This is a genomic window from Parashewanella sp. 2210YD4-3, from assembly GCF_056591735.1.
Map to the genome: position 1 here is coordinate 1 of NZ_JBWQOG010000008.1, position 115,343 is coordinate 115,343.

Genomic DNA, 115,343 nt, shown 5'->3' on the forward strand with positions numbered 1-115,343 from the left:
GCCAAATTTATCTAGTTGTGATTGCAACTTTTGATATTTGCGATGCTCATGTACTAGCGTACACTGCGCTTCTCAATTCAAAACTTCCTTCCACAACCGATAAATCTACGAAAGTAGATGAGAGTTTGGAGCGGTAGTTCAGTTGGTTAGAATACCGGCCTGTCACGCCGGGGGTCGCGGGTTCGAGTCCCGTCCGCTCCGCCAACACAACGAAGCCTCGTCAGAAATGACGGGGCTTTTTTGTGTTTGAAAGAAAAGCATGGAGCGGTAGTTCAGTTGGTTAGACTCTTTATTCGAGCAAGCGGCCTGTCACGTAGGGGGGCGCGGGTTCGTCTCTTTACAAAGGGCTAGTCCGCTCCGCCAACACAACGAAGCCTCGTCAGAAATGACGGGGCTTTTTTGTGCTTGTAAGAAAAACATTGGAGCGATAGTTCAGTTGATTAGACTCTTTATTAGAGCAAGCGGCCTGTCACGCCGGGGGTCGCGGGTTCGTCTCTTCAAAAGAGCAAGTCCGCTCCGCCAACACAACGAAGCCTCGTCAGAAATGACGGGGCTTTTTTGTGTTTGAAAGAAAAGCATGGAGCGGTAGTTCAGTTGGTTAGACTCTTTATTAGAGCAAGCGGCCTGTCACGCCGGAGCTCGCGGGTTCGTCTCTTCAAAAGAGCAAGTCCGCTCTGCCAACACAACGAAGCCTCGTCAGAAATGACGGGCTTTTTTGTGCTTATAAGAAAAACTTTAGTAGCGATAAACCACGCATTAAAAATTATTTATTTGCGGCTTCTTGATTCTAGAAAGAAAATATATCAACTCTCATTTTTTTGTTGTAATCACATTGCTGGTAAAGTCTCACTGTCAATTACCACTTAATTCACCTGAAGTCATTAGTGGGTATTCATTACTCAAGGTTACATTGAGTAATGGATGGTGGGATTATTGCTATTTAGTAAGATTGAAGGATTGTGAACCAATTACTATTTCTCCAGCGCCAGATAATAATTGGTTCAAAAATATATTTGCTAAAAAACATTCAGAATGTTCAGAATTAGCAATACGCCAATATTTAGTCAATTTTTTTCCTTGTATTCGGGAAGATACTCAATGTTCAGCTAAACAAATTGGGTCTTACATATATTTAGAGGTGAAACAACAAAAACTCCAGGCTGAAATCAGTACAGAGCCGGTGCAGACTCCTACTGTTTTCCCACAATTTGAGCAGATGGGGTTAAAGGGTTGCTTTTTCCTTGATTTGAAAAAATATCCAACAAAATTTCAGTTAAGGAGATTCAAGCTTGCTCCTTCTGTAAGTATCAACTCGTTTGATGTACAACCTAAGCTATGCCAACAGAAATGGCACAGCATGGTTCAGAAAAATAAAATCAGTTTCTATCATGATAGAGCGATCAATCGAGTTTTTTCGTGTTGTCAAATCAGAGTAGATATTCCGGTCGATTCTTACTTCGAGTTAGTAAGTATTCTTACACCGCTTTTATTTTCAAAGCACACTCCATTTACAAAATGGGAGTTAGCTGAGCTTCCTAGGTTTTCAACTACACATTACATTAATTTTTTCATAATGCTTGATAAGAGAAGTTCAAAGATTAGTTGGTACACATTTAATAATATTGTCTGTTTTTTGTGTCAAATTATTGAGGTTCTACGAGCTAGAGGTATCAGACCGTCTTCGGCCATTCGTGGAATTCAAAATGAAAAATTACCATTTGTCGCGATGGTACCGAACGAGGAGGGGAGGAATGTAGCGTCTGAATTTTTAGATACGGTTATTTCTGCTATCAAACCTTTTAATGCATCAGGTTTTTTGTTTTTTAACCCAGCAAACATTCATTTTAGGTATTGCTTGTCTTCTCTTTCTTTGAATTATTGTGCCGATCACTTAAAGCGTTTGACTCCCTCACTATGTCGCGCTCAGGCTGATTTGAAGCAACAGAAAGCTGATATTGTGCCATTTATTCATTATCTTCCTCTAAAGAACTCTGGCGTTGTCTTCGATTATAATTTTATGCTCAAACAGCAGTCAGATAGAGAGTTCAATGGTTGGGTTATCTCAGGTACTCCTCATACTGGTAATTTTATTTATTGTAAAAACTTACGGATTGCCGATGAACCACGTGACGCTAGGTTAAGCATTGGCGATAAAATTAGAATTAGTGTTGCCCCCGAGGAACTGAACACTGCTATATCGCATCTCTCATCGCTGCTGTTTTCAAGTGAGATTGCTATCCGATCATGGAAGGTGAGTGTCATTGAAAAAGGGAAACCTGAGGATAGATTAAATCAATCAGGCCAAATGACTCTGTATATCAGTTTACGTGCTGCAAAAGAATCTTGGAAAACAGATTTTTCTATGCTTTGCACGTTTATTGTCGACATTGAACGAACACTTAAAGCTGGAAATTTTAAATCGGTTAAAGAACCTGTTACCGATGTGAGGCCTAAACATTGGGGGTGGGTATCATATCGTAATGATCGTTACTCCAGCCGTAACTCTGTAAATAATAGCTATTTATCAGATATGCCTTGTTTTCAAATCCTAGATGCTGGCACTAAGATAGTCATGGAAATGAAATCATAGAGGTTATGTATTTGCGGTATCTTTTAGTATCGCACTTCCAGTACAATGGTCGTATGGAAATACAAGACTCCCTGATTGATTTACATTGCCATTCAACAGCTTCTGACGGACAACTAACTCCGCCTGAACTCATTTCAAGAGCAGTTGCGAATCAAGTTAATATCATTGCGATTACAGACCATGATACTGTCGCTGGCTTGCCTGTGGCTCATGAATATATTGCTGCACATAATTTACCCATTAAATTAATAAATGGTGTGGAAATATCAGCTAATTGGGAGAACCATGACATTCATATTGTCGGGTTGAATATCGAACCAACATGTCTTGAACTCGATAATTTCTTAAATATACAGCGAGAATTGAGAAATGAGCGCGCTGCAGAAATAGGTCGTAGACTTGAAAAAGCCGGTGTCATTGGGGCTTATGATGGTGCCAAGTCATATGCTGGAGATGCAGCATTAAGCCGTGGGCATTATGCGAGATGGCTTGCGGATAATGGCTATGCAAAATGTGTGGGCAGTGTCTTTAAAAAGTATATGTCAAAAGGGAAAACTGGTTATGTCCCTAATAATTGGCAGAGTATCGAAAAAGCGATATCAATAATTCATCTAGCGGGTGGGCAAGCTGTGTTGGCACACCCAAGTGGTTATAAATTTTCTGCGAAATGGTTACGGCGTTTAGTTAGAGAATTTAAAGAAGCTGGTGGTGATGCTATTGAAGTGGTATTAGGCCAACAGTCTTTAAACGATAGAGCCAATTTAATTGCGTTGAGTCATCAAAATGAATTGATGGGCTCTCTTGGTAGTGATTTTCATTTCCCCGGTGGCTGGTTAGATCTTGGAAAAAACATGTATAAGCCCAAGGGTGTCAATTGGATTTGGGAATCGGAAAAGTGGAAGAACAACATAGCATGAGTCAATTTTTTTATATACACGATGAAAACCCCCAGCCTCGTTTAATTAGTCAAGCGGTGCATATTGTCCAACAAGGTGGGGTGATTGCTTACCCAACTGATTCGGGGTATGCCTTAGGTTGCATGATAGGTAATAAAGATGCCATGAGCCGCATCACTCGAATTCGCCAAATTGAGCACGATCATCATTTTTCATTAATGGTTCGTGATTTGTCAGAGCTTGCTACTTATGCAAGGGTCGGTAATCAAGCATACCGTTTGATAAAGTCTTGTACGCCAGGGCCTTATACCTTTATTTTTAAAGCGACCAAAGAAGTGCCAAGACGTCTGCAATCGGCGAAAAAGAAGACTATTGGACTTCGTGTACCACAAAATGTAATAGCATTAGCTTTATTGGAAGCACTCGATGCACCGCTAATGTCGACTAGCTTAGTTATGCCGAATGAAGACTATACCGAATCAGACCCAGAAAATATAAGAGATATGCTGGAACATCAGGTTGATTGTATTATTCATGGTGGATATTTGGCTGAAAACCCGACTACAGTTGTTGATATGTCAGAGGATAATTATGAAGTAGTTCGGCAGGGTGCAGGGGATTCAAGTATTTTTGAATAGTACTAAGATACTACACTCACAATGTTTAGTGAGTGTAGTTAATGCTATCCATAAGCAAACCTCAACAGCACAGCCTCTTATGTAATTTTAACCTTTGCCTTTAATCCAAGGTGCACACTTAGTGTAACCACATTTCAATCCAAGTTTGTCTTCTGCTGTTCCGTCATAAATAGTCTTGCTGGTTTCTAAATTGGTCACAGAAATATTAATGATAGTGTCCTTATCGAATGTATAAAAAACATAGAGACCTTGATGCGACACAATTATATCTGGGGTCGCTTTTTTACCATCGATTTTTACTTCTAAATCAGCTGTTTTATTTGGATTTGATATAGGTATGCAGGATACGAAAGTACCTTTATGTTGCTTAGCATACTTACAAAACGCTCTTGCAGATTTGAAGTTTACAAAGTTGTTAGATGGTGTCGCAATCTCTTGAGAGCTGGTTGCTGCAGCTTGACAAAAAGGGCTGAGTACAATTAAAAGAACACTCGGAATTAACTTCTTTATCATAATATTTACCCCCGTATTGATGTATTGAAAGACAGTCGCATTGCTTTGATCTTTCAGTGCAATAAGTAGCAATATCGTATTGTTTCGCTTTGTACCTCTTGTTTGATACATGGTTGAATACTGCTTCTTGCACAAGGAGTTGAGAAGCACGACTCGTCTCATTATTCAATATGTGCAAAGAATTAAATAATCTATTTCATTGGTTGTTCAGTGCTAGTTAAGATAAATCTTTTAAGGAGTGCTTTCTATCTTGAGGTTTGTTTTAGCATATTGCAATAAACTCAATCATGAGATAACTACACATCTAAGTATTTTCCGATAGATAACCTAGCTCTATATAGATATAATCAAAGCCTATATGGATGTAGTTATACTCTTAAGTGGACTGGCTAATTGAGGAAAACAAATGCAGGTATCTCAACAGAGTTTGCCCTTGGCTATCGTTCGAGGTGAAAATTTTGATGAAATACCAGCCGATTTATTTATTCCTCCCGAAGCTCTTGAGGTATTTTTAGAAGCTTTTGAAGGGCCTTTAGATCTACTTTTGTATTTAATTCGAAAACAAAAACTTGATATTGTTGATCTGCCAATAAATGAGATCACCTCTCAATATCTTGAGTATATAGAGTTACTCACAGATGCTCGCATAGAATTAGCCGCTGACTATTTGGTAATGGCAGCTACACTCGCTGAGATAAAGTCTAGATTGCTTTTACCTAAACCTGAGCTTGATGACGATGACGACGAAGATCCAAGGGCTGCGCTTATCCGTCAGTTAAAAGCTTATGAGGCTATTAAGCAAGCATCTAGTGAGATTGATGACTTACCTAGGCTAGAGCGAGATGTTTTTATTTCGAGTATTGAGCCTGCCAATGATGTTGAAGTCAAACAGGTTCCACCGGAGATATCGCTAACTGAGCTTGCCAGAGCTTTTGCTGATGTTTTAAAGCGTATCGAAGCCAATGGACATCATCATGTGCAAAAAGAAGTATTATCTACTCGGGAACGCATGGTTGAAATTCTGAGTAAGCTGAGTACAGAGCGTTATACCCAGTTCCAAGAGTTGTTTGATGTTGAAGAGGGACGTGCAGGAGTTGTTGTTAGTTTCCTAGCCATTATGGAGCTAGTAAAAGAGTTGTTAGTCGAGCTGGTTCAAACAGAGCCGCTATCCACCATTTATGTCAAAGCTTACTAGGTGAGAACAATAAATGAAGATCAATGAGATACAACTCAAACAACTTATTGAAGCCAGCCTTTTTGTGAGTTCAAAACCTCAAACAGTGACTCAATTGAAAGACAGCGTATTAGCTGACTTTATAGTGTCACGAGATAGGATTAAAACCGCTGTTGATGAATTGCAGCAAGAGTACCAAGAGCGTGGCGTACAGCTTGTTAAAGTAGCGGGTGGTTTTAGGTTTCAAACGGCAGAATTCCTTAGTCCTTTGTTACAAACGGTTTTGGAACAGAAGTCACCGAAATATTCCAAAGCAACAATGGAAACAATCGCGGTTATTGCTTACCAACAACCTGTCACCCGTGGTGACATAGAAAAGGTTAGGGGCGTTGCAGTCAATAGCCATATAATGAAAACACTAATGGATAGAAAGTGGGTAAAAACGATAGGACACAGAGAGGTGCCAGGGCGTCCAGCACTGTATGCAACTACAACTGAGTTTCTATCCTATTTTGGGCTTAACAGCCTGACTGAATTACCACAGTTATCCGATCCAGAATCATTACAGGCATTATTTAATTCAAAAGTAAATGTGCCTGAAACAATAGAAGAGTCAACTAATGAGTGAAAAATTGCAGAAAGTCTTGGCCCGTGCAGGCCATGGCTCCCGTCGTGAGATGGAGGCATGGATTGCTGCAGGTCGAGTTAGTATTGACGGAGAAATTGCGACTATCGGCGATAGAGTAGAATCTGATGCCAAAGTAAGAATTGATGGTCGTGTCGTTTCGGTTAAATCATCAGAAGAAGTGATTTGTCGTGTTCTGGCGTACCATAAACCAGAAGGTGAAATTTGTAGCCGTAAAGATCCTGAAGGGCGTACAACGGTTTTTGAACGATTACCAAGAGTGCGAGATGGTCGTTGGGTCGCGGTTGGTCGTTTGGATATAAACACTTCAGGTTTGTTACTGTTTACATCTGATGGAGAACTGGCAAATCGCTTGATGCATCCATCTCACGAAATTGAGCGTGAATACGCAGTGAGAACCTTTGGTGAAGTGACCGATGCTAATGTGCAGCGCCTTCGTATGGGCGTAATGCTAGAAGATGGCCCAGCACATTTTGATAAAGTGAAAGCTGCTGGTGGTGAAGGGATTAACCAATGGTGGCATGTAACCCTTAAAGAAGGTCGTAACCGAGAGGTAAGACGTTTATGGGAGTCACAAGAAGTTCAGGTTAGTCGTTTGATACGAGTGCGCTATGGTATGATAGAGCTACCTAAAAGTTTACCGCGTGGCGGATGGGTAGAGTTACCGCTTGAACAAGTGAATTATTTAAGGCAACTAGCTGGGTTAGAACCAGAAAACCGAACTTTTTTAGGTACTGATAAGCACAGTACGGATAGAGCTAAAAAAGTAAAAAGTGCTAAAATTCGTCGAGCGGTAAGAAAACACAGTACTGTTTCAAATGCTAGAAAAAAACCGTCAAGACAACGTAGTTAAATTCCGGTCAAAATTGATTTTACATTAACGGAAAATTAAACATATTTAATAAAAAAGGAGCTAAATGGCTCCTTTTTTATTGTCTAAAAAGACTACTGAGCGTTTAATTCTTGACCGTTGATCTCTTTCGAATCGTCTGCCATTAAGTATAAATACGTCGGCATAATTTCTTCTGGTGTTTTAAGAGTGAGCGGATCTTCACCTGGATAAGCTTTGGCTCTCATTTCTGTTCGAGTTGCGCCAGGGTTAATTGAGTTTACACGTACAACAGAGTTTTCACATTCATCTGCTAATACCTGCATCATCCCCTCTGTCGCAAATTTAGAAATAGCATAAGGCCCCCAATATGCACGGCCTTTACGACCAACTCCACTTGAAGTGAATACAATAGAAGCAGAGTCTGATTTACGCATAACAGGTAACAAGGATTTTGTTACCATGATTTGAGAAGTCACATTGATTTTGAAAATATCTTCTGCTGTTGGGATATCTATGTGCTCAAAAGGACCTAAGGCGCCAACGATACTGGCGTTGTGAAGTAATCCGTCTAGCTTTCCGAATTGCTCTTCAATGGTATCCGCCATGTCTTTATAATTTTGTTCAGTTGCACCTTTTAAATCTAGCGGAATGATTGCTGGTTGTGGGTAGCCTGCTTGTTCAATTTCATCATATACTTCTTCAAGTTTTTTTACTGTTCTACCCAATAAAATTACGGTCGCACCATACTGGGCATACTTTATCGCCGCTGCTCTGCCGATGCCAGATCCTGCGCCTGTAACCAGAATTACTTTCCCTGAAAGTGAATTTTGTTCTGCTTGGTATTCTAACATTTAATACTGCCTCCAATTATAAAGAATGCCCGCCTGTTAAACGTTTGACGGAAGAGTCTAGTTGTGTTTTAAACGGGTGTCCTGTTTTTTGAACGTAATTAGATTCGGCCAAATTGACAAAATTATGGCTAAGCTATTAATTTTGGGTTAACTTGAACCACTAAAGAACAAAAAAATGCCCGCTTAAATCACGATGTTACTATTGTGACTTTTTTTTGGGAAAAACAAAATTCGTTCTCTTAATTTTTGAGGAAAAAAGATGAAAAAACTATTACTTGGCACAGTAATAGCGTCAGCATTAGGCCTTACTGCGTGTGGTGAGGGAAGTATTGACGATATTGCACAGAATCCTACTCCACTTATACCACAAGCCACAGTAGTATTTAATCCTGCAAGCTCTTCTGTTCCACTTCCTAATGACTTATTGTTTAATGGTAGCACTGATGGCACTTTAAACATGCCGGGAGAGGCTCCAGGAAAATATACCAATCCACAAGTAGCATTAGGTGCACTAGATGGTTGGTCAACCACACAACCTATTAATATTAAAGTCAATCTTCCAACGAAGAATAAAAAAGGCGATGCGGTTGACTTAGGTATTGCAGAAGCTTCAGTAAAACAAGCTGGTGCTGTCAGAGTGTTTGAAGCAACCGTTGGTGGCGTATTGTCTTCAGATGCTAGTTGTAAAGCAAAGCCATCTCTTTCTGCGTGTAAGGTGGGTGCTGAACTGGAGTACAACAAAGACTTTACTACTGTTGTGTCAGGCAACCAAATTTCTGTAGTTCCACTAAAACCACTTAAAGCAAATCAGTCGTATCTATATGTTGTAACGGATAAAGTTCAGGATACAAAAGGGCGTTCAATAGGCCCTTCATCTACATATAATGCCCTGAAGCTGGATGTTGCAACCGATCCACTAGGTACAGATCAGCAACGAGCTTTACAGGCTGCTGTTAACAGCTATGAGAAAGGTGTATCAAAGGAAATTAATCCTAATACCATCATTTACTCTGGCTTATACACAACTCAATCTATCGCTAACGTGTTTGAAACAGCTAAAGCTAAGATGGCGGCTGATTTTCAAGGTTACATTCAAGAATTAACAGCTTACCAAAAGGCCGGTAATACCCCAGATGCTGCTTTCCTTAGTGGTTTAAGTAAAAAGTATCCTTATGCTCCAACTATTGTGCCTGGTAGCGTTAAACAAGTCATGAATGATGACAATACGCCAACTACAGCTGCAGATAAGCTGCAAGTAACGATTCCAGCTGAGAAAGACATTTTGGATAATGCCTTAGTTTATACAGCTAAATTACGCCTTCCAATGTACAGTGAGTGTTCATCTGTACAGTGTAAAGAACTTGATGCGGCTAAAAACCCAACAGGTTTCTGGAAAGCTGCAGGTGATAGCCCGCTAGCTGTTTTATCAGCATTAAAGGCTGGTACGCTTTCTCGAAATAATTTTGCAGCACAAGCTGTTAAGCAAGGCCTGAAACCTGAACAAGTTGCTCAAGTTCAAACTAACCCATCTCTTCTTGTTGGTAGAAGCTTTAAGCTTGACGACGGTAAGCCAGTTGATTCTGTACAAATGCTCACTAAGTTCAACCCATTACCTGCGATTCGCAAAGATAAAGACGGTAATTTGGAATATGAAACAGTAGATGTACAAATCACGATTCCGAAACAAAGCGATGCTGTTAAGATGCCTGAAAATGGGTTCCCTGTAACGATTGCGTTGCATGGTATCTCAGCAGTTAAAGAGATGGCATTGGTGTACTCTGGTACTTATGCTTCACAAGGGGTTGCTACAATAGCGATTGACTTACCATTGCATGGTGGCCGCTCTTATCGTGAAGGTGACTCAGGCCCTTATACAGTAAGTGCAACTGACAAAGATAGCGTTAAAAGGTTATTACCTGATACCTTTGAAGATTTTAATGGCTCTGCAACTACTTTTGTTAATATTGGTAGCCCATTAACCATTCGTGATAACTTCCGTCAAGGTATCATGGATGAATTAGCATTACGCTTAGCATTGCCTGTCATTTCAAAGCAATTACAAGGTGTTAAGCTTGATATAGATGGTGTAACAGCTCAAGGCTTGAGTTTAGGAGCCATGATAGCCGCAGATTTCAGTGTGTATGCTAATTCTGGTATCGTTAACCCTGCAACTGGTAAAAAGCTTGATACGAACCCATATGCTACAAGTGGTGTGTCTTTGGTGGCTCCAAGTGGCGGTTTAGCAGCAAGTTTTGCTGGTTCAAACTCTTTTGGACCAGTTTTGTATCAAGCGCTTCAGTCTAATCCTCAATTCTCTAAATTAGTGAGTGATGCTGCTAAAGCTAAGAACATCTCTAAAGAGGATGCCCCTAAGGCTTATGAAGCACTTCAACGTCAAGTTTATGCTGGCTTCATTCCACAATTTGGTTTTGCCGTACAAACCATCATTGATTCGATAGACCCTATTAACTATGGCGCGGCTCTGAAGAGTTTCCCAACTCATTTAATTGAAATTGTGGGTAATGGCAATGACAACCCTTCAGATCAAGTGTTACCAAATCGCTTTAATGGCTTACCTGTCAAAGAGGGGGAAACTGTAGCCTTAAAAGGTTTCCCATTAGCTGGAACAGAGCCATTGATCAGCGCGATTGGTTTAAAGTGTGTAAGCAAGAAAGCGACAGATGATGCTGACAAACCTGTTAGAGTCGATGGTAGTGGAGTGGTGCGCTTTGTTAAAGGCGCTCACAGCACGTTAGTTAATCCATCAAGCCCATTTAACTCAACTCAGCCTAATCTTGATTTCTTCCCTGTTGCGGTAGAGATGCAAACTCAAGTAATTAGCTTCGCTAAAAGTGCTCATGCAGGTAAACCACAGATTGTCATTAACAGTAACGATGATGTGATTAAGCCTTGTGAATAAGCGTTAAATAAATTATCAAGAGCCCAGCAGATGCTGGGCTTTTTTTGTTACAATCGAAATTAAATTTTTGACTCTTGGAGCTATCTTTGGAATTTCTATACGAATACGGATTATTTTTCGCTAAGGCTGTGACTTTAGTGGTGGCAATTGTTGCAGTTATTTTAGTTATCGTTGCTTCATCGACTCGCCATAAAAGTGAAAAAGGCGAACTTAAAATCACCAATGTTACTGCTAAGTTAGAAGAGCTTGTGCACGGCTTAAAAGAAGAGCTCCTTGATAAAAAGGCTTGCAAAGCTTATGAAAAAGAGCTTAAAAAACAAGAAAAAGCAAAGTCAAAACAAGGGGGTGAAGCAAAGCCTAAAAGCTTTGTTATCGACTTTAAAGGCAGTATTGATGCCCATGAAGTGGAGTCTCTAAGAAAAGAGGTGAGTGCGGTACTTGCCATTGCAACCAAAGAAGATGAAGTCATTGTTAATGTCGAAAGTGGCGGTGGCATGGTCCATGGTTATGGCTTAGCTTCCAGCCAGCTAGATAGAATTCGCCAAGCTGAAATTCCTCTAACAGTATGCGTAGACAAAGTTGCAGCCAGTGGCGGCTATATGATGGCTTGTGTTGCTAACAAAATTTACGCAGCACCTTTCGCGATAGTTGGTTCTATTGGTGTGGTGGCTCAGCTCCCTAACTTTAACCGTTTGCTGAAAAAGCATGATATTGATTATGAGCAACATACAGCAGGTGATTTCAAACGAACTTTAACTGTATTTGGTGAGAATACCGAAGAAGGTCGTGAAAAGTTCCAAAAAGAAATTGAAGAAACTCACGAATTATTCAAAGAGTTCGTCGCTCAATATCGACCAGAGCTCGAATTGGGTAAAGTAGCGACAGGCGAACATTGGTTTGGTAAGCAAGCCATTGAGCTGGGATTAATTGATGAAATTCGCACCAGTGATGATTTGATCATGAAAAAAGCCCAAGAAAGAACTGTTTACAAAGTTCAATATCAAATCAAGAAAAAACTGGCTGATAAATTTGCTCACGGCGCTTCGATGACAGTTAATTCTATCGTAAATCGTTTAGCTGAAAAGAATCGTCCTTTGTGATTTTTTCTATAACACCTTCCAATAGAAAGGTGGCTATACTTATTCGATGAACTCGGTTGCTTCTTTTTAGTCGCAACCTTTTATTTTTATAGCTAATGGTGTTGCATGCTATTTTCGACAATACTCCCATTACTTATTGTTATTAGCTTGGGGTACGTTACCACCAAACTGAAGTTCTTTGATGAAGCAGGCATCAAGGCAATCACTCGCTTGATTTTTTATATCTGTATACCGGCTTTGCTGTTTAGCCATATGGCTACAGCCGATGTATTGCATATTGCCAATTCCAATGTGCTGTTGGCTTTTTATGCTTCGATGACCTTGTCTTTTAGTTTGTATTTTATTGTTTGTCGTTACATTAAGCGTACCAAAGCTGAAAGTGCGGTTTCCGCTTTAGGCGCAAATTATTCAAATGTGCTGCTGGTGGGCCTACCAGTCATTTTAATTGTGCTGGGAAAAGAGTGGGCTGCAGAAGTTTTTGTGGTGATACTCTTTCACAGTTTATATTCATTCACCGTAACTTACTTCTTCGTCGCAGATAGGGGAGATACTCTGTTATCAACCCTTGCTAAAATTACTAAGGCGGTGTTCTGCAATCCTGTTGTGTTGAGTATCAGTTTGGGTGCTACTTTCAGTGTGCTGCAGATCCCTCTGCCTAATGTTGTTGGAACATCGTTAGAGTTAATATCAAACTCAGCCATTGCTGGTGGCTTGTTCGTTTTAGGGGCTAATCTTTGCTTATTGCAGGAAAAGTGCAATTTCAACACATCTATTGTGCAATCGCTTTTTAAGTTGTTTGCGTTGCCAGCGATTGTTTACTTAGCAGCTACTCATGTGTGGCCTTTAGGTAATGAGCACAAGCTAATTTTGGTTATTCTAGCCGGTTCGCCTGTTGGAGTTAATGCTTATTTATTAGCTCATAATTCAAAAATATTAGAAGCCGAAATCGCGGGTTCTGTATTCATTTCAACTTTGTTATCAATGTTTAGTTTTAGCTTTTGGTTGGCGGTTTTAATATAAAATTCAAATTATTGAAGTTCAAGCGTTGCCGTTAAATGGCTCAGTGATCAGTACAGCCTATAAAAAAGTATGTTAGTTTTAGCTTCTCTTGGATGGAAAGTTCCTCCCAGCATGTAGTGCATGCTGTTTCTGCTGCGTGCTCTACATATGATTGAAAAACAATACGACGAGTATGTTGTGTGTCCGTGAGAAAGCTTTCACCTGCAGAAAAAGACATAGTTTGACATCGAAGCTGACTATCGGAATGTAAATCAAGTGACTCTGGATTTTTTCTGAGTTTATTTGCCTCTAATTTAACTTTGGACAGCATACTCTCAATATGAACACTAATATCAGTGACAGACTCCAAATCCTCATGGTCGAATTGATAAACAAAGGCAAAAAAGATGATCCCTTTTATTAAACTATCGGTCATCATAAGCTTTTTTTGTTGTGGAATGTCATCCCATGTTTCTATAACTGAATCAAATAACTCATCTAAGCTAATGAAATAATCCGCAGGTGATTCAAAATCTGAAATTCGATAAGTTGATAATTTCTTACCTCGCAGCGCTTCATGAAACCAATATAAAAGAAGTAATTCATTCACTGCTAATAGCTCTGGGGATAACTTAGGTTCTACTAATAAATAATACTTCCCCATGATGTGAAAACTTTCTGGATCTGGAATATGTGATTGAACGGCTAATTCATGAAGCCCATCGTGATAAGGGGAATAGCTACAAGGGAAATGGTTACTATGAATGAAGGATGATGGGGTCTTTACTAAAGACATTGGTACCAACGGTGTGAAAGAAAAGTGAGTAATGTCTGGAACAGAAAATTCACTAAAAGTATAAAAATATATTTTAGAATCTTGATGTTTAATTAAATCATTATGTATGGCTAAAATGCCAAAATCTTTCAATTTATTGGTGAGTGGAATGCTTGTCACCAAGCTAATAATTTTTAATCTAGCGACTGATATTTTTTCAGACTCAACTAATGTATCAAGTGTAGGTATTTCTAGTAGTTCCTTGATTGACAATGATGTATCGAGTTGTTTATGAGATGCCAGCATACGAAATGATTCATTCCAATTGCGCTGCGTATGGGCATAGCGTGAAAAAAAGAGATGCTGAAGAAGAGGGAACATCAGGCATAGCTTTGTTGAAGCCAAATATGGAAAATTATTTTTTCTGAGCTTAAGCAAAAATGAACGAAAGATTTGCAATCCAATTCTGTCATCAACTTGAAGAGAGTCGACTTGCAAGTATTCATCAACTTCTTGCGAAATCTGGGTTGCTGTATGTTCAATACCAATCATAGGCAAAGGAGAGCCTGCTTGCAGTTTTTGTACACATAAATCACCAAACTTCAGGAATAAATCATCTTCATGCCTTAACACTATTTTTGTTATAAATTCTCTTGGTTGCCATAGTGCAGGATTAGACTCTCCCATAATCTGTATCGCAGTCTGCAATATTAGTTGTCTAGCTTTAACGGAAGCCGTTGATTCTTTTGTTGCTATAGTCTGTGAAGTTTCCGTTGTCGAGGAAACGGTATAAGAAGGAGTTTTAGTTTTCGAATTATCAGAACAACTGCTTCGAGAATTTGGTATCGAAGAGCTAGTCGAGTGGAATTGTTCAATAGGGTCACTTGGTGAGAGAATAGGGGTTAAATCATAGCTATCTCCTCTATGAAATGTACTCTTGATTCTTATAGATTCGCGCAAATGATCTATTGCTTTGGCAATTGGATTTAAGACCGTGAGTCTATACATAAGCCCGCAAGTTAAGATTGTTCGAATGCAATGTATATTATCAAAAAGGCTTACTATTGTTGCGTTAAGGTTTATTTAGGTAGCTAAAAAGAAAGAGAAAGTTGATGGTAGGTAACAATTAAAACCAACAGTTATGCTGGCTCTAATTGTATGTATCTTGAACTAAAAAGATAAAGTGATTAACCGTGGTTGCACTCGTCGTTAGTACAGTGACCATATAGGTATAAGCTGTGGTTCGTCAGCTTAATATTATATTTTTCAGCAATCTCAAGTTGACGTTGCTCAATCAGATCATCGTTAAATTCAAAAACCTTACCACATGATAAGCAAACAAGGTGGTCATGGTGATGCTGAGTTGACAATTCAAATACTGACTTACCGCTTTCAAAATGATGGCGAGTCACAATGCCTGCGTCATCAAATTGGTTAAGTACACGATAAACTGTCGCCAGTCCAATTTCTTCACCAATTTCAAGTAACCGTTTATATAAGTCTTCAGCACTAATGTGTTGATTTTCAGGTTCTTGCATCAACTCTAATATTTTAACTCTTGGCAGAGTAACTTTTAGTCCAGCTTTTTTTAGGGCTTGATTTCCATCTGTCATCGTTAATCTCTTGATTGCAGAACCGTACGGTTCATCCGTGGGTATGAGATTTATTATAAAGACAAAAATAAAAACTTAAACCTTTGTATTCCTATACAGGTTAATTTAGTTTGTTTTTCTAGTTTTTAATGATAGTTTGGATTTATTTTCAACAGTATAGCCTTTAAGAAAATATGGGTATTAAGGATTAATACTTATAAAAAATAAGGACATTATTATTCAAGGAGGTCAATAATAATGAAAACCGATTTCAGTAATGCAAACATTGTCGTACTCACTGGCGCAGGGATATCTGCTGCATCTGGATTAAGCACTTTTCGAGACCAAGGTGGATTATGGGATAAATATCCCGTTGAAGATATTGCTTCACCAGAGGGTTATCAAAGAGATCCTGAATTAGTTGAATCATTTTACAATGCTCGACGTGATCAGTTAGACGCTCCTAACGTTGCGCCTAACAGTGCGCATTTCGCTTTAGCCAAGCTAGAACAAAAACATCAGGGAAGGCTGTTCTTAGTCACTCAAAATGTCGATGATCTTCATGAGAGAGCTGGCTCCAATCAAATTTTACACATGCATGGCGAACTCAGAAAAGCTTGTTGTCCCGTCACTATGCAGCCATTTGTGATGACCCGACCTTTTTCTGCTGATAATTTATGTCAGTGCTGTGAAAAGCCACAAAGACTTCGCCCTAATATTGTGTGGTTTGGAGAAATGCCGATTGGAATGGGGCAGATTGAGCGCGCGCTAACTGAGTGTGATTTGTTTATCTCAATTGGCACATCTGGAACCGTTTATCCTGCGGCGGGCTTTATGAAATTGGCAAAAGCTTTTGGTGCAAAGACAGTCGATATCAATCTCGACCCAAGTTACAGCTCACCCTTTGATGTGTTTAGGCGGGGATGTGCAACTCAACAAGTTCCGGAGGTTGTAGATGCCATTTTAGCGGGGGAACCTGTTGAGTCTTCTCGTGAAGAAGCTTATATCTCAGTGTAGATTGGTATTATCCGTGACTTAAAAAGTGTTGAGTCGAAGTGATGTTTTCTTCGCTCAACATTTTGGCTACCTTCTTCATTGCAGCCGTAAGCTTATTAAGTTGTGATTTCGAAATGATGTATGGCGGCATGATATAAATGACATTTCCGAACACTCTTATCCATACGCCAAGTTCAATAAAGTGTGGTTGCAGTTCTGCTGCTGAAAGAGAGCGATTGATTTCAATCACACCTGTCGCCCCTAACACTCTGACATCTTTTACTGCTGAAAATTGCTTTGCCTCTACCAATTCTTCTTTCAGTTGAATTTCAATTGAAGCCACTTGATATTGCCAATCATTATTATTGATCAGCTCCAAACTTGCATTGGCAGCCGCACAAGCTAATGGATTAGCCATAAAGGTTGGGCCATGCATAAACACACCAGCAGGTGAGTCACTGATCCCAGCTGCAACTTCATCAGTACACATTGTGACAGCTAGGCTAATATAGCCACCCGTTAAGGCTTTACCTACACAAAATAGGTCAGGTGAAATACCGGCATGTTCATAGGCGAACAGTTTACCCGTTCGGCCAAAACCCGTTGCGATTTCATCTATGATCAGCAAAATTTCAAATTCGTCACAAAGTTCTCTCACACCTGTTAAATAATCAGGGTGATAAAAGTACATTCCTCCAGCTGCTTGATGGATAGGCTCAAGAATCATTGCAGCTAAGCTTTGATGGTGCTGCTCAAAGGAGTTTCTCAGCTTAGCAAGATCTGAATCCACATTGCTATTATCATCAAAGCAACTCGTAGGTGATGGTGTGAATACCTGCTTAGGAAGAATCGCATCAAACATTGTATGCATGCCATTGTCAGGGTCACATACACTCATCGCGGCAAAAGTATCACCGTGGTAGCCATGTTTGATTGTGGCAATTTTTTGTTTGAGTGGTTTGCCTTTACCTTGCCAGTATTGAATTGCCATTTTCAATGAAACTTCAACAGCAATGGAACCTGAATCGGCAAAAAATACTTTCGTTAAAGGCTTGCAGGTCATTTCGACTAATTGCTTAGCTAAATTAACTGCAGGTTCGTGAGTGATCCCGCCAAACATAACATGAGGTAAGGTTTCAAGTTGCTGCTTCATGGTTGATATAAGATGCTCGTTACCATAACCATGAACACATGACCACCATGAGCTTGTCCCGTCAATTAACCGCTGACCATTATCTAGTATCAACTCACATTCTTGGGCTGATTGAACACCAGTTACAGGAAAAGGGTGCTTCATAGAAGTGTATGGATGCCAGATGTGTTGCTGATCGAAAAGATAATCAATTTTGCTCATAAATTAACCAATAGTAAATCGTTGCCACTGGTTGGCGTTGACAGGATAAAGGTGAACGCTATCCTAGCGGAGAACTCAACGAAATAAAAGGGCTTGCTATGTCGCAGTTAGAATGTCGCAACGATTGGAAAAAGGAAGAAATTGAAGCGCTATTTCAATTGCCTATGAATGATTTGCTTTTTAAAGCTCATTCAATTCACCGTCAGACTTTTGATCCAAACGAAATTCAGATCAGTCGTTTGTTGTCGATCAAAACAGGCGCTTGCCCTGAAGACTGCAAATATTGCCCACAAAGTGCTCGTTATGATACTGGCCTAGAAAAAGAGCGCTTAATGGCGATGGAAACGGTGCTTACCGAAGCTAAGAGTGCAAAAGCAGCTGGTGCCACTCGTTTTTGTATGGGCGCCGCTTGGCGTAACCCTCGAGAGCGCGACATGCCTTATTTGACTCAAATGGTTAAAGAAGTGAAAAATATGGGGATGGAAACCTGTATGACTTTAGGTATGTTGTCACCAGATCAAGCTAGTGAATTAGCTGATGCTGGCCTAGATTACTATAATCATAACCTTGACACGTCCCCTGAATATTATGGTGATGTGATCACCACTCGTACTTATCAAAATCGTTTAGATACCCTTGATAATGTGAGATCAGCTGGCATGAAAGTTTGCTCAGGCGGCATTGTCGGTATGGGCGAAAAAGCCAAAGACAGAGCAGGTTTGCTGCAACAACTTGCGAACTTAGACAAACACCCTGAATCTGTACCCATCAATATGCTGGTTAAAGTTTCAGGTACGCCATTTGCTGAGATGGATGATCTTGATCCATTGGAGTTTGTACGTACTATCGCAGTGGCTCGAATTTTGATGCCATTGTCTCGTGTTCGTTTATCCGCGGGTCGTGAAAACATGACGGACGAACTGCAAGCCATGTGTTTCTTTGCGGGCGCTAATTCTATTTTCTACGGCTGTAAGCTTCTGACTACGCCAAACCCTGAAGAAAACCATGATATGACTTTATTCCGTCGTTTAGGCCTAAAACCTGAACAAGGTGCGGCGGCAAAATTGGAAGATGACTCAAGCATGCTTGAAAAAGCGGTTGCTAAAAGAGATAAAGCTGAAATGCAATTTTTCGATGCTGCGGCTTTGTAATTGAGACAAAGCCAATGTCTTCAAAGCTCAATGCCAAACTTACTGCTAGTTTAGATCAGAGAAAGCAAGCCAACTTACTGCGTCAGCGGCAGTTGGTTGATGCGGTTTATGGATCACATATCCGTATTGATGGTAAAGAGTACATCAACTTTAGCAGCAATGATTACCTTGGGTTAAGCCAATCAGCAGAACTCATAGAAGCGCAGCAACAAGCAGCGAAAAAATACGGTGTTGGCAGTGGTTCTTCGCCATTGGTGACAGGGTACAGTCAGGCTCATCAAAACTTAGAGCAATATCTCTGTGAGTTAACAGGCCATCAGGCCGCGATGATTTTTACTTCTGGTTTCAGTGCTAATCATGGCCTGATGTCAGCGTTGTTTGATAAATCAGATGTTGTGGTGGCTGATAAACTTATCCACGCGTCTATGATTGATGGCTTAAAACACTCTGGCTCAAAGCTAAAACGATTTGCGCATAACTCTGTAACCGATGCTGAATATTTATTGGCAAGCAATGACGTTACGGCTTTAGTCACTGAAAGCGTGTTTAGCATGGATGGTGATTGTGCACCTTTGCAAGAATTATCCGATCTTTGTCAGCAGTATAGCGTCCCTCTAATTGTCGATGATGCTCATGGTTTTGGCGTATTGGGACAAACCTTAGGTTGTGCAGCTAAAAAGGTGAATATTGATATTCAAGTTGTTACTTTTGGCAAAGCCTTAGGCTGCCAAGGTGCAGCCATATTAGGTAGCCAACAGTTAATTGATCACCTAAGTAATCATTGTCGAGATTATATTTACTCGACGGCATTATCCCCAGCCAGTGCAGCTGTAGCTCTTAAATCTATTCAACTTGCTATTACAGAGTCTCAACGCCAAACCGCATTGTTTGAAAATATTGATTACTTTCGTCAAAGAGCCGAACAGCTGGAATTGCCAATTTTAAATTCAGATACACCAATTCAAGGCATTGAAATTGGTGAACCCGAGCAAACATTACAACTGGCAAATTTAATGAAGCAAGATGGGCTATGGGTAGGCGCTATACGTTCACCGACAGTACCAGTTGGTACCGATAGGCTGAGAGTGACAATTACGGCTCAACACTCAAGCTCAGACATTGATACTTGCGTCGAAGCATTATCCAAGAATTATAAACAATTAAAACAAGCAGCTATTCATTGCGGTGAGCAAATGTTAGCAAAAGGAAATGGGTTAGCAGAAGGAAGTGATTATGCTAGCTGAGCGTTGGATCACCGAGCCAAGTGCTTTTGTTGAACTCAACAACGTACAATCTGCTTTTTCAAAAGCAGCGAAAAGCTACCACCAGCATAACGTTTTACAACGATTCAGCAGTGATCAATTACTCTCTCAAATTGAGTTGAAAGGTACTGTTTTAGACTTAGGAGCTGGACCGGGTACTGACTATCAGAATAAAGATGCTCAAGTCTTTTGTGTTGATATCGCACACACTATGCTGACGACCTTAAAGCAGATTTATCCTCAATATCATGCCATTCAAGGTGATGCGCACAGCTTACCGTTTCAAAAGAACTCGATTGATTTTTTAGTCTCAAACGTTGCTTTACAATGGTGTCATGATTTTAGGCAAGCCATTACAGAAGCGGCCAGAGTTATCAAATCAAAGGGTGAGTTACACATCAGCATGGTTGCCAATGGTAGCTTAAATGAATTGACTCAGCTTGGATTAAGAGCGAATGACTTTCTTGGTAAGAGTGAATACGAATCAGCTTTTAAAGATGATGAATGGCAAGATATTGAGGTAATTGAATATCAAAAGGTCTGTCATTTCGATTCTTTCAAAGCTTTACTGTATTCCATCAAAGGGGTTGGGGCATCTGTACCCAGTAATCGATTGAATAGTTCCCTAGCTTTGCGCGGTAGAAAAGATTGGATGAAGCTCGTCGAACAAGCTGAATCACAACGAAAGCCACAAGGTTTACCTTTGACTTACAACATTGTTCAAATTCGTGCAAAGAGGAGGTAATACATTAGTATGAAATATTTTGTTGCTGGTACCGATACCGATAGTGGTAAAACTTTGGCTGCCTCAGCGATTTTGGTTGCGGTTAACAATTATGCTCGTAATCAAGGTAACCCCATATCTACATTAGGTATTAAACCTATCGCCTCTGGTTGTGAGCAAACAGAAGAGGGGTTAAGAAACAGTGATGCTCTATCTCTGATTTCAGCCATGAACACCAAAGTTGAGTATCAAACGGTTAACCCCATTAGCTTTGAGCCTGCAATTGCTCCTCATATTGCAGCAAAACAAATTGGATTTGACCTTACCGCAAATAAAGTAGAAGCCATTTTTGATCAGATTCCAGACGCAGACTTTACCTTAATAGAAGGTGCTGGTGGCTGGCGATTACCACTTAATGATAATGAATATTTGTCGCAAGTCGTCGCTAAGCAAAAATTACCAGTGATTTTGGTAATAGGAATGAAGTTAGGTTGCTTGAATCATGCCGTATTAACTCAAGAAGCGATTCTTGCTGATGGATTGGATATTGCTGGTTGGGTAGCTAATCACGTTGATCCTGATATGTTGCAGCAACAAGAAAATTTAGCATTTCTTAAGCAAACGATAAAAGCCCCGTTTTTGGGTGAAATACCTTTTCTAGAAGATGCAACTGCCGAAGTTGCTTCTAAGCACTTGGATGTATCTGCTTTACTATCTTTAGCTATCTAACAAGTCAGCAATACTACCTTTTTGATCTGTCATCTGGGTAAAATCAATTTCACCCCTCAAGGTTTTCAAGTGCTGCATTAATGTTTTATGTTGCTTATTGGGCTTTCTCAGCAGTTTTAAAATAGCTAAGGTATTTTGTAATATGATACTTTGTTTTGTGGGCATTTCGAGTGATGAAATATAGTCACAAAAAAGTGAAGAGAAAACTTCTGATGTTAACTCAAGTGAAGAATATTTTAACCAATCGGACGCGCACTCAATTTGCTTATGGTGTTGCAGTTCTCTACACATTGTAAGTAAGTCTTGTAATATGGCTTGCTGATTTTGACGAGATTGTTTGTCATACTTCTCCGCAATTGCTACTTTAAAGTTCTTTGCGGTCTCTAGCTTGTTGAACTCTGTTAGCTTATCAAACAATGCCATTCTAGTTATTGAGTCAAGTTCCAACTTAACGATTTGCCGCTGGCAAAAATCAGTAGGTAATAAGCTTTTAAACTCTTCTAACTCTATTAGTGGTTGAATATTGCAAAGTTTAATCAACGCCACAAAATCGGCTTCTGGGAGCACTTTTACCAAGTTGATCATCACTGGCTGTAATGTAGGGGAAAATAAAAATGTATTGAAATCTTCTTTAACCAACGCAGTTTTATTGTCTTTTAAAAATTCAACTAGAGTTTCTTTAGGTACTGTTTGATATAGCTTTTCTTTAGCAAAAGCAGATAATCTAGGGTATATGAGCTTCAAAAGGTCAGTATCGACACTACAAAAAAAAGAGTCTGTTTCGGCTAAATGTACAAGGGCAGTACTGTACTGCGAAAATACTCCAATATGTTTCAGTAAACCGCATTTAATTGAGTTAGGTAAGGAGGTTAAATGTGCTCTTTTTTCATCATCGGAGAATTCACGTACTTTTGTGACAATAGCTTCTTCACTTAATCTTGTAAGGCACGGGATAAGAACATATTGACTATTTGGCTCATTTTGCATCATGCAATCATATATTTCTTTGAAGTAGCCGAATGCACTTAATGGAAAAATAGGAGCTAACTCTTCTTTCCTTGGTATCTGAATACACTTACTAAAAAGCTCAATATCTTTACTGGTTATGAGTTGCTCCAGTAGCCAGCTAAAAGTGTCATGAGATAACTCTGACATAAAGCTAATGTTCCCTTTGGTTAATTCATGTTTGAAGTGACTAAAGTTTTTCCTGACAAACACATCGCGTACACTCCAACTAGGCATTGTTGAACATTCAGTTTGAGTGAGTATTTTTACTTTTTGATCATCTAAAAGCACTTGAAAGAGTTCTGCTACTTTGGTGTGGGTTTCTTTCTCTTCTTCGGCATATAGAGAATCAAAAATTAGACTAATTTGCTCGTGGGATAATCTATGCAATATTGGTTTTACCACCGCACAGTCCACTTGAAGTAAAAAAGTGCTCGCTTGTTCTATTGTGATACATTCAATGAGTTGGTCGAAGCGGTTCTGGTAAAGCCTCATGAGCTGAGGCAGCATAAAATTACACTGCGCTGCAGTTTTTTCGTTACTAACTAAAAAGCCAATCTGCTGGCTTTGAACCTCAAATTCCTGACTTTTTAGAATCTCTAAAGAAAGCTCAAACAATTCGCCGTGACTTGCTAATTGGCATGACCATGTATATTTATTTAAATCCATAGCTACTTTAGTGATTTGATCTTTTAAGGTAGCCCAAATCATTTCTTGGTTTCTTAGAGAAAAATCAGGGTGCTTAGAAAATAAATATGAAATCATTTTGATGGATTTTTCTACGTCGTTTATTCTCAGCAAGCTCAGTAATATTGATTCTCGAACTGATGCGTTTTTATCATTAGAACTGTTTAATTGGCTTGTTCCAGAAACTAATTGGCTCCGAGTTAGTGGAGCAAGTAAGCTCAAGATTTGAGTTGGAGATAACTCTGAAAATAGTCGCTGGAGCAGTTGTTGGTCTAACTGGTAAAGAAATAAATGAATGAGTTCTTTGGGTAATGAAATTACAAAAGTATGAAAATTATCGATACCACAGGGAGCTAAAGCTGTTCCAGAAAAAACGATATCAAGTGCTTGATTTATCTGCTCAATGCCTATGCATAAATACAAATCATGGACTGGCGATTTCGACGCGTTGCAGTTCATTAAAAAGTAAATTTGCTCTCTGGGTTCTAACGATTCAAGTATCGATAGCGTCAATGTGCTGTTATGCCGAAGTTTGTCATGGCCACAGGTATGAGGCGTTGAGTTAAAGGCTGTAATAGCGGCCTCAAGATACATGACTTTAACTCGATTTTTGTTTTCATTTCTTACTAAGGTTATAAGGCGATTAAAACTCAAGTAAACAAATAGTTTTTGTGTCGCTTCAGTATTACGCTGTAGTAATCGATAAACGCTCTCAGATGAAAGTTTGTCACATGCACTGACTAAATCACTTTTTAACTCTTTCGCACCGTCTAAAAACTCATTTAAACCATATGACGTATAGATAGAGGTGTCATTTCCATCAAAGATTTCAACCATTATTTGCAACACTTCGACACGTAGGTAGCCTTGGATATTTTTTAAAACACTTAGGGCGTCATCTAGAGGCAGTTTTAAAAGTGAAATAGCTCGCTCTTTAACTGGAAACTGGGGAGACTGAACGACATGAAATAGTATTAAACAAGACAGATTGTTTGGTTCGAACGCTTGGCCGATTTGAAAATTGTGTGAGCTACTTTTTTTCAGAGTAGGGGATTCTCTATGCCAAACGGATAATTGCTTATTTTGATAAGAGATACAAATGTGGAACTTAGTATGATTATGAGAGAAGGTATAGCTAATATTTTGAGTTACAGGAAGTTCAGACAATTGCTGTTCAGATTCGGTAAAAGCTGATCGTACATGCGTAGGCAATACAAGATTGAGAGAACTACCACTTTGCAACATTTTCAAACACCAAACGAAACATCATTGACGGAAAATTATATCTAACATTCTGTTTTATAATTAATTAATTTTTGTAAATGCTGTCGAGTGCTAGGGTTAAACTCTCCTGAAAGTTCATGGAATCCTTTCATAATCAGGAAACGTTTTTGCTGTGTTACGGCCTATTTGCATATTCAATGAACATACAGGTTAGTATGATAGATTAAGTAGGCAGCTGATTTCTGAATTTTGGTATTCCCCTGCGTATACCTGCTATCTATTTTTTTATTGGAGTGACTATGAAAACATTAATCTTGTTAGCCGCGCTCAGCGCACCTGCATTAGCGAGTAATCCAGTAAAATACTTCGGAGATTGGAAGGTAATCACCAACAACGGAACTCAAGTGATGACTTCGTCTCCAGTTAATTCATCTCCACGTGTTTTTTCTATGAGTTGTTTCAATCACAGTGCATGCACTGTGACTTACACGGTACCATCGCAAAAATGTAAGATTGGATCGACTGCTTATTTGCACGCATCTGCAAATGGCGGATATTATGGAGTATTATTCCGCTGTGATGGAGACAAGTGGGTTGATAAATCTCCTGATTTTATGAAAATCATTAAATATAATTATCATAATATTCAGACGCTTGTCATTAGTGTGGAGAGAGTGCCTAATACTGAAAATACATATAAAGCTAATGGATTTGATCATGCGCTTAATTATATTTTGGGGGCTTCTAATAATTTCAATCAATAATGTGTAAAGCAAAGAATTTTTATTGGGCCTAAGCCTTGGTTTAACTTCGCTCTTCTTTACTATGCCAAACTCGCACGACAACGATAGTAAAGTTATCTTCTCTGTACCTTAATACATAATTTCCAGCACCAAAAGGAATTAAAATTTCCCTAAAAGAACTCAATCCATCAACTGGTCGCCCTGATTCAGGGTTGTTAGTTAAAATGAGTGCACCTTCTTTAATTTTTGTTGCCGCTCTTTTTGCAGCACTTGGATTTTTTTCTTGAATAAACTCTCTTAACCGCACTAAATCTGCTACTGCATCAGGTAACCAAATTACTTTTCTGGACATGGTTTTTCCTGTTCGGTTCCCCAGCTATCAAGCCAATCCATTACTGATTGATTATTAACAGACTCACCATTCTCTTTGTAAGCTTCCCATCTTTCTAATGACTCTTTGTCAGCTTGTTCTTTTGCCTCTTCTTGCTCGATATAACGAGCTAATGCTTCTTTGGCATGATAGCTTTTAGAGCGGTGTGTACGTTCAGCTAATGCTGATAGCCTACTTTCTAACTCAATATCTAATCTAACACCCAACATCGTTTAGCCTTAATTGATTTAACCTTGTTTAACAGTGTTAAACAGCAAAGTTGATTTGTCAACTTACTTCATTGCAGTATCCCGTAAAGAGAGTAACTGTACAGGTAAATTCATTTATGAATTATTAAATATTAATATTGCCAGACAGACTTGTGTCTATGGAAAAAATGCATCTCCACCAAATAGTGAACGGATCTACTCAAAGTGAGTTTTCTTTAAGATGAGGGTTATCTATTATTTCTATCCTTGTTTAATAACTTGTGTTTTAAAAAAATAACAAATATCTTGAGTTTCATTAGATGGTTGCCCCATCCTCTGAAAGCTGACTTGCTTTTCTATCTTCTCCGCATCATAAGAGGGGGTAAATTTAGCCACAATAATTGAATTTTTTCATCGATGGTTTGATTAATTGTAAGTAAAGTGTCATTGATATATGTATCGACATTTCCAAACATCGCAACATAATAGGTTTTATCTAATAATAAAGGGCGAATATATGAATCAGACAAATTTGGCCACCTATAACTGATTGCTCCTGTCCTGTATATGGTTTTCCTTTGAACAGGGTACTCTTTTAAAACATAACTAATTGAAAACCTGCCCAAATAGCCAATTTTAGGGGTAAACTGTTGACCAGTTTTAGCTCCAATTAGCTTTTTATATGCATTCTGCCTATAGATATATATACTGTCATATGCTCTCTTTTGATAGGTATGTGCGCCGCTACGTGCAAACTGCATAATTCGGAGCAATCCGGACACTGAATTCGGCATTATCCGGACACCTGTTTCGGGATGATCCGGACATTGAATTCGGTATTATCCGGACGATTTTTGTTCAAGTCCGAAATCGCTGTCCGGATCATTCCGAAACCCCTGTTTTTCTCTTTTTAAATCAATAGATAACTATCCTTAACCCTGTTTATCCATGGCTTAAGGAAAAGTTAATGTCTAAGAAGAGAACGACGATGAACAAAGTTAGAGAAATATTACGGTTAAAATTTGATTGTCAGCTTTCACTTAGAAACATAGGTATATGTCTCAAGGTAGGAAGAACAACTGTCTCAGAAATCTTGAGCCGCTTTAAACTTAGCGAATTAGGCTGGCCATTACCTGACGGAATCTCAGTTCAGGAACTATCAAAAGCCCTATATCACAGCAAAGCCCCTTCTAGTGACAAAGTGATGCCTGACTTTGCTAAGTGCACGCAAGAGCTTAAGCGTAAAGGCATGACCAAGCGCTTGCTGTGGGAAGAATATCACAGTGAATTCCAGCAACAAGCCTATGGTTACACGCAGTTTTGTGAGCACTATATCAGATGGCAGAAGTCTCAAAAGCGCAGTATGCGGCAGATCCATATCGCTGGTGAAAAACTGTTTATCGATTACTGCGGGCCAACGGTTCCTGTAGTCAACCCTGACACCGGAGAAATCAGAGATGCTCAGATCTTTGTAGCAACCTTCGGCGCCTCCAATTATACCTACGTAGAAGCCTCTTCTAGCCAGAAGCAAGAACACTGGCTCCAAGCTCACGTTAATGCCTTTGAACACTTTGGTGGCGTACCTCATTTACTGGTGCCCGATAATCTAAAGTCTGCTGTGATCAAGCCTTGTCGCTACGAACCTAAGCTTAATGAAAGTTATCACAAACTGGCTAACCACTATGGCACAGCGGTAATACCAACAAGGCCTTACAAACCCAAGGATAAAGCCAAAGTAGAGAATGCTGTACTTGTTGTTGAACGTTGGATCTTAATGCGGATCAGACATCAGACTTTCCATACATTTGCTGAGCTTAACCTAACAATCAAAGAACTGATGAAAGATCTTAACCTCAGGGTAATGCGTCAAGTTGGTGCCAGCCGTTTAGAGCTGTTTGAAAAGCTGGACAAACCTGCACTTAAACCACTGCCTTCACAGCCTTACTATCATGTAGAAACGAAGCGAGCCAAGGTCAGCCCTGACTATCACATCCAGTATCAAAGACATTATTACTCAGTGCCGCATCACTTAGTTGGTCAGCATGTAGAACTTGAAGCCTCATCAAAGATCGTGAGGATCTATCATCAAAATGTGCTTGTCGCACAGCACCCCACTAGTACCGTTGTTGGTCGACAAAGCACGATTGACGAGCACATGCCTAACGCACATCAGTACCAAAACCATAGGTGGTCACCAGAGAGCATAATGAGTTGGGGCAGCGCCATCGGTACAAGTACCGAAAATGTAGTGCAACAACTAATGCTTAAAAAGAAGCACCCAGCACAAGCTTTTAAGTCCTGTTTAGGGATCCTCAACTTAAGTAGAAGTTATGGCGACGCAAGATTAGAGCAAGCTTGCCAAGATGCCTTAATGGCTGAAAAACCTTACTACGGCTTTATCAAAAACCTGCTTGAAAATCATCGAAAAGGCAAACTCGCTTCTGATCCGACAACTACGCCCAATATACAGCACAGCAATGTTCGTGGCCCCAATAGTTACCATTAGGAGGTATGACAATGGAACAGATCAATGAGCAATTTAGAACTTTACGCTTGAGTAATATGGCGCATGCCCTAGAGCAGCAGCGTGAGCAAGGCTCTACGTACAATGAGCTTAGCTTTGAAGAGCGGCTAAGCCTCTTACTGGAGCATGAGATCCTTCATCGAAACCAAAACAAGGTGAAGTCACTCAAGAGACAAGCCAAGCTGAGGCTTAATGCTCAAATGAGCCAGATAACCTATAAGCAAGGTAGAGGCTTAAATCGAAAAATGATGGCTGAGCTTAGCACAGGGACTTACTTACATAAGCATCAAAATATACTCATAACAGGAGCAACTGGAGCTGGTAAAACCTTTGTCGGCTGCGCATTAGCTGATCAAGCTTGCGAGCAGTATCAAACAGCCAAATACTTTAGGCTGAGTCGCTTACTTGATGATCTAGCGGCGAGCAAACTGGATGGGAGTTACCAAAAGCTGTTACTAAATCTAGCTAAAAAGTCTCTCTTGATCATCGATGACTGGGGACTTGAGAAGCTTAACCAGGCTCAATCAGGGCATTTACTTGAAGTGCTTGAAGACAGATACCAGCAAAGCAGTACTATCGTTATCAGCCAATTACCAGTGAAAGAGTGGTTCAAGATGATCACTAACGCCACTGTGGCAGATGCAATTTTAGATAGGCTGGTACACAACAGCCACCGAATAGAATTAGAAGGTGAATCTATGAGAAAACTGGATCAATCCGGACACTTGTAGTAAAAATTAGGTTAAGAGAAATCGGGGATCACGACTGTCCGGATGATCCCGAAATCGCTGTCCGGAATGACCGAAATTCGCACAAAAGAAATAAACTCATCTGTACCATTATTATCTATGTCAAAAAATGCCCCTTTATAGAGCTTTTTAGTGTAAGAGGCATATTCTTGCTCATACTTATTTTCGCTTAGCAGTTTATCGTCGAAATTTGGTTCTAAGCCACTTTTGTTCCTGATAAGGAAGTATGGCTGATCCCACCTTAGCCAATTAAACTCTTCATGTTGTTCTAAATCGAGCTTGCCATCTTTTCTTAAATCGTGATTAAACAATTTTGAAGAGACAATAAAGTCTGCCCGTAAGAACTAAAGTTTGCCCGTAAGAGCATTTTCAGACAATAAAGTTTGCCCGTAGCGGCATTAAAAATCAGGACGGTCATTCTGAATCTAACAAGAAATTGGACAGAAACGTTTTAGAACTTAGGCTTTAAATTGATTGTAAGAATTAGAAACAGCTAGTGAGTAATCCAACATATATTTATGTTCTCATAACGGTCTATAAAGTGATGCGATGTTTGGTTTAAACTAAGTAAAAATATTCACTGCGTGTACTATGCCTCTGCCGTGCTCGTTAAAGAACCCTTAGTTAAATTCTTTTAGATCTGTATGCCAGCCATTAGGCTGCTTTGAAGACTTGTGTATTATTGGTAATACGGCTGGTAATTCAATCCAGTATTCTTTCTCATCACTAGCTTTTACTTTTGCAAGCTCAGTATTATTGTATTGAATTTTTTCTAATATCCCAAAAACAGTCGTATTTTTACGTAAATACACGCAGTTTTTGTCCAAATTCTTAAAAGGGTTAGATGATTTTGCAGCTATCAAATCGATAGCTTCCTTCCAATATTTAATATTTTCACAAGCAGAACTACCCCATTTAAACCTAAGGTACAAAGGTGTTATGTAACTTGGTTTTATTGTAGAGTCCTCACATGGCTGTTCTGAGAAAGATATGACTCCATTTTTCTCACATTTGTAGACATTAGCAAAAGAACTAAATGTTATAAAACAACAAAAGGCAAATAAGATTCTCATTTATACTTCCTTGTTAAATATTATCTATTCTGGATGGTTGCGCCCTTAAAGGTAAAGATAAGTTGCGCCACGATTAACTTACCAAACAGCAGAGTAAAACATGTGAATTTAATGTTTGTATTAAATTATTTCACCACTACCAGTAATCAACTGTATCAGTGAACCACATTTAATACATCATTCCTGAAAACAAACCGAGATGAGCCATTTATTTGATTGAGAAAGTGTTGATTTATCATCCATTTCTCAACGTGATGAGTTTCGGCTGAATTATCGTTGTTGTCTAACTTCGAAGCAATACTGATTTACTTAGAGATTGTGTGAACATCGATGGTATCAATAAGTTGAAATCTGAACAGCAATTAGATTTTTCTTGATTCAGTGCAAGATTTCTCCGAAATTATATGAAACTTCAGATAGTTCAGTATCGCCCGATCATGGAGCAAGATGTCTATTAATAATGATTTTGCAGGACTTTCCTTAAACACAACACAGGCGACTTTCATAAGTCGATCAGAACCTACAGCAGATCCTCTGAATTGTGCTGCTTTTATGACAGAAGTGGAACAACTAGGCACTGAAATTATCAATCAATTCCCTCCAAGTGAATACTTTTATATTGGTGTAGGTAGAAGCCCATACCCTATACTTGCTTGCTTGGTTGGAGGTCAAATGTAGGTCAGCTGAACTAGTTCAAATCCCTTTATCCAATTTCAAGCTTTGTTCCTCTGAGGATTTTCAACGAAATATACCTCCATCTGCATTCCCTTCAAAAGACAGTCGGGATTTATTGTTCAGACATTTTGAGCAGACTATGCCCAAAGTAGAACTCATAAAAAAAAAGTGGTTGATAATCGATGTTGCGGAAACGGGGAATACTTTGCTATCTGCAGGTTTTGCACTAAAAGAGTATTCACTTTCCAAAAAATTAAAAATAAAAATCGAAATGCTTGGTTTAATCGAGTCACATCATAATGATAGATATCAGAATAGCTATTTAAGAACAGGTTTTCATGTTGCCGTTGTGGAAAAAGCAAATAAGCAAAATGAAGATGACTTTATGGATTTTAATACAGGATTTGAATCTTTTTTGCTGTTTGGAGACAGCGTTGAATATGCACCGTATAGTCAATGCTGCTGGAGGACTATGGTAAAAGATAACTTAATCCCGAAGGTAGAACGTAATGGCGTTGAGTATTGTCAGTTTTTAGAAGCATTAAAAACTTTCAATCAACCATTAACACTCGATACAAAATGGGTCATAACAAAAAGCCCAAATGCAGTGTTCTAATAAATTTAAGTACTCGAAAAATCACTAGTTTTTCTATGTAATCATGTCTCATTTTTGGGCAAAAATGCGCTAATAGATCAAGCTGGCAAACGGCTAGACATTTTCAAGTTATAACCACTCCTGAACCTTTTGCATAATCTTCTTTTTCCCAAGTATAAAAGTATTTCTATGTTCACCGTTTTGTACCGATATAACATCAATATTTAGTGGCATCATAACTTTTTGAATTGAGCCAATTGGGGTGACAGAATCATTTTCTCCCTGAAATACAACAGTTGGAATTTTATGTAGTTGTTTTAGATAATTTTCAATCTTTATATCATGAGTTAGTAGTGACTCTATTGGTAATATTTTATAAGGCTTCAGGTACCACTTTGAATTTATATTATTACGTATAGCTGTTGATAATGAGGGAGAAGCGCCTTCTAAAATTAAGCCGTCGGGTGAAACTTCCGTTGCAACGATAGTCGCTAACATCGAACCTAAAGAGCGTCCATAGAAGAAAATTTTGTTATTACAAAATTTAGTGCTTGTATTAACGCTTGTCGTGAGTAGTTTTATAAGCGTAGAAGTATTACTTACACGACCTTTTGCACCGTCTTGACCGGGATAAGATAAATAAATCACACTCAAATTTTGGTCAGTAAAGATTTCAATTAATTCCTTTTCGTATCGCTTAATACCACCATTCCTTCCAGAAAAAACAACGACACAAGAAGGATTTTCACCTCCATAAAGTCTTGATATTACTTCAGCATGATTAGAAGCAACAACTATCATTCGATTTTCTAAAGTGTACTCATCAAGATGAATAGAAGGGAAAAGAAATGAATTAACATTGTATCTTAGAAATACTGCGCCAATCGCGGCATAGAGAATCGTGACCAGAATTATTGATAAAATTATAGTGTTAAGCTTCATTCCATTGATACCTTTCAGTTTGAACAATAAACAAACTAGAAGACCATACTAACCCAGCATATTTAACAGGTTAAGGTTTCATTAGAAAAAGTTCTGGCACGGAATGGGGCATAAATAAGTTTCAGCAATTTCAAACACCCTTGCAGTCTACGATGAACCCTCTCGAAGCTGTTTCAAATGGGATTGAATGGATAATTGACGTAAGCCCGACATGGAGAGATCCAAGAGAGGGGTTGCTGGTGACCCCTTTCTTGGTCGGGTTTGGGCTGAAAGCCCAAGGTGTTAGTCGTGTGCAACACTAAGACTTTAGCTAAAAAGGCACTTGATGCCTGATTACAACCTTCAGGTATGACGACTTACGTAGCAAAGAAACCGTTTTATAAAGGGTTATCAACCCAACAAATGCGATAAGTCCGATCCAACCGGAATCGCGATTTCTTGTTGATCACCACAGAATAAGTAAGCCTCTTTATCACCTAATAAACTCAACTTATCACCTAATAAACTCAACTTATCACCTTGACGATATAAAGCTGTGCCTTCGGCAATGCCAATAACAGGCGTATGTGGATCTACCATAGTGAACTCTAATAAACGCTGAGCACGTGTTTCACCATTATGTCCCGGTGCTTGGTAGTTGGTGTAGTGTGGATTAAGTTGAAATGGTACTAACCCTAGAGCGTTAAAAGAGGGTGGCTCAACTATTGGCATATCATTGGTGGTTTTTATCGACAGTCCAGTAATATTCGAACCCGCGCTCCACCCAATATATGGCTTACCTTGATTAACTTTATCCTTAATCAGTTGCAATATGTCTAAGCGGTATAGTTCATTTAAAAGATGGAACGTATTTCCACCTCCAACCATGATACCGTCTGCATTTTCGATGGCCTTTTTAGGATCTGGGTGATTGTGAATGCTAGACACTTCAATATTTAATTCATTTAGTGCTGCTACAACTCTGTTCAGATAAATATCGTAAGTTATGCTTACACCGGCATAAGGAATAAACAGCCATTTCTTAGCCGTTTCTGTCATAGGTTTTATAAATGGGATTGCGTGACTTAAATATTGGGTATCACCAGCTTTAGAGCTGCTTAAAAGTAGTGCATTAATACTCACTTTCATCTTTCCTTTGAACAAGCAAAATTTCTCGTATTGTATCAAAACATCGGTAAATGTTATTGCTGCTGTTCTTGTTTTGGCTGTTTAGTTTGAAAAAACTTGAAATTTTCCTTTTTAGACATATTATGTCTTGGTGTGATCAAGGATTGCTTTTTGGGAGTAAAAAATGAAGCGTGTGATGTTATTAATATTGACCAACTTAGCCATTTTAGCGGTGGCTTCGATTGTGATGTCGATATTAGGTGTGAATACAAAGAGCATGGGGGGGCTACTCATTTTTGCAGCCATTTTTGGCTTTGGCGGCTCGTTCATCAGTTTGAAAATTTCAAAGTGGATGGCCAAGAAAACCATGGGTTGCGAAGTGATTGCGACACCTCGTGATGAAACTGAGCGTTGGTTAGTTGATACGGTTGCTCGTCAAGCTGATCAAGCTGGTATCAAAATGCCTGAAGTTGCGATTTACAATTCTGGCGAAATGAATGCGTTTGCGACTGGTCCAAGTAAAAATAATGCGCTTGTTGCTGTAAGTACTGGCCTATTATATGGCATGGAGAAGGGCGAAATTGAAGCGGTATTAGCTCACGAAGTTAGCCACGTTGCTAATGGTGATATGGTGACGCTGACTTTGATCCAAGGTGTAGTAAATACTTTTGTTATTTTCGCAGCTCGTGCAATCGCTCAAGCTATTGACACTTTTGTGGCAAGCGATGATGAAGAAGGTGAAGGCATGGGCTTTTTTGCCTACATGGCCGTAGTTTTTATTCTTGATATGATTCTGGGTATTTTGGCTTCAACCATCGTAGCTTACTTCTCGCGTATCCGTGAATTTAAAGCGGATGAAGGTGCAGCTAAATTAGTAGGTAAAGAGAAAATGATTGCGGCTCTTGAACGTTTACGCCAAGGTCCTGCAACCGGTGAGATGCCTGCTCAAATGTCTGCATTTGGCATCAATGGTAAGAAATCAATGGCTGAATTGTTAATGAGCCATCCGCCATTAGAAAAGCGTATTGAAGCGTTAAAAACTCAATAAAACTATTTTTGTAGTAAAAATAAGGGAGCCAACTGGCTCCTTTATTGTTTTCAGTACCAAACCAAAAAGTCTTTAATTGAGAATGGCCTTTAGGCTTTACATTTTACCCCAACCTGAGCAAATGCGTTGATTACGTCAGAAGATTTAAAATGTAAATCTTTAGCGGCATCTTCAACTCCACATGCACCCGAGTCAAAAGTACTCTCAGGTGTCCAGTAAAGCACATTGGCATACACAAAGGCCGCAAAAGCTTTCTTCGTTGTCCAACCTTTAGTCGTTGCTAATAAATAGAAAGCTTTGTTATAAATCCCTGATGCAGAGTGCATTTCTTGGCCGGTATAATCATCCTCACTGTCAATGGAGTAACCATCTAATGATGGGTGTTTCATATATCTAAGAGCACCATAGTTTTTGGTAATATCGAGACCGACTAAAAAGTCGTTTGTTCCTCGGGCATAACTTTTAGCCGCTTCACCAGCCATATCTGAAAATGACTCATTCATTGCCCCAGATTCGCCGAAGTACTCTAAACCAGAGTTCAACTCAGTAAAGCCATGGCTAATTTCGTGTCCACCAACATCGATACTAACTAATGGGTAAAATGAGTCTTCTCCATCGCCAAAGTGCATGACTTTACCATCCCACCATGCATTGTCAGGACCCGGATACGCGTTGTCGTGCGGAGCCATGATCAGTTTGAAAGGCAATACATTCATGCTGAACCAATCTCGATACATACTGTAAATCATGGTGCCGTCATATTGCGCATCGTTGATAGGAGAAAAACCACCATTGGTTTCTTTTTCAGTATTCACATAAGACTTTGTACAGTCGTAGGAATAGGCTTTGGTCGTTTGGCTTGGAAACGCTACTCTTGCATCTTCTGTTTTTACAAACGTAGAGTCCATAGAGCATGTTCCTTTTTCGTCGACGGTGACATTTAATTTAGGCAGTTTTCCTACTCCATATTGATACTTACCTATTTTTTCATTCCCCCCAGGTCCCATACCTGATTGTTGCGTGGTGAGACCCTCCCACTGTTTGAGGATAGTGCCACTATGGGCGTCGATAACAGCATAAGGGCGACTATTACGATTGTTTGCCAATACCAAGTAATTAGTCACATAAGCTAAATGTTCTTGCTGATTTTCATCAAGATACACATACAGCTTGCTGGAATCATTTTGGGTCTTGGTATCTGAGGGAAGATGATTCTCTGAAAAGTGAATTGATTTAACTTTTGAAAGTGCTTGAGCAGGAGTCAGTGTCGGTTTGGTAAAGCTAGGATCGGGATTAATGTTATTCGCAGCAAAACCAATAGGGTTAGTATAGTATTGCAGTTGATCTGCTGTTACTGCTACCGAGTAATTATAAACAGGAACGCCGTGAAAATATTGTTGCAAGCGAACTTTTTTTACTTTGTTGGCTAGAGTGACGACAGTTTGTTGCTTGAAACTGTTTCCCTCAGACATTATAGAAGCCAAGTTTTGGCTGTTAAGAGTTGAGGATGGTGAAACAAGGTTGTGAAAATTAATGATATCAGCTGCAAAAGCTTGAGGAGACAGTGCTAATGCGATGGCTGTAGTTAAAAATAGCTTTTTTGTATTGAACATCATTAAAACTCCTATAATCGTAAGTCTCGATTACTCTTTAATGACTTTTAGATCACGAAACAAAGCTATTAAAGAGTCATTTTTTTATTGATATTCATCCTTAAACCTATGGTGTCACTTTACTTTTTAACGATGACAAAATTGCCATCGTCTTTCATATTGCATAAAACTCTATACCCTGTAAAACAAAAATCGATTAATATTTAGGCTCTGTTAAGGAGGGCGTTATGTTACTAATGGTTAGGAATGTTTACTTTTTACTTTTCCTGTCGGTTTTATCGTTCATTACTGTAAATAAAGTTGCTGCTGAATCTTATGCAGAGGAGGGCAAAACTATGAATGAATTAATGCCAAAGCTCGAAACTTTATACCTTCACCTTCATAAGAATCCAGAACTGTCTTTTCATGAGAATCAAACTAGCCAATTGATGAGCCAAAAGCTAAAAAAATTGGGGTTCGAGGTAACTGACCATTACGGTGGTTATGGAGTTGTAGCTGTTTTTAAAAATGGCAAAGGACCAACAGTAATGATTCGTACAGATATGGATGCCTTACCAGTAACGGAGCAAACAGGGCTACCTTATGCCTCAACCGTGACTTCAACAAATGATCAAGGTAAGAAAGTTGGAGTGATGCACGCCTGCGGTCATGATCTTCACATGACAAGCTTTATCGGTACAGCAACCATGTTGATAAATAAGAAAGACCAATGGCAAGGTACTTTGATCATGATCGCTCAGCCAGCCGAAGAGTATGGTGCTGGCGCTAAAGCCATGCTAAAAGCGGGTTTGTATAAAGATTTTCCAGTACCCGATCACATCATTGGTTTACATGATCATGCAGGCTTGCCAGCAGGTAAAGTCGCAATAGCGTCCGACTATATCATGGCGAATGTAGACTCGGTGGATATTACCGTTAAAGGCATCAGTGGTCATGGTGCATATCCAAGCAAAACGGTAGATCCTGTGGTTTTAGCATCAAGAATTGTATTGGCGCTACAAACTATTTCCAGTCGTGAAATATCGCCATTAGATCCTACCGTCGTTACTGTTGGGGTGATCAATGGAGGAACCAAGAGAAACATCATTGGTAATAAAGTGTTGCTGCAGTTAACAGTAAGATCTTATAAACCAGATGTGCGTGAAAAATTGTTAAGTGCAATCAAGCGTATTTCGATAAATATTGCTGAGAGTGCAGGCTTGAGTGGTGACTTATTGCCAGATGTTAACGTGTTAACAACGGAAACCGCCGATGCTGTTTATAATGATCCTAGTCAGACGGCGAAAGTGAAATCATTTATTGAAGAGGCCATAGGTAAAGGCAATGTTGTTCATGCTGAGCAATCTATGGTGGGAGAGGACGTATCTCAATACGCTTTGACCAAAGAGCAAGTGCCATTAACTTTCTTTTGGCTAGGAGCCGTAAACCCTCAAAAATACGCAGAAAGTATAAAAAAAGGTACAGAATTACCTTCATTGCATTCTAGTAAATTCGCACTAGATTATCCTTTAGCCATCAAAACTGGGGTTGAAGCCATGACCGCTAGTGCCATTGGGTTATTTAAGACTCATTAAAGTTAGTATAACCCTTTGACACTTGCGTAAAGTCTCTGAAACTTTAACCGTTTTGGTTTGAATTGATTGTGAGATTCAAGATCTGGAGTGTGAAATCCAATTAGTTCTGGCGTTGGGCAAACTTGATTTATATCAGAGAGCTTTTCGATGCCTAACTGCGCTAATCTCGCCGCGCCTAAGGCTGGCCCAATATCACCACCTTGACGATAAACTAAGGGTATCCCGAAAATGTCTGCCAGTAACTGGCGCCAATACTTACTTTTGGCGCCACCACCTATAAGAGATATTTCGTTAGGCACCGCTGAGACAGAATGAACTGTATCCAACCCATCAGCGAGGGCAAATCCTACACCTTCCAATACCGCTTGAGCCAGTTCAATCTTATCTGTTGAATGGGTCATGCCAAAGAACACGCCTTTGGCATTCGGATTATTGTGAGGGGTTCTTTCTCCAGATAAATAGGGCAAAAATATCACATCTGAATTTCTATTCTTTGATTGCTCTACAGCAGTGAGCATGGAAGAAACATCGTCGAAACCCACTAACTTTGAAACCCAAGATAAACAAGAAGCTGCACTTAGCATGACCGACATAGTGTGCCAAGTATTTGGTAGGGCATGACAAAAACTGTGAAGTGCTGATTCTGGGTTAGAAACAAAGCCATCGCTTACAGAAAAATAGACTCCAGAAGTGCCGAGAGACAGCATCGCTTGGTTAGGGCTTATTATTCCCATTCCAATGGCTCCTGCCGCATTATCACCACCGCCAGCTACCACGGGAACAGATAACATTCCCCACTTTTTGGCTATGTTGGGCAACAGATACCCTGTAATTTGAGAGCCTTCAAATAATTCAGGCAGTTGGTTTATCGTCAAACCAGTAGCCGACACTAGCTTATTGTTCCAACGACGTTGTTTCATCTCTAACCATGCAGTTCCAGAAGCATCTGAAAGGTCGGTTGCGAAATCGCCCGTCATTTTGAAACGCAGGTAATCTTTCGGCAGTAACACCATTCCTAACTGGGAAAAGACTTTAGGCTCATGATTTGCTACCCATTTCACTTTAGGCGCGGTAAAACCTGGCATAATCAGGTTGCCAGTGATTTTATGACAATCCTCAATGTCGTTTTCTAGCTGTCTACATTCATCTTTGCTGCGACCGTCATTCCAGAGTATTGCTGGCCGTAATACATGGCCATTAGTATCTAATAGCGTTGCACCGTGCATTTGCCCCGAAAGCCCGATGCCTTTCACTAGGGATAAATCAACGAGCTTCGATAATTTTTCGATGGCTACATTTGTGGCAGCCCACCAATCTTGAGGATCTTGTTCGGACCAAAGGTCATGAGGTCTTGAAACTGTTAACGTAGCAGAGGCTGTTGCAATGCTCTCTCCCGAAGTTGAAATGATGAGGGCTTTCACGCCTGAGGTGCCTAAATCGATTCCCAAATACATGATGGCTCACTGTTTTATAAAGATTTATCAAGTATCAACCCTGAGCCTGATGCTAACAATTATGAAATTTGATTATTAATTTCACTGATTTAATTAATCATATTTAAGCTGATGATGGATGCTTTACGACTATGCTATATGCATATTTGTAAAAAGCAGTCGATATGAATAAGAAATACAGAGTCACACTATTATTTAACGCAAACAAGGTTTATGACCGCCAGATCATTCAAGGCATCGGTGAGTATGTGCAATCCTCTGATTGTGATTGGGAATTGTTTATTCCTGAAGACTTTACCACTCACCTTGAAAAGCCACATCACCTGAAAGTAGATGGAATAATCGCTGATTTTGATGATCCAACTATTCGCACTCAATTACAGTCTGTTTCGGCTTCTATCGTTGGTGTAGGAAGTTCAAACCATGAAGGTTTTGACTATCCTATCGTTCCTTATGTTGCCACCGATAATCAAAAAATCATTGAGCTAGCGTTTAAGCATTTAAGAGAAAAAGGCATAGAAAATTTTGCTTTCTATGGTCAGGCTCCAGAGCCTAGTAAACAATGGGCACAAGAAAGAGAAATGGCTTTCAGGCAGTTCGTTGAGGGGCAAGGTTATTCTGGCTACATATTTTCAGGGCAAGAAGTGACTCATAAAACTTGGCAATATCAAATGAATCGTCTTGCAGATTGGCTACAAAGGTTGCCATTACCTATTGGCATTATTGCTACTACAGATTCTAGAGCAAGGTTCATTTTACAAGCGTGTGAAAAATTGAATTTATTGGTGCCGGACAAAGTGTCAGTAATTGGAGTAGACGATGATGACGTTGCTCGCTCATTGAGTAAAATCCCACTGAGTTCGGTGACTCAAGGCTGCAAGGAAATGGGGCACAATGCGGCTAGGCTGCTTGATAAAGCATTTCAGTGTCAGCAACAAGGCATGACACTTGAACCTATAACTATTACGGTGCCACCAGTCAGTGTGACCGCAAGACAAAGTACAGATTTTCATCCAATTGTTGATCGATATGTAATCCAAGCCATGCACTTTATTCGCAGCCATGCGTGTAGAGGGATCAAGGTGGATCAAGTCTTGGACTTTGTTGGTATCTCTCGCTCTAATTTAGAAGTAAGGTTTAAGCAAGAGCGCGGGCATTCGATGCATCAGGAAATACACCAAGTGAAGTTTAATCGAGCCTGTACTTTACTCAAGTCAACCCAGCTTCCGATTGCTGATATTGCTCAAGTTGCTGGTTATCCATCACTTCAATACATGTATAACGTGTTTAAGCGAAACCTTAATCAAACGCCTAAAGACTATCGTGAGCAACGCTCGCTTTAATCTTTGTGCCAAAGAGATTCTAATTGCTCCAAACTCTTACCTTTGGTTTCTGGAACCCATTTGTAGACAAACCACACTGTAAATAACCCCATAGCACCATAGAGCCAGAACGGGAATCCGCCATTGAATGTTTGATAAATGCTGCCGTGAGGGTCGTTCATCATCGGAAAGGTTTGCGAAACAGCAAAGTTGGCAATCCATTGAGCAAAGACAGCAATGGATAAAGCTTTTGAGCGAATATGATTGGGAAAAATTTCAGATAATAACACCCAAACCACTGGGCCTAATGACAGCGCAAAGGCTGCAATATAAAGCAGAACAAAAATAAGTAGGTAGCCTCCAATAGCATTAAAGTAAGCGGCGGTACCAATAGCCAGCATACTCACAGCCATGGCTAATGCACCAAACATCATTAAAGGTCGACGACCAAACTTATCCACCGTAAAAATAGCAATAATAGTAAAGGTTAAGTTTACTGCACCTACCAACACAGTTTGTAGCAAAGCAATGTTGATGCTAGAGCTGCTGAAACCTTTTAGAATCGTAGGCGCATAATACAAAAAGACATTAATGCCAGTAACTTGCTGCAAGATACTGAGCATAATGCCTATGATAAGCACTCCCATCATTTTAGAAGCAATAATACTGTTTTGTGTCGTGGAGTGGATTGAAGAGCGAATATCTTGCCATTGCGCGGCTATGTTTTTCCCTTTGTTTAATACAGTAAGCAAATTTTGAGCTTCATCATCACGGCCTTTCAATGCTAGCCAGCGGGGTGTTTCTGGTACGGTAAATAACAAACCTAAAAATAACAGGGCAGGGAGTGTTTCGGAGGCGAACATATATCGCCAGCCAGTGATGTTAAGCCAATTTTCAGTCCCCATTAAGGCGATACCATAATTGACAAAATACACCACTAACATTCCAAAAACGATAGCAAACTGATTACAAGAAACTAAGGCTCCACGTTTTTCTGGAGGTGCAATTTCAGCGATATACATGGGGGACACCATTGATGCTATACCCACGCCGACACCGCCAATAATACGATAAACCACGAATACCCAAAATTGATCAGGAATGGCTGAGCCAATTGCAGAAATCAAAAATAAAATCGCTGCTATGATTAATGAGCCTCGTCGCCCCATATAGCTACTGCATGGTCCAGCGATGATCGCACCAAAAACACAGCCTATTAACGCTGATGATGCGCCGAATCCAAGTTCCGTTGGTGAAAGTTTAAAAAAATCTTGTAATGCTTCAGTAGCACCTGAAATAACAGCAGTGTCATAGCCAAACAATAAGCCACCTAATGCCACTACAATCGTCAGGTGAATAACGCTGAAAGATTTGCTCATAGTGCTCAAAGTCGAAGAGGTAAATGCTGTTATCTTGGTACAAGTGATTGAACAAAAACATTATTTAAACTGATAACGTCATTATGAAATTTGGTTATTAAATCAAATAGATCAACTCCACTATCAAAAATCATAATTGCTAGTGGGTTAAGAGAGGTCAAAAATAAGCCTATACAAATTTATTAAGGCAAAAACGTAATGGCAGCTTATTTTGATGGTATAGAAAAGATTCAGTTTGAGGGTGCAGATTCCAATAATCCCTTATCTTTTAAGTTTTATGATGCAAACAAGATACTCCATGGAAAAACCATGGCTGAACACCTACGATTTGCTGCCTGCTATTGGCACAACTTCTGTTGGCAAGGTAATGATCCTTTTGGTGCTCCAACGTTAAACAGAGAGTGGTTTAACGGTGCTGACCCAATGGTAAAAGCAAAAATGAAAGCCGATGCCGCATTTGAGTTTTTCTCAAAGCTTGGGGTTCCTTACTACTGCTTTCATGATACCGACATTGCCCCTGAAGGCAGTAACCTAAAGGAATATGTGAACAATTTCCATCACATGGTGGATGTGCTGGAGCAAAAACAAGCAGAAACGGGGTTAAAGTTACTTTGGGGAACGGCTAATGCGTTTTCGCACCCACGGTATATGGCAGGTGCTGCTACTAATCCAGATCCAGAAGTGTTCGCCTATGCCGCTACTCAAGTCTTTAATGCTATGGGAGCCACACAACGTCTAGGTGGTGAAAACTACGTGTTGTGGGGTGGTCGAGAAGGGTATGAAACCTTGCTTAATACCGATTTACGTCAAGAACGCGAGCAAATTGGCCGTTTCATGCAAATGGTGATCGAGCATAAACATAAAATTGGTTTTAAAGGGACGATTTTAATTGAACCCAAACCTCAAGAACCTACAAAACATCAATATGATTTTGATACGGCTACAGTTTATGGTTTCTTAAAGCAGTTTGGGTTAGAGAAAGAAATCAAAGTGAATATTGAAGGAAACCATGCGACTTTATCAGGTCACAGTTTTTTACATGAAGTGGCCACTGCTACCGCACTTGGCATCCTTGGTTCCATTGATGCTAACCGTGGCGATCCACAACTTGGTTGGGATACTGATCAATTCCCAAATTCGGTAGAAGAAAATGCTCTCATCATCTATGAGATTTTAAAAGCAGGTGGCTTTACCACTGGTGGGTTTAACTTCGATACCAAACTTCGTCGCCAATCAATCGATAATGCAGATCTATTTTATGGCCATATAGGTGCTATGGATACCTTAGCCAAATCGCTAGAGAAAGCGGTGGATATGATAGAAAGCGACTTCTTATCGGCTGCAGTTGCTAAGCGTTATCAAGACTGGAATGGTGAATTAGGAAGTAAAATCCTAAGTGGTGACTTATCACTAGAGGCGCTAGCTAAACAAGCACTACAAACTAACATCAATCCAAAGCCAGTTTCAGGGCAGCAGGAATTGCTAGAAAGCCAAGTGAATAGAATTTTGTTTAAGTGACTTAAGTCTATCTTCTAGATTGAAAAAGGAGAGTAGCCATGGTTGAAGATGTAGGTAGAATATCAATTGTTTTCAGTGATTTAGAGCAAAAGGTGACTCGATGTCAATTTTTCAATATACAGGATCGTGATTTCCAAGAGCTAAGAATAACGCTAAATCCAGGGGGAGTACGAAACGCTTATCTGTATCGAGGAAAAACAGAGCTTCATATACCTCGGCAAGAGAAGTTTTATACGAGCCTGAGTAAATTTTTGAATGAGTCAACGATCATAGATGTTAAAGAAAAGCGGAAGAACCTAGTCTTTACGGTTACTGAGCATCCTGTAGATTCTAAAAAGAGTAAGCTAAGATATTTATTGTGTATTTAAGCACATAAAGAATCTTAAAAAGAACACTATGACTTGTAGTTCAAAGTATTTGTGGAGACTGTAAGCACAATGAAATAACGACCACCCATACTTATAATTATGCTTGGTCAGGCAACGTCTCTACAATACCTAAAACTATCATTGCTAATGTCCCAACACCAGCTACAGCAACACCAGCATAAGCGAGGCCTATTACTGTATAACAGCACACCTTCTTTGCTAACGCCTTTGTATTACTTGGTGACTTATGAAAATCTGATACTGGCGGAGTTGTTGAATTTGGGGTGGGGGAATTTACTCCATAGCTATTCCCATCTGAAGAATCGATTAGTGCTTGTGTCTCTGGTGCGGCATGAGCCCATGGGTTTGGAAAAGCTGCAGATGAATCTATGCCAATACCTTTTTCTACAGACATACTTAGCCTCAAATTATCAAACAGAATGAATATTGAAGGTAATCAAAAGCTTTGCTACCTCAACAATGGTTGACCAACCTTATTAATTGTAGGGGTTAAAACAAATTAATTATTATTTAGGCCTCTGTAAATAAAGAGTAAGTTAATCAAGTAACGGCGCTTTTGTAAAAACAAATCATGATTAAATACAATGCCTATTTATCCGTACCTATTTTCACTACAGAACGATTACTCGTAACTCTATTTCCTCTTTAAAAAAGGGCTGGTAATATCACTAGCCCTTATTTTTGGAATCGATTTTTATGTCTAAAGCCATAATGGTACAAGGAACTACATCGGACGCAGGTAAAAGTACCTTAGTAGCAGGGCTTTGCCGAATTTTGGCGAGACAAAAAGTGAATGTTGCGCCATTTAAGCCGCAAAACATGGCACTAAACAGTGCAGTTACTGAAGATGGTGGTGAAATTGGACGGGCACAGGCATTACAGGCCATTGCGGCTAAACAGCCACTTAAAATTGATTTCAATCCAATCCTATTAAAGCCAAGTTCAGATCAAACTGCGCAAGTTATCGTGCAAGGCAAAGCGTTAACCACACTTGAAGCAAAAGATTTTTGGGGTAAAAAAGGACTTCATTATAAAGCTAGGGCGATGGAAGCGGTGCTTGACTCATATAGCAAATTACAAGCTGAATTTGACGCCATTGTGATTGAAGGGGCGGGAAGTCCTGCTGAAATCAATTTACGTGAAGGTGATATTGCCAATATGGGCTTTGCTGAAGCGGTCGATTGTCCTGTGATCATCATTGCTGATATTGATAAAGGTGGCGTGTTTGCTCACTTAGTTGGAACACTAGAATTGCTTTCAGAATCAGAGCAAGCTCGTGTAAAAGGGTTTGTCATCAACCGATTTCGCGGTGAAATTAGCTTGCTGCAGTCAGGGTTAGATTGGTTAGAGCAACGCACGGGTAAACCTGTACTTGGCGTTTTACCTTACCTGAATGATCTACATTTAGATGCCGAAGATGCCATTCCAATAAACCCTATTGTTAAAACTCAAACTAAATTGAAAGTCGTGGTGTTGGTCTACCCGAGAATCAGTAATCATACCGACTTTGAACCATTGAGATTACATCCTGATGTTGAGTTTCACTATGTCAGATTGTCTGATGATCCTGCTAATGTTCAAGCTGACTTACTTATTCTTCCCGGAACTAAAAACGTCATAGAAGACTTACAAGCATTAAAAGCGTCAAAATGGAATAATGCTATCCAAAAACATTTACGTTATGGCGGTAAAGTCATAGGTATCTGTGGTGGTTATCAAATGCTAGGAGAAAGCATTTCAGATCCTTATCAAATAGAAACAAAAATTGGCAGTGAAATGGGGCTAGGCTATTTGCCGATTGATACTCAACTTCAGCCTGAAAAACATCTAGAAAACGTAACGGGTCAATTGCTGGTGGGAGATAAAACCGTTGAAGTTAAGGGTTATGAAATCCATTGCGGGGCTTCGAGCTACACTCAAAACTGCCAAGCTGCTGTTGAAATAAATGATGGCGTTAACTCTCAACTGGATGGCGTGATTTCAGACGATGGACAGATTATCGCTACATACCTACATGGGTTATTCGACCAACATCAATGCTTAAATGCCATACTTAGTTGGGCTGGGTTAACGGCTAATGCTGAATTGGATATAGAGCAAATACGAGAACAACAGTTAAATCGCATTGCCGATACCATTGAACAATATTGTGATATGGAAAAGATTTATCAGGTAATGAGCTCTTAATACTCACATAAGAAGTCCCATGATTTTGCAGTTTACTTTAGATTAAAGTCATTAACACCAACAGTACTGATCTTCTCCTTTGCCGAAGTAGCAGTAGTTACAAACAATAGAAGTAGCAGTGTAAATAAGCGCATGAAAAATTCCATTTATCATCATTTTTCAAAAAGTTATCAGTTGGATGCTGAGAAGTCTAGCGTTTGAGGGCAAAAGTTGTTCTTTAATTACACGTTTATTTTCAAGTTGAAAATAAACGTGTGGTCGCGTAAACTTCAGCTATCAAAATTTTGTTATGACAAAATAATTACGAGGAAAGATATGAGAACCTTATACCTCACTTCCACTATCTTGATCACAGCTTTAACTTGTTTTAACTCTTCAGCTGAATCCAATAAAAATTCTGGCGAGATGGTTAATGTTCCAGCAGGAGAATTCACCATGGGATGCTCTCCAAGCAATGATGACATTTGCTATTACCTTACAGATGAAACAAAACATAAAGTGTATTTAGACGCATTCAAGATTGATAAATATGAAGTAACTTTCGCTCGTTACCAAAAATGTATTGATGCTGGAAAATGCACAAAATTAACCGTGGGCGGAGCGATGAATTATGGAAGAAAAGGCGTCGAAAACTTTCCCGTTAATGGCATAACTTGGCATCAAGCAAAAACTTTTTGTGAGTTTGAAGGCAAAAGACTCCCAACGGAAGCTGAATGGGAAAAAGCTGCTCGTGGCACCGATAGCCGAAAGTTTCCATGGGGCAACCAAAACCCTGATTGTAGCTTAACGGTTATGGATTCTGAATATGGTGGTAACTTAGGCTGTGGCACAGGTAATGTTATGAATGTCGGCTCTAAGCCAGCTGGTGCTTCACCATATGGTGCGATGGATATGGCAGGAAATGTTTGGGAATGGACCGCAGATTGGTATGGTGAAAAATACTATGAGCATAGCCCTAAAAAGAACCCAAAAGGACCGAGTTCTGGTATTTACAAGACCACAAGAGGCAGTGATTTTTTCTCACGCGCAGGTTATGAGCTTAGAACGACCAGCCGTTTTCCCTATTACCCTAAGAACATCAGTCCAGCCATTGGCGCTCGTTGTGCTAAGTCTGAGTAAGGAGCCATAAAATGAGAATCTCAATGTTAAAAAATATGGCTAGTATTGCTGCTACTGTGGCTCTACTCAATTCGTTTTTGGCTTCAGCGGCTGACTTTAATGATAAAGAAATGGTTACTGTGCCAGCCGGTGACTTTACTCGTGGCTGTACCAGAACAGCTGATTATGAGTGTATGCCAGAAGCCTTGCCAGCTAAAAAAATATTCATCAGTGGATTCAAAATTGATAAATACCCAGTGACTTTTCGTCGTTACAACGAATGCTTAGCAAGTGGAAAGTGTACGGATTTATACATGGGAAGTGGCTGTGATTCAGGCATGCCGTGGAATAAAAACCACCCAGTTAACTGTATAACTTATCATCAAGCCGAAGCATTTTGTAAGTGGGATGGGAATAAACGTTTACCCACTGAAGCTGAATGGGAAAAAGCGGCTAGGGGAACCGATAAACGTTACTACCCTTGGGGTAATCAAGCTCCAAGTTGTGAGTTGGCAACAATGAGTGCCAAAACTAAGCCTGGTAAAATGTTCCCAGGTTGCGGTATGGGGACGTCCAATCCAGTTAATAGTAAGCCTAAAGGAGCATCGCCATATGGTGTCTTTGATATGGTCGGCAATGAATGGGAATGGGTAAGTGATTGGTTCGATTCTGAATATTTCAAACATTCACCCACTAGAGATCCTAAAGGTCCAAAAACTAGTACTGGATTTAAAACCATTAAGGGAGCAAGCTGGTTAATGCCTGATGCAGAAGGAATGGATATTTCAGTTAGATCTTCTTATGCACCAGAGGGTCAGGGATATATTGTTAGCTTTCGTTGTGCAAAGGGCTTATGAGGTTGTACAGAACAAAAACATACGATATACCCGATATGTGAGTTAATTTTCCTGAATCAGGAGAGCAATAGAGTGAACAGCAACAGAGGCGCAGAACCATGTGCTGACGACCGTGACTTCCTGTCACGGACGGTTGCCTTATCACACTATTGCTCCTCTCAAGTTCATTGAAAACCTAAAGAATGTGATTAAAAACCTTTCAATTTTTTCAATATCACGTTCATTTATCTAGAGGCCGTTCTCAATTAGATTTTTGATTTGCTGCTGTTAATTTTTTAGGTTAAACAAGGCGGAAAATGTGAAGTGTAGTTACTCTACATGAACATTTGACAACGTAGTTTAAACAAAAAAGAAACGCAGCCCTTCGGGTTACGCCTAGAATTCGCAAACTCTTCGTTACTCATCTTTCATTTAGCTCGCTAAACTTCATTCTTCGCGCCTTGATTTTGCCAATTTTAGGCGGTAACAAATCAAAAAGCCTTTAATTGGGAACGGCCTCTAACCAACGTTTCGCTTTTTCATTATCACTAACTAATAAAGAAACCGTATCTAATTTTGCGGCTTGAATAGGTAAATTCCCTGTCATTAGCTCGTCCCGTCTAAACCAATGAAGTTTAACTTCACAGCCAATAGTTTGTTGTTGCAATAGGTTCTCAAACTCGCCATTAACTTGTATACCATTAGCGGCAATTAATAGATCGCCAGCACTCAGACCTGCTTGGTGGGCGGCACTGTTGTTGGCAACGGCTAATACTTTTAAGCCGAGCGCTTCAGCTTTCACTCTGGCACCAAAGTCGACTTTATCGCCTTTAACGTCGCCCCCGCCTGTATCTTTTGAACCATTAGCAGCTCGGACTTTTAATTCAATGCCAAATTCGTCCATTAATGGGGCTAACAGAATATCATCAGTTGAATCTAAATATGAAAAAATATCACTGCAATCTCGGTTTAATAGTTGCTCGACTAATTGCTGGTGGCTGTTATCAAGCGTACCTTGTTGGGTAACACCAAATTGCTGCCAAAGCTGTTGCATAATGTCATCGAGTGAGTGCTTGTTGTCGGTTTCTTTACGGATGGTTAAATCCAAAAACAAAGCAAATAATGCGCCTTTGGTGTAGTAGCTCACAATGGCATTAGCGGCATTTTCATCTTGCTTATAGAACTTAGTCCAAGCGTTAAAACTTGAATCTTTGAGCGTTTGAATAAAGCGACCTTGTCCACGATAGACTCGAGTAAAAGTTTCGCTGAACATTTCAAGATAAGTGGCTTGATCGACGCAACCTGAGCGATAAGTGAGGTAGTCATCGTAATACGAAGTGATGCCTTCGTATGCCCAAAGCTGGCGAGTGTAGCTTTCTTGATCCAGTTGATAAGGCGTGAACTCGGCTGGCTTGATACGTTTTACATTCCAGTTATGGAAATACTCGTGGCTGCAAAGAGATAAATAAGTGCGATAACCCTTATTCATTTTCTCCATACCTTGATATGGCAAATCACTGCGAGAACAAACCAAGGCGGTAGATGCTCGATGCTCTAGTCCACCAAAGCCATTGCCCAACACTGTGGTTAAGAATAAGTAGCGTTCAAAAGGAGCTGGAGCGCCGAACAAGTTAAGTTGGTACTCACAAATGGCTTTTAAATCGATTTTTAATCGTTCCAAATCGGCAGAGTGTTTACCTGTGAGTACGATATCGTGAGGAATGCCGTTGGCTTCAAAAGTTGTTGACGTAAAATCGCCCATTTCCACTGGGTGATCGATAAGTTCATCGTAGCTTTCTGCACTGAAAGAGCCAAATTCAAAGTGCTCGCCAGAGGTACGAGTCATGCTGGTTGCAAGGCGCCAACTTTTTAACTCATCACCAAAAGGCTTGTCGATTTGTACCGTATGAGTTGAGTTTTCATAACCTTTGGCGGCTAGAAACACACTACTGCCATTAAAGAAACCGTGAGTGCTATCAAGGTGGGCGCTTCGAACCGATAAGTCCCATGCGTACACTTGGTAGCGAACAATTAATTGTTTGGGCTCACCTAAAACTTGCCAAGTTTGTTTATCTAATTGCTTTAGTTCTAAAGGAGCGCCATTACCATCTTGTGCATTTATTCCAATGATATTTCGACAGAAGTCCCTCACCATATAACTGCCCGGTAGCCAGCTTGGTAAGCATAACTGTAAGTCGGTTGAAGGTGAGTTGATGCTCATTTCAACTGAGAATAAATGAGCTTTAGGATCAGACGGAAAAATACGGTAATGGATCATTGCTGTCTCACGTTTAATTTTGATTGTTGAGAGTATACCAAGCTACAAAGTAATTTCGGTGATGAACCAACTTTATCTTTATTTAATGTTTATGTATTCAAGTTCTTTAACCAAAGACACCTTTCCAGCATACTCCTTCTTAATGAACGAAACAGACTCATCTTTTCTGTTAATAGTTCGATTCATAAAGTGAGCTAAAACTACATTTTTGGCTTTAGATTGATTTGCCAGTTTTCCAATCGTTTCAGGTGTCATGTGCAAGCGTTTTGCAATTTTGCCTGCATTTTGTGGAATGGCGTTATTGGCAACCATTAAGTCAGTTTTATAAGCCAGCTTTGGTAAATTACCACTGGTGCCGCTCATATCGCCGCTAAATGTAACTGAGCATTGCTTGTAATCGACTCGCCAAGCGAGAGCCGGCACAGGGCCGTGATTGACATTGATGGCTGAAACCTTAATTCCACCTTTTAAGCTGTGCTGCCAAACTTTACCTTTAGGTTGGACATTATGTGGCTTTACTAAAAACTGAGATGATTTTTGTTGGTTGATGTTATCGCTTAAGTAGGAATATACACGAGCAGGTTTATTATCAAATAGCCCTTTTATCCATGTCATTGTACTGGGAAAATCTCCTGATGCAGTTGGAGCATAAACATTTAATGCTTGGGTGCGATGAGTAAAATATCCAGCTTTGATATAAACGGGTAGAGCAGCACTGTGATCAACATGCAAATGAGTAAATAACATAGCATCTAAATCAATAAATTTGGCACCTGATTTTTCAAAGTTGAATGAACTGCCACCACCAGCATCCACCATCACTTTAGCTTTGCCATTTACCCACACTAGAAATGAAGCCGACGCTAAGCCATCAGTGACTTCTGGACCGCCAGCACCGAGTGTTTGTACTTTCATATGATCGCATTGAGAGGCCGCTATAGATTGAGCTGAAAATAGGGAGAATGAGATTAAAACAGCTAAGCTTTTTAGATTCTTATACATGTTGAGATCCAAACAAATAAAAAGAGCGATATCTTTCGATTATCGCTCAAGGGAGAAAGAATTACCTCAGCTCTGTATAATAAAATCATTAACGGCCTGACTTTAAATACCAACCTTAAATTTTTATCTACAGTGCTGCTAATTACTCGTAGTTCAAGGCAGAACAGTTCGTAATAGTCAGCCTATTTCGGGCTGTTCTAACACAGAAATACGAGTAAGTAGCTGTGCTGTAGAGGTTGACTTATGCAGAGCTGAGGTAAACATTACCAAGTAAGCCTAAAGTCATAACGAACACCAAGGGCAAGAATTTTATCGTCGCCTAGGTTGTCGTAATCTCTTGTTAGATATTCGAGATGAAGTCTAACATTATTCGCTGGATTCCACTCTAAGGTTGTGTTGTAACCGGTATAGTTTTGACTTGATGGATCTTTTTTACCATCGTCAAAATCAAAGTATCCGAGTTTGATTTTGTATTCGTCATTGAGCGGATAAGCTAAAGCTGTATCCAAAGTGCCACCGCTTCTATCATATCCATTTACATCGAATTCATAATCGATATCTGCATAGCTTGCCGCTAAATAAAGACCATTCTCAAAGGTGTAAGCAACCGTTCCCGCCATGGTTTTCTTATCGCCCATCACTTCAGTGCCATTAGCATTGGTACTGTCATTTTGGTTTAAGTAAGCCACGCCAATATGCAAGTTATCAGTATCATAACCGACACCCGTATTGATTAGGTGAGTATCTTTATCACCATCAACTTGCGCCGCTGCCATAATGGTAAAGTTATTCTGAACCAGCTTATAGGTCGCAAAGTTATTTACAAAGAACGGACCATTGCTATCAAACGCAAATGGGCTTGAAGCGTGGTTGAAAATATCTAAATATTCTGCAATCAAGGTATACTCAGCAGGGCGCTGTTTACCAAAAGCGAAAGTACCAAATGGCGTTTCAACACCAGCATAGACTTGACGAGCTTTACCAAAGTCGCCATTGTTTGATAGGTCAATACTCCATTCACCTTTAGCAATCGCAGTCCAGCCATCAAATAATTCAGTATTTGCTGATACTCCCATATGTGAAAGGGCATCACCCAAATCCCAATCTTTATCGCCTTTACTGTTATCTGCTTTGTATTGCAGAGTAGGGCGAACAGTACCATACAAAGTAAAGGTGGTATTTTTGAACTTAGAAGCTGATTTTTTACCTTCTAATTGCTCAATACGTTTATTTAATGTCTCAATCTTCTTTTCAAGAGTGTGGCTATGAGAGTGATCTGCTAAAGCAGAAGTTGAAAATCCCAAAGCGGCTAGGCTCAATGCTGTCAGAGACAGTGGAAGTGTAATTCGTTTTTTCATCATTTTATTATCCTTTTTATTTGATTAATAACTCAGACACAGCGAACCTTGCACCTCTTTGCTTAGAAAGAAGTAAGAATAGAGTCGTTAATCATTTTGTTTAATTTATTTTATTTGAAAACTTTTCGACTTTTTAATTAATCCGTTAAATTCGTCCTCCATATCTTTGGGTGCTGAAATATATTTCAGCACCCATAAATGTCAATTTAAAATCATATTTATTAATTAGGTTTATAAAACCCGACCCCTAATAAATAATGATCGACTAAACGAAAATAAGTATGTTTGGTTTCTTTACGGTTGGTGATTGGGTTAATCCAAATATAATCAATCTCACCCTCAGGCTTTTCTTTTACGACATCGAGCATTCTAGATATAGCGGCTTCACCAGAATCATCTAATGCATCTTCATAGGTTTGACCAACGAAACTGCGACTAATAGCATGAGCTAAATACTCTTTAGAATCGGTATCGACGACGAAGATATACAAATCACCATCAACATATTGGCCATCTAAGTTATTAAACTTAAACAAAGCTTGTTTTACGTTTTCTTTTAATTCAACAGTGGCTTTATCTAATAATGTTTTGGCTTGAAAAGCATTGGCTCTGACTGGGTAATATCCAACAGCGACAATAATGTCTCCAACTCTTTTGAAGAGGGTTCTTTTCGGTGAAGCAACACGGTCAGTGGGGTTATGCCAGTGATATTCAACATCACCACCACCATCACGCTTGGCTTTTTGTACCATTTCTCTAAAGAAGTACTTACCGTACATATCAAAGGTATCTAATACAGTGTCACCAACCAGCACTAAAGATGAGCCACCACTCGATAAAAACTTGCCGTCAACCGTTAAAGAAAAAACATACAGCTCGTTATCGATGAACGCTTCTTTATTATTGAAATCTTTAACCGCAGTAGCACCATTTTTAATAAGGTGTTCTACAGCTCTATTGAGTAAGTTCTTAGCTCTTACTTCTTCATGGGTTTCTATATGTGTCGCTAACATTTGTTGCTCCTTATTTACGGCATCAGCGGCAACAGGCACGCTTAAAGTTAAGCCAGCAATGAATAGACTTTCTTTTAATTTATTGTTCATACCACACTCCTAAATTGAAAATGAACCATGCCAAAAATCCGCTCTAATAGCCTACTAACGAAGGTAACCATAAGGTTAGCTGCGGGAAGAAAGCGATGATGATGACACCGATAACGGAAGCAATAACAAATGGATGAATTCTTGATGTAATTTGCTCAACACTGGAACCACCTATACCCGATGCGACAAAAATATTTTCGCCTAATGGTGGAGTTGCAAAGCCAATAGAAAGCACGGCAACTACAACAATACCAACATGGGTTGGATCAGCACCTAACATATACATGATTGGCAACAGTACAGGCACAATGATCATGATGGCTGCCAGGGTTTCCATAAACATGCCCACGAAAATGAGGAATCCAATCATGAGTATCCAAATCAAGTGCATGCTGTCAGTTATGCTAAGTAGATTTTCGGTAATCATTGCCGGAATGCGTTGTTCTACTAATAATCGACCAAAAACAGTTGCTGCGAATAGAATTAAAAGTACGCGACCAGTGATCCAAGTGGTTGTAGACAGTGACTTAAACAGCTGCTTTATGTTCATCTCTTTATGGATAAAGAAACCAACAACCAACGAGTAGAACACAGCAATAATGGCTGATTCAGTTGGCGTAAAAATACCAGAGTAAATACCACCAAGGATTAAGATTGGAGCAAGTAGCGACCAAACGCCTCGTTTCATCACAGTGCCGATATCAGAGAAGGACCATGTATCGGTTAAGCCTTTGTAGCCGTTCTTTTTCGATATGAAGTAGTTCATGGTGATCAAACTACCTGCGATGATCAGCCCAGGAATAACACTCGCAACAAACAGCTTAGGAATAGAAACACTGGCGAATTGACCATGTAGCGCAATCGCTTCTGCTGGTGGCTTTAAGCCCATTGATGAAATACCAAAAATAACCAGCGGAATAGAAGGTGGGATTAAAATGCCTAAACCACCAGATGCAGCGGTTACTGCTGATGCGTAGTTACGGTCGTATTGACGCTTAACCATGGCTGGGATCATCAACATACCAACCGCAGCGGTTGTTGCTGGGCCAGAGCCCGAAATCGAACCAAAGAATACACAAGCGATAATCGTTGCTGCACCTAGACCACCAGTAATTGGGCCTGCAAGATGCTCTGCAATATCGACTAATCGTTTGGAAATACCTGCCGCTTCCATCAATGCCCCTGCGAGGACGAAAGCGGGCAGAGCCATTAATGGAAAGTTGCCGACAGAGGTAAACGCGATTTGAACCAGTGCAATCGGATTTTTATCTAGTACAAGATAAGAAACCATGGCGGCGCCAGCTAATGAAACGGTAATTGGCGCGCCTAAAATCAGCATTACAATAAAGCCGCCAAATAAAATAAGAGTGAGATAGGCTTCCATTACGACACCTCGCCTTGCATCTTGTTTTGAGAGTTGTTTTTAGCGTTATTTTTTAATTCTTCTGCTTCAGGATCGATGACGTCTACACCTTTAAATAATCTAAGGTAAAGGTTCCAAAGGATACGGATTGACATCAGAGTGAAAGCGATAGGAAGAATCATGTAGAAGTATTTCATTGGGATCCCAGTGGTTTGGGATTTCCAAAATAAATTCATTTTGTTGAATACAAAGTCGTAGCTTAAATAAACAAAGAAAGCGTTAAATACTAACCAAAGTAAATCCGCAATGGTCTCACTGACGGTTTTTACTATCGGAGGAAAAAAACTAAAGTGAAACGTTACACGGTTATGGGCTGACATTTTTGCGGCGACAACAGCACCTAAGTAAGCAAACCAAACAAACATATAAGTGGCTACTTCATCACCCCAAGGTAATGAATATTGAAACAATTGGCGTAAAACAATTTGCACGAATAATAACAACACAAAAAGAGCCAATAATAATGCGCATAAATACTCTTCAACGTTATTTATGTGCTTTATCAATGAACGCTTAATAGACATATTCTTGTCCTTAATCAAACATTTATTACCAATCAAACCAATTAACTTAGGACGAAAAACCTAAAGCAACTTAATTTGTGTGATTGGTATCATCCAAGCGAATAGTCGATATACCAGTTGGTATAAATTATTCGCACTCGCCAGTTCTAAATACAAAAAGGGACTCAATAAAATGAGTCCCGATAAATAGATATTACTGAGCCTTACGACCTAGAGTCGCTAGTGCTTCATCCAGCTTGGCTTTACCACCAATGCTGTCATAAAACTTAGGCCATACCTTTTTCTTTGCTTGATCAATCCACTCTTTTTCAGCGTTAACTGGCGTATGAATTTCCATACCTTTAGCGATAAGAGAGCGTTTGATTTTCTCTTCAGACTCAAGCAGGAAGTTATAGCTGTGCTCTGTCGCTTCTTTACCGGCTTCAAGGATCATCGCTTGAACTTCAGGCTTTTGAGATTGGAATACAGACTCACTGACAATGAGTGGCTCGATAGAGAAGATATAACGGATGTTAGTCACGTACTTTTGAACTTCGTTAAACTTCATTGCATCAATAGTGATGTATGGGTTGTCTTGACCATCAACAACACCAAGCTGAAGACCTGTAAAGGTTTCAGACCAAGCCATAGGAGTAGGGTTTACGCCCCAAGCTTGATAGGTTGACATCATGATTTCGTTACGTGGAACACGAATCACAAGACCTTTAAGATCTTTAAGAGATTTAATTGGACGCTTTGAGTTAGTTAAAACACGGAAACCAGAGTAAGCCCAGCCAACAATACGGACATTGGCATCACGAACGGTATTTTTTACAAGTTCTTGACCAATTTTACCTTGAGTCAATGATTTCGCTTCTTCAGGACTCAAAATCACGTATGGCATAGTCAATAGGCCAACGGTAGGAGAGAATGGTGTAACGTTGTTAATGGCCAAGACTGAAAAATCCAGCAACCCCAATGACGCGTTATTAACAGTATCTTGTTCGCCACCTAGTTGACCATTTGGGAATAGGTTTACTTTAAGTTTGCCTTTAGACTTTTCATCAAGCAGTTCAGCAAACTTAGTGCCAAGCTCCCACTGTGTTCCCCCTGCGGCATCCCCCAATGCCATTTTATAATCTTTTGCTAAAGCAGCAGGCGCAGAGAGCAGACTGATACTAGTAATAAATGGTAGAACGATGCGTTTTACAAATTTCATAGGTGTATCCTCTTGTTATATTTATAATTCCATTCACTATGATTAACTTCGCTTCCCCTAAGCATTTGAAATCTTGATACCGCTCGCCAAATACTGTTCTCAATTTACGCTATTAATCTGATTGGAATACGTTTACAGATATTTCATTTGCATCTTTTAATTGGATATTAACCTTGGTAGCGGATACTCCTTGCTACCAAGCTTTTACCAATTACAAAACCTCATCTTTGAGGTGATACCAGTTGTATAGGAATCGCTGCCCAATACGTCTGAAAGGGGCAAAAATCTCAGATTCAACAACTTCACGGACATTTGGAAAAGGCAACTTAGACTGGAAGATCGGTAAATCCAGTTGCGTTTCTTCACCAGCAATCCATTGTGCGAGACGTTTTCCAGCTTGTGCTGAATACATCACGCCATTACCGCCGTATCCCATCGCGTAGTAAATCGTTTGTTTAGGATCTGGGCGATAAATTCGGGGCATCATGTCATGACTGACGTCAACCCATCCCCACCATGAATAATCGATGTCTATACCATTCAGAGCAGGAAATTTCTTAGCTAAATCGTTCTCTAGGAATTGTTGATACTTACCATTAGGTGCATGTCGACCACTGATGGCACTTCTACTGCCAATTTGCACACGATTGTCAGGGAGAAGACGATAGTAATGACGTAATATTCGAGTATCCGTAAGCACTCGAGTTGTCTTTAAATTACAAGCGTCGAGTTCATCCTGAGTAAGAGGGCGAGTAACGATTGAGTTTGATAGAACAGGAAGCAGACGGTTTTTGGTCTGACCATGCAGATTCTGCGATGTATATCCACCCGTCGCTAAACCAACAGAGCGTGCTTCTACTGTCCCTTTTGGTGTTCTTAAATAATGTTTACCATTACGAGTTTCAATGCCAAGAACTGGGCTTGAAGTATGTACTTTCACACCAAGCGCTCGCGCTTTTTTCAGATAGCCAAAAGCCAACTTGCCAGCGTGAATGCCAATGCCTTCTGGTTCATGCATTGCACCTGCCGCTTCAGAATCACCAACGTATAGATTCTTAACTGTGTCAGCATCTAAAATTTGTGCGTCATAGTTAAATTTGGTTCTTAGAAGCTTGGCTTCCTTTTCTAGAGTCGGCATGATCTTATCGCGATGAGCGATATATAGGTGACCACCAAATTGAGGCTCGCAATCAATATCTTTAATAAGATCTTTGAAGGTTTGCATGCCATCAAGACACTCTTGGTGCATCTTAAGAGCCGTTTCTTCACCCCAGCGTTCAATCCACTGAGAGCGCTTTAAACGACCTGATGCACATTGAGCTTGGCCACCATTACGAGTACTACAGCCCCAACTGGTGCGGTTAGCTTCAAGTACTGTCGCTTTAATACCGTAATGTTCAGCCAAATAAATTGCAGCACATAAACCGGTATACCCTGACCCAACAATAACAACATCTGCACTCATATCACCCATCACTGGGCCATCATCTTCTGGTGCTTCTCCCGCAGTACCAATCCAGTAAGTCGGCGCATATTCTTGGCCTTTACCAGGAGTGGTATGGACTAAGGGATCATATTGTGGGTTATAAGGATCCCGAGTTGTGATGTTAGGATTTATATTTAAGCCTGTTGCTTCTACGTTAATGCTCATAATCATCCTTAATTCATTTGACTGAATAAAACTGCTTAGTGATTAAAGACTAAATAGCAGGGCGAGCTTTACGGAAAGCATTCTTAACTAAGATCTTTCCATCACGCAGAGTGAAGACATCAACCATACGAGCTTCAACACGAGAGCCATCGGCATTAGTGCCACAGAAGGTTGTAACGGTAATGGCGGTATCACCCATAATGGTGTGCTCGGCATCTAGCCATTGAGCGTCAGGGAAGTTAGTCCATGCCATTTGGAATGCCGCTCTAACGTCGTCATAACCTTTGAAACTCGCACCTAGAAGCTCAGGACCAGCAGGAGCGTGGAACTCGCAGTCATCGGTCATGCAGCTCATTAGTGTTTCGATGTCATGGTCATTCCAAGCTTTAGAGAAGGTATCTAAAAATTCAGTAGTGACTTGATTATTCATTTTGTTGACTCCTAATTATTATTGTTATGCAGTTCATTGATTGAACCGACTTCCATTCGTTTAACAAAATGAAACCAACTTGTATCTCATTTGTTAAACTCTAGCAATTTTTTAAAAGCAATTTATTCCAATAAGGTGTTCAGTTGCTTATATATCGTGCTCTTTCAAACAAGTGTTTAATGTTTCTGTACTGTTAGCCGCCAATAACACGACTTAGATAAACCATTGTTAACATGTATAAAGCGATAAAAATGGTGTTACTAAATAGCAGGGCGATAGGCTTCCAACCCAAGCCAATGAGTTTCTCAAAAGACGTCTTAACACCAAGCGCTGCAATTGAGATAACTAAGCACCATGAAGACAGCTTAGAGATTTGAGTTACCGCTGCTTCAGGGATAAAACCGAACTGGTTGATAACGATGAATACCGCAAACATCACTAAGAAAAATGGGATTAGTGGTTGGCGCTTCCCTTCTTTGCCATCAAACTTTTCGCGTTCGCTTCGAAGGGCAACCACTAGAAACATGATCACTGGCATTAACATGGCAACACGGAACATTTTCGCTAAGGTTGCAGCATCACCAACTTCAGGTGAGATTATGTAACCTGCACCAACGACTTGTGCAACATCATGGATTGAACCGCCTAAGAATAAACCCGCTTCTGAAGTAGAAAGATTAAAGGTGCTAACAATAAGCGGGTAGAGCACCATGGCTGCTGTTGAGAATGCAGCAACACCAATGGCCGTTAATAACGTGTATTTTTCATTGTCTTCATTTTGTGGAAGTGTAGAGGACACAGCCATAGCGGCTGAAATACCACAAATACCAGTAGCACCACCTGCTAATAAGCCAAGCATAGAAGGCAGTTTAAGAATTCGAGAAAGTAACATACTGAAGCTGATGGTTAGCACTACACCGCCAGCTAGGGCGACAACACCTAATAAGCCAAGATCACTGATGTCACTAATTGCAATGCGAACACCTAATAGTGCAACACCTACACGAACCAGTTTTTTAGCGCATATTTCGATGCCTTTAACGCATTTTGGGTTGTCGACTAAGAAGTGGAAAGAAATACCAATAAGTAAAGCGTAAAGAAATTTAGGACCGCCATATTGGTTAGAAACAAAACTTGCTGCTGCTGCAATCACACAACAAAGAATAAAGCCGGGAAGGATCAGCTGGATTGCACTGAAATTGAGAAGTGGTTTTTGTAATTGTTTTGTACTCATTTTTGCTGATACCTCAAGTTGGAAAATAGCGCCTGACTCAACATCGAGTCAGGCTTCTAACGTCGTCGGGAGTTAGACGAAGTCTTTATATTTATCCAAGTGACGTACTGGTGTAGATAACGCATCACGACGGAATGGATCACCAAGTTCACGAGTACACATGATTTCGATGATAGTGGTCTTTCCTTCGTTCATTTGCATATCTACCGCTTTCTTAAGCGCAGGACCTACATCTTCTAAACGGTCAACTGTGATACCTTCTGCGCCCATTGCACGTGCAATTTCAGCAAAACTTTCGTTATCAAGTTCACCCGCTACGAAGCGACGGTCGTAGAAATCAACTTGGTTCTTCTTCTCTGCACCCCATTGACGGTTATGGAATACAACGGCCGTTACTGGGATGTCGTGACGAACACAAGTCATGGTTTCCATTAAGCTCATACCCCATGCGCCGTCACCAGCGTATGAAATTGCAGGGCGATGTGGTGCAGCCACTTTGGCACCAATGATGGTAGGGAATGCGTAACCACAGTTACCAAAGCTCATTGCCGCGAAGAATGAACGTGGCTTTTCAAAGCGTAGATAGCTGTTTGCGATAGAGTTAATGTTACCGATATCCGTCGATACCATTACGTCTTCAGGCATGGCTTTTTCAAGCTCACGCAATACTTGACGAGGGTGCAGATATTCACCGCCAGAGAATGGCGTTTCTTCTGCATTTTCTTTGATCATGTCTAAGCTGAATGCATCTTTTTCATGCGTCCACTCATCCAATTCTTTTTCCCAAGCGGCTTTTTCTGTCGCTACTTTGTCTTTACGTTGAGCAACGGTTGAATCACAAGCAAGAGTGCGACCAGATAAACGCTCAGTCAGAGCAACTGCAGCCGCTTTTGCATCACCACAAATACCAACAGAGATTTTCTTAACAAGACCAAGCATCTTGTTGTCAGCATCAATTTGAATAATCTTTGCATCTTTTGGCCAGTAATCCATACCGTGTTGTGGAAGCGTACCAAATGGACCTAAGCGAGAACCAAGTGCAACCACAACGTCTGCTTGAGCGATCAGCTTCATCGCCGCTTTTGAACCTTGGTAGCCTAAAGGACCACACCAAAGATCATGGCTTGCAGGGAATGAATCGTTGTGTAGATAGCTGTTTACTACAGGTGCATTTAAGCGCTCAGCAAGTGCTTTACACTCTTCAATAGCGTCAGCCATAACCACGCCGCCACCAGAAATAATCACTGGGAACTTAGCTTCAGCAAGTAGATCTGCTGCTTCATTTAGGCTTTGCTCACCACCTGCACCACGGTCTAGACGAGAAGGTTTCGGGATTTCACAAACGCTTTCACCGTAGAAGTAATCGCGAGGGATATTTAACTGTGTAGGACCCATTTCACTTAATGCACGGTCAAAACAACGACCTGTGTATTCAGCCATACGACCAGGGTGCGTTACGTGACCTTGGTATTTAGTGAATTCTTGGAACATAGGTAACTGGTTACATTCTTGGAAACCACCAAGACCCATAGTCGTAGTGCCAGTCTCAGGCGTAACAATAACCACAGGGCTGTGTGCCCAGTACGCTGCAGCAATAGCTGTAACACAGTTACTAATACCTGGGCCGTTTTGTCCAATCACAACACCATGAGTGCCAGATACACGAGAGTAGCCGTCAGCCATATGGCCAGCACCTTGCTCATGTACCACTGGGATCAGGCGAATGCCCGCTGGTGCGAAAATATCCATGGCATCCATAAACGCAGATCCCATAATGCCGAAAATATTAGTTACATCGTTGGCCACCATAGTTTCTACGAAGGCTTCAGATGGGGTCATCTTAGTGGGACCTTGCACATAAGATCGGTCATTTACATTGCTCATAATGCGTAATTCCTTGTATGAGTGATATCTAGTAAAGCATTTGTGGAATAAAAAGTTCCACTAATTGATGTGCAGATAACTTATTGAGATTCAGTTATCATGTCAAACAAAAAGTTAAAAAAATGATACATTTTGTTTTAAATTGTGAAATTTATGATAAGTTTACAGCTTGAAAAGTGGAAGGGTATATATGTTGTTCAGCGGTTTTAAATTAACTAAAACAATAAGATAAGAGGTTGTAGCTGATGAGTGAGTTTTCTAGCGAAGTGTCAATTCAGGCTTCATCTAAAAATAGAGTGGCTGTTCGAGATATTTTCAATATTTCATCAAATATGATGGTAACCGCATTTGAAGAATCGAATGATTATGTTCCAAAAATTGATCCAAACTATCAATTTAATAAAGAAGTGACCTTAGCGATATTAGCTGGCTTTGAACATAATCGACGCGTTATGTTGCAAGGTATGCATGGCACAGGTAAGTCGACGCACATCGAGCAAATCGCCGCTCGCTTGAACTGGCCATGTCTACGAGTCAACCTTGATGGCAACATCAGCCGCTTAGACTTAATCGGCAAAGATACAGTTACCCTAAAAGAGGGGAAACAGGTTACTGAATTTCAAGAAGGTATTTTGCCATGGTCACTGCAGCGCCCTGTAGCTCTGATTTTTGATGAATACGATGCGGGGCGACCTGATGTGATGTTTGTCATCCAGCGTGTGTTAGAACGAGATGGAAAGTTAACCCTGTTAGATAAAAATAAAGTTATTTCACCTCATGCTGATTTTAGATTATTCGCAACGGCAAATACGGTCGGGCAGGGAGACTTCTCAGGGCTTTATCGCGGTGTTCAAGTGTTAAACCATGCGCAAATAGACCGTTGGAATATCATAGCAACCTTAAATTACCTGCCTGAAGAAGATGAAACCAATATGGTTTTAGCGCAAGTGGGAGTAGAAAGAAATATTGTTGAAGCTATGGTTTCGCTGGCGACTTTTACTCGAAAAGGTTTTGCAACAGGTGAAATGTCTACGGTGATGTCACCCAGAACCGTCATCACTTGGGCTGAAAATTATCAGATATTCGACGACCTCGAACTTTCATTTAAGTTATCATTTTTAAATAAATGCCAAGAGGAAGAAAGGGCATTAGTTGCTGAATATTTCCAACGTTGTTTCGATAAAGAGTTAGCAACTGAGACATTGATATGAACGATTCATTAAGCAGATCAGAACAACAAGCACGAGATTCGTTGGCATCAGCTGTGGTGAGCAGTTTTGCTACCGATCTTAGTTCTAGTTCAATGAGTCAATCGGCTTATAAATATCAGCAAGGCAGTTTGTATCAAGGCACGACCAGATTACCGTTTTATGCGCCGCATACTCAACAGCAGTGGTTAGCGTCAATTTCAGAAATCTTCCCTGAATCTGGCACAGAGGGATTAACTCTGGAATATCGCGGTCGAATTGATGCATTAGCGCTTCGTTTACAGCATTCAGATCTTCATTTGCATCAAAAACTGAAACCCGAAGGTTCAATTTCTGGATTGCTTTTTGAAATGTTGGAGCAGTTACGAGTGGAATGTTTGATTTCTGATGCTCATATAGGCATGAAGTCAAACATTAACAATCTATTTGAACAATGGAGCCATTGTTTTCATTCATCGGGGTTAACCGAGTCCAGCTTGGGTATTCTGTTATACACGCTTGCGCAAATGAGCCGTGCAAGATTACTTGGAATAGCCGTTTCTGAAGAAACAGAGCATCTTATTGAACATACTCGTTTCACGCTTTCTGGCAAAGTGGGCAAGCCGTTAAATGCAATGAGATGGTCACTTTCAAATCAAGCTAATTATGCTCAGCATGCCTTAGAAATTGCATACTTGATTGAAGCCATGGTTGAGCTTGAGTCAAATGAAGAAGAAAGCGATGAGCTTCAGCCAAAAGTTGTAAAAGGTTTTGCAATTTTATTGGAGTTAGAAACGGAAACGCTTGAGGCAATTTCGAAAGCTGAAACCGGAACAAGTAAGGTTTTTGAAGCGTCTAGCCATCAATATAAGGTGTTTACGACTGAGTTTGATAAAACCATTTACCCTGAAAAGCTCATTCGTGAGGCATTGCTTAAAGAATATCGTCAGCAATTAGATGAGAACATCCTCAGTCAAAAGATCAACGTTAGAGGCTTAGCTCGGTATATCTCTTCATTATTGAATCAATCCGTGATGGAAGATAGACAAACAGAACTAGAAGAAGGCTACGTTGATGCCAGACGCTTAAATTCAATGATTTGTTCACCCAGCGAAACGGCACTATTTTATCAAGTCAGCCCCAAGCCTCAAACCGATACAGCGATTACTTTTTTAGTCGACTGTTCTGGCTCGATGAAAACACACGCTAAGCAAATCACCTTGTTATTGGATACCTTAGTCCGTGCTTTTGATATCGCAGAAGTGAAAACAGAAGTACTAGGCTTTACCACAGGTGAATGGAATGGCGGGCAGGTGCTAAAACAATGGCGTCGTCAGCGTAGCCCTGAAAATCCGGGGCGATTAAATTCAGTTCGTCATATGATTTTTAAACACAGCGGACAAAGTTGGAGAAAATCGCGCTTAGGCATGGTCGGTTTACAAAAGCTAGACATATACAAAGAAGGTATTGATGGCGAAGCAGTTGAGTGGGCGGGTCAGCGGTTATCACACATTGATACAAAGCGAAAAATATTGGTGGTGCTGTCTGATGGTTGCCCCATGGATACCGCAACCAATCAAGCCAATGATAAGTTTTATTTAGATAATCATTTAAAGGCTGTCATTTCTCAGCAACCCCAACTTGGAATTGAGGTGGTTGGACTTGGCGTTGGGATTGATTTAAGTACATACTATTCGAAAAATACAGCTATAGATATAGAAAGCGAATTTAATAGTAAAACGTTAAAGCAGCTTGTTGATAGATTATTTTAAAATTAATTTTTCTTTACTTTCAATGAACTTCGATAAAAGGGTTGCGAGAATAAGGTTTGTATTTGAACTAATATAGAATGAGCAAAATATGGCTGCAGTCGCTTCAGAACCCTCGCCAATTATTCAACAATTAGCAGTTCCAAAAAATAGAGATCTTTCTTCATCAGCCATTTATCAGCAAATAAAAGTGTTAGAAGCAAAAAAGTCACATGCTGAGTGGTTTCAACTCTTTGAAATACCCTATCTACAAAGGGATGACATTGAACAAAAGTTTGATAACTGGTTTCTTGTAAAAAGCTTTTTAGAAATTTTAATAGAGACTTGGTTGAGCTTAGAAAGGGGGAGCGAAGAAAAATTAGTTAAGTTGTCGCATACTGTTGACCCATTATTAAATTTGGATTTAACACTATTATCTATTCCTCAGGCTTGCATAAAGCCCAACCTTGTCTCATCAAGAACTAAACATAGTTATTCGCTCTCGAGAAAGAAGCGAGAAATTAGTTTTATTGACTCAGAACCTCTACTTGGGAAGTTAATTTTTTTTGAAAAACCTCAAAGTTTAACAGCAGTGAATGTCAGATCTTTTTTTCAAGCTTATTCAAACAGCTGGAAGCAAATTGGAGAAACATTAGCCTTTAATCAAGCATGCTTAAATTATGCAGATAATCATGTCGTATTTGATAAACTTGGTTGGGTATTTGATAGATTTTTTGAAGATTTTGACTATAAAAGCGAAGAAGAGAGGTTCAATCATCTATCATGCGCAGCCTTTAATTTTATTAAACAAAATCAAGGGGTTTCTGAAGCCACATTTTTTGTTGCACAAATGACGTCTAACTTCAGAAAAATGAGTTGAACACATGCGCGATAGGAGGACGTTACTATCGATAAGTGTAATTCTCTTAAGGAGAATAAAATGACTTAAGTCCATATTACTCCAATTAATCTAGTCCTAAATTCAGATAAACTCACTAGATGGAGCTGGTTAATTTTGTTGTTAAAAATGTACAATAGGAATTGGTTGGTTTCTAGGATTTAAAAAAAATTGTTCTAGGAGCTGGAACTGGAATAGGTTTGGCCTCAACTTGTTTTACATGTGCTAACTGTCGGGTTTCTTGCACTGGCACAAATTGCCCCGTTTCGTCTGCTTGTTGTAGCGGAATTGCTGGTTTTGGTTGTGGAGCTAAATTAGCAAGCATTCGAGTTGTTTGATGTTCTCTACTATTAGGTTTACTTCGGGTCGTAAATTCATTATGTGGACAGGGGGTGCTAAAATTCAATTCTTCATGCATCTTCTTTATTGCTCGGATAACACGTCGAGCATTGGGGGTGAATCCCCTTAAGACCATTGCAAACCATGGCTCTTGAAGCTGTAAATTTTGGTAAATACCATAAATTTTATCTGAGAACTGTTTTGTATGACTTTCTCCTGCATCGTCTAGATAGGCCATGGAATTAAAAAAGTCAGTAATTGCTTTTTTGGTTTCGAGAGAAGCGAATCTTAACTGGTGCCGAATAAAGAAGCTATGGTTACTTCTAGTTGTAAAATGCTCATAATCTCCATCGCGTAGATAATAGTAACGCTCCTCATATTTGGAACGGTGGTTGTTTCTGATGCCACACATATCTTCTGATGAAGTGGGTTCATATGGTGATTCTGTTGGGGAATATGGAGCGTGCGGATAACCCGCTCTATTTTCATCTGCTGAATAGTCAAATTGCTCATCATAATGATGAGATTGTCTATGGCATTCGGGATACCTTTGATACTGATAATCCTGTGGTGAATTCTCATACTGCCATTGGTAATCATTAGCTTGTGCAGAGTAGCCTTGTTGCCCAATATAATCATGACGGACTGCCATATTGAAACCTCACGTTTTATGACTTAACAAGTCATGTCATAAATATTTTCATTTAAGTTATCTGAAAAATAGATCAACTCAGTTTGCTTGTCAGTAACTATGAGAGAAGGTTAATTTGTGGTTAATCAAGATGTATTTCGTTTAGATGCGAAGCTAGTGCACTATAGTGACTTAGCTAAAAGTCACTACAGATTTAAACAGTAAATAGCCTCCTAATAGCATTAATAATATAAATACCACTTTTTTCATAGTCTGAGGCTTTAAAGGTATGGGGTACTTCACAGCGATCATTGTGGTGATTGAAACCAAAGGAATCGCTAACGCAGAGAGAAATAAGATGTCATTTGTAAGCTGATCTTGGCTCCATAAAAACAGACTACGGCTTGCTGAGGAGCAGGCAAATAAAAGCAGCAGTAGGTTACGTATAGAAACAATAGAAAAGGGTTGTCGATAGAAGTGGAAAACTAAAGGTGGCCCCGCCATACCGAATAGACCTCCTGTAAAACCTGATGCAAAACCAGCAATAGAAAACGTGGATATATGGCTACGAGATTTGTCTTGATTGTGTGATACTTGATTGATTGAGCTAATACCACTAATAATGATCATCAAACCAAGTAAAGCTTGTAACATTGCTGTTGCTGAATCACTTAAATATGAAAGCAGTTGAACGCCAAGAATGACTCCCGGAATGATTGCCAAACCAGCAAAAATAGCGATTTTCCAATCGATATTATACAAAGATTTTGGAATAACCGTTAAGCAATTCACTAGAGTTACTAGACTTACTACAGCGGCGATAAAACTAAGCTCAGCAAGCCCAAAAGCCGTTGCCAGACCTGTAACAATAATACCTAACCCAAACCCTGTTGAAGTTTGAAAATAAGTACCAACTGCTATGATCAATAACAGCAAAATAAAGGTTGTTATCATGGCTTATACTGCTGCTTGAGCTTGGACGACAGTTACTGCAATCACATTGTAAACATCATCTGCATTACAACCACGAGATAAGTCATTAGCAGGCTTTGCTAGCCCTTGCAGCAATGGACCTACGGCAGTTGCTTGCGCCATTCTTTCTGCCATTTTGTAGCCGATATTTCCTGCCTCAAGGTTAGGGAATATCAACACGTTTGATTCACCTTTGACCTTCGAGTCTGGCTTTTTAACTTTGGCGATATCAGCAACGAGAGCGGCATCCAGCTGAACATCTTCATCGATGGCAAGTTCTGGCATCACTTCTTTTACAATCCGAGATGCTTGTACCACTTTATCTACTGCTGAATGTTTAGCACTGCCGTTTGTGGAAAACGAAAGCATAGCGACTTTGGGGTCTTTGCCTAATAAAGCTTGAGCATTCTTTGACGCAGCCATGGCTATGTCAGCCAGTTCCTCTGCATTAGGATCGATAACTAGCCCGCAGTCAGAGAAAATCATGCCACCTTTGAACGTGTGGAATGGCTGGCACATGATCATTAAAAAGAAGCTAGAAACAATTTTTGAGCTTGGGCAAGTTCCAATAATTTGAATAGCACTGCGGACAACGTCGGCTGTGCTATATACAGCGCCAGCAACGGAACCTTCGGCAATACCATGCTCTACCAGCATATTGGCAAAACAAAGTGGTTTTAATACTTCTTTTTGCGCGCGCTCAAGCGTCATTCCTTTGTGTTTACGTTTCTCAACAAGTGCATGAGCTAATTGATCTATCAATGGTGATGAGGCTGGATCCATGATTTCAATCTGGCATTCACTCTCGCAGATGTTCGGCTGATGTTTCAAAATTAGCTTGGAAACATTGCGAGCGTTGCCAACTAATATGATATTGGCAATGCCATCTTCACTTGCTTTTATTGCGGCTTGGATAATACGCTCATCATCACTTTCGCACAGAACAATGGTTCTAGGTGACTGTTTGGCTTTATGTATGATCAGATCCATGACTTTCATAATACTTCTCTTGTTGTTTTTATTTAAAAGCTTTTATTGAGACAAAATGTTTCGATAAATAAAATTTATGAAAATATTATGCGCTTTAGGCTTATTTGGTCAATCAATTCTCAAAAAAAATCGTTATAATGGGCCATTGAGTAAAAATAAGGCAGCTAGGAAACTAAAATGGACAAAAAAAAGGTTGAAGGAGATACCCCAACACTTCGTCTTTTTTCTTTACTTGAAGTTATTGCGCAGCGGGATGAGTTTTTTTCATTACAAGGATTAGTAGAGGAAACGGGCTTGCCTAAGCCAACCGTACACAGAATGTTAAATCAGCTTGAGTCAGCGGGCATTCTTCAGCGTGATGGCGACGAGCGCCACTTTAGCTCTGGTGGTCGTTTACGCAGACTCGCCGAAAACCTACTCCTAAACAGCACCACTCATAGTGCGCGGCGTTTAATCCTACAGCAATTAGTTGATGAGGTCGGCGAAAGCTGTAATATTACAGCAATGTCAGACGGTGAAATCGTCTATCTTGATCGCATTGAAACCGCAGCTCCTCTTCGTTTTTATCTTCATCCCGGCTCAAGGGTTCCACTTCATTGTTCTGCCAGTGGTAAATTATTTTTAGCGCAAATGAGTAAATCACAGCGCAAGCGTATGCTGTCTCATGCCGTGCTTACTCAATACACTGAAAAAACCATTATTGATATCGACGAATTAGAAAATGAAATCGATAAGGTGAAATATGCAGGGTATGCCATTGATAATGAAGAGTTCTTACCCGGGTTACTTTGTGTGGCAGTAATGGTGCCACGAGAGAAAGGACGCTCAAACTTATGTCTTGCTATTCAGGCGCCGATTATGAGATTAAAACCAGAAAGTGCTCTTCACTTTTTACCTGCCCTGCAAAGAGCAGCGCATGCTCTTGCTGAGGTTGAGGCTGAAAGTTGGCCTGAAACGGCAGAATAAGTGGGTTAATAATGGTTATCAATTACATTTTGAGTGATAATAAAAAAATTATTTGAATGGGGAAATTACCATGGCTGAAGAAACCATTTTTAGTAAAATTATCCGTAAAGAAATACCTGCAGATATCGTTTATCAAGATGAGTTAGTGACTGCATTTAGAGATATCTCCCCTCGTGCACCGACTCATGTACTGATCATTCCAAACAAATTAATCCCTACAGTAAATGATGTCACAGAGTCTGATGAAGCCTCTTTAGGGCGAATGATGACAGTTGCTGCTAAAATTGCAGAACAAGAGGGCATTGCTGAGGACGGATACCGTCTAATTATGAACTGTAATAAGCATGGCCGTCAGGAAGTTTTTCACATTCATATGCATTTGATCGGTGGTCAGGACGTTGGCCCAATGCTTTCAATTTAAATTCGGAACACAGATAGATAATGAGCAGTACTACTCCCGTTAATCCAGAATTTTTTCCATTAACTACCTTGGCAGAGCGCTTTGTCAATCAGTTGACTCAGTGTCGCCGTTTAAATGTAAAAGTACATGAGGCTAGTGAGCATCATGTACTCATGGAACTACCGTACAGCGAGAAGCATATCGGTTATCCAGAAACAGGGGTTATTCACGGCGGTGTGATCACCACGCTTATGGATACTGCTTGCGGTTGCGCCACCATTTGTGCCATTAAAAAGAAATACGACTCATTAGAGATTTCGCCGACTTTGGATTTAAGAGTCGACTACATGAAATCAGCTAAGCCGCACCAATCAGTCTTTGTATTGGCTGAATGTTATCGTTTGACTTCCAGCATCGCCTTTACTCGTGCGATCGCCTATCAGGATAGTATTGATTATCCTATTGCTCACGCAGTTGGTGCGTTTATGCGTATCAGCCCAGAGATGATTGGTGATGAGTTTAGAGCAGCGCTCATGGGGGAAAGCGAAGGGCCTGAATTTAATCAGCTTCGTATGCAAGAAGAAGCGCAATTTGAAAAAGCTGAAAAGCCTACCACAGCACCTAAGGCACCATTAGCGGTAAAAGACATCGTTCAAAAAGCATCGGAAACCAATGATTTTGAACAGTTACTTGCCCATGTTCCTTATGCTAAATGGATTGGTATGGATGTGGAGCGTTTCGGTTATGAATTAGTGTTCCGTTTACCTGCAAAAGACAGCAATATAGGTAATCCTGTATTACCTGCCATACATGGTGGCGTGATTGCTGGGTTTATGGAAATGTCGGCAATTGTGCAGTTAATGGTATTTATGCACACAGAAAAAGTGCCTAAGATTGTGGACTTCTCGATTGATTATTTACGAGCTGGTTACCACAAAGATACTTTTGTGGAGTGCCACATTACTCGTCAGGGTCGAAGGGTCGCAAACGTGAATATCAGCTGCTGGCAAAGTAGTCGCAAGCAGTTAATTGCTACGGCTAGGGCTCATTTCTTAATTGAATAAACATACAGCTAAGGAAATATTATGAAACGGTTTAATCTTGCATTGTGTTTGTTGCTATCTACAGTCGCTATTACTGCATGTGCGCCTAGAACTGCGGGTATTAAAATAGACTCTCAAGGCAATTATCAAATCGATAATCGACGTTTCGCCAGTGATGTTTCCCTTAAAAATAGTTTACTTCGTCAAGTTGGTTCTCAATTACAAGGGGCCGCAAGCATTGTTAGTGACTATTCAAAAAGCCAAACGGTAGAATATCGCTTTGTATGGTTTGATGCGCAAAATTACGAAGTTGATGCTGACAGTAAAGCGTGGACGCCAGTAACATTACATGGCAAGCAGAGCAAACAAATTACATCTGTTGCACCTAATTCAAATGCGACCAGATTTGAGGTTTATGTTAGGAAAGTTCACTGAATCAACTGAGAAAACCCAGCCATTAATCTCTTGATCAACGGCTGGTTTGTTTTATTTATTCAGTTTGATCGTCTAAGCCTTTATTCATAGCTCGATCAACGAGAATATTATCCAGCTGTTTGGTGCTATCAACGCCAAGCTGTTTCATTTGCTCGGCTTGTCTCAACAAGTTTCCTTTTCCTTCAGATAACTTACCCATAGCGGCTTTATAAGTGGTATCAGCGGTATCTAAAGCGCGTCCCAGCTTTTGCATATCAGTGACAAAACCACAGAGCTTGTCGTAAATCTTCCCTGCTTGTTGAGCAATTTGTTGTGCATGCTGATTCTGGTATTCATAACGCCAAATATTGTGAATGGTTCTTAAAGCGACCAACAGATTTGTCGGGCTAACTAACATCACATTATGATCGAGTGCGAAGTTTACCAGTTCAGGATCATGTTCCAGCGCAAGTAGGAATGCTGGTTCGATTGGAATGAACATCAATACATAGTCAAGGCTAGTGATGCCATGGAGTTGCTGATAGTTTTTCTTACTCAAACCTTTTATGTGGTTACGAATCGAGATGACATGATCTTGAATCGCTTGCTTTTGCTCTATCTCGTCTTCACTGTTAAAGAATGTTTCATAGGCAACCAATGACATCTTAGAATCAATCACAACATCTTTTTGTTCTGGTAAATGTACAATGACATCAGGTTTAAAGCGTTTACCATCGTCATTTTTAAGATCGGTTTGAGTGTCATATTCATGTCTTTCTCGCAAACCACTTTCTTGTAATACTCTATCTAAAATAACCTCTCCCCAATTACCTTGCTGCTTATTATCACCTTTTAAAGCGTTAGTAAGGTTGATAGCGTCTTGGCTCATTTTTAGATTCAGAGCTTGAAGTTGCTCAAGTTGATGTTTGAGTGCACTTCGCTCTGATTGTTCATGGGTATAGGATTCATTTACTTGCTTTCTAAAACCTTCAAGTTGCTCTTTAAAAGGTGAAAGCAGGTGATTGATCTGTTCTGAATTATGTTTATTGAATTTTTCGTTGCGGTCATCAAAGATTTTGCTGGCTAGATTTTCAAATTCAGTTTTAAGGCGAATTTCAGCAGACTCGAGCAAAGCTATCTTATCTTCGAGTGCTTTTTTTTCGATTTCATGAGTCGCTACTAAGGTTTTTTGCATTGAGTTGGACTTTGATAATGCCAACTGTGCTTCCATCATTTTGTGTTGGATGCTTTTTAAATCAGCTTCGACTTTTGCAAAGTTCTCAGTTAAAGCCTGCGCCTTACCAAGAGCTTGAATATTGATCTGATAGTCTTCTTGCAAGTGAGTATACTTTTCTTGGGTTTTCACCAACTCAGCTTCGTGCAGTTCTTGTTTGATTTCCATGACATGTTCCCAACGTTTTCGTGTTAAACGCTGGTTGATTAACATGCCAAATAAAAAGGCCAATATGGCAACGGCGATGAGTAAAAAAATAGTGCCAGTAGTCAGTGAGTCCAATGGTGTGTTACTTAACATAAAGCGAGTGTAATCTTGATGTGAGTTTATTGAGGGTAGCATGTCATGCTAGCACATCGCCTTCAAGTAAGAGCTCTATATTTTTTATTAGGGTTAAGCTTTGTTCATTAAGAAATATCATGATTGTTGATCGCATATACTGTCTGGGTAGTTAACTGTTTTTACTTCAGGTTAAGGTAAATTATGTCTGTAGAGCTAACTGATATGTGTAGCTTGTCTCTGGATGAATCAATAGCGCATAGTCAGGACATTCAGCTGAATGAGAGCTCTGAGGCCATTGATCATGCCGTTCTTAAATCTTTGCTATACGATAAAACACAAGCAAAGCAAGCCTTTTCGTATCTAGCAAATTGTCAAGATAAGTCACTACCAGCCAAAGTGAGAGTTGAGGCATATTTCCAGTTGGTTAAGGCATTATCTCCTCACTATCGACATTGGTTTGAATTAACCTTTAAACAAGTAGCGGGTAACAAAAAATTAGAAATTTATTTTAACCAATATGCACAAGATGCAATTAAGGTAACTTCGATAACAGTTTCAAAGCAGGCTCAGGAACTAAACCATGAGCATGAGAAGTATGTCAGCAGGAAAACTAAGCAACAATTAGAGCACAAATTTAAAATGGATTTAGATAGAGCTGAATATACTTTTTTTGATTCAAGTGGTGTAATGCCATATCGGTATTTTTACACTGGTGATGTACGTAAATTGGAAGAAAAGTTTGACTATGCCTCACGTTTTTTTTCAGATGAAAGTGTTAAGACTCACTGTTTTTCATTGGGGTTTCAAGAGCTAATCCACTCTTTTATTGCGATTCGAAGCGATGTTTGTATAAATTTTCATGGTCATACTTTTGTCTTTAAATTCTCAAGAATGGAAAATGGCGAGATCTTACTTAAATTAGAATTCTCATCTAAGTTTAAAATAGGAGTGGCTGAAGCTGCGAAATGTGAGGAACCAATTAAAAGTTCTCAATGGCTAGCTGAGTTTGTCGTGTTGCGAAATGGTTTTTGCTGCACTGAGGCTTCTGTAAATATTCAATATAAAGATGAAAGTAAAAGTGGGGCAGAAAAGCCAAAGCATCTTGAGACAATACTTTATCCTAAGCTTCATAGTTAATAGCAATGAATGCCAGTAGAGATTTCAATTTTAAACCGCACTTATTACTTGTTATGGCGCAAGTGCTTATAGCGAGTTCATTTCCTGTAACTGCAATGCTCAATTCAAATAGTTCAGTTATTTCACTGAATATTCTTAGGTTTGTTATCGCAGTGACTTGCTTAGCTCCATTTGTATTGTTCAATCAGAAATATCGTAAGCAGCTAAAACACACATGGATTAAGGGGATGGTTATAGGTGGTTTTTACAGTGCCTATTTTCAGTTGTTATTTATCTCTTTAAAACAAACAACGCCTTTGCATACAGGGACACTTTATACACTCACTCCTTTCTTAACTGCTGTATTGAGTTTTTTTATTTGGCGATATCGTGTTAATCGATATGAAATGTTGGCTTATGGGATTGGTTCGGTTGGAACGGCGTGGGTGGTATTTAAAGGAGAAATCGTTTCAATTCTAGGATTTCATTTAAACTCTGGTGATTGGATTTATCTCGGCGCTGTAATATGCATGAGTTTATATGTATTATCGATGAAGATGTTACATAGAGGTGAAGACGCTATAGTTATGACTTTTAGCTCGCTTGTCGGCGGCTTAATTGTGACACTATTCGCTGCACTCGTCATGGGGGTGGATTTAGACTGGATTAGCTTGTCTGCTCATGATGTCTCAGTAATCTTTTATATCGCTATTGCAACTTCGCTTATGACCTCTTATTTGACCCAAAAAGCGAGTCAAAAGTTATTGTCCGTTGAAGTGACCACTTATATTTATTTAAGCCCAGTGTTTGTTGCTATTGAAGTGGCAATATTGGGGGGGCAGTTTCCTGAATTAAAAGTCCTACCAGGAATTGTTTTATCAGTGATTGCCACATTGGTTTTACTTTATTTCGCCCAAATAAAAAAGCGCGAACTCAGTCGCGCTTCTACGTCATTTGGAAAATGAACGAATTACTTTGCGTTCATTAGAGCAACAGTGTTGTCCAGCATACGGTTGCTGAAACCCCACTCATTGTCATACCAAGACATTACTTTAACTAGACGACCACTAACACGTGTTTGAGTAGCGTCAAAGTTAGAAGAATGAGGGTCATGGTTAAAGTCAATCGACACTAATGGCTGCTCGTTTACAGAAAGTACTTCTGAAAGTGGAGATTGAGCGGCTGCACGCTTGATGATGTCATTAACTTCTTCAATAGTTGTATCACGAGAAGCAATAAACGAAAGGTCAACTAGAGATACGTTAGCAGTAGGAACACGTACCGCCATACCGTCGAACTTACCTTGTAGCTCAGGAACGACTAAACCAACAGCGGCTGCAGCACCCGTTTTTGTTGGGATCATTGATAATGCAGCAGCACGAGCGCGACGTAAGTCAGAGTGATAAACATCTGATAGACGTTGGTCGTTAGTGTAAGCATGGATCGTAGTCATAAGACCAGACTCAATACCTAACTCGTCATTTAATGGCTTAGCAAATGGTGCTAAACAGTTAGTAGTACAAGACGCATTCGAAATAACAGTCATATCTGAAGTCAGAACGTCGTGGTTTACACCATAAACAACGGTTGCATCTACGTTTTTACCTGGAGCAGAAATGATAACTTTCTTCGCGCCTGCATTTAGGTGAGGTTGAACCGCTTCTTTAGAGGCGAAGATACCAGTACATTCGTATACAACATCAACGTTCAGGTCAGCCCAAGGCAGTTTACCTGGATCACGCTCTTGGAAAGTAACAATTTTATCGCCGTTCACGTAAATGGCTTCTTCATCATGGTCAACTTTAGCGTTGAAACGACCATGAACAGAGTCAAATTTGGTTAAGTGAGCATTAATTGCAGCGTCACCTAAATCGTTAATCGCAACGATTTGGATTGGGTAATCTTTTTCGCTCTCATATAGAGCACGTAGAACATTTCGACCGATACGGCCGTAACCGTTAATAGCAACGCGGATAGTCATTCGATATCCCTCTAACAAGTGGTTTTAAAATAAATCTGGTTATAAAATTACAAAAATGTTGAAAACAGTCAAGCTTGAATGCGTTTTTTGCACAGTTATCACGATAAATTTGCTGTTCAGCTCTAGATTTTGAGTTTTTCGTAACTTATTTTGGTAAAAGTTTTCAGGCTGGCAAGTTTTTTGATACGTGCTTATTTTAATCTCAGACTCTCTAATATTTTATCTTACCGATTGATAGATTCTGTTTCCGTGATTGAAATCTCAGCTTGATAAAAACAAAAATAGAAAAATTTTATAGAATTATTTTTACATTCTCATTTTTTAAATCCTTGATCTATACCATCAAAAAAAGCAATTCTGCCGCAAAAAAGTGACTTTGTTGTAATTATTACAAAAACCATTTCATCAATGAGCAAAATCAGCTGTTTTTTCTAATAAAATTACAATGTTGCAAAATGTTGTCAGCTAGCTTGCAGCCCCTTTTTTCATTACAATTGCCGCCAATCTGGAGCTATGCTTCAGATACCTCTAACTCTACATTTATAGATTTCCACTGCTTTATCTTGGATATGGCGGTAAGTGAAATAAAGGATTACTAATGAACGCTGATAAACACCTAAAAAGTTGGCAAGAACGTTTCGAACTAGCAGAAGCTATGCAGCCTTTACTAGGTAAGCTGTATCGAAACCAAGGTGTGGAAGTAGTAATGTATGGTAAGCCGCTTCTTAATGCTTCTACCATCGAAATTATTAAAGCTCACCGTTTGGTTCGCCGCTTTGTTGGTGACAAACTTCGTCTACGTGAGAGCTTCCCTTTTGTCGAAGCGTTAAGCAAGCTAGATATTAAACACTGTAAAGTGGACATCGGAAAACTAGCAGTAAACTACTGGCGTAACCATAAAGATGATAGCAACATCGAAGCTTATATGGCTCTTGAACTTGCACAAGGCATCAATAATGATTTAGATAAAGAACCGAAAGACGTAGTACTTTATGGTTTTGGTCGCATCGGTCGTCTGCTTGCTCGTCTATTAATTGAAAAGACCGGCAGCAGTAACTTACTTCGCTTACGTGCGATTGTTCTTCGCGGTGGCCGTAAAGGCGACTTAGAAAAGCGTGCAAGCTTGTTACGTCGTGACTCTGTACATGGCCCATTTAATGGTTCTGTATATATTGATGAAGAAAACAACGGAATTATTGCTAACGGTAATTATATTCAAGTTATCTATGCAAACTCTCCAGATGAAGTTGATTACACCCAGTACGGTATTAACAATGCTCTTGTTGTTGATAACACCGGTATCTGGAGCGATGAAGCTGGTTTAGGTCTTCATCTTAAGTCTAAAGGTGCTGCTAAAGTACTTCTTACTGCTCCTGCAAAAGGCGGTATTAAAAACGTGGTTTATGGTGTTAACCATGATGACATCACTGCTGAAGACACCATTATGTCAGCGGCAAGTTGTACTACTAATGCCATCACTCCAGTACTGAAGGCACTGAATGATAAGTTTGGTATCAATAATGGTCATGTAGAAACCATCCATTCATACACTAACGATCAAAACTTGATTGATAACTACCACAAAGCTGACCGCCGTGGTCGTAGCGCTCCACTGAACATGGTAATTACTTCAACGGGTGCAGCTAAAGCAGTATCTAAGGCTCTACCAGAAATGGAAGGTAAGCTAACGGGTAATGCTATCCGCGTACCTACGCCAAACGTTTCTATGGCGATTCTTAGCCTAAACTTGAATGAAAAAGTGAATAAAGATGAAGTGAACACTTATCTTCGTGATATCGCGTTGCATTCAGAACTTCAACATCAAATTGATTACACTGAGTCGACTGAAATTGTATCAAGTGATTTAGTGGGTTCTCGATACGCAGGTGTAGTGGATTCTCAAGCGACTATTGCAGAAGATAACCGCGCTATTTTATACGTTTGGTACGACAATGAATTTGGCTATAGCTGCCAAGTTGTTAGTGTAATGGCTAAGATGCTTGGTTTAACCACGCTTTCATTACCAAATAACTAATCGATTATATTTAGTCTATTTAAGCCCTACATTATGTGTGGGGCTTTTTTTGATCCAAAAATTAATTTGTTATCTCTCGCTGATGGATTTATAACCATAAAAAGGTTTTAAACCTAATTGAGGTGAGACAATGGAAAGGCAAATTTCGATTTCTCAGCAGGAAATGTTTGCTACGGGTGAGCAACTGTTTTCGCCAAGTTTACTTCCGCTTCAAGGACAGTCACTGCATCAAGCTCGCCGAGGGGAATCTTCTTCTTTTGGGCTATTTCAAGTTGAACAGCGAAACATCGACTATTCCAAACGTCAAGTGTTAGAGCAGTATTTCCATAATGGTAGACCTGTGGTGACACTTTATGCTCGTGACTTATCAAAAAACACTTCCTTACCAGAATTAGTGGAAAAACAAAAAACTAAAAGAGATGTAAGTAGATATTCCAGACGCCATAGCATCGAGGAGCTATCTTCTCCAGTGACAGAGGTAACTTTCGCTTCAAGTCTTCCAAAGTATGTTAGGCAAAGATCACAAGAAAGTGCTAGTAATTCTAAGGAAGTAGCACCGAGACGTTATAAGAGCTCTAGGCTATTTGATGAAAAGCTTGCTGTTCCTGAATATCAACAAAGAATAGTACAGCATTTAGCCGCTACACAAGAAACTAGAGAGAAAATTAAGAATGACTTTGTCGCCAGTTTCAATGAGAAGAGTAAGGAAGAAATGATTCAAAAGCTAAAGGTTCGCGCCAAATTCTTAATAGAAACTAATCAAAGAGAAAAATACATACGATCACTTCTTTCAACATCGAATAAAACATCATCAAGTTGATGAAAAAATAAAACTATTGCTTTAATAATCTTCAAACAAACCAAATATCTTCACTTTTTGTAAAATCTCGATTGACTCTTAAGTCGAAAACCGTAGAATGCATCTCGCAGTCAGGGAACAGCGGCACGAAAGTGAAGTTAGAACCAGACTGGATTTGAAAGGCGCGATGGCAGAATGGCTATGCTGCGGATTGCAAATCCGTCGATCTCGGTTCGACTCCGGGTCGCGCCTCCAGATTTATATGAGAAATTAAGTTTTAGTGCAACGGCATTAAAGCGACAGTTTTGCCCGAGTGGTGGAATCGGTAGACACAAGGGATTTAAAATCCCTCGCTGGTAACAGCGTGCCAGTTCAAGTCTGGCCTCGGGTACCATCATAAGTGAAAAAGCCTCAACATTTGTTGGGGCTTTTTTGCATCTGTTACTTTATCAGATCTCAACTTACTGTCTTGATTAATGCTAAAATAGCATCAATTTTACCTTCCTTAGGAAAAGTCCATGATTTTCACCCATATTGAACAAGCGGCCGCGGATCCTATTCTTGGCTTGAATGACGCCTTTAAAGCCGATACTCGCGAAACGAAAGTAAACCTTGGTGTTGGAGTATATAAAGATGACGCAGGGCAAACGCCAATTCTCAATGTGGTGAAAAAGGCAGAAGCTAAATTATTAGAAATAGAAAAAAGCAAGAACTATTTAGGGATAGAAGGTGTTCAACAGTTTAACCATGCTGTTCAAACTCTTTTGTTTGGTGATAACTCTCATATTGTAGCCCAGAAACGTGCGGTAACGGTTCAAGCCCCTGGCGGAACAGGTGCATTAAGAGTTGGATCAGAGTTTATTCTTCGTCATACCCAATCTCGTACTATTTGGGTCAGTAATCCTACTTGGGCCAACCATCAAAATATTTTTACGACAGTAGGGCTTGAAGTCAAAACCTACGGTTATTACGACCAAGGTACTCATGGTTTAGATTTCGACGCTATGCTTGCCGATCTTCAACATGCCAATGCTGGGGATTTGGTACTTCTTCATGGCTGTTGTCATAACCCTACGGGTATTGATTTAGATGATGGACAGTGGCAAATAATCGCTGACTTATGCGTTGAAAAAGAGCTGATACCATTTTTTGATTTCGCTTATCAAGGCTTTGGACGAGGCACAGAAGAAGATGCACAAGGCTTACGCATCGTTGTTGCTAAAGTGCCAGAACTGATAGTGGCTAATTCGTTTTCAAAAAACTTCGGTTTATACAATGAACGCATCGGTGCGTTAACCCTTGTTGCTGAAAATACTGATGTCGCGGCTCGTTCATACAGCCAAATAAAACGTGTGATTCGCGCTAATTATTCTAATCCTCCTGCTCATGGTGCTCTTATTGTCAGTACTATTTTGAGTGACGCAGAATTAAACCAACAATGGCAACAAGAGTTAGCAGAAATGCGTACTCGTATAGCGCAGATGCGAGAGCTTTTTGTTGATACCCTAATGGCTGAGGGGGTAACTCAAGATTTTAGCTTTATCAAGCAACAAATGGGTATGTTCAGTTTTTCAGGTTTGAATAAAGAACAAGTTCAGCAGCTTCGTGAGCAGTTTGCCATTTACATTGTTGGCTCAGGGCGGATCAGTGTGGCAGGAATGACCACAAGTAATATTCCGGTTATTTGCAAGGCGATTGCACAAGTTCAGTGATATAGCCGTGCATATTGATGCGTCACAGGTATAATATTCGCTAAAAATTAAAAGAGAATAAACACATGCGTATTACCGATAATTTTGATGGTGGCAATATTGAAGTCATCAACATTGAAAATAAAGACAACATTGAACTTAATATTCGCCCAGATGAAGGTGGTGAGTTTTATCAGTGGTTTAACTTTCGCTTCCAAGGCCAAGTGGGTAGCGAATACACGTTCAATATCTTAAACGCTGGCACCTCTTCTTATGTAAAAGGTTGGGAAGGGTATGATGCCGTAGCAAGCTATGACCGTGATAATTGGTTCCGCATTCCAACCAAATTCAAAGATGGTAAATTAACCATTAACTTAGAGATGCAATGCGATGCCATTCAAATCGCTTATTTTGCACCTTACAGCTATGAGCGTCATTTAGATCTGCTAAGTTCAGTGCAATTACATCCAGAAGTTTCTCTTGAACACTTAGGTTTAACGCTCGATGGTCGTGATTTGACGTTAGTTAAAGTCGGTGATGGTGATGAGTCTAAAAAGAATATCTGGATCACTGCTCGCCAGCATCCGGGTGAAACCATGGCTGAGTGGACGGTAGAAGGTCTTCTACACCGTTTACTTGACCAAAACTGTCCAACGTCTAAGAGTTTATTAGACAAAGCTAACTTCTACATTGTGCCAAACATGAACCCTGATGGTAGTGTTCGTGGTCATTTACGTACCAATGCTGTTGGTGTAAACCTAAATCGTGAGTGGCAATCACCAAGCTTGGAAAAAAGCCCAGAAGTGTATTACGTTACTGAAAAAATGAAGCAGACAGGTGTGGATTTATTTTATGACGTACACGGTGATGAAGGTCTGCCTTATGTATTCCTAGCTGGAGCAGAGGGTGTACCAAACTATGACGAACGTTTAACCAATCTACAGGCTGATTTTGTAAGTGCTTTGCAAATGGCTTCTGCTGATTTCCAAACTGAGTTTGGTTATGACAAAGATGAACCGGGTCAAGCTAACCTAACAGTGGCTTCTAATTGGGTTGCACATACTTTTGACTGTTTATCGAACACGCTTGAAATGCCATTTAAAGATAATGACAACTTACCTGATCCATTTATGGGCTGGTCACCTGAGCGCAGCGTATATATTGGTGAAGCATCATTATTAGCGATGCTTGCCGTTGTCGATAAACTGAGGTAATAACCTCAGCTCTGCATAAGCAAACCTCTACAGCACAGCTACTTAAGCGTATTTCTGTGTTAAAACAGCCCGAAATAGGTCAACTATTACGCCCTGTTTTGCCTTGAACTACACCTAATTAACTGCACTGTAGACAAAATTTTTAAATATTTTGATAATTCATAATAATGTAGCTTTCATTATACAAAGCTGAGGTTAATTAATGGCACTCATTCCATGCCCATATTGTAAAAAGCAGATTTCCAGTTTGGCTAAGCAATGTCAGCATTGTGATGCTAAATTGACGGGTGACAATGAAGCGAAATTGAATATCGCTAAAATCAATCAAGCCAGTAAACTGCAAACTCACAGCTTTATAGCCATGACCTTATTTGTAGCTGGAGTGGTGATTTGGTTTTGGGGTGGTGAGCCAGCTGAAGGCACTCGCATGTATGCGGGAGCTGTGTGCTTTACGTTCGGCTTTATTGGTTATTTGGTCACTCGAGTTCGAGTCATCTTACACAAGCGTAGGAGCGTCTAATGGATTTACATAAAATCATTGATGATATGCCTGAAGAAGTGTACTTGCGTATGCGCTCTGCAATGGAGTTAGGTAAGTGGGAAAACGGTGTTGCACTTACCGAGGAGCAGCGTGAACATGCGCTGCAGGTGGTTATGCTCTATCAGGCTCGTCATCTGGATCAAACCGACCACTTTACTATTGGCTCTGAAGGGCAGATTAACGAGTTGTCTAAGTCTGAGCTTAAAAAACAGTTTAAAGGCGATACTATCGCTGAATTTAAGCAAGACGAGTTTTAGTACTACTTGAGCCTGTTGCAATTTTTGCTGCAGGCGCTTTTTAGTTATGAATAAATTAACCACTTTCGTTTTGTTCATTCAGCAGTTGAAAAAAACAAGTAATAATATGGCTCTGATGAGTTTTTTTAATGACTTTTGAGCTTGCTCTATCGTACTTCATACCTCTTAATACTACAGTTGTATTAAAATCCAAGTTTTTGTTGCAAAGTGTCAGAATCTGGTACTCAAGTGGTCTGCTTCAAGCTTTTATTATCTGATAGTAAACGAAATAAGGCATCACAAGTATAGAATATTGGCTTATCTTCTTTTTGCGTTAACCATTTGAAGAAAAGCGGTGACAATATTCGATTGATGAACTATTTTTCTCGCCTTAAAAGCCATTTCACTAGACTGCTCTACTTTACTGTGGTTGCGAAATATTATTGTATGGAAATTAGGATTAGTTATAGTCGGACCTGCGCCACATTGATTGACTTCAAATTGAATGATAACTGCAGAATTTTCGTTTCGGAGCACTTTCTTATTAAAGGTATTGATTTTGTATCAAATAAATCAACACTATTACTTTTATTGTTGTACCAAACTGTGACTCCAATAGCTTCAATGGGGTCTGCCATAGGTAATACTCGTTATTTATAGAATAATCCAGCATATCAAATACTTTATGTCTATATGCTGAATAGCCTTAATTTTTTAGTACCGAATAAAATTATATTTTGAGGTGGGTTTGTACAGCATCTATAAAGGCAGCTTTTTATATCATTGAGCAATATTCCTTTTTAATTCAATAGGTTTTGTATTGTTAAGCCCTCATTCGACTTCTTATGCATTAAAGCCTTTCTTTTTCTCTATCAGTGGCTGCTCAGTAAAACAGAAGAGTCGAGAAGAAGTATCGACTGTAGACAATGATGGTGCCTTTTGGACTGTTACTAAGATACTAGCCAACACCGTACTTCCTTTATCTATTTCTGCTTTTTTCGGAGGTGTACCATTAGTGACCGCAACTTCTATTTCACTTGTTGGAAAATTTGGTTGTGAGATTTTTTTCACTAAAGGTATAGAGGAGCTGGTAAATAAATCGCTCCTTGGTGCTACTGAAAAAGTTGTTGTTGCAGAATCAGCAAAACTGGTGGGAGCTCTTGCAATTAATTTTGCGATTAGCCCAAATTTTGATTTTATCAAAGAAACGGTTATGGCTTTGACTACATTTTTAGCAATGAAGCTTAGTTCTCAACAAACAACTAGATTACTGGATCGGTTAGGGTTAGGAGATAATAAACTAATCAAAGTGGTTAGCTGTACTCTTGTTCAATCTGGCGTGCAAGTTTTATGCTACAAGCTATTCCTCTTTCAGCAGCAAGCGCAGCCAGCAAGTAAAAGGCGTGATGAGCAAGAAACATTTGTCGAAGAGGTTACTGATTCATCTTATTATTCTTCTAAAACAACAAGTAGCAGAGTTCGTCAGTCTATTGAGCAAACATCAAGTGTAGAACCATCTGTTGTTAAAAAAACGCTAGTAAGTTCCTCAAAATTATATTTTCAAGACTGTGATAAGGTAGACGGTTACATGATTTTAAAAGATACAATTCAGGCCGTTGTCAACAAACCAAACACCGAACCTGTACCAGTAACAATGGCTATGGAGCTTGAAACATTTATTACTGAAACTGACACACATGACTTAAAACCTGCTCACAAAAAGCTGTTTGACCTATTAGAAAGAGGAGTTTTAAAACTTCAAGAAAATTGTAATGTAATGCCAGGTTGGAAAACTGTCTCTGATGTCAAATCTACAAAAATTCAAGAGCTTGAAGGATATCAAAATTATATTGTTAGTAGTTGTACAGATAAAACAGAGTTTGGTTCATTTAATCTACCTTGCAAAGTAAGTATTACTCCGTGTTCATTGAAGGGTAAGGGCATGGGATTAAAAATGAAAGCAATAGAGAAGGTAGAAGTAAACTTTGGTGATTTCCCTGCTGATAAGGTGTTGGATGATCTAAAATTGCTTTAAACATTAATCCAACTGTTTGAGCCTGTATAATATGAAAGATTAACTGCGTTTAGATGCTGCCCGACAAGGTTATTCGGGCAGAATATACAAAAGAAGTGATGCTCTAATGTCTTTTCCCAGAATGCTTTTTGCGTCGAGCTTCGTCTTTAACTTTTTTCTCAGCTTCTTTAATTGCCAGCATTTCTGCCACTTCCACTTTTTCTTTTTCAGCCATTGCAGGCGTTTCTAGTGTTAGTTGACCGATTTTACCGCTGCGATAATCATGAAGTAAAACTTCTGAAGCTTTATGATAATCAATAGTGCCACCAGAACGCAAAGCACCATGACGGCGCCCAATGGCTTCTAATAGCTCAATATCTTGTCTTGGTAATTCGTCAAGGTTATAGCGCTTACAGATTTCCTCAGGATAAGCCTCAAGGAAATATTCCGCAGCAAACATAGCAACATCATCATATTCCATTGCCGTATCTTTGATTGCACCTGTAACAGCTAAACGATAACTACTAGAAGGATTATCAACTTTTGGCCATAGAATACCGGGAGTGTCTGAAAGCACAATGCCGTTACGAAGGTTGATGCGTTGCTGAGTTTTTGTTACCGCAGGTTCATTACCTGTTTTAGCAATCACTCTACCGGCTAGGGTGTTGATGATGGTAGATTTTCCAACATTTGGGATGCCCATAATCATGGTGCGAATGTCTTTTTCTACAGTATCTCTGTGAGGCGCTAATTTACGGCAGAGATCAGGGATTTTTTTGACCATAGCCGATTGCAAGGTGGTAATAGCACTGGCTTTCACGCCTTGTTCTTGCTCTAAATATTCGATCCACTGAGCGGTGATCTCAGGATCGGCCAAATCACTTTTGTTAAGTAGCTTGATACAAGGTTTATCACCACGAAGTTCTTGGATCATTGGATTTTCACTGCTGTATGGAATTCGAGCGTCCAATACTTCAATAATTAAATCAACTTGTGGCAGTACCTTTTCAATTTCTTTGCGGGCTTTGTGCATGTGCCCCGGGTACCAATTAATGCCCTTTCCAGACATAAAAACCTTCCTATCAACTACTCTGACTAAAAACGGAGGGGATTTTAGCATTGTTAGCGTTAAAGTGTGTCAGTATTGTGAAAAATTCAATCAGTTAAAAAGAAGGTTACGTTAGTCACTACTCTCACATCTTTTTCTATTTTGCGAGAGTCACCATAACTTTGTCCAACATCTCTTACGATAAAGCTACCTTGGCTGGCGCTACGAATACCACCCACTTTTACGCCTGCGTTTGTTGCAAATTCGTTGGCGGCTAAACGAGCATTTTGGGTAGCTTCTTTGAGCATGGCAGGTTTTATATCGTTGAGCTTTGTAAAGAAGTAGCTGGGTTCCTGGTTTTGGATATCTAAGCCTTGTGCAATTAAAGCGTTGAGCTTGGCTCTAACTTTAGCAACCAGTTTGACTTTTTTAGTTTCAACATCAATTTTTCCGGTAAGGAAATAGTTGGTATCCACCAGTTTTTGATTTTCATCTCTAAATTCTTGAGCTCGGTAATCAATAACGCCAGGTTTGATTTCGTCTTCTGAAAAACCGCTTTGACTCAGTAATTGAGTAATAATCTTCTGGTCATTTTCTGATTGTTGATACATTTGTTTGATATTCGATTTAGATGTTCCGCTTACCTTATATTGAATTGTCCAATAGGCTGTATCAGCTTCGACGCGTCGCTCAGCCAAACCTTTTACTTGTGCGGTATTCAGTGCAACTTTTGATTTATATACGGTTTCACTGATAAAGTAGCCTGCAGTTGCAATGCCCAATGCTAACAACAGGGCAGAGATCACAGAAATGGAATTTAGTTTGTTACTAGTGCTCATAGGAATGCCTCTGTTTGTGACAAATGGTTATCTACCATAAAACAATTTCGTGCAAAATTCTGCGGTCGATTAAAAAATAACCTTAGTGTTTTTTTGACTTAGATAGAATGCATTCCGCGAAGAATAGCGGATAAATAACTGGCAACTATGTAATTTTATTACATAAATATGGGCGCCTTAATTTGTTAATGAAAATGAAGCAAAACCCTTTGTGACAAGCCTGCGAAGAGTTATCCACTGAAACTGTGGATAAGCTTGTGGAGAAGAGTCCAGTTTTTGTCTGTAACCCCTGATACTGTTGGTTTGTACTTAAATCGTACTGTTTTTGCGGTTTGAAAAAATAGCCTTTATTATCAATGCGTTACTCTTTGTGTGATAAGAGGTTGCCTTAGTTCTTAAATGTTTCAAATTTGTAATATCTTGAAGGGCGAAAAATGTGTATGAAATTGATAAAGATCACAAAAAAGATCGCTGTAATGCTTGTTATAACTGCATGTCAATAAAAACTTAATCGGATCGCCATTCTGTAATTTTTAGGTAATAGATCTAAAAAACTTTCAGGTATTATTCGTCAATAGATGAAGGCTTGATCTATTTGTGCAAAAAAACCTAAACAATTAAAATCACTTCAGCTCATATTTTAAGGAAGCCATAAGTGTCTGACTCAGTTTTTCAATTAGAATCCAAATTTAAACCCGCTGGAGATCAACCTACTGCGATTGCACAACTTAAAGAGGGCTTAGAGTCAGGTATCGCTGCTCAAACATTACTCGGTGTTACGGGCTCAGGTAAAACATTTACTGTTGCTAATGTGATTGCAGAGTTAGGTCGCCCAACTATCATCATGGCACCCAATAAAACCTTGGCAGCACAGTTATACGGCGAGATGAAAGAGTTTTTCCCCCATAATGCGGTTGAATATTTTGTTTCTTACTATGACTACTATCAGCCAGAAGCTTATGTTCCTGCTTCTAATACCTTTATTGAAAAAGATGCATCGGTAAATGCTCACATAGAGCAAATGCGTTTGTCTGCCACCAAAGCCTTGTTAGAACGACGAGATGTGGTACTTGTCGCATCTGTATCTGCGATTTATGGCTTAGGTGATCCTGATTCTTATTTGAAAATGCTGCTTCATCTTCGCCAAGGTGACTTTATGGGGCAGCGAGATATTCTTAAACGCTTAAGTGAGCTTCAATACACTCGAAATGATATTGAATTGCAGCGAGGTACTTTTAGAGTAAGAGGTGAGGTCATCGACATATTTCCTGCTGACTCAGACAGAGATGCAGTTAGGGTAGAGTTATTTGATGATGAAATCGAACGCATCAGTGAATTTGATCCTCTTACTGGTAAACAAGTAAGAACCTTAGCTCGCACCACGATTTATCCAAAAACTCACTACGTAACTCCAAGGGAAACGATTCTCGGCGCTACAGAAAAAATCAAAGAAGAACTCAAGTTACGCAAAGAAGAGTTACTTCAAAATAACAAGTTAATTGAAGCGCAGCGGATCACTGAGCGTACCCAATACGATTTAGAGATGATGGTCGAGCTAGGTTATTGTTCAGGTATTGAAAACTATTCACGTTATCTTTCTGGTCGAGCGGAAGGTGACGGACCGCCAACGCTATTGGATTACTTGCCAGCCGATGGTTTACTGGTGATTGATGAGTCTCATGTTACTGTTCCGCAAATTGGTGCTATGTACAAAGGTGACCGTTCACGTAAAACTACGCTGGTTGAATATGGATTTCGTTTGCCGTCAGCATTAGATAATCGCCCACTTAAGTTTGAAGAATTTGAAAACTTAATGCCGCAAGCCATTTATGTGTCGGCAACACCAAGTGATTATGAAATTGAGAAAAGTGAAGGTGAAATCGCAGAGCAGGTGGTACGTCCAACAGGGTTATTAGATCCTGAAATTGAAGTAAGACCGGTTGGAATTCAAGTTGATGATTTACTCTCTGAAGTAGGTAAGCGAGTTGCGGTTAATGAAAGAATATTAGTTACTACTTTAACCAAGCGAATGGCAGAGGACTTGAGTGAATATCTGGATGAACATGGCGTAAGAGTCCGTTACTTACATTCGGATATTGATACTGTTGAGCGTGTGGAAATTATACGTGATTTGCGTTTAGGTAAGTTCGATGTGTTAGTCGGCATTAACTTATTACGAGAAGGCTTGGACATGCCAGAAGTGTCGCTTGTATGTATTTTTGATGCTGATAAAGAAGGCTTCTTACGTTCAGAGCGATCTTTGATCCAGACGATTGGACGTGCAGCTCGTAACATCAATGGTAAAGTGATTTTATATGCCGATAAAATCACAAAATCCATGAAGAAAGCCATGGATGAAACGGAAAGGCGACGAGAAAAACAGCATGCCTTCAACCAAAAACACGGCATAACTCCTAAAGGCGTTGTAAAACGCATTACTGATGTTATGGATGTGGGTGACAGCGTTGAAGAACAAAGCTCTATTTCTGAATACCGTGAAGTCGCCGAGCCTAAAGGGCAATATCATGTTAGAGATATTGCACAGCTTAGCCGTGAGGTTGATGCCCTTGAAAAGCAGATGCTAGAACACGCTCGAAATCTTGAATTTGAGCAAGCGGCTGAGCTTAGAGATCAAGTTAAGCAACTTCGTGAACGAATGCTGGAAGCTAATTAATTTAACAACAAGGATGCGCTATGAAAAAGTACTTTTTTACGATTTTATTATTCTGTGTAGGATTAGTCGGTTGCGCAGATTTAATGCACGGTCATAAAGACAGAAGTTCAGTATCGAGCAGCCTAATGGATTTTTTATACCCCAAAAAATCGGATCAAGTTGCACAACAGCCTAGTGTTCCAACTTTGCGATTACCTTTAAAAGTGGGAATTGCGTTCGTTCCGGGTAAAGTAAAATGGCGAAATGAAACGTTAAGTAGTCAACAAGAAATTGCGTTACTCGAAAAAGTCAAAAAGTCTTTTGCAAAATATGAATACATAGATCGCATTGAGATCATACCGAGTACTTATTTAAGTCAAGGTGGAGGATTTGATACTTTAGATCAGGTCAAACGTTTATACGATGTCGATGTAATGGCTTTAGTGTCTTATGATCAGTTACGACAAAGCTATGAAAACAAAGCGGCGTTATTGTACTTAACCATTGTTGGAATGTACGTGATCCCTGGTAACAGTAATTCCATTCAAACCTTTGTGGATACTGCTGTTTTTGATATTGATAGTCGAAAAATGCTCTTTAGAGCACCGGGGATCAGTAAGCTTGATGATAACTCTACAGCCATAAATGCCAAGGAAGTTATGAACAAGCAAGGTGCTGCAGAGTTCGAGAAAGCCGTAGACAACATGATCCCTAATTTACAGAGTGAACTTGCTCGATTTAAAAAGCGAGTAAAAGAAGAAAAAGTGGCGAAAGTAGAGCATAGAAGTGGCTATTCTGGTGGCGGTGGCGCTATTGGTTTCATGGGTTTACTTAGTTTGATGTTGTTGGCAGGATATAGAAAGCTACAGTTTTCATAACTGTAGCTAAAAATTTATTTCTCCGGTGGTTTGCCCGCGACTAAAGTGGCTTGATTACTTTTCCAAGTCACTTTTATAGGAAACTCGAGTACTTCTCCATTCTCGAGCTCGATTTTCGTGTGCTCGGCATCATTCCCATAAATGATTATGCTTTCATTATGCTTAAGTGGGAAACCTTGGCTCCAACTGCAGCCATTTCTATGAGATTCCCCTGTCAGTCGTAGGAGGCGGTATGGATTTATGAACATGCCCCCATCCTCTGCGATATGGACTTCACCTTTAGTCTCTCCATTGTCGTACCACTGAGGATGAATATCTGGGCTAAGTTTCAAGTCACCAATAAAGCCCAAAGTAGTCATGGATAAGTTTCCAATTGGCCCGCTATAAAGCTCTTCATCTTGCTCATTCACAATTCTGATTGAAAGCCCTTGCCATTTTAGCGTTTCCCATAATGCCCTAAAGTTCGTTTCCATGTTACTGCCTATAATACAGCGACAACGGGCAAGGCAGTCAGGTGTTTCGTCAGCCGCTTCTTTACTTTTTAGCGTTGCGCGAGAAATACCAGCAAATGCATCAATAAAAGCAACGGATTCTTTTTCTGTAGTCTTTCCTTCAGGTGTAAGTTGGTTAATGGTATAGCTGCCTATCTTTGCGGCATTTTGGCTGTTAATGATTTCTAGGAAGTCTTCAGGTGTTTTGGGGTTAAGATTGAGTGCATGAGCTGCGTCATTAAGCGTTCCAAATGGTAATACACCAATTTGAACATCATTTCTTTGGTGAAACTCTCTAATGATTGGAGAGAATGTTCCATCGCCGCCGACAGCAAAAACTCGTAGTGGGTTTTTGTCAGATAATTCAGTTTTAATAGTAGCTGTTTTAAACCATTCGGCTGCAACCTTTCCTGCATCGTGATTTTTTTCAGTGGTATATATGACACTGTATTTTATACCACTGGAATCTAGGACGGAGCTTAGCCGTTTAAATTCAGCGTGACATCTTCCACTATTCGCTGCGGGATTAACAACAAAAAGGGTATGTGTCGGTGGGGCTAATTTATGCGCTACTCCACTCGCTCCCATAGTTGATTACCATTGAAAGGATAGGTGTATGAAAAATACATTTATTTTAGGAAGTGTGTTAGATGGATTATCTATAGGTTATACGCTGGTGATATATTAAAACTTGTCATTTTAAAATATTTAACTCATTGATAAATAATAAAAATTATAATATATCTTTATTGTTTTAGCTGTTTGAAGGCTAGAGTAAACAGTGCAACGGCAAAACCTACAATCATTCCAATCAGGTGAGATTCAGTTGCAACAGGCGCGTTAATCATTGCTGCTACATCAATACTGGCACCATAGAGTTGCTCATGAGCAATTTTTATGATGACACCAATAAACAGCAACCAACCTGTTCGCATCTTGGCTCGAATATCCATAATTGCACCATAAGCAAATAAGCCATGAAGTACACCCGATAAACCAACATAGCCTATAGTCGATGGGTAAAACAGGTAAAGACCAAGCCCCTCAAGCACACATAAAACAGCAAATAGCGTCCAAATACCTCTACGGTTATAGTGCATGTCATGAAGAGATAAAATTACCCATAAACCACCAAGATTCATCAATAAATGCCAATGGTTACTATGAAGCAAGTTTCCAGTTACTATGCGCCAAAGTTCACCGTGGCTAATCTCAGGACGTTGGTAAGCAAGTGAATCTTCAATGAATGGGTTATTCAAACCGAAAAAGTATAAAGCCCCAGAGATAGCGGAAATCCCTAAGGCAAAATATAACGAATTTGGCAGTAATTTATTGAGCCATTTCAGCACGTATTTTCTCTTCCAATGAGTGCATAACTTCTTCTTTATTATGTAAGTAATGGTATAAGCCTTTTAGTCTTAGATCGCAAGCAGGACAATCACCACATCCATCTCCAACAATGCCGTTATAGCAAGTTAAAGAGTCATTGCGCACGGTTTCTAAAGCTTGATATTTATCGGCTAATGCCCATGTTTCAGCTTTATCCAGCCACATTAAAGGAGTGACGATATTGAGCTTATAATCCATGCCTTGAACTAAAGCAGAATTCATTGCTTTAACAAAGTCATTGCGACAATCAGGGTAACCTGAAAAGTCTGTTTCGCATACACCAGTTATTACTGTTTCGGCGCCAAGTTGATATGCATAAATCCCTGCTAGGGTTAAAAACAGGATATTTCTACCGGGAACAAATGTGTTCGGCAGGCCATTTTCCATTAGTGTGTGTGATACTGGGATAGAATCTCTCGTTAAAGCAGAAATAGCCAGTTCGTTGAGTAATGAAACATCCATGATTTTATGGCTAGCGACATTCAACTTCTTCGCTAGAAATTGAGCTTGTTTTATCTCCTGTTTATGCCTTTGGCCATAATCAAAAGTTATCGCGTGAACTTCATCATAATGAGCCATAGCTTGAAATAAACAGGTAGTGGAATCTTGACCGCCACTAAACACGATCACTGCTTTAGATATGCTAGACATTTCTATACTTCATTAAAAATATTGAGGCGATAGTTTAGCTTAGGGGGCGAATGCAAGCAAAAGTAAATCAGGTATTTAGTTTGATTGGATTCACACTAATGTGTGGTTATTTATTAGATTAATCTAGGGTTTTGCTTTTATGGTGATTTTATATCAAAGTAGATCCTTAAACAAAGGAGTGTGAAATGAATATTTATAATCAAGTGAATTATCTCGAAATACCTGCCAAAGATATTGCTGTGACCAAAGCGTTTTTTACCCAAGTTTTTGATTGGGAATTTATGGATTTTGGTGAAGAATATTGCAGCTTTACTGGCCAAACAGTGAATGGTGGTTTCTATTTAGCTGATACTCATGTTTCAGTAGAAAAAGGTAGCCCCTTAATTGTGCTTTTTAGTGACGATTTATCTCAGACTCAAGCGGATATTGAACAAGCGGGTGGGAGTATTATTCAACCAGAGTTTTCTTTTCCCGGAGGTCGACGTTTTCACTTTGCAGATCCTAACGGAAATGAATTTGCGGTATGGACGATTTAATATCTTTTATTCTTCGCTTTTGAGAGGGTTGTACTTGCAGCTAAAGTAAAAATCCTCTATAACAGCGTCCCTTAATTCATAGCTCAACAGTAAAATCGGTGTCTCAATGCAATATCCAGTAAATGAAGTGTTTGAAACCATTCAAGGTGAAGGTAGTCATACTGGAATTCCTGCCATTTTTGTGCGCCTTCAAGGTTGCCCTGTAGGATGCAGTTGGTGCGATACTAAACAAACGTGGGAACAAGAATCACACAATAAAGTCGCACCAGAAGAAGTCATTCAGGTTGATGGCACGATAGGGCGCTGGGCAATGCATTCCGCTGAATCTTTAATGTCCGCTTTTCAAGATAAAGGATTTACTGCCAAATTAGTTGTGATAACTGGTGGTGAGCCTTGTATTCATGACTTAATGGAATTAACACAAGGGCTACATGCCAACGGTTATCAAGCCCAAATTGAAACCAGCGGCACATTTGAAGTTAAGTGTGATGAGCAAACTTACGTCACGGTATCACCAAAAATCAATATGAAAGGCGGATATAAAGTTTTACAGCAAGCCTTAAAACGAGCTAATGAAATTAAGCATCCAATAGCCAAGCAAGGGCATATTGATGAGTTAGATGAGTTACTTGACGGCATTGATGTGTCTGAAAAGACAATTTGTTTACAGCCTATTAGTCAAAAGCCTAGGGCTACAGAATTAGCTATGGCAACCTGTATTGCTCGAAACTGGCGTTTATCAATTCAAACTCATAAATATTTAGATATTGATTGATATTTACTCATTGTAATAGATTGATTAATAGAAATTAACGTGACAGCTTTAGTCATCTGTAATAATTTTGAAGCGCCAATGTTATTATTGTTTCATTATGTCTATTACCAATTCCGCACCTACATCTCGAGTTGAGTTTTTTAATGCTGTCAATTTCTTCACACCGAGTGAAGCGTTGAACTGTTCTAATCAAGACGCTTTTAAGCAAGGAACGGTTATGCGCTTAAGCATGACCGATGGAACTTTTGCTTTTTATTACGTTAGCTCTCCTATACCAACGTCTAGCCACGAGAAAAAGGATTTAATTTCTCATTATGTAAAAGGATCTACAGACCATAGGTATATTGAGGTTACTGCTTTGGCTAAAGATCATCTGAAAATTTTTGGTCTATATACAGAGAGTTTAAAAAAATCTGCAGATATGGTCCGGCATGCGATTCTTGCTTTATTTCATTATGAGCAAATTAAAGAGGAAAAGCTCTCAGGTCATCTTACTGACAAAATGGAGTCGAAACTACGAGAAAAAGCAGGTTGCTTAGCTGCACTCTCTGTTTACTTGTCGTTCTTTAAAGACCAAAAAACTTTGCCTGATTCGACATGGAGAGCAGTGAATGAAGAAATTAAGTCGCTTCAAGGTATTGTAAAGTATGAGATACCAGATTCTTTTATGGGATACTTAAAGCTACAAGAACTATTAGAAAAATCAAGCCCCAAAAGTTCTAGATCTCAAGTGGTGAATGAGAATTTAAATCAATTTTCAAGTATATATCTTCGTTTATTGATTATTGGTTTTCTAATTCATCAGGTGTATTCTCTAAAACATGCGGAGGAAGTTGCTGATTGTATTAAAGATGTTTCTGAATATCGCATCGAAGTGGCGGCTGGGCGAGGAATGGCCACTGCTGCTCTTAGAAAGTATATACAGATAGAAGCCGCTAGTGACATGTGTAAACCAGAAATGCCTTGGCCTGATGTTACTGTATATAAAAAGAGCATTGTGAAAACCTTACAAAAATATGCTGGAAAAGATGTTTTGTTTTTGCTGCATTTCCCAATGGATCATTGTATTAGTGAAGTTATAGAAGCAGAGTGTTCAGCCCTTATTTACGCTACGGGCAAGCGAGTTTTATTCGAAGGTCATAAAAATGTTCTCTGCCAGATATTATTGTTTCAGCACCACCCTGTATTTGATGATGAAGAAGTGGCTTGTTTGCTGGGAATCAATATGACGAGTGAAAAGTTCCGAGAAAAAGTAAAACTAATCCCTGAAAAATATTTAAAGAAATAAATTGAAACAGAGTTTAAGTGATGGCCAGTTTAGGCTGTCTTCGATGCTTTTGAGCACTCCTTGTTCTTTGTTGTGAGCCGCTTGATTAGATGGCTAAGCTACACTGCTCTCGCCTTGAACAGAACATTGCTCAAATAGCACAGAATTTAATATTGAAAGATCAACACGCCCTAACTTCTTTTATTCAAGTGAGCATCATTTTTACGATATCTAATCGCTAATCCACAATGAGTTCTTGTTTAACAAACGAATAAACATAGGTATAACTCAAGCTTTATCTGCTTGATCAAGCAGAAATAAAATGATGATTAACCCTAGACCCAAGCTTCCAGATATACATGCAAGGATAAGAGAATATGACACAACTCGACTGTCCTTCATTGTCCACTGCTTTGAGTTCGTAGCGTCAGTATTTTTAGGCTTTCCGTAGAAAACCTGCCTTTCTGGATCTTGTATGATTTGTACATTTGTGTGAAATGTTGAATTCTGTGTTGTTGGGCCGTTTGACTCTGTTACTTGATACTTTACATCCAAAGTTAGTGTTACAGCTGGAGGGTAGCCGTCGGCTACACCATTGGGTTGAGGGGCGGAATCCGTGAGGTTAGCTGATAGTTGAGTAGCCATAACAATACAAATAATAAGTTTGTTTCATTGTTATATTAACGAGTTACAAATCCTAGTTAATTATTGTTTAAGCTGTTCCAGCCAAGATACAGATTTTGACAAATCACCAATATTATCCGTTACCCACTTGTCATCATAATAGGTATCTAAATATCGGGTTCCTGAGTCACAAAGTAAGGTGACAATTGAGCCTGTTTCACCATTGTTTTTCATTTCTTCAGCAAGCAGCAAAGCACCATATAAATTCGTACCTGTTGATGCACCCGCTTTCTTCCCTATAATTTGTTCAAGCCAATGAATTGTCGCGATTGAAGCTGTATCAGGTATTTTCAGCATATGATCAACCACACCAGAAATAAAAGACGGTTCGACACGTGGACGACCAATCCCCTCTATTTTGCTGCCATTGTCACAGGTAAGTGCTTTATTACCAGTTTGATAGTAATCGTAGAAAACGGAGTTGTCAGAGTCCACAACACAGAGCTTAGTGTCTAATGCCTGATAACGAAGATAACGACCTATGGTTGCTGATGTTCCCCCTGTTCCTGGGCTCATTACAATCCACTTAGGAATAGGGTGTGGCTCTCGTGTCATTTGAGTGAAAATGGAATCGGCAATATTGTTGTTTCCACGCCAGTCAGTGGCACGTTCAGCATAAGTAAACTGATCCATATAATGACCGTTCAATTCTGCAGCTAAACGTTCTGATTCGGCATAAATCTCGCTGGAGTGATCGACAAAATGGCATTTGCCACCATAAAACTCAATTTGTTGGATTTTCTTTTTAGCCGTGCTGCTTGGCATCACTGCAATAAAAGGTAGACCGAGCAGTCTTGCAAAATAGGCTTCAGAAACTGCGGTACTGCCAGAGGAGGACTCAATAATCGGAGTATCTTCTTTTACCCAGCCATTACAGATGGCATAAAGAAACAAAGAGCGTGCAAGACGATGTTTTAAACTCCCTGTTGGGTGAGTGCTTTCGTCTTTTAGGTAAATATCAATGCCAGTAAGGCTAGGAATATCTAATTTGATCAAGTGAGTGTCAGCACTTCGCTGATAATCAGCTTCGATTTTTTGTATTGCTTGTTTTACCCAAGAGTTGCTCATTGAAAATTCCGACTAAATGACATTCTTATCAAAGAATAAATAAGTACAGAAGAAAAAGCTACTAAGGTAGAGAAATGGTGGAGGGAGAAGGATTCGAACCTTCGAAGGCGGAGCCGTCAGATTTACAGTCTGATCCCTTTGGCCACTCGGGAACCCCTCCACATTTGGAATTGTTTGTTACTTCAAAATAAGAATAAATAAATGGTGGAGGGAGAAGGATTCGAACCTTCGAAGGCGGAGCCGTCAGATTTACAGTCTGATCCCTTTGGCCACTCGGGAACCCCTCCATGACTATTTATTTCTATTTTGTGTGCAAAATGGTGGAGGGAGAAGGATTCGAACCTTCGAAGGCGGAGCCGTCAGATTTACAGTCTGATCCCTTTGGCCACTCGGGAACCCCTCCTTATTTTGCGGCGGCAATAGTAGTGTTAATTTCTCAAACTGTAAAGGGTGAAAGTCAAATAAAGCTAAAGTTCTAGCTCGTATGGTCGATAAACTATCAAAGAACGTCTTATTTGATGAAAGTTTATGCAGTTGACGCCAGTAATAGTAAATGAGTTAGATATAGGAGGCCAATTAAATAAGGCCACCACATCTAACCATCGCAGCGAGTTTTCGCTGTTACTGACACTGATGTCTCAAGACGTTCGAGCCATGGCGCCCTTTTCTGAATCATGCAGCCAAAGTCTAGTGGCCGATATGTCAAAAGATTCAGCCCCAACCGATCATGGCTCTGTATTTCAGCAACATGGATTAACGGAATTCCGATTACAGAATGAACTAAAGCCAGAAGCTCTTATTACTCGAGGGGCTAGGTGCTTTGGTCTGCACGAAGCCATTAAAAATTGTGACATCCATGTTCAGCTAAAACATAATTCTGCCAAACAAAACCAAAAAAAATTAGAGCTAAATTTGGTCGAGAGCATTCAAAAGCAGGAGCAAATGCTCGATTTAGTGATCTAAATCAGAGTTGAGGAAGATGTCGGTGACATATAATGCCGACTCTTTCTAAATAAAGAGGTCTGCCATGAAAAGCATTAAACAAAACCAGTCATTGGATGTAAATGATACATGCAATACGTGTGGTGCTTTTGTTGATGTTGGTGCCGTTATTGGTGAGGATGATAAACAGCTAGTGGTTTCTTTATCTGGTGATAGGGCTGAGCAAGAAGCTCAGCATTTAATCGGAGCAGCTACGAGTCAATTTAGCGATGTGAGCTATCATCTTGATTCGATTAGCAATGAGTTAGTATTAACTCTCGATTTTGCTGTTGCGGTAGAGAAGATGCTCTTTCAAATGCAAAATAAACTAGCATAAAATATTGTCATTTAGACAGTGCAGGCTTGAATTACACTCTTTTTATAAAGTAATCTTTGGCCTCATTGAAGGTTTGGCTTTCATAAGGGATATATGTGAAGCGTCGTAAGTATCAGCACATTGTTGAAACCATAGTTAACTCAGAGCAAAAGCAGCAAGGGAACCTCAGAGAAACAGCCGAGTTGGTTACTGAGTTGTTACTTAAGCACCTAAACATCACTGGTGTCAGTGTTTGGTTGTTTAATCGTGCTCAAGAGGCGCTAAGTCTAGTTTCTCATAGTGGGCTGAAAAGCATCAAGGATGGTGAAAATTTCGTCCAAATTAGCATCTACCCAAATTATTTAAAGCAACTTAAAAACTGCCGAGTCATTGATGTTAACGATACTTCGAAAGATCCAAGAATCGAAGAGCTTATCGCCAATTATATTAAGCCTAGTAATATTAAGTCTTTTCTAGATGTGCCTATTCGTATCAATGGTCATCTTGAAGGTGTCATTAATATAGAGCGAACTGATGAGCAAAAAAATTGGACGGATAGCGAAATTGATATCGCCTCTCAGCTTGCAGACCAATTAGCATTAACTCTAGCTACCAAGAATACCTATGCACAGGATGAGCAGTTATCTTTGTTCAAATGCGCCGCCGAACAAGCTCAGCAAATTTTCATGATCATAAACATGGAAACCCGAATGGTAGAGTTTGTAAATGATGCTTATGAAAAAATCACCGGAGAACCTAAAGATTCTTTTGTAGCTAAGCCAATAACTGAGTTGATGGTATTTAAATCTAAGCCTGAAGTCGCAGAGAAAATGTTTAAACGTCTTCAGCAGAATGAGCAGGTTGCTGGTGAAATTAAAGTAGATACACCATCGGGTAAAAGTTATTGGGCCAGGTATCATTGCAGTCCTTTCATGACCTCAAGAGGCAATAAATACGCCCTCATTAATAATGAAGATATTACTGAAAAACGTCAGCAACAAGAAGAGTTAGAGCGTTTAGCATGGAATTGTACGCTCACTAATTTAAAAAACCGAACTTACTTTAATCGTGTATTAGATCGCAGCTTTAATGGTTATTTAGTATTAATTGATCTGAAAAACTTCAAGCACTTTAACGATACTTATGGGCATGAAAAAGGTGATGCACTGTTAATCGAAGTGGCGAGAAAGCTTAAACACTTCGCTGAAGTTAAAAAAGCAAGAGAAGTGGCTAGGGTTGGTAGTGATGAGTTTGCCATTATCTTAAGCAGTAAATTCTCGATGGATGAGATTGAACGTTTAGCTTTAGAACTTTATCAAAATCTTAGTAGTAAAATTCAAATTAAGCGGCAAAGTGTTGAGCCTAAACCTGCTTTGGCCATTGTAGATATTGCTGAAGTGGCAAATTTAGTTTCACCTTTGACCAGCGCTGATTTGGCTTTGCAAATTGCCAAGAAAAAAGTGACGATACCCATTCAGAGCTTTAACCATGACTTATTATCCTCATTTTTAGAAAAAGCACAGATTGAGCAAGATCTACATGAAGCGATAAGTAATCGCCAATTTGAGCTTTATTACCAGCCATTGCGTGATTTAAAAACCGGAGAATACACCGGAGCCGAAGCCTTGATTCGCTGGAATCATCCTAAAAAAGGTGTCATTTTCCCTGGGAGCTTTATTGAAATTGCAGAACAAACCGGTTTTATTAATGTTCTGGGAGATTGGGTGTTAGAAGAAGCGTGCCGGAAATTAAACCTATGGCATCATCAAAAGCCCGATTTGACCATGCATGTTAATGTATCCGCTAGCCAATTATTCAGCGGCGACTTGTTTGAAAAAGTCTGGAATCTGCTTAATAAATATCAGCTAACGCCTCAGTCTCTTATTTTGGAGATCACTGAAACGGAAATTATGGCCGATATTCAAATGGCTACTAATCTTTGTCAGCAATTATCAGAGTTAGGTGTTGGTTTAGCTATTGATGATTTTGGAACGGGATATAGCTCTATGCGTTACTTGAAACAGCTGCCTATTTCAAAATTAAAAATTGATCGTTCGTTTATTTCGGATATTACCGACAGCCATGAAAGTCGAGAAATTGTTAATGCTATTATTGCGATGGCAAAAGCATTGAATTTATCTTTGACAGCAGAAGGGATTGAAACAGGAGAGCAAGAAGGGTATTTGATTGAACAACATTGCCATCAAGGACAAGGATACTTATACAGTCCTGCTATTCGAGAAGCGGACTTTATGAAGTTTCTTGAGATTGAGGAAGAAAAAGCTGAATTTGTCATGTAATCCAGCGCTCTCATTTTTTAGTTATTCTGCACCTGTGGTCTAGAACCGAAAAGACTCAATCACTTTAGAACAGCATTTCTTGAATTTTAACCCACTGCCACAAAAGCAAGAATCATTACGAGTAGGAAGCGTAACCTTAAAGTGCTCCCCATCAGTATAAAACCACCGTCCATCTTTCAATATAAAATTAGATTTTTCAAAAATGGCATCAAGCTGGTTTGACAGGCAATACCAAGCTTTAAAGGTGACAGTACCTGAGTGGGCGTTTTGTGTTGACTCAATAACATTCAATGCAAGCCAGAGAGGTAGAGGAGGCGTTGCTAATTGCTCTGCTGTAATCCCAGGGTGAAGAGCTTCATCTTGAGTCGCAATAATATATTCAAAGTTTTTCTTTACAAAAGCACAATAGCGAGAGCGCATTAACTCTTCTGGGGAGTTCGCATGGCGTGTTTGATTATGTAATGCGTAACAACAATCCTGATATGGTTCTTGAGAACCACAAGGGCAAAGTTGTGTATCACTCATGGTTATTCCTTAGCGAGCTTTTTGGTATCACTGAAAAATAACAATTTTTTGGGATTAAGTCCAAAGTAAAGCTGGGGCTTGGCGTGGCTATTCATTTCAGTTTTCCATGAAATGGAATTTGGGTCGCTTCTGTCGCCAATAATCAAAAATTTACCAGAAAATTCAGCAACGTTTTGTTCTGTATGAGAAGCTGGAAATACTCTAATCAAAAAGTATCCAATATCAGTAACTTGTTCTTGTGTTATTTCGCGGTTTACAACACGAAATCCAACGCTGACCTTAGCATTTTTGTGCTTTACACGATTAAAAAATTTTTGATAAACCTGCTCTAATTGTTTGCTTCCATAAACGATTTCTTTTTTACGATGTTCAGGAAGATAAATGGCATCTTTATGATAGATATTAGCTAATCTAGCTGCATCAAGAGCAGAAAATGCTTCACTATATTTCTGATAATTGAGGTTCATTTTTTGATTGACTAGCTGTTGTGGGCTAGCCAGTGAGTGATGGCTAAATAAAAAAATACTGATAAAAAACAGAATATAATGCATGAAATTATCATATTTAAAAACTTGACATCACTATAAATTAAAGCCTCAGCTAGCAACAGAAAATAATATTTACAAAGTGTGTCAGACTGATTATTCTGTGCTCTCTGTTCAAAAACAAATCAATTTTCTCTCGTAATTTTTCTCTTATTTGTACTGGTATTTAATTTTAAGAGTTAGTCCAATGAAATATTCAAACAACGCTGTAGAAGCATCTGGCGTCGTTTCATCTCATGCTGCTGTTATGTTCGATGTAGCAAAACGAAATAACGCCATAATTTTAGTTCGACCTGTTAACCCAGATTCAACCTCTTTGATCGAAGAAGGATTTGCCACTAAAGATCTTCATGTAAAAGGAAAGAGTTCCAATTGGGGCCCGCAATCTGGTTTTATTTGTTGTAACCAAGCATACAGTAAACTGGCAACTAAGGCTGGTGCTGATATTGGAGCATTCAATAAAAAAGTTAAAGAAAGTATTGCTGGAAATTACGCCCAAGCAGTGCCCTTGATTATCTCTCGCGAACGAATCCTGGAATTAGAAAAGCAAAAAAAAATCAAAACGATTAGTAAAGAAAAGGGCATATTAAAGGTATTCAGTCCTATTAAGCCTAATGTCCATTTTCTTTTGTATCCGCATCTGCAAATGCCTGTTGGCGATCATGCGTTGGTTAATAAAAAATATCGAATGGAAGCCTCAAGGATGGTTAAAAAGGTGCCTAAGTTGCAAAACGGATACTGGGTCTTTACTGAAATTAATCATGGCTTTGGTGAAAAAGATTGGGAAATTATGTTGGTATTAGCAGATCAACATACAGGGTTACCTTTGACTGCTGATTATGATCTCTTTTCAGTAACGCCTCATTTATCAAATTTCGGTGGTGCAGCTAAGAACAATGGCGATCGCTTTAAAGGTGCGGTAACCGCTGTTTCCAAAGCTACTGGAGCTAAAGAACGTATGTTTGTGCTTCCTAACTTCGGTAGAGTTACTGCTTTTACGTTAACGATAAGAAACGAAATAAACAATGGTGTCGCGGGTCTTGGCGCTCAAAAGGTGGTTCATCATGGTTGTGAGGTGGATAATCCAGTTACCGAATTAGATTATCCAATTACCGCTTTCACCCCTTGGGCAGAAGTCGTCGGAGCTGAAAATCAAATGCAGCTAGAGTCATTGGTAAAAGATATTCAAAAATTAGGGTATATCTTTTATGGAAATCGCCTATGGAGTCAAAAGGGAGCGATTACCAGCACCACAAAAGTTAAACAAGATTATCAATGGAACGATAGGGTGGCCGAAGCTGAATTACAATCGATAGAAGTCTTTAACATTTCTGATGTTGAAAAAAAACGAATTATTGTAGGTGGTTAATGAATAAAGCCTGCAGAGCAGGCTTTATTTGAGCTATTAAGATATTACCAACCACATTGGTTATGTTGGACTTTATTTTGCTTATCTAGCCATACTTTTAACGGTGCAAAGTAATCTAAAACGGCTTGAGCATCCATATCGCGCTTGCCCGTAACCACTTCAAGAGCGTCAGGCCAAGGCTTACTTGCGCCCATTTCAAGCATTTTGTTAAGCTTTTCACCAGCGGCCTTATTACCGTAGATTGAGCAACGGTTAACAGGACCTTTATCCCCAGCAATATCACATAAAGCTTTGTGGAATTGGAATTGCAAAATATGAGCTAAGAAGTAACGAGTATAAGGAACATTACCCGGAACATGGTATTTCGCACCTGGATCAAAGTCGCTTTCGTCGCGAGTAACCGGCGGTTTAATACCTTGATATTTTTCTCTTAATTCCCACCAAGCTTTATTGTATTCACTTGGCTTGATTTGACCACTAAATACTTTCCAGCGCCATTGATCAATCATTAACCCAAATGGTAAAAATGCGACTTTATCAAGTGCTTGTTTTAATAGTAAGCCAATGTCTTTTGACTGATCTGGCACGTGTTCAAGTAAGCCGATTTTTTTCAAATATTTTGGTGTAATTGATAAGGCAATGGTATCGCCAATGGCTTCGTGGAAACCATCGTTAGCGCTATTTTGGAATAAGAACGGTTGCTCTTTATAAGCGCGCTGATAGAAGTTATGTCCAAGTTCATGGTGAATAACGGTAAATTCTTCACCTGTCTTTTGGATACACATCTTGATACGAATATCGTCTTTGTTATCAAGATCCCATGCAGATGCGTGGCACACTACGTCACGATCTTTAGGTTGAGTAAATAAAGAGCGAGTCCAAAACGTTTTTGGTAATTGATCAAAACCAAGAGAAGTAAAGAAACCTTCTGCTTGTTTGACCATTTTCTTTTCATCGTAGCGGTGCTTAGCTAGCAGTTTTGTAACATCGTAACCAGGATCACCGTTTTCTGGTGCTACATCATCATAGATATTGCCCCAAGACTGTGCCCACATATTACCTAAAAGGTGAGCAGGAATCGGCCCTTTTTTAGATACGACATCATTGCCGTATTCTTTATTAAGCTCACCACGAACGTAACAGTGTAATGATTCATAAAGTGGCTTAACTTCTCCCCATAAGCGATCAAGTTCTTGTGAGAAATCATCAGGCTTCATATCGTATTGGCTACGCCATAAAACAGAAAGGTCTTTAAAGCCTAGGTCACGGGCACCTTCATTGGCTAACTGAACCTCTCGTTCAAACAAAGGACGCATTGGTTTAGATATTTCGCGCCAACCTTCCCATACTTCTTTAAGTAATTTAGGGTCGTGCGACTCAGCCATAATGGCAGACAGCTCAGGTAGAGTCATGCACCTGCCATCTTTAAAGCAGTATTTACCTTTACCATACATGCCATTTAGTTCGGCACTGATATTAGCCAGTTCTGCATTCTTTTTAGGATCTAACGGAGCAGGTAATACCAAGCTCGTACGGAGCATGTTTAGTTTTCGCTCATTAACAGGATCGAGTTTGACGTCAGCAAATTTAGCGGCTTCAGTGGCGAATTTTACTGAATTTGCGGTGTACTTCTCACCAACAGCTGCAGCCAATGCCGCTGTATCTTCAGTGATAAAGTTACTGTAAATCCATTCAGCGCGGTTAGCTTCAATAGACATATCAGCCAATTTGCTTTCTGCTTTATGAATAAATTCTTTTGCTTGAGCCGGTGTCGGTTCTGTATTGGTGTTTGTAGCAGCATTTTCCTTTGTGTTTTGTCCGCCGCAGGCACTTAATCCAATGCTAAGTGCAATAAGCAATGACAATCGCGCAGGTTTTTGACTAAAGGCTTTCATCTGAGATTCCTCATTTTTATTTTCGCTTGTATTTTATCTAAGAGTCATGGCCGTAACAATTGGACCAAACGAAATACATAAAAAATTGGATAAGTATTTGTTCAGCAAAGTGGTCTTATAGTAAGCAAAACACATTTAGACTAGAAAATTATGAGTGTTCAACCTGTTCTGCAAGCATCATTAGTGTCAAGGTCTCTTGATGAGCCTTCAACTCATTTTTTATCTGCTTGTTCAGCTGGTAATACTTCGGTGGCTGAGCGGTATTCAAATAGTATTGATGATTTAAATGCTCAAGTGAATGATAATGGGTTTAATGGGCTTCACCTTGCTTGCTTTAATGGTCATTTAAACCTTGCCAAAACTTTAATTCAAAAAGGCATGAATGTTAATTTCCAAACAAAGAATGATTACAAGGAGTCTCCTCTACACATCGCAATTCGTTGTAAGCATAAAGAAATTGTTCAATTACTGTTAAATAATGATGCTGATGAGTCGCTTTGCTGCGCATTGAATGATAGTCAAGCTATTCGGCTAGCGATTGAAGTGGAAGAACCTGAAATCGTTAGTATGTTACTTAAAAAGGGAATAAACCCTTTTGCCGCTAGTAAGTGGTGCCCACAAAGTATTTTTGAGTTGGTGTGTGAACGACAATTGCGACCTATTGCCTTATTGATCTTAAATCATTTTACGGCTGAATTTAAAAAATCTCATATTCAATCAATTACTCAAGGTCTAGTTTTTTTATTACCAAGCCCTAGCTCTTTTGTTTCTCAGCAAAAACACAGTAGAGCATCAAATGCTTTATACACTATGATGGAAATACATAGGAAGCATTTTGAAGAAGCTCTGCAGAGTGATATTTCCTTACCCGATCCTAGAGATAGGAAGTCTTTATCGTGTCTGCAAGTAGCCGTGATCTTTGATGATGAATTTGTTTTTTCTCAATTGATGTTATTAGGTGTAGAGCAAGCAGAAGAGTCAAGTTCATCCCTATCGTATGTTGAACTCGCAATTTGGTTTGAGAGTCATGAAATCTTAGCTTTATTATTAGAACAAAATTCTAAAGCAGCATTAGAAACAAGCCGTGTGATAAAACCGTTTTCCCTGCAAACCATAGGGCTAGCTTCGAGTATAGATACTGCGAAAGAGCTAATCGAACATTCGACTCTGGAAGTCATTGAGCCAGTATTTCGTTCTCAAAATTTAAATATTGTTGGTTTGGCTATTTTGATGCGTCGATACCAACTTCTTCATCATTTACTTCAAAAAGGATATGAACACACAAAAGTATATGGTGACAAGCCGACTCAGCTACTGTCAGCTTTGCACTATGCTGCATTACTGAATGATCCTGAGGCAATGGCAATCATACTGAAGCATGAATCGCCGCAATTGCCTTCTCAAAAAAATCAAATCACTCCTTTGTTTTTTATGAAAGATCAACAAGGAAGAACACCACTTCAACTAGCTCTTGCAGATAATCACCGTGATGCTGTGGATTTTTTACTGACTAGGATTCCTCTAAAAGAACTGGTAGTTGATGACGTGAACTTATTAGCTCGATACTATTTACGAAATAATTTAGTGTCTAAATTAGAAGAAGCAATTCAATCAAGGCAATTGAGATACAGCCATAATGGTTTATTAAATGCTGTTATATCGGCTAAGAATATTAATGCTCTTCGGTTGTTGATGAAATACATTGACTTTTCTAAGGCTCTTTCAAGTTGGAAAATGCTGGAGCTGTGCCAAGATTCACCTGAAATGTTTGCTTTCCTTGTTCAAATCCAAAAAATACGTCCATTCTTAAACTCATCAGAGTTGATCCATTGCTTTGTGGTTTTTTGTTCAAACTCAAAAATTAAATGCTGCCAAAAAATGTTAGAACTTCAACCTGTTGCTGAGTTTATTGCTTCTGATGAAATAACAAAACACTATCAAAAACTATTTCAGAACATGAATTTAAACCTGCTCTTGTTGCTATTAAGTCATGGTTTTCGAGTAGATCAAGTTGATAGAAATGGAAAAGAAACAATTGAGTATGCTTTCGAAACATCACTTGAAGTTACAGCAGTTATATTAAGCAGAGGAGTTACGCTGAAACGACAATCCACTGGTGCAGTAGGGTTTTATACTGTGTTGCAAAAGTCAGAGCCTTTTTTTGATGATAATAAATATCTTGATGAATTAGATGTACTCGTTAATAAACCTGTCGTATTAAATGCATTTTTAGGTGAATTTGATAGAGTTAATTCAACTCAACCTACTGCCCAAATGACACACCTCTCAGAGGCGTTAAGAGAAGAACATCGTGAGTGGTTTGCTTTTTTAAGACATGCACCTTCTAAAAAACAAGTAGAATCTTGGTTAGATGAACACCCAAATGCTTATCAATACTTGAATAAGTATTTCTGGATCACGGGCTGGACTACAATACACTATGTCGTTCATTTAAATCGCTTCGATCTGATCCCTCTATTGATCGCAAGAGGCGTTGACCCTTTAAAAAGAACACAAATTACCAAAGAAACGGTGATGCACTGGGCGGTCAGGATGGATAATGCCGGATTAACTACCTATTTGGCCAGATTCCCACAGTTGTATTGGATAAAAAATATTGATGGTAATGGTGCGTACGATGTGGCGATAAAAGAACATCATTTTAAGCAGAATGGTGTTTTTGATATTTTATCGAGAAATAGAGAGCTCAAATCAAAAAACACAACCTTGATACAAAGACTTAGATCTACAAGTTTACCAAAGGCTAATGAACTAGTTCGAGTTATCTGGTGTGATTATGATGCTTATGTGCTTAAAGATTTATTATCACAACGTTCATACAGAGCCATCGTAAATAAACGTTTATCGAGCAAAGAATATAATCCATTAGAGGTTGCTGTTATTCGAAAACGTGAAGAACATGTACGTTGTTTACTTGTCTCTGGTGCTGATTACAAAGCTTTAGTGCCAGATTACAGACACAATGTTTTCCACCTTTTATGTTTAACTGTTTACAGTGATATCGAAGATTGTAATAAAATATGGAGCGTGCTGTTTGAGCATATTCCTTCATCTAATATAAGGATGATGTTGAATCAAAAAGATGCTGAAGGGCAGACACCAATTGAATTAGCTCAGCATTTACAGCTTACATCATTAACTGTGTTATTCCATCAAGTTGTTACTCCAAAAGTGATGCTACCAAGGGTTACCTATTCAAAAGTTGAAGAGAAAGTCTATGGCTTGAAAGAGGTAAAATCGAATAGAACGGAAGAGAAAATCTATGAAGATTTGAACGAGATAAGCTCGAATAAAATGGATGAAGAGCCTCAACATCCAAGGCATATATATAATCAATTAATCGATGTAATCTTTGCCACTCCCAAAAATACTCTAACCATCATGCGGCTTTTAGATCAAGAGGAGTCATCTGCTGTTGTTGCTATTGTCGATGAGCAGTCAGGTTGTAGCTTGTTACATTTCGCAGTTTACAAACGCTGCGACCAACAGATCATTCAAAGGCTCGTTACTTTAGGTGCGGATCCTTTAAAACAGGAAAACAATGGAGCAACGGCCTTACACCTCGCAGTGAGTTTCGAAAGAATGGATATTGTTCAATTGTTATCGAAATCTGAAGGGATATTGAGTATCCAAGACAATAATCACAGCACCCCACTAATGATTGCGCAACAGATTGGTTTTACAGATGCCATTCCATTATTGAAGACTTCCAATACCATTAGCAGCCCATATGCGGCGACAGACTCTCGATCTAACACAGTGTAACGATTTCATTTTGCTATTTAAAAGCGTCTATTCAGCAACAATATTATAAGGTGAAGTGAATATATTATTACTTGGTAATAAATATGGTCGCCTCTTTTGTTAGAACACTTTTTTCAGGTGGCATCGATAACACTCCAATCGAAGAGTTAAATCATAAGTTTCTCGATGATTGCAGCGCTGGAAATTTAACCCCTTTAAAAACACTCTGCTCTAAAATAGGGGTAAATAATAGCCTTTTTGATTCTAATGGACTTAATGGTTTACATCTTGCCTGTAAAAATGGGCATATGGAGGTGGTTAAACATCTGATACATTTAGGATATGATATCAACGCATCAACTAATGATGAAGAACGTCTTTCAGCACTTCATATTGCTGTTGAGCAAGAAAATCCCGGTTTAATTGAGCTTCTGTTAAACAATGGTGCAGACCCTAGAGTCGCTCGTGCTTCTGATTCATCTCAACCCATTCATTTAGCTGTAGGTCAGCGAAACATTCATTTAGTCAATTCCCTATTATTGTCAGCAAAGTCTCAAAATAATGACGTTAAAAGTGTTGACTGTTTAGCTAAGGATGCAAATGAAGGAAGTGCTCTGTACATCGCTTGTAAGAATGGAGAACGTAAAGTTGTTAGATTAATATTGGATTATATATTTCAACAAGGCACTATTAATCAAACTCATAAAAATGACATATTGGAAGCACTACTTTTATTGTTACCTCATCCTCAAAGTGAGCAAAGCGCCAGTTGTCTTTCCGCAGTAGAAGCAAGCTTTAAAGAAGTACATCAGGTTGTGTTTGAGAAGGAAAATGAAGTCCTTCTTGTTGCTTTAAAACAGGTTTTTGAAACTTATCAAGAGCACCCATTAGAATACGCCGCACTATGTGGTGACTGTTTTGTATTTGATGCACTCATAAAATTTGATCTCAAATCCGTTTCGGCTTTGACTTTAGAAGCGGCTGTTTGGTCTAAAAGTTCGCCAATTGTTGCACTAATTATTACCAATCACCCCAATTTAGGGCGTGAAACCAGTATTTTGATTGAACAAGTGCCGATATTTTATATAGCAACTATGACTGACGCTGAAGTAACTGTTCTATTTGAGCCATATATTAATCAGTTTGGTGCTACAGCAGAATTCATAAAATACAGACCATTGGGTTACGCAATTCTCGCAAACCAATTAAATAATGTTAAGTTTTTGGTTTCGCAAGGAGTCGATCTTTTTAATCTTTGTGCGTCACCTCAAGAGTGCTTATCTGCCATTCATCTAGCTATAAGGAATAAAGAGTCTACATCAGTTCTAAGTTATCTTTTAGAACATCAATTGGGGAGTGAGGAACAACCTACGTCTTTACCAGAAGCACGAAAATGCTTATACGTAAAAAATCACCATGATCATCCGCCATTGTTTAGCGCATTATATAGGGGTAATTACCCAGCCGCGTCTTTGCTGATTGCAAGAATGAACTCTGATGAGTTCGATTTTGATGCACAATTTAAGGTAGTAATGTTCCTTTACGAGAATAACTCAATTAAAGCCATTGCCTGGTTATTAACGCAAAAGTTATTCGTTGAAATGCCTCATGCAGAGAAAATTCTGTATCGGATCCATAACCACCCACAACTCATCTATAAGCTAGTGGATGCTAGGGTTGAATCTAAATACCTTGAAACTCGTGATTGGCTGCAAGTATTTTGGAATTATTTATCTATAAAAGAATACGAACATTGTAAGTATCTCTTAAAAATAGACAGAGTAGTTCATTTTTTTACTAAGGGGCAATTTTACGCACAAGGGAACATGAAGGGTTTTTTAGAGCAAATAGATAGCCAAGATTTAGAATTTCTGATTAACACAGCAAAAATCAATGTTAATGCTTCTGATCAGTTCGGTTGTACACCTCTTTTTTATGTCATTGCTCATTCTCTTGAATGCGTTGCTTGTTTATTAAAAGCGGGAGCAGATCCAAATCATAGAAATAAATGGGGTAAGACAGCATTAGAATTATATATAGGTGAAAGAAACCCCAGTGACATTCAATTTTGGCAAATGAAAGTGTTGCTCAAAAGTCCTGCTATTACTGGGTATAAATTATTATTTGAAAGCGATTTACCTCAACTGCAACAAGTTGAGCTAGTAGTGTTATCCAAAGAAGAACAAAAGAAAGTTGAAGAATGGTTTGTATTCTTGTGTAGTAAACCAACCCCAGATCAGATAACTGAATGGCTTAAGCAAACTGAGAAAACTCATACATTTGTAAATAGATATTTTGGACCAACAGGCCTAGCTCCTATTCATCTTGCAGTATTCATAAGAGAATATGCTTGGTTAGAGATTCTTACACGACATGGTGCAAATATTTACCTGCCAACACAACTAACTAAAAACACAATTATGCATCAGGCTGCAATGAATAATATGGTTGAACTGGTACAGTTATATAGCGGTGATCATAAGTTTTACAGCCTTAAAAACGCTGATGGCAGAACGCCAATACTGGAGGCGATATACTGGGGATTTTTCAAACCTGATCAAGTTCTCGCTATTTTGCTGGAACATCGCCCTGTAATGAGTGAGCCATCAGAAAATTCAGGTGAGTTAGATGCGAGAAAACACGTTGCAGAATTGCATAGATACATTTGGTGTGACTATCCAATAGACAGGCTTCGTGAAACATTAAAACAAGATTTAGTTGTAAAGAATATTGATACTCGAGATTTCGATTTAAATTTTACCGCTATCGAAGTTGCAGTTGCCCGTGGGAAACCTCAACATCTGCAATTATTATTTGAGCATGGTGCAAAAATTGATAAATCCTCACATTCAGATAGTGAAAACTTATTACACTCATTGCTGCGTTTTGATAAAACAACTGAGCAAGATCAAATAGATACTTTGGAAGTGTTGGTTAACAATGTGAAACCTAAATTGCTAAAGGGTTTGCTGACACAAAAAAATAAAACAGGTTTTACTCCTATAGAACTTGCGAATGGAGCGGATAAACAACAATTAGTCGAAGCTTTTCAGAAACTTCAGTAGTCACTAATAAAATCCTCGTTTTGTTTGACATTTTCATCTTTAAACGATAATTTTAAACAACTGTTTGAATTTTTATTGTGAGTTAATGGTATGGCGTCAGTGAAAGGCACAAAAACCAAAATTCTCAATGCCGCAGAAAAGCTATTTGCAGAACGCGGGTTTTCTGAAACATCATTACGTTTAATTACCAGCAAAGCAGAAGTGAATTTAGCTTCAGTTAACTATCATTTTGGTTCCAAAAAAGAATTGATACGTGCTGTATTAGCGAGGTATCTCGATGTTTTTATGCCAGCGGCAGTTGCTTCATTAGAGCAACTACCTGACGAAAGTAGTTTGGAGGATGTATTTTCTAGCTTAGTAAATCCATTGCTAGAGTTAAAACGCATACATCCTGATGGCACCAGTAATTTTTTGCAATTGATCAGTCGTGGTTATATTGAAAGCCAAGGCCATTTACGTTGGTTTTTTACTACCCATTATGGAGACTCTCTTTCAATCTTTATTGATGCCGTAAAAAGCTGCGCTCCAGATATTCCTGATTCAGACATGTTTTGGAAATTGCATTTTACATTAGGCACTGTGGTTTTCACTATGGCTTCATCGGATGCTTTGATGGAAATTGCTGCGGCTGATTTTGAGGAGCACAACGACATTGAAACTGTAATCCGAAAACTGATCCCTTATATGGCTTCAGGCGTAACTAACTCATAAAGAGTATTTAAAATAACCCTTTAGAGACCGTTTTCTAAACTAATTTAGGTTTTGTTGTTATGAGCATTGTTGTTTTACTCTTAATTGCTGTTGCCATTGTTTTTGGTGTTCACAGCATTCGAATGCGTCTCATCACTCGTCCTGCGTTTGCATTTTTTAAACGCGTATTGCCACCACTTTCAGATACAGAACGTGAGGCAATGGAGGCAGGAGATGTTTGGTGGGAAGGTGAATTATTCCGAGGAAAGCCTGATTGGAATAAACTCCATGGCTATGGTCAACCAACCCTTACGGAAGAAGAAAAGGACTTTATTGATAATCAGGTGAAAACCTCGATGACCATGATGGATGATTACGATATCGTCCACAAGCGAAAGGATTTACCTCCTGAGCTGTGGGATTACTTCAAGTCTCAAGGCTTCTTTTCATTAATTATTCCGAAAAAATATGGTGGTAAAGAGTTTTCGGCATACGCCAACTCCACTATTGTTGGCATGCTGGCAACACGCAGTATTAGTGCTGCTGTGACCGTGATGGTGCCAAATTCGTTAGGCCCCGGTGAACTATTAACTCACTATGGTACGAATGAGCAACGTGATTACTGGCTGCCACGTTTAGCTAACGGTGAAGAAATTCCATGCTTCGCTTTAACTGGACCAGAAGCAGGGAGTGATGCAGGTGGCATTCCTGACACTGGTATTGTTTGTCGTCGAGAGTTCGAAGGTGAAGAGGTGCTTGGTTTATCCTTAACTTGGAACAAGCGATATATCACACTTGCACCGGTTGCTACGGTTCTAGGTTTAGCATTTCAAATGCGAGATCCAGACAAATTACTTGGAGATACCGTTGATTTAGGGATCACTTGCGCTTTAATACCCACAAGTCATGAAGGGGTGAGCATTGGCCGTCGCCATAACCCAATGAACTTAGCGTTTATGAATGGTACGACGCACGGTGAAGATGTGTTCATTCCTTTAGATTGGATTATCGGTGGTCCTCAATATGCGGGCAAAGGCTGGCGTATGCTGGTGGAATGTTTATCTGCAGGGCGTGGAATTTCGTTACCTGCACTTGCAACCGCTTCTGGGCATGTTACGACTCAAACTACAACGGCATATAGTTATGTTCGTAAGCAATTTGGTTTATCCATTGGTCGATTTGAGGGCGTGCAAGAAGCAATGGCGCGCATCATTGCAAACACTTATCAACTTGAAGCGGCAAGGCGTCTAACGACAACTGGACTTGATTTAAAAGTTAAGCCTTCAGTAGTAACGGCAATCGCTAAATACCATATGACAGAATTGGGTCGTGATGTGATGAATGATGCAATGGATATTCAGTCAGGTAAGGGGATTCAACTAGGTAAAAAGAACTATCTTGGTCATGGTTACATGGGAATTCCAATCTCGATAACCGTTGAAGGTGCGAATATCTTAACTCGTTCTTTAATGATCTTCGGTCAAGGTGCCACTCGATGTCATCCATATGTGCTACCTGAAATGGAAACCGCACAAATGGAAGACCAAAAAGCAGCATTAGATCGCTTTGACCGCTTGTTAATGGGTCATATTGGGTATGCTTGTCGAAATGCATTTAGCAGCTTAGGTCATGCGCTTTCACGTAGTAGTTTGGCTTCTGCACCGGTTGCAGGTGAGACCCAGCAATACTATAAAAACATGACTCGACTTTCTTCGGCATTAGCTTTCATGAGTGATATTGCCATGTTAATTCTTGGCGGAGACTTGAAGCGTAAAGAAATGCTATCGGCAAGACTTGGTGATGTGTTGAGTCAGTTGTACCTTGGTTCTGCAACGTTGAAACATTTTGAAGATAATGGTCATCAGCAAGATGAGCTTCCTCTAGTGCACTATGTTATGCAAGAGCGTTTACACTTGGCGGCTAAGGCTCTACAAGAAGCGATTGCTAACTTCCCTAATCGCCCAATTGCATGGATTTTGAGAGGCTTGATTTTCCCATTGGGCAATCATTTTGAAAAGCCAGCAGATGACTTAGCCATTAAACTTGCAGAGTCCATGAGCAAACCGTCACCAGCTAGAGAGAGATTAACCTTCTTAAGTCGTGTATTTGAAGGGGATAACAGTGGTATCGCTGAAGTTGAAAATGCATTTATCGCACAATATGAGTGTCGTGACATCATGGCCAAAATTTCTTCGGCACAGAAAGCTGGCACTTTAGAGCGTAAAGCTAGGGGTATGGGGTTATTTGAATCAGCATTAGAGAGTAATGTAATTTCTGAAGCTGAGTTTAATCAACTTAAAGAAGCGGATGATCTGAGGTTAGAAGCCATTCATGTTGATGATTTTGACAAGCTATAGTTTGACTTAGCTGGTCTAATAAATAAAAGCGCCACAACTAACTAGTTGTGGCGTTTTTTGTTTATTTCGCCAATAAAATATAACTAAATGATTTATCAGACTTAAATTCGAAATGTTACTCTATTATCTTCCTATCGGTTTTCTTCTCTCAAGCTTGTTCGTATTGACGTTTAATTTTTAGAGGCATAAATCATGGCTACTTCTTCAACAGTCCCTATTGGGCAAGCGCAAAGTCATCAAAACTGTATTCCATTTAACGCTGCGTTGATTACAGCAGTTGCTCAGCAGAAAAAGCTGTTGATGGTGTCTTGGGACGAAAATGGAGAGAAAGCTTATAGCATTTTCAGTGTTAATCGAACTGCCCATGGATCTGAACT

General features: G+C 39.5%; 101 protein-coding genes and 6 tRNA genes (1 of these 107 running past the window's edge). 61 read left to right on the top strand and 46 right to left on the bottom strand.

Going from position 1 to position 115,343, the window contains the following annotated elements; translation table 11 throughout:
• Positions 1-127 precede the first annotated feature (127 nt).
• From AC1EU0_RS12690 to AC1EU0_RS12705, 4 genes are all read left to right on the top strand, one after another.
• Positions 128-204 (top strand) — tRNA-Asp (locus AC1EU0_RS12690).
• Between the two features lie 706 nt (positions 205-910).
• On the top strand, positions 911-2,590 hold the full coding sequence (locus tag AC1EU0_RS12695; RefSeq protein ID WP_480302838.1) for a hypothetical protein: 1,680 nt from the start codon (positions 911-913) through the stop codon (positions 2,588-2,590).
• Positions 2,591-2,643: 53 nt separating this feature from the next.
• A complete protein-coding gene (gene rnm, locus AC1EU0_RS12700; RefSeq protein ID WP_480302997.1) occupies positions 2,644-3,507 on the top strand; it encodes an RNase RNM in 864 nt (287 codons plus the stop codon).
• The gene (locus tag AC1EU0_RS12705) at positions 3,504-4,124 is read left to right on the top strand and encodes an L-threonylcarbamoyladenylate synthase (RefSeq protein ID WP_480302839.1); all 621 of its coding nucleotides are present in this window, start codon (positions 3,504-3,506) and stop codon (positions 4,122-4,124) included. The genes rnm and AC1EU0_RS12705 overlap by 4 nt, the downstream gene beginning before the upstream one ends.
• A gap of 87 nt (positions 4,125-4,211) precedes the next feature.
• Here AC1EU0_RS12705 and AC1EU0_RS12710 read toward each other — a convergent pair whose 3' ends face one another.
• Positions 4,212-4,748 (bottom strand): hypothetical protein, encoded by a 537-nt coding sequence (locus AC1EU0_RS12710; protein ID WP_480302840.1) that lies wholly within the window; start codon positions 4,746-4,748, stop codon positions 4,212-4,214.
• A gap of 295 nt (positions 4,749-5,043) precedes the next feature.
• Here AC1EU0_RS12710 and AC1EU0_RS12715 point away from each other — a divergent pair, with 295 nt between their 5' ends.
• Genes AC1EU0_RS12715 through rluB form a run of 3 tightly spaced genes read left to right on the top strand, consistent with a single transcriptional unit; the run spans position 5,044 to position 7,310 of the window.
• Positions 5,044-5,832 carry a segregation and condensation protein A gene (locus AC1EU0_RS12715; protein WP_480302841.1) on the top strand — a complete coding sequence of 263 codons (789 nt, stop codon included), beginning with the start codon at positions 5,044-5,046 and terminating at the stop codon, positions 5,830-5,832.
• A 13-nt stretch (positions 5,833-5,845) separates the two neighbouring features.
• The gene (gene scpB, locus AC1EU0_RS12720) at positions 5,846-6,439 is read left to right on the top strand and encodes an SMC-Scp complex subunit ScpB (RefSeq protein WP_480302842.1); all 594 of its coding nucleotides are present in this window, start codon (positions 5,846-5,848) and stop codon (positions 6,437-6,439) included.
• The gene (gene rluB / locus AC1EU0_RS12725; protein ID WP_480302843.1) at positions 6,432-7,310 is read left to right on the top strand and encodes a 23S rRNA pseudouridine(2605) synthase RluB; all 879 of its coding nucleotides are present in this window, start codon (positions 6,432-6,434) and stop codon (positions 7,308-7,310) included. Before scpB ends, rluB begins: the two co-directional genes overlap by 8 nt.
• A gap of 92 nt (positions 7,311-7,402) precedes the next feature.
• On the opposite strand, the gene AC1EU0_RS12730 is transcribed toward rluB, so the two are convergent.
• Positions 7,403-8,140, bottom strand: a complete 738-nt coding sequence (locus AC1EU0_RS12730) for a YciK family oxidoreductase (protein WP_480302844.1) — start codon at positions 8,138-8,140, stop codon at positions 7,403-7,405.
• A 259-nt stretch (positions 8,141-8,399) separates the two neighbouring features.
• Between AC1EU0_RS12730 and AC1EU0_RS12735 the strand changes: the two genes are divergently transcribed.
• From AC1EU0_RS12735 to AC1EU0_RS12745, 3 genes are all read left to right on the top strand, one after another.
• Positions 8,400-11,060: a VolA/Pla-1 family phospholipase gene (locus tag AC1EU0_RS12735; protein WP_480302845.1), complete on the top strand. Its 2,661-nt coding sequence runs from the start codon at positions 8,400-8,402 to the stop codon at positions 11,058-11,060.
• A gap of 86 nt (positions 11,061-11,146) precedes the next feature.
• Positions 11,147-12,160 carry a protease SohB gene (sohB, locus tag AC1EU0_RS12740; RefSeq protein ID WP_480302846.1) on the top strand — a complete coding sequence of 338 codons (1,014 nt, stop codon included), beginning with the start codon at positions 11,147-11,149 and terminating at the stop codon, positions 12,158-12,160.
• Between the two features lie 105 nt (positions 12,161-12,265).
• Positions 12,266-13,180 carry an AEC family transporter gene (locus AC1EU0_RS12745; RefSeq protein WP_480302847.1) on the top strand — a complete coding sequence of 305 codons (915 nt, stop codon included), beginning with the start codon at positions 12,266-12,268 and terminating at the stop codon, positions 13,178-13,180.
• Between the two features lie 40 nt (positions 13,181-13,220).
• On the opposite strand, the gene AC1EU0_RS12750 is transcribed toward AC1EU0_RS12745, so the two are convergent.
• On the bottom strand, positions 13,221-14,942 hold the full coding sequence (locus AC1EU0_RS12750) for a hypothetical protein (RefSeq protein ID WP_480302848.1): 1,722 nt from the start codon (positions 14,940-14,942) through the stop codon (positions 13,221-13,223).
• A 179-nt stretch (positions 14,943-15,121) separates the two neighbouring features.
• Complete coding sequence (gene fur / locus AC1EU0_RS12755) at positions 15,122-15,547, bottom strand: ferric iron uptake transcriptional regulator (protein WP_480302849.1); 426 nt, start codon at positions 15,545-15,547, stop codon at positions 15,122-15,124.
• 237 nt (positions 15,548-15,784) lie between these two features.
• On the opposite strand from fur, the gene AC1EU0_RS12760 reads away from it, so the two are divergent.
• On the top strand, positions 15,785-16,543 hold the full coding sequence (locus AC1EU0_RS12760) for an NAD-dependent deacylase (RefSeq protein WP_480302850.1): 759 nt from the start codon (positions 15,785-15,787) through the stop codon (positions 16,541-16,543).
• 7 nt (positions 16,544-16,550) lie between these two features.
• Here AC1EU0_RS12760 and bioA read toward each other — a convergent pair whose 3' ends face one another.
• The gene (gene bioA / locus AC1EU0_RS12765; RefSeq protein WP_480302851.1) at positions 16,551-17,876 is read right to left on the bottom strand and encodes an adenosylmethionine--8-amino-7-oxononanoate transaminase; all 1,326 of its coding nucleotides are present in this window, start codon (positions 17,874-17,876) and stop codon (positions 16,551-16,553) included.
• A 98-nt stretch (positions 17,877-17,974) separates the two neighbouring features.
• On the opposite strand from bioA, the gene bioB reads away from it, so the two are divergent.
• The 4 genes from bioB to bioD are packed head-to-tail and all read left to right on the top strand — an operon-like array spanning position 17,975 to position 21,742.
• Positions 17,975-19,027, top strand: a complete 1,053-nt coding sequence (gene bioB / locus AC1EU0_RS12770) for a biotin synthase BioB (RefSeq protein WP_480302852.1) — start codon at positions 17,975-17,977, stop codon at positions 19,025-19,027.
• Between the two features lie 14 nt (positions 19,028-19,041).
• Complete coding sequence (locus AC1EU0_RS12775) at positions 19,042-20,271, top strand: aminotransferase class I/II-fold pyridoxal phosphate-dependent enzyme (RefSeq protein WP_480302853.1); 1,230 nt, start codon at positions 19,042-19,044, stop codon at positions 20,269-20,271.
• Positions 20,261-21,034, top strand: a complete 774-nt coding sequence (gene bioC, locus AC1EU0_RS12780; protein ID WP_480302854.1) for a malonyl-ACP O-methyltransferase BioC — start codon at positions 20,261-20,263, stop codon at positions 21,032-21,034. The genes AC1EU0_RS12775 and bioC overlap by 11 nt, the downstream gene beginning before the upstream one ends.
• A gap of 9 nt (positions 21,035-21,043) precedes the next feature.
• Entirely contained in the window at positions 21,044-21,742 is a 699-nt protein-coding gene (gene bioD / locus AC1EU0_RS12785) for a dethiobiotin synthase (RefSeq protein WP_480302855.1), read from the top strand.
• On the opposite strand, the gene AC1EU0_RS12790 is transcribed toward bioD, so the two are convergent.
• The gene (locus tag AC1EU0_RS12790) at positions 21,731-24,679 is read right to left on the bottom strand and encodes a hypothetical protein (RefSeq protein ID WP_480302856.1); all 2,949 of its coding nucleotides are present in this window, start codon (positions 24,677-24,679) and stop codon (positions 21,731-21,733) included. The genes bioD and AC1EU0_RS12790 overlap by 12 nt on opposite strands.
• Before the next feature lie 278 nt (positions 24,680-24,957).
• On the opposite strand from AC1EU0_RS12790, the gene AC1EU0_RS12795 reads away from it, so the two are divergent.
• The gene (locus AC1EU0_RS12795) at positions 24,958-25,422 is read left to right on the top strand and encodes a hypothetical protein (RefSeq protein ID WP_480302857.1); all 465 of its coding nucleotides are present in this window, start codon (positions 24,958-24,960) and stop codon (positions 25,420-25,422) included.
• Between the two features lie 40 nt (positions 25,423-25,462).
• Here the strand turns inward: AC1EU0_RS12795 and AC1EU0_RS12800 are convergent, their stop codons facing one another.
• The 3 genes from AC1EU0_RS12800 to AC1EU0_RS12810 form a co-directional block, all read right to left on the bottom strand.
• Positions 25,463-25,753, bottom strand: a complete 291-nt coding sequence (locus tag AC1EU0_RS12800; protein WP_480302858.1) for a type II toxin-antitoxin system RelE/ParE family toxin — start codon at positions 25,751-25,753, stop codon at positions 25,463-25,465.
• Positions 25,738-26,001: a transcriptional regulator gene (locus AC1EU0_RS12805; RefSeq protein WP_480302859.1), complete on the bottom strand. Its 264-nt coding sequence runs from the start codon at positions 25,999-26,001 to the stop codon at positions 25,738-25,740. Before AC1EU0_RS12805 ends, AC1EU0_RS12800 begins: the two co-directional genes overlap by 16 nt.
• 335 nt (positions 26,002-26,336) lie before the next feature.
• Complete coding sequence (locus AC1EU0_RS12810) at positions 26,337-26,741, bottom strand: hypothetical protein (protein ID WP_480302860.1); 405 nt, start codon at positions 26,739-26,741, stop codon at positions 26,337-26,339.
• A gap of 206 nt (positions 26,742-26,947) precedes the next feature.
• Between AC1EU0_RS12810 and istA the strand changes: the two genes are divergently transcribed.
• Positions 26,948-28,486 carry an IS21 family transposase gene (istA, locus tag AC1EU0_RS12815; RefSeq protein WP_480302861.1) on the top strand — a complete coding sequence of 513 codons (1,539 nt, stop codon included), beginning with the start codon at positions 26,948-26,950 and terminating at the stop codon, positions 28,484-28,486.
• A gap of 11 nt (positions 28,487-28,497) precedes the next feature.
• The gene (istB, locus tag AC1EU0_RS12820; RefSeq protein WP_480302862.1) at positions 28,498-29,235 is read left to right on the top strand and encodes an IS21-like element helper ATPase IstB; all 738 of its coding nucleotides are present in this window, start codon (positions 28,498-28,500) and stop codon (positions 29,233-29,235) included.
• 11 nt (positions 29,236-29,246) lie between these two features.
• Here istB and AC1EU0_RS12825 read toward each other — a convergent pair whose 3' ends face one another.
• Positions 29,247-29,564 carry a hypothetical protein gene (locus AC1EU0_RS12825; RefSeq protein ID WP_480302863.1) on the bottom strand — a complete coding sequence of 106 codons (318 nt, stop codon included), beginning with the start codon at positions 29,562-29,564 and terminating at the stop codon, positions 29,247-29,249.
• 309 nt (positions 29,565-29,873) lie between these two features.
• Positions 29,874-30,326: a hypothetical protein gene (locus AC1EU0_RS12830; RefSeq protein ID WP_480302864.1), complete on the bottom strand. Its 453-nt coding sequence runs from the start codon at positions 30,324-30,326 to the stop codon at positions 29,874-29,876.
• A gap of 447 nt (positions 30,327-30,773) precedes the next feature.
• On the opposite strand from AC1EU0_RS12830, the gene AC1EU0_RS12835 reads away from it, so the two are divergent.
• Both AC1EU0_RS12835 and AC1EU0_RS12840 read left to right on the top strand, forming a co-directional pair.
• Entirely contained in the window at positions 30,774-31,004 is a 231-nt protein-coding gene (locus AC1EU0_RS12835; RefSeq protein WP_480302865.1) for a hypothetical protein, read from the top strand.
• Between the two features lie 136 nt (positions 31,005-31,140).
• Positions 31,141-31,617, top strand: a complete 477-nt coding sequence (locus tag AC1EU0_RS12840) for a hypothetical protein (protein ID WP_480302866.1) — start codon at positions 31,141-31,143, stop codon at positions 31,615-31,617.
• A gap of 108 nt (positions 31,618-31,725) precedes the next feature.
• Here the strand turns inward: AC1EU0_RS12840 and AC1EU0_RS12845 are convergent, their stop codons facing one another.
• On the bottom strand, positions 31,726-32,538 hold the full coding sequence (locus AC1EU0_RS12845; RefSeq protein WP_480302867.1) for an alpha/beta hydrolase: 813 nt from the start codon (positions 32,536-32,538) through the stop codon (positions 31,726-31,728).
• Between the two features lie 152 nt (positions 32,539-32,690).
• Here AC1EU0_RS12845 and AC1EU0_RS12850 point away from each other — a divergent pair, with 152 nt between their 5' ends.
• A complete protein-coding gene (locus AC1EU0_RS12850; RefSeq protein ID WP_480302868.1) occupies positions 32,691-32,840 on the top strand; it encodes a hypothetical protein in 150 nt (49 codons plus the stop codon).
• 88 nt (positions 32,841-32,928) lie between these two features.
• Here AC1EU0_RS12850 and pepE read toward each other — a convergent pair whose 3' ends face one another.
• The gene (pepE, locus tag AC1EU0_RS12855; protein WP_480302869.1) at positions 32,929-33,660 is read right to left on the bottom strand and encodes a dipeptidase PepE; all 732 of its coding nucleotides are present in this window, start codon (positions 33,658-33,660) and stop codon (positions 32,929-32,931) included.
• Between the two features lie 169 nt (positions 33,661-33,829).
• On the opposite strand from pepE, the gene htpX reads away from it, so the two are divergent.
• Positions 33,830-34,693, top strand: coding sequence for a protease HtpX (htpX, locus tag AC1EU0_RS12860; protein ID WP_480302870.1), 864 nt, complete (start codon positions 33,830-33,832; stop codon positions 34,691-34,693).
• An 89-nt stretch (positions 34,694-34,782) separates the two neighbouring features.
• On the opposite strand, the gene AC1EU0_RS12865 is transcribed toward htpX, so the two are convergent.
• A complete protein-coding gene (locus tag AC1EU0_RS12865; RefSeq protein ID WP_480302871.1) occupies positions 34,783-36,309 on the bottom strand; it encodes a M4 family metallopeptidase in 1,527 nt (508 codons plus the stop codon).
• Positions 36,310-36,533: 224 nt separating this feature from the next.
• Here AC1EU0_RS12865 and AC1EU0_RS12870 point away from each other — a divergent pair, with 224 nt between their 5' ends.
• On the top strand, positions 36,534-37,880 hold the full coding sequence (locus AC1EU0_RS12870) for a M20 metallopeptidase family protein (RefSeq protein ID WP_480302872.1): 1,347 nt from the start codon (positions 36,534-36,536) through the stop codon (positions 37,878-37,880).
• 2 nt (positions 37,881-37,882) lie between these two features.
• On the opposite strand, the gene xylB is transcribed toward AC1EU0_RS12870, so the two are convergent.
• A complete protein-coding gene (xylB, locus tag AC1EU0_RS12875; RefSeq protein WP_480302873.1) occupies positions 37,883-39,334 on the bottom strand; it encodes a xylulokinase in 1,452 nt (483 codons plus the stop codon).
• A gap of 164 nt (positions 39,335-39,498) precedes the next feature.
• Here xylB and AC1EU0_RS12880 point away from each other — a divergent pair, with 164 nt between their 5' ends.
• Positions 39,499-40,677 (top strand): XylR family transcriptional regulator, encoded by a 1,179-nt coding sequence (locus tag AC1EU0_RS12880; RefSeq protein WP_480302874.1) that lies wholly within the window; start codon positions 39,499-39,501, stop codon positions 40,675-40,677.
• On the opposite strand, the gene AC1EU0_RS12885 is transcribed toward AC1EU0_RS12880, so the two are convergent.
• Positions 40,674-42,035, bottom strand: a complete 1,362-nt coding sequence (locus tag AC1EU0_RS12885) for a sugar porter family MFS transporter (protein ID WP_480302875.1) — start codon at positions 42,033-42,035, stop codon at positions 40,674-40,676. The two genes, AC1EU0_RS12880 and AC1EU0_RS12885, sit on opposite strands and share 4 nt — an antisense overlap.
• 198 nt (positions 42,036-42,233) lie before the next feature.
• Here AC1EU0_RS12885 and xylA point away from each other — a divergent pair, with 198 nt between their 5' ends.
• Complete coding sequence (gene xylA, locus AC1EU0_RS12890) at positions 42,234-43,553, top strand: xylose isomerase (RefSeq protein ID WP_480302876.1); 1,320 nt, start codon at positions 42,234-42,236, stop codon at positions 43,551-43,553.
• Positions 43,554-43,591: 38 nt separating this feature from the next.
• Complete coding sequence (locus AC1EU0_RS12895; protein ID WP_480302877.1) at positions 43,592-43,921, top strand: hypothetical protein; 330 nt, start codon at positions 43,592-43,594, stop codon at positions 43,919-43,921.
• 97 nt (positions 43,922-44,018) lie between these two features.
• On the opposite strand, the gene AC1EU0_RS12900 is transcribed toward AC1EU0_RS12895, so the two are convergent.
• Entirely contained in the window at positions 44,019-44,336 is a 318-nt protein-coding gene (locus AC1EU0_RS12900) for a hypothetical protein (RefSeq protein ID WP_480302878.1), read from the bottom strand.
• A 302-nt stretch (positions 44,337-44,638) separates the two neighbouring features.
• Here AC1EU0_RS12900 and AC1EU0_RS12905 point away from each other — a divergent pair, with 302 nt between their 5' ends.
• From AC1EU0_RS12905 to AC1EU0_RS12915, 3 genes are all read left to right on the top strand, one after another.
• On the top strand, positions 44,639-46,129 hold the full coding sequence (locus tag AC1EU0_RS12905; RefSeq protein ID WP_480302879.1) for a cobyric acid synthase: 1,491 nt from the start codon (positions 44,639-44,641) through the stop codon (positions 46,127-46,129).
• Positions 46,130-46,444: 315 nt separating this feature from the next.
• The gene (locus tag AC1EU0_RS12910) at positions 46,445-47,248 is read left to right on the top strand and encodes a formylglycine-generating enzyme family protein (protein ID WP_480302880.1); all 804 of its coding nucleotides are present in this window, start codon (positions 46,445-46,447) and stop codon (positions 47,246-47,248) included.
• Positions 47,249-47,259: 11 nt separating this feature from the next.
• Positions 47,260-48,084, top strand: coding sequence for a formylglycine-generating enzyme family protein (locus tag AC1EU0_RS12915; protein ID WP_480302881.1), 825 nt, complete (start codon positions 47,260-47,262; stop codon positions 48,082-48,084).
• A gap of 481 nt (positions 48,085-48,565) precedes the next feature.
• Here the strand turns inward: AC1EU0_RS12915 and AC1EU0_RS12920 are convergent, their stop codons facing one another.
• The 11 genes from AC1EU0_RS12920 to xsc form a co-directional block, all read right to left on the bottom strand.
• Complete coding sequence (locus AC1EU0_RS12920; protein WP_480302882.1) at positions 48,566-50,341, bottom strand: M61 family metallopeptidase; 1,776 nt, start codon at positions 50,339-50,341, stop codon at positions 48,566-48,568.
• Between the two features lie 78 nt (positions 50,342-50,419).
• Entirely contained in the window at positions 50,420-51,343 is a 924-nt protein-coding gene (locus AC1EU0_RS12925; RefSeq protein WP_480302883.1) for an MBL fold metallo-hydrolase, read from the bottom strand.
• Between the two features lie 263 nt (positions 51,344-51,606).
• On the bottom strand, positions 51,607-52,704 hold the full coding sequence (locus AC1EU0_RS12930; protein WP_480302884.1) for a porin: 1,098 nt from the start codon (positions 52,702-52,704) through the stop codon (positions 51,607-51,609).
• A gap of 218 nt (positions 52,705-52,922) precedes the next feature.
• On the bottom strand, positions 52,923-53,804 hold the full coding sequence (locus tag AC1EU0_RS12935) for a cache domain-containing protein (protein WP_480302885.1): 882 nt from the start codon (positions 53,802-53,804) through the stop codon (positions 52,923-52,925).
• Between the two features lie 43 nt (positions 53,805-53,847).
• Positions 53,848-55,188 carry a TRAP transporter large permease gene (locus AC1EU0_RS12940; protein ID WP_480302886.1) on the bottom strand — a complete coding sequence of 447 codons (1,341 nt, stop codon included), beginning with the start codon at positions 55,186-55,188 and terminating at the stop codon, positions 53,848-53,850.
• Entirely contained in the window at positions 55,188-55,751 is a 564-nt protein-coding gene (locus AC1EU0_RS12945) for a TRAP transporter small permease (RefSeq protein ID WP_480302887.1), read from the bottom strand. The genes AC1EU0_RS12940 and AC1EU0_RS12945 overlap by 1 nt, the downstream gene beginning before the upstream one ends.
• A 193-nt stretch (positions 55,752-55,944) precedes the next feature.
• The gene (locus AC1EU0_RS12950; protein ID WP_480302888.1) at positions 55,945-56,949 is read right to left on the bottom strand and encodes a TRAP transporter substrate-binding protein; all 1,005 of its coding nucleotides are present in this window, start codon (positions 56,947-56,949) and stop codon (positions 55,945-55,947) included.
• 211 nt (positions 56,950-57,160) lie between these two features.
• The gene (locus AC1EU0_RS12955; protein WP_480302889.1) at positions 57,161-58,600 is read right to left on the bottom strand and encodes an NAD(P)/FAD-dependent oxidoreductase; all 1,440 of its coding nucleotides are present in this window, start codon (positions 58,598-58,600) and stop codon (positions 57,161-57,163) included.
• A gap of 49 nt (positions 58,601-58,649) precedes the next feature.
• Positions 58,650-59,030 carry a nuclear transport factor 2 family protein gene (locus AC1EU0_RS12960; RefSeq protein WP_480302890.1) on the bottom strand — a complete coding sequence of 127 codons (381 nt, stop codon included), beginning with the start codon at positions 59,028-59,030 and terminating at the stop codon, positions 58,650-58,652.
• Positions 59,031-59,223: 193 nt separating this feature from the next.
• Positions 59,224-60,264 carry a YeiH family protein gene (locus tag AC1EU0_RS12965; RefSeq protein ID WP_480302891.1) on the bottom strand — a complete coding sequence of 347 codons (1,041 nt, stop codon included), beginning with the start codon at positions 60,262-60,264 and terminating at the stop codon, positions 59,224-59,226.
• Positions 60,265-60,336: 72 nt separating this feature from the next.
• A complete protein-coding gene (gene xsc / locus AC1EU0_RS12970) occupies positions 60,337-62,148 on the bottom strand; it encodes a sulfoacetaldehyde acetyltransferase (RefSeq protein ID WP_480302892.1) in 1,812 nt (603 codons plus the stop codon).
• Between the two features lie 245 nt (positions 62,149-62,393).
• On the opposite strand from xsc, the gene AC1EU0_RS12975 reads away from it, so the two are divergent.
• From AC1EU0_RS12975 to AC1EU0_RS12985, 3 genes are all read left to right on the top strand, one after another.
• Positions 62,394-63,359, top strand: a complete 966-nt coding sequence (locus AC1EU0_RS12975; RefSeq protein ID WP_480302893.1) for an AAA family ATPase — start codon at positions 62,394-62,396, stop codon at positions 63,357-63,359.
• Positions 63,356-65,107 carry a cobaltochelatase CobT-related protein gene (locus tag AC1EU0_RS12980; RefSeq protein WP_480302894.1) on the top strand — a complete coding sequence of 584 codons (1,752 nt, stop codon included), beginning with the start codon at positions 63,356-63,358 and terminating at the stop codon, positions 65,105-65,107. The genes AC1EU0_RS12975 and AC1EU0_RS12980 overlap by 4 nt, the downstream gene beginning before the upstream one ends.
• 88 nt (positions 65,108-65,195) lie before the next feature.
• Entirely contained in the window at positions 65,196-65,963 is a 768-nt protein-coding gene (locus tag AC1EU0_RS12985; protein WP_480302895.1) for a hypothetical protein, read from the top strand.
• Between the two features lie 172 nt (positions 65,964-66,135).
• Here the strand turns inward: AC1EU0_RS12985 and AC1EU0_RS12990 are convergent, their stop codons facing one another.
• The 3 genes from AC1EU0_RS12990 to pta form a co-directional block, all read right to left on the bottom strand.
• Positions 66,136-66,972 carry a hypothetical protein gene (locus AC1EU0_RS12990; RefSeq protein ID WP_480302896.1) on the bottom strand — a complete coding sequence of 279 codons (837 nt, stop codon included), beginning with the start codon at positions 66,970-66,972 and terminating at the stop codon, positions 66,136-66,138.
• 171 nt (positions 66,973-67,143) lie between these two features.
• Positions 67,144-67,905, bottom strand: a complete 762-nt coding sequence (locus AC1EU0_RS12995) for a sulfite exporter TauE/SafE family protein (protein WP_480302897.1) — start codon at positions 67,903-67,905, stop codon at positions 67,144-67,146.
• A 3-nt stretch (positions 67,906-67,908) separates the two neighbouring features.
• The gene (gene pta / locus AC1EU0_RS13000) at positions 67,909-68,913 is read right to left on the bottom strand and encodes a phosphate acetyltransferase (RefSeq protein WP_480302898.1); all 1,005 of its coding nucleotides are present in this window, start codon (positions 68,911-68,913) and stop codon (positions 67,909-67,911) included.
• A 177-nt stretch (positions 68,914-69,090) separates the two neighbouring features.
• On the opposite strand from pta, the gene AC1EU0_RS13005 reads away from it, so the two are divergent.
• The 4 genes from AC1EU0_RS13005 to AC1EU0_RS13020 all read left to right on the top strand — a co-directional run bounded on the left by AC1EU0_RS13005 (position 69,091) and on the right by AC1EU0_RS13020 (position 71,757).
• Positions 69,091-69,879 (top strand): IclR family transcriptional regulator, encoded by a 789-nt coding sequence (locus AC1EU0_RS13005; protein ID WP_480302899.1) that lies wholly within the window; start codon positions 69,091-69,093, stop codon positions 69,877-69,879.
• Positions 69,880-69,949: 70 nt separating this feature from the next.
• Positions 69,950-70,300, top strand: coding sequence for a purine nucleoside phosphoramidase (gene hinT / locus AC1EU0_RS13010; protein WP_121839042.1), 351 nt, complete (start codon positions 69,950-69,952; stop codon positions 70,298-70,300).
• Between the two features lie 20 nt (positions 70,301-70,320).
• Positions 70,321-71,343: a PaaI family thioesterase gene (locus AC1EU0_RS13015; RefSeq protein WP_480302900.1), complete on the top strand. Its 1,023-nt coding sequence runs from the start codon at positions 70,321-70,323 to the stop codon at positions 71,341-71,343.
• A gap of 21 nt (positions 71,344-71,364) precedes the next feature.
• Entirely contained in the window at positions 71,365-71,757 is a 393-nt protein-coding gene (locus AC1EU0_RS13020; RefSeq protein WP_480302901.1) for a YcfL family putative periplasmic lipoprotein, read from the top strand.
• Positions 71,758-71,812: 55 nt separating this feature from the next.
• Here the strand turns inward: AC1EU0_RS13020 and rmuC are convergent, their stop codons facing one another.
• Positions 71,813-73,270 (bottom strand): DNA recombination protein RmuC, encoded by a 1,458-nt coding sequence (gene rmuC, locus AC1EU0_RS13025; RefSeq protein WP_480302998.1) that lies wholly within the window; start codon positions 73,268-73,270, stop codon positions 71,813-71,815.
• Positions 73,271-73,453: 183 nt separating this feature from the next.
• Between rmuC and AC1EU0_RS13030 the strand changes: the two genes are divergently transcribed.
• Positions 73,454-74,389 carry a hypothetical protein gene (locus AC1EU0_RS13030; RefSeq protein WP_480302902.1) on the top strand — a complete coding sequence of 312 codons (936 nt, stop codon included), beginning with the start codon at positions 73,454-73,456 and terminating at the stop codon, positions 74,387-74,389.
• A 5-nt stretch (positions 74,390-74,394) separates the two neighbouring features.
• Entirely contained in the window at positions 74,395-75,333 is a 939-nt protein-coding gene (locus tag AC1EU0_RS13035; RefSeq protein ID WP_480302903.1) for a DMT family transporter, read from the top strand.
• Between the two features lie 5 nt (positions 75,334-75,338).
• Here the strand turns inward: AC1EU0_RS13035 and gap are convergent, their stop codons facing one another.
• Complete coding sequence (gene gap, locus AC1EU0_RS13040; RefSeq protein ID WP_480302904.1) at positions 75,339-76,349, bottom strand: type I glyceraldehyde-3-phosphate dehydrogenase; 1,011 nt, start codon at positions 76,347-76,349, stop codon at positions 75,339-75,341.
• A 598-nt stretch (positions 76,350-76,947) separates the two neighbouring features.
• On the opposite strand from gap, the gene AC1EU0_RS13045 reads away from it, so the two are divergent.
• The 9 genes from AC1EU0_RS13045 (at position 76,948) to AC1EU0_RS13085 (ending at position 84,900) form a co-directional block, all read left to right on the top strand.
• Positions 76,948-78,384 carry a glyceraldehyde-3-phosphate dehydrogenase gene (locus AC1EU0_RS13045; protein ID WP_480302905.1) on the top strand — a complete coding sequence of 479 codons (1,437 nt, stop codon included), beginning with the start codon at positions 76,948-76,950 and terminating at the stop codon, positions 78,382-78,384.
• A gap of 130 nt (positions 78,385-78,514) precedes the next feature.
• Positions 78,515-79,204, top strand: a complete 690-nt coding sequence (locus AC1EU0_RS13050; protein ID WP_480302906.1) for a hypothetical protein — start codon at positions 78,515-78,517, stop codon at positions 79,202-79,204.
• A gap of 160 nt (positions 79,205-79,364) precedes the next feature.
• Positions 79,365-79,438: transfer RNA gene (locus AC1EU0_RS13055), tRNA-Cys, on the top strand.
• 52 nt (positions 79,439-79,490) lie between these two features.
• Positions 79,491-79,577, top strand: a tRNA-Leu gene (locus AC1EU0_RS13060).
• 124 nt (positions 79,578-79,701) lie between these two features.
• Positions 79,702-80,895, top strand: a complete 1,194-nt coding sequence (locus AC1EU0_RS13065; protein WP_480302907.1) for an amino acid aminotransferase — start codon at positions 79,702-79,704, stop codon at positions 80,893-80,895.
• A 65-nt stretch (positions 80,896-80,960) separates the two neighbouring features.
• Positions 80,961-82,088 carry a M14 family metallopeptidase gene (locus AC1EU0_RS13070; protein ID WP_480302908.1) on the top strand — a complete coding sequence of 376 codons (1,128 nt, stop codon included), beginning with the start codon at positions 80,961-80,963 and terminating at the stop codon, positions 82,086-82,088.
• A gap of 202 nt (positions 82,089-82,290) precedes the next feature.
• A complete protein-coding gene (locus AC1EU0_RS13075; RefSeq protein WP_480302909.1) occupies positions 82,291-82,608 on the top strand; it encodes a zinc ribbon domain-containing protein in 318 nt (105 codons plus the stop codon).
• Positions 82,608-82,886: a YeaC family protein gene (locus AC1EU0_RS13080; RefSeq protein ID WP_480302910.1), complete on the top strand. Its 279-nt coding sequence runs from the start codon at positions 82,608-82,610 to the stop codon at positions 82,884-82,886. Before AC1EU0_RS13075 ends, AC1EU0_RS13080 begins: the two co-directional genes overlap by 1 nt.
• A gap of 799 nt (positions 82,887-83,685) precedes the next feature.
• The gene (locus tag AC1EU0_RS13085) at positions 83,686-84,900 is read left to right on the top strand and encodes a hypothetical protein (protein ID WP_480302911.1); all 1,215 of its coding nucleotides are present in this window, start codon (positions 83,686-83,688) and stop codon (positions 84,898-84,900) included.
• A 103-nt stretch (positions 84,901-85,003) separates the two neighbouring features.
• Here AC1EU0_RS13085 and ylqF read toward each other — a convergent pair whose 3' ends face one another.
• Together ylqF and AC1EU0_RS13095 are read right to left on the bottom strand one after the other, a co-directional pair.
• Positions 85,004-85,948 (bottom strand): ribosome biogenesis GTPase YlqF, encoded by a 945-nt coding sequence (gene ylqF / locus AC1EU0_RS13090; RefSeq protein ID WP_480302912.1) that lies wholly within the window; start codon positions 85,946-85,948, stop codon positions 85,004-85,006.
• A gap of 86 nt (positions 85,949-86,034) precedes the next feature.
• On the bottom strand, positions 86,035-86,766 hold the full coding sequence (locus AC1EU0_RS13095; protein ID WP_480302913.1) for an SIMPL domain-containing protein: 732 nt from the start codon (positions 86,764-86,766) through the stop codon (positions 86,035-86,037).
• A 655-nt stretch (positions 86,767-87,421) separates the two neighbouring features.
• Here AC1EU0_RS13095 and uvrB point away from each other — a divergent pair.
• Both uvrB and rhlP read left to right on the top strand, forming a co-directional pair.
• Entirely contained in the window at positions 87,422-89,440 is a 2,019-nt protein-coding gene (gene uvrB, locus AC1EU0_RS13100) for an excinuclease ABC subunit UvrB (protein ID WP_480302914.1), read from the top strand.
• Between the two features lie 20 nt (positions 89,441-89,460).
• On the top strand, positions 89,461-90,297 hold the full coding sequence (rhlP, locus tag AC1EU0_RS13105; protein WP_480302915.1) for a rhombotarget lipoprotein: 837 nt from the start codon (positions 89,461-89,463) through the stop codon (positions 90,295-90,297).
• 14 nt (positions 90,298-90,311) lie between these two features.
• Here the strand turns inward: rhlP and AC1EU0_RS13110 are convergent, their stop codons facing one another.
• The 3 genes from AC1EU0_RS13110 to queC form a co-directional block, all read right to left on the bottom strand.
• Positions 90,312-91,376, bottom strand: coding sequence for a diacylglycerol/lipid kinase family protein (locus AC1EU0_RS13110; protein WP_480302916.1), 1,065 nt, complete (start codon positions 91,374-91,376; stop codon positions 90,312-90,314).
• 158 nt (positions 91,377-91,534) lie between these two features.
• Positions 91,535-92,137, bottom strand: coding sequence for a rhombosortase (gene rrtA / locus AC1EU0_RS13115; protein WP_480302917.1), 603 nt, complete (start codon positions 92,135-92,137; stop codon positions 91,535-91,537).
• Positions 92,118-92,828 (bottom strand): 7-cyano-7-deazaguanine synthase QueC, encoded by a 711-nt coding sequence (queC, locus tag AC1EU0_RS13120; RefSeq protein ID WP_480302918.1) that lies wholly within the window; start codon positions 92,826-92,828, stop codon positions 92,118-92,120. The genes rrtA and queC overlap by 20 nt, the downstream gene beginning before the upstream one ends.
• 185 nt (positions 92,829-93,013) lie before the next feature.
• Here queC and AC1EU0_RS13125 point away from each other — a divergent pair, with 185 nt between their 5' ends.
• The 3 genes from AC1EU0_RS13125 (at position 93,014) to AC1EU0_RS13135 (ending at position 95,427) form a co-directional block, all read left to right on the top strand.
• Positions 93,014-93,364, top strand: coding sequence for a VOC family protein (locus AC1EU0_RS13125; protein ID WP_480302919.1), 351 nt, complete (start codon positions 93,014-93,016; stop codon positions 93,362-93,364).
• A 106-nt stretch (positions 93,365-93,470) separates the two neighbouring features.
• Positions 93,471-94,139, top strand: coding sequence for a 7-carboxy-7-deazaguanine synthase QueE (gene queE, locus AC1EU0_RS13130; RefSeq protein ID WP_480302920.1), 669 nt, complete (start codon positions 93,471-93,473; stop codon positions 94,137-94,139).
• Positions 94,140-94,236: 97 nt separating this feature from the next.
• A complete protein-coding gene (locus AC1EU0_RS13135; protein WP_480302921.1) occupies positions 94,237-95,427 on the top strand; it encodes a hypothetical protein in 1,191 nt (396 codons plus the stop codon).
• Between the two features lie 267 nt (positions 95,428-95,694).
• Here AC1EU0_RS13135 and AC1EU0_RS13140 read toward each other — a convergent pair whose 3' ends face one another.
• From AC1EU0_RS13140 to AC1EU0_RS13160, 5 genes are all read right to left on the bottom strand, one after another.
• The gene (locus tag AC1EU0_RS13140; RefSeq protein WP_480302922.1) at positions 95,695-96,051 is read right to left on the bottom strand and encodes a hypothetical protein; all 357 of its coding nucleotides are present in this window, start codon (positions 96,049-96,051) and stop codon (positions 95,695-95,697) included.
• Between the two features lie 60 nt (positions 96,052-96,111).
• Positions 96,112-97,158, bottom strand: a complete 1,047-nt coding sequence (locus AC1EU0_RS13145; protein ID WP_480302923.1) for a PLP-dependent cysteine synthase family protein — start codon at positions 97,156-97,158, stop codon at positions 96,112-96,114.
• A gap of 75 nt (positions 97,159-97,233) precedes the next feature.
• Positions 97,234-97,318: transfer RNA gene (locus tag AC1EU0_RS13150), tRNA-Tyr, on the bottom strand.
• A gap of 42 nt (positions 97,319-97,360) precedes the next feature.
• Positions 97,361-97,445 (bottom strand) — tRNA-Tyr (locus AC1EU0_RS13155).
• Positions 97,446-97,476: 31 nt separating this feature from the next.
• Positions 97,477-97,561: transfer RNA gene (locus AC1EU0_RS13160), tRNA-Tyr, on the bottom strand.
• Positions 97,562-97,686: 125 nt separating this feature from the next.
• Between AC1EU0_RS13160 and AC1EU0_RS13165 the strand changes: the two genes are divergently transcribed.
• The 3 genes from AC1EU0_RS13165 (at position 97,687) to AC1EU0_RS13175 (ending at position 100,755) form a co-directional block, all read left to right on the top strand.
• Entirely contained in the window at positions 97,687-98,121 is a 435-nt protein-coding gene (locus AC1EU0_RS13165) for a VC2046/SO_2500 family protein (protein WP_480302924.1), read from the top strand.
• A gap of 64 nt (positions 98,122-98,185) precedes the next feature.
• Positions 98,186-98,476 (top strand): DUF406 family protein, encoded by a 291-nt coding sequence (locus AC1EU0_RS13170; RefSeq protein WP_480302925.1) that lies wholly within the window; start codon positions 98,186-98,188, stop codon positions 98,474-98,476.
• A gap of 95 nt (positions 98,477-98,571) precedes the next feature.
• Positions 98,572-100,755 carry a sensor domain-containing phosphodiesterase gene (locus AC1EU0_RS13175; protein WP_480302926.1) on the top strand — a complete coding sequence of 728 codons (2,184 nt, stop codon included), beginning with the start codon at positions 98,572-98,574 and terminating at the stop codon, positions 100,753-100,755.
• Positions 100,756-100,794: 39 nt separating this feature from the next.
• Here the strand turns inward: AC1EU0_RS13175 and AC1EU0_RS13180 are convergent, their stop codons facing one another.
• Both AC1EU0_RS13180 and AC1EU0_RS13185 read right to left on the bottom strand, forming a co-directional pair.
• Positions 100,795-101,280, bottom strand: coding sequence for a YchJ family protein (locus tag AC1EU0_RS13180; protein ID WP_480302927.1), 486 nt, complete (start codon positions 101,278-101,280; stop codon positions 100,795-100,797).
• A 2-nt stretch (positions 101,281-101,282) separates the two neighbouring features.
• Complete coding sequence (locus AC1EU0_RS13185; protein ID WP_480302928.1) at positions 101,283-101,831, bottom strand: Cif family virulence factor; 549 nt, start codon at positions 101,829-101,831, stop codon at positions 101,283-101,285.
• A gap of 181 nt (positions 101,832-102,012) precedes the next feature.
• Here AC1EU0_RS13185 and AC1EU0_RS13190 point away from each other — a divergent pair, with 181 nt between their 5' ends.
• Positions 102,013-103,194 (top strand): anthrax toxin-like adenylyl cyclase domain-containing protein, encoded by a 1,182-nt coding sequence (locus tag AC1EU0_RS13190; protein ID WP_480302929.1) that lies wholly within the window; start codon positions 102,013-102,015, stop codon positions 103,192-103,194.
• A 44-nt stretch (positions 103,195-103,238) separates the two neighbouring features.
• On the opposite strand, the gene AC1EU0_RS13195 is transcribed toward AC1EU0_RS13190, so the two are convergent.
• Complete coding sequence (locus AC1EU0_RS13195; RefSeq protein ID WP_480302930.1) at positions 103,239-105,089, bottom strand: M2 family metallopeptidase; 1,851 nt, start codon at positions 105,087-105,089, stop codon at positions 103,239-103,241.
• 150 nt (positions 105,090-105,239) lie between these two features.
• Between AC1EU0_RS13195 and AC1EU0_RS13200 the strand changes: the two genes are divergently transcribed.
• The 5 genes from AC1EU0_RS13200 to AC1EU0_RS13220 form a co-directional block, all read left to right on the top strand.
• Complete coding sequence (locus tag AC1EU0_RS13200; protein ID WP_480302931.1) at positions 105,240-108,875, top strand: ankyrin repeat domain-containing protein; 3,636 nt, start codon at positions 105,240-105,242, stop codon at positions 108,873-108,875.
• An 83-nt stretch (positions 108,876-108,958) separates the two neighbouring features.
• Positions 108,959-111,919 carry an ankyrin repeat domain-containing protein gene (locus AC1EU0_RS13205; RefSeq protein WP_480302932.1) on the top strand — a complete coding sequence of 987 codons (2,961 nt, stop codon included), beginning with the start codon at positions 108,959-108,961 and terminating at the stop codon, positions 111,917-111,919.
• Positions 111,920-112,009: 90 nt separating this feature from the next.
• Entirely contained in the window at positions 112,010-112,630 is a 621-nt protein-coding gene (gene psrA / locus AC1EU0_RS13210) for a TetR family transcriptional repressor PsrA (RefSeq protein ID WP_480302933.1), read from the top strand.
• Positions 112,631-112,689: 59 nt separating this feature from the next.
• Entirely contained in the window at positions 112,690-114,966 is a 2,277-nt protein-coding gene (locus AC1EU0_RS13215) for an acyl-CoA dehydrogenase (protein WP_480302934.1), read from the top strand.
• A 192-nt stretch (positions 114,967-115,158) separates the two neighbouring features.
• Positions 115,159-115,343, top strand: partial view of an ankyrin repeat domain-containing protein gene (locus tag AC1EU0_RS13220; RefSeq protein ID WP_480302935.1) — the start only. Its footprint extends 1,498 nt past the window's final position; 185 of the gene's 1,683 nt are visible here — the first part of the coding sequence; the start codon lies at positions 115,159-115,161; the stop codon falls past the right edge of the window.

What these genes read in the sequence shown, in the direction of transcription:
- AC1EU0_RS12705 (WP_480302839.1), top strand. Translation starts at nt 3,504, where the DNA reads ATGAGTCAATTTTTTTATATACACGATGAAAACCCCCAGCCTCGTTTA.
- AC1EU0_RS12930 (WP_480302884.1), bottom strand. Translation starts at nt 52,704, where the DNA reads ATGATGAAAAAACGAATTACACTTCCACTGTCTCTGACAGCATTGAGC.
- AC1EU0_RS12985 (WP_480302895.1), top strand. Translation starts at nt 65,196, where the DNA reads ATGGCTGCAGTCGCTTCAGAACCCTCGCCAATTATTCAACAATTAGCA.
- AC1EU0_RS12955 (WP_480302889.1), bottom strand. Translation starts at nt 58,600, where the DNA reads ATGAGCATTAACGTAGAAGCAACAGGCTTAAATATAAATCCTAACATC.
- AC1EU0_RS13005 (WP_480302899.1), top strand. Translation starts at nt 69,091, where the DNA reads ATGGACAAAAAAAAGGTTGAAGGAGATACCCCAACACTTCGTCTTTTT.
- AC1EU0_RS13050 (WP_480302906.1), top strand. Translation starts at nt 78,515, where the DNA reads ATGGAAAGGCAAATTTCGATTTCTCAGCAGGAAATGTTTGCTACGGGT.
- AC1EU0_RS12775 (WP_480302853.1), top strand. Translation starts at nt 19,042, where the DNA reads ATGTCTTCAAAGCTCAATGCCAAACTTACTGCTAGTTTAGATCAGAGA.
- AC1EU0_RS13045 (WP_480302905.1), top strand. Translation starts at nt 76,948, where the DNA reads ATGAACGCTGATAAACACCTAAAAAGTTGGCAAGAACGTTTCGAACTA.
- rmuC (WP_480302998.1), bottom strand. Translation starts at nt 73,270, where the DNA reads ATGTTAAGTAACACACCATTGGACTCACTGACTACTGGCACTATTTTT.
- gap (WP_480302904.1), bottom strand. Translation starts at nt 76,349, where the DNA reads ATGACTATCCGCGTTGCTATTAACGGTTACGGCCGTATCGGTCGAAAT.
- scpB (WP_480302842.1), top strand. Translation starts at nt 5,846, where the DNA reads ATGAAGATCAATGAGATACAACTCAAACAACTTATTGAAGCCAGCCTT.
- AC1EU0_RS12950 (WP_480302888.1), bottom strand. Translation starts at nt 56,949, where the DNA reads ATGAAATTTGTAAAACGCATCGTTCTACCATTTATTACTAGTATCAGT.
- AC1EU0_RS13095 (WP_480302913.1), bottom strand. Translation starts at nt 86,766, where the DNA reads ATGAGCACTAGTAACAAACTAAATTCCATTTCTGTGATCTCTGCCCTG.
- AC1EU0_RS13035 (WP_480302903.1), top strand. Translation starts at nt 74,395, where the DNA reads ATGAATGCCAGTAGAGATTTCAATTTTAAACCGCACTTATTACTTGTT.
- AC1EU0_RS12845 (WP_480302867.1), bottom strand. Translation starts at nt 32,538, where the DNA reads ATGAAGCTTAACACTATAATTTTATCAATAATTCTGGTCACGATTCTC.
- AC1EU0_RS12905 (WP_480302879.1), top strand. Translation starts at nt 44,639, where the DNA reads ATGTCTAAAGCCATAATGGTACAAGGAACTACATCGGACGCAGGTAAA.
- AC1EU0_RS12885 (WP_480302875.1), bottom strand. Translation starts at nt 42,035, where the DNA reads ATGAGCAAATCTTTCAGCGTTATTCACCTGACGATTGTAGTGGCATTA.
- AC1EU0_RS12975 (WP_480302893.1), top strand. Translation starts at nt 62,394, where the DNA reads ATGAGTGAGTTTTCTAGCGAAGTGTCAATTCAGGCTTCATCTAAAAAT.
- AC1EU0_RS12920 (WP_480302882.1), bottom strand. Translation starts at nt 50,341, where the DNA reads ATGATCCATTACCGTATTTTTCCGTCTGATCCTAAAGCTCATTTATTC.
- AC1EU0_RS12835 (WP_480302865.1), top strand. Translation starts at nt 30,774, where the DNA reads ATGTCTATTAATAATGATTTTGCAGGACTTTCCTTAAACACAACACAG.
- AC1EU0_RS12935 (WP_480302885.1), bottom strand. Translation starts at nt 53,804, where the DNA reads ATGAACAATAAATTAAAAGAAAGTCTATTCATTGCTGGCTTAACTTTA.
- AC1EU0_RS13205 (WP_480302932.1), top strand. Translation starts at nt 108,959, where the DNA reads ATGGTCGCCTCTTTTGTTAGAACACTTTTTTCAGGTGGCATCGATAAC.
- fur (WP_480302849.1), bottom strand. Translation starts at nt 15,547, where the DNA reads ATGACAGATGGAAATCAAGCCCTAAAAAAAGCTGGACTAAAAGTTACT.
- xsc (WP_480302892.1), bottom strand. Translation starts at nt 62,148, where the DNA reads ATGAGCAATGTAAATGACCGATCTTATGTGCAAGGTCCCACTAAGATG.
- AC1EU0_RS12880 (WP_480302874.1), top strand. Translation starts at nt 39,499, where the DNA reads ATGAATAAGAAATACAGAGTCACACTATTATTTAACGCAAACAAGGTT.
- bioB (WP_480302852.1), top strand. Translation starts at nt 17,975, where the DNA reads ATGTCGCAGTTAGAATGTCGCAACGATTGGAAAAAGGAAGAAATTGAA.
- bioC (WP_480302854.1), top strand. Translation starts at nt 20,261, where the DNA reads ATGCTAGCTGAGCGTTGGATCACCGAGCCAAGTGCTTTTGTTGAACTC.
- AC1EU0_RS13190 (WP_480302929.1), top strand. Translation starts at nt 102,013, where the DNA reads ATGAAATATTCAAACAACGCTGTAGAAGCATCTGGCGTCGTTTCATCT.
- AC1EU0_RS12800 (WP_480302858.1), bottom strand. Translation starts at nt 25,753, where the DNA reads ATGTCCAGAAAAGTAATTTGGTTACCTGATGCAGTAGCAGATTTAGTG.
- AC1EU0_RS12870 (WP_480302872.1), top strand. Translation starts at nt 36,534, where the DNA reads ATGTTACTAATGGTTAGGAATGTTTACTTTTTACTTTTCCTGTCGGTT.
- AC1EU0_RS13080 (WP_480302910.1), top strand. Translation starts at nt 82,608, where the DNA reads ATGGATTTACATAAAATCATTGATGATATGCCTGAAGAAGTGTACTTG.
- AC1EU0_RS13165 (WP_480302924.1), top strand. Translation starts at nt 97,687, where the DNA reads ATGCAGTTGACGCCAGTAATAGTAAATGAGTTAGATATAGGAGGCCAA.
- AC1EU0_RS13170 (WP_480302925.1), top strand. Translation starts at nt 98,186, where the DNA reads ATGAAAAGCATTAAACAAAACCAGTCATTGGATGTAAATGATACATGC.
- xylA (WP_480302876.1), top strand. Translation starts at nt 42,234, where the DNA reads ATGGCAGCTTATTTTGATGGTATAGAAAAGATTCAGTTTGAGGGTGCA.
- AC1EU0_RS13215 (WP_480302934.1), top strand. Translation starts at nt 112,690, where the DNA reads ATGAGCATTGTTGTTTTACTCTTAATTGCTGTTGCCATTGTTTTTGGT.
- ylqF (WP_480302912.1), bottom strand. Translation starts at nt 85,948, where the DNA reads ATGTCTGGAAAGGGCATTAATTGGTACCCGGGGCACATGCACAAAGCC.
- bioD (WP_480302855.1), top strand. Translation starts at nt 21,044, where the DNA reads ATGAAATATTTTGTTGCTGGTACCGATACCGATAGTGGTAAAACTTTG.
- AC1EU0_RS12795 (WP_480302857.1), top strand. Translation starts at nt 24,958, where the DNA reads ATGAAAACATTAATCTTGTTAGCCGCGCTCAGCGCACCTGCATTAGCG.
- AC1EU0_RS13015 (WP_480302900.1), top strand. Translation starts at nt 70,321, where the DNA reads ATGAGCAGTACTACTCCCGTTAATCCAGAATTTTTTCCATTAACTACC.
- AC1EU0_RS12850 (WP_480302868.1), top strand. Translation starts at nt 32,691, where the DNA reads ATGAACCCTCTCGAAGCTGTTTCAAATGGGATTGAATGGATAATTGAC.
- AC1EU0_RS12830 (WP_480302864.1), bottom strand. Translation starts at nt 30,326, where the DNA reads ATGAGAATCTTATTTGCCTTTTGTTGTTTTATAACATTTAGTTCTTTT.
- AC1EU0_RS12910 (WP_480302880.1), top strand. Translation starts at nt 46,445, where the DNA reads ATGAGAACCTTATACCTCACTTCCACTATCTTGATCACAGCTTTAACT.
- AC1EU0_RS12980 (WP_480302894.1), top strand. Translation starts at nt 63,356, where the DNA reads ATGAACGATTCATTAAGCAGATCAGAACAACAAGCACGAGATTCGTTG.
- istA (WP_480302861.1), top strand. Translation starts at nt 26,948, where the DNA reads ATGTCTAAGAAGAGAACGACGATGAACAAAGTTAGAGAAATATTACGG.
- AC1EU0_RS12940 (WP_480302886.1), bottom strand. Translation starts at nt 55,188, where the DNA reads ATGGAAGCCTATCTCACTCTTATTTTATTTGGCGGCTTTATTGTAATG.
- pta (WP_480302898.1), bottom strand. Translation starts at nt 68,913, where the DNA reads ATGGATCTGATCATACATAAAGCCAAACAGTCACCTAGAACCATTGTT.
- AC1EU0_RS12805 (WP_480302859.1), bottom strand. Translation starts at nt 26,001, where the DNA reads ATGTTGGGTGTTAGATTAGATATTGAGTTAGAAAGTAGGCTATCAGCA.
- AC1EU0_RS12810 (WP_480302860.1), bottom strand. Translation starts at nt 26,741, where the DNA reads ATGCAGTTTGCACGTAGCGGCGCACATACCTATCAAAAGAGAGCATAT.
- AC1EU0_RS12760 (WP_480302850.1), top strand. Translation starts at nt 15,785, where the DNA reads ATGAAAACCGATTTCAGTAATGCAAACATTGTCGTACTCACTGGCGCA.
- rnm (WP_480302997.1), top strand. Translation starts at nt 2,644, where the DNA reads ATGGAAATACAAGACTCCCTGATTGATTTACATTGCCATTCAACAGCT.
- xylB (WP_480302873.1), bottom strand. Translation starts at nt 39,334, where the DNA reads ATGTATTTGGGAATCGATTTAGGCACCTCAGGCGTGAAAGCCCTCATC.
- AC1EU0_RS13135 (WP_480302921.1), top strand. Translation starts at nt 94,237, where the DNA reads ATGTCTATTACCAATTCCGCACCTACATCTCGAGTTGAGTTTTTTAAT.
- AC1EU0_RS12840 (WP_480302866.1), top strand. Translation starts at nt 31,141, where the DNA reads ATGCCCAAAGTAGAACTCATAAAAAAAAAGTGGTTGATAATCGATGTT.
- AC1EU0_RS13200 (WP_480302931.1), top strand. Translation starts at nt 105,240, where the DNA reads ATGAGTGTTCAACCTGTTCTGCAAGCATCATTAGTGTCAAGGTCTCTT.
- AC1EU0_RS12965 (WP_480302891.1), bottom strand. Translation starts at nt 60,264, where the DNA reads ATGAGTACAAAACAATTACAAAAACCACTTCTCAATTTCAGTGCAATC.
- AC1EU0_RS12745 (WP_480302847.1), top strand. Translation starts at nt 12,266, where the DNA reads ATGCTATTTTCGACAATACTCCCATTACTTATTGTTATTAGCTTGGGG.
- AC1EU0_RS12945 (WP_480302887.1), bottom strand. Translation starts at nt 55,751, where the DNA reads ATGTCTATTAAGCGTTCATTGATAAAGCACATAAATAACGTTGAAGAG.
- queE (WP_480302920.1), top strand. Translation starts at nt 93,471, where the DNA reads ATGCAATATCCAGTAAATGAAGTGTTTGAAACCATTCAAGGTGAAGGT.
- AC1EU0_RS12730 (WP_480302844.1), bottom strand. Translation starts at nt 8,140, where the DNA reads ATGTTAGAATACCAAGCAGAACAAAATTCACTTTCAGGGAAAGTAATT.
- istB (WP_480302862.1), top strand. Translation starts at nt 28,498, where the DNA reads ATGGAACAGATCAATGAGCAATTTAGAACTTTACGCTTGAGTAATATG.
- AC1EU0_RS13180 (WP_480302927.1), bottom strand. Translation starts at nt 101,280, where the DNA reads ATGAGTGATACACAACTTTGCCCTTGTGGTTCTCAAGAACCATATCAG.
- AC1EU0_RS13195 (WP_480302930.1), bottom strand. Translation starts at nt 105,089, where the DNA reads ATGAAAGCCTTTAGTCAAAAACCTGCGCGATTGTCATTGCTTATTGCA.
- htpX (WP_480302870.1), top strand. Translation starts at nt 33,830, where the DNA reads ATGAAGCGTGTGATGTTATTAATATTGACCAACTTAGCCATTTTAGCG.
- AC1EU0_RS12790 (WP_480302856.1), bottom strand. Translation starts at nt 24,679, where the DNA reads ATGTTGCAAAGTGGTAGTTCTCTCAATCTTGTATTGCCTACGCATGTA.
- AC1EU0_RS12895 (WP_480302877.1), top strand. Translation starts at nt 43,592, where the DNA reads ATGGTTGAAGATGTAGGTAGAATATCAATTGTTTTCAGTGATTTAGAG.
- AC1EU0_RS12750 (WP_480302848.1), bottom strand. Translation starts at nt 14,942, where the DNA reads ATGTATAGACTCACGGTCTTAAATCCAATTGCCAAAGCAATAGATCAT.
- AC1EU0_RS13140 (WP_480302922.1), bottom strand. Translation starts at nt 96,051, where the DNA reads ATGGCTACTCAACTATCAGCTAACCTCACGGATTCCGCCCCTCAACCC.
- AC1EU0_RS13065 (WP_480302907.1), top strand. Translation starts at nt 79,702, where the DNA reads ATGATTTTCACCCATATTGAACAAGCGGCCGCGGATCCTATTCTTGGC.
- AC1EU0_RS12915 (WP_480302881.1), top strand. Translation starts at nt 47,260, where the DNA reads ATGAGAATCTCAATGTTAAAAAATATGGCTAGTATTGCTGCTACTGTG.
- AC1EU0_RS13185 (WP_480302928.1), bottom strand. Translation starts at nt 101,831, where the DNA reads ATGCATTATATTCTGTTTTTTATCAGTATTTTTTTATTTAGCCATCAC.
- AC1EU0_RS12995 (WP_480302897.1), bottom strand. Translation starts at nt 67,905, where the DNA reads ATGATAACAACCTTTATTTTGCTGTTATTGATCATAGCAGTTGGTACT.
- AC1EU0_RS13020 (WP_480302901.1), top strand. Translation starts at nt 71,365, where the DNA reads ATGAAACGGTTTAATCTTGCATTGTGTTTGTTGCTATCTACAGTCGCT.
- hinT (WP_121839042.1), top strand. Translation starts at nt 69,950, where the DNA reads ATGGCTGAAGAAACCATTTTTAGTAAAATTATCCGTAAAGAAATACCT.
- AC1EU0_RS12735 (WP_480302845.1), top strand. Translation starts at nt 8,400, where the DNA reads ATGAAAAAACTATTACTTGGCACAGTAATAGCGTCAGCATTAGGCCTT.
- psrA (WP_480302933.1), top strand. Translation starts at nt 112,010, where the DNA reads ATGGCGTCAGTGAAAGGCACAAAAACCAAAATTCTCAATGCCGCAGAA.
- AC1EU0_RS12960 (WP_480302890.1), bottom strand. Translation starts at nt 59,030, where the DNA reads ATGAATAATCAAGTCACTACTGAATTTTTAGATACCTTCTCTAAAGCT.
- AC1EU0_RS13070 (WP_480302908.1), top strand. Translation starts at nt 80,961, where the DNA reads ATGCGTATTACCGATAATTTTGATGGTGGCAATATTGAAGTCATCAAC.
- rhlP (WP_480302915.1), top strand. Translation starts at nt 89,461, where the DNA reads ATGAAAAAGTACTTTTTTACGATTTTATTATTCTGTGTAGGATTAGTC.
- bioA (WP_480302851.1), bottom strand. Translation starts at nt 17,876, where the DNA reads ATGAGCAAAATTGATTATCTTTTCGATCAGCAACACATCTGGCATCCA.
- AC1EU0_RS13030 (WP_480302902.1), top strand. Translation starts at nt 73,454, where the DNA reads ATGTCTGTAGAGCTAACTGATATGTGTAGCTTGTCTCTGGATGAATCA.
- AC1EU0_RS12900 (WP_480302878.1), bottom strand. Translation starts at nt 44,336, where the DNA reads ATGTCTGTAGAAAAAGGTATTGGCATAGATTCATCTGCAGCTTTTCCA.
- AC1EU0_RS12865 (WP_480302871.1), bottom strand. Translation starts at nt 36,309, where the DNA reads ATGATGTTCAATACAAAAAAGCTATTTTTAACTACAGCCATCGCATTA.
- AC1EU0_RS12990 (WP_480302896.1), bottom strand. Translation starts at nt 66,972, where the DNA reads ATGGCAGTCCGTCATGATTATATTGGGCAACAAGGCTACTCTGCACAA.
- AC1EU0_RS12710 (WP_480302840.1), bottom strand. Translation starts at nt 4,748, where the DNA reads ATGTATCAAACAAGAGGTACAAAGCGAAACAATACGATATTGCTACTT.
- queC (WP_480302918.1), bottom strand. Translation starts at nt 92,828, where the DNA reads ATGTCTAGCATATCTAAAGCAGTGATCGTGTTTAGTGGCGGTCAAGAT.
- rluB (WP_480302843.1), top strand. Translation starts at nt 6,432, where the DNA reads ATGAGTGAAAAATTGCAGAAAGTCTTGGCCCGTGCAGGCCATGGCTCC.
- AC1EU0_RS12715 (WP_480302841.1), top strand. Translation starts at nt 5,044, where the DNA reads ATGCAGGTATCTCAACAGAGTTTGCCCTTGGCTATCGTTCGAGGTGAA.
- AC1EU0_RS13125 (WP_480302919.1), top strand. Translation starts at nt 93,014, where the DNA reads ATGAATATTTATAATCAAGTGAATTATCTCGAAATACCTGCCAAAGAT.
- AC1EU0_RS13075 (WP_480302909.1), top strand. Translation starts at nt 82,291, where the DNA reads ATGGCACTCATTCCATGCCCATATTGTAAAAAGCAGATTTCCAGTTTG.
- AC1EU0_RS13110 (WP_480302916.1), bottom strand. Translation starts at nt 91,376, where the DNA reads ATGGGAGCGAGTGGAGTAGCGCATAAATTAGCCCCACCGACACATACC.
- AC1EU0_RS12925 (WP_480302883.1), bottom strand. Translation starts at nt 51,343, where the DNA reads ATGTATAAGAATCTAAAAAGCTTAGCTGTTTTAATCTCATTCTCCCTA.
- AC1EU0_RS13145 (WP_480302923.1), bottom strand. Translation starts at nt 97,158, where the DNA reads ATGAGCAACTCTTGGGTAAAACAAGCAATACAAAAAATCGAAGCTGAT.